The sequence below is a fragment of the Clostridium sardiniense genome, from assembly GCF_019753795.1.
Classification (GTDB): domain Bacteria; phylum Bacillota; class Clostridia; order Clostridiales; family Clostridiaceae; genus Clostridium; species Clostridium sardiniense.
The window spans coordinates 288,357-403,699 of the sequence record NZ_JAIKTU010000001.1; the positions used below are offsets into that span (position 1 = coordinate 288,357).

The following is a 115,343-nucleotide window of genomic DNA, read 5'->3' on the forward strand; positions in this document are numbered from 1 at the left end:
ATGAAAAGAAAACTAATAAAATAGGTACATATGCAGAAGTAACTATAAAGGATAAATCAAAATTTACAGATGCGAATTTAATAAAGTTTTATAAAGATACTGTAGAAGATTCAAATTATAAATGGGTAACATTAAGATTATCTAGTAAAAAGGGCATAGAATTTACAGGGGAATCATATATATTCAATTACGGAACTTTAGATGATAATGGAAAAGTTATTAATATAGAGGGCAGTGGAAATATTATGGAAGATAAAATAGAATACCAAAAGAAATAAAGACTTCATAATAAAAGATTAGTATATAATATTAAGCATATTATTCAAATGAGAGGATTTAAGATAAAAATTGTTATTAAACAAGGTTATCTTAAGTCCTTTTTTATTTATAAAGGAATAGAGAACTAGTATAATTTTATCCTAACCATTGACCATAGTAAGCAAATACTCCTAAAAGTCCTCCCAATAAGGCGGCAACCACTGAAGCCATTAAAATTACAATTGGCTTATTACACCATTGTTTTAAATTTTCTTTCATATATAATAAATCTCCTAATTAGAATATAAATGATTTAATTTATATATTCTATTATAAGGTATTTATGTATTATTAATCCATAAATATTTATTTTTAAGAAAGGTTACATAAATAATAGAAAATAGAATTCTCCATCCCTTCATAGAATTACCGCATTTAAATTCTATTGTCTCATTATCTGAAATATTAAAGTCTATTTTACTGCTCCTACACCAATCTATTTTTAGGTATATTGTGTGATTACCAGAATTAATATTTATATATTTTATTTCACCACTCTTAATCTCATCACAACAGTTTCCATCTATTATGATTTTATAATTTCTTAATGAATCTCTACATAAATTATCTCTACTAATTCTTAGCATAATACTCCCCCTCAATATATTCATTATTAATATTACTTTAAGGTAAAAATAGTACTTACGATATATAATTTTAAAAAAACTAATTTTAATATTCTTAAAAAATTCTATAAAAGATTATTTAATATAAAGCCTACATATTGCGGTTATTTTGATTAAATTTTTTTTGTACATTCTCTATAACAAAGCCCATAATTGCACCAATAATAATTGAATTTATTAAAGTCCAAATAGCTCCAAACACAGAAAAACTAATTGTATAAACAATAGATGGTAGAGAAAGCATTACAGCAATTAATGAACCTTTTAAAAATCCATTTAATTTGAAATTACTACTTGAAATTAATAAACCAATAATTGTCCAAGTAATAAATGTTGAGACATAAACTGATATATCAATATCAGGTGCAAACAATAAAAATAATATGTTTACCATGCCACCTAATAAGCCAACAATTATTCCAACTATATAATTTTTCATATGTAACCACTCTCCTCATTAAATATAGATTCTTTTAAAATCACTTCATTTTAAATTATAACAATTTTTTCCTGGGACACGTATATACTTTCTAAAAATTTTATTTAAAAACTTTAAAAAATTTTTCTAGTAAATTTAATCTACTGCATATATACAAAATAAGATAAGAAAAAGAAAGGGGTTAAAGCACTATGCAAAACATATTAATTGGATATTCACAAGAGAAGGCAGTAGAATTTGGGTTAGATTTAAAGGATCTAATAATACTTAGGTTTATTTGTACTTTTATAATAAGTAAATCAATATTTAAGAAAAAAATTGATGGACGTGACTTTTATTGGATAAAGACAAGCTACATTATAGAGCAGCTTCCATTACTTAATATAAAGAGCAAAGATATGATTATGAGAAGAGTAAAGAAATTAGTTGAAAATAAGCTTTTAGATTATAGATTAATGAAAGAAGGAGGCACATATACACTTTATGCTATAGGAAGTGAGTATGAAAATTTATTCTTTAAAAATGACAAGGATTCTTTGCGTCCAAAAGGAGACGATAAAAATTTAGGTGGGGGGTCCGAATTTGACGCAGAAGGAGACGATGAAAAATCAGTACCAAAGAATACTAATGCTATAGATACTAAAGAAAAAGATAATAAAAAAATATATAAAAAAAAGATTTGCAAGGAGATTATAGATTTTTTAAATGAGAAGCTAGACACTAATTATAAAAGCATAACAAAGACTACAGTTAGGTTAATAGAGGGACGGCTAGATGAGGGGTACACTGTAGATGATTTTAAAAAAGTTATTGAGAATAAGAAAAAGTCATGGAAAGGAACTAAGTATGAGGCTTATTTAAGACCATCAACTCTCTTTAGGGAGAGTAAATTTGAAGAATATCTCAACGAGAAAGTATACTCAAGGGTAAGTGTACCAGATGAGATATTTAAGGACATGTATAGTGAATTTGATTTTGATATTTAGTAAATTAGATATAGGATTTAGTGGTCAGGAAAAGATTATACTTTAAGTGAGTAGGGATTATTTTATGGATTGAAGTAACTGGTTGTGGAGTTTAGGGGTTAAATTAATTGGTTTTGAGATTTAGGTCTTAACTTTAAGAATCCAAGCAAATAATTTTAAGTTGGTGAGATAAGAAAACAGTTTAGGGTTCAAATCATTACTTTAGCTAGTAGAGGTATTATTTTTAGGGGTTGAGTTTTTTATGTTGATATTAAAGAAATTAGTTTTAGGGTTTAAGATTTCACTTTAAGATTTAAAAGAAAAGGGGTAAATTAGGGTATGGAGATAAAAAATATTGAGGCAGAGGTAGAAGTTTTAGGAGCAATGATTTATAAAAATAGCATTATACCAAAATGCATTGAAAGTCTAAAAGAGGAGGATTTCTATTTAGATAAGCATAAGAGAATATATAGAGCAATAATTACTCTTTATGGGGAAGGGAAGGATATATCCCTTATAACTTTAATCGAGGAGATCTCAAGAAAAGAGCTTGAAAAGTTTGGTGGAGTGAGCTACTTAACTGAACTTATGGGAACTGGAACAGTTATAAATATTGATTCTTATATAGGAATATTAAAGGACAAAAGCTATAGGAGAAGGCTTATAAAGTGCTTGCATAATGGAATTAGAGAGCTGCAAGATGAAACCTCAAATTTAAGAAATATTACAAGTAAGATAGAGGTAGAGCTTATGGAGAATTATACGAGTAAGAGAAGTATGCTTAATGAAAATCAGCTATTTAGTATAACACTAGATCATATGGAAGAGCGATATGCAAATGGTGGTGGAATAGCAGGAATGAAGACAGGCTTTACAAAGTTTGATAATGCTGTAAATGGTCTTCAAAAGGGGGAGCTTACTATAATTGGTGGTAGACCTTCTATGGGAAAAACAGCAATGGCACTTAGTATTGCAGAAGGGTTAGCTGATAATGGGAATACTGTTGGAATTTTTGAGATGGAGATGAATGAGGAGAGTATTGGAATAAGGAGACTTGCGGCAAAGGCTAATATTAAAGCTGATAAGATTAAAAAGGCTGTTTTAAGCGATGATGAGTTTTTTAAGATAACTGAAGTATTTAATAAGGTATCAAAGAGAGGCAAGATATTTACAGATTGTACAAGTGGGCAAGATATATTAAATATAAGAGCTAAATCAACAGCACTAAAGATGGCAGAAGGTTTAGATGCAATTATAATAGACCACTTAGGACTTATGGATATGGGAAGGACAGATAATAGAACACAAGCTATAGGTGATGTAACTAGAGCACTTAAAATCCTTGCAAAGGAGCTTGATATTAATGTTATACTTCTATGCCAATTATCCAGAGCAGTAGAGCAAAGGTCTTGTAGAAGACCAAGGCTTTCAGATCTTAGAGAAAGTGGAAATATAGAGCAAGATGCAGACCTTGTAATATTTGTTTATAGAGATGCCTATTATGAGAAAAGTAGTGATGAGAAGGATATTATGGAGTGGATTATTTCAAAGCAGAGAAATGGAAGGACAGGAATATTAAAGTTTAGATATTTAGAGAATTATCAAAGAATAGAGAATATAGTGTAGCAAAGCATAGAGTATATAGAAAGTATAGATTAGTAAAGTATGTTATAAAAGGTTGAAGTATAGGGTAGAAAATAGAAAAGACATGAGGATTAAAAAATAATTTCTTTAAGTAAGGAAATATAAGACAAGAGGGGTTAACTTATATAAATTAGTGATATAATGAAATTAAATACAATATATGGATTGTATTTGTTATGGTTTATAAAAGTCTAAGAGAATAATATGAGGAGGAGATTATTTATGATGAAACTTATAAGAGAACTAAGTAATAAGGGAATATTATTTAGAGAAAAAAGAAATAAGGTATTTAGAGACGAAAAGATTATAAAGTTATGGATTATGGGTGAAATGAAATAACAATTATATTTATTATATTTGATCTACTATTTTAAAAAAATTAAAAAATAGTAGATCTTTTTTTAGTTTTTTTAGGCTAGTGCATATATGTAAAGTGAAGGGAGTGATAAGTATGATAACAAAAACAATCGACGAGGTAGTTTTAAAAATTACCTACAACAAAGGTAAGGACGATAAGGGTAAGGACATAATTAAATATCAAAGATTTAAGGATGTAAACTTAAATGCAAAAGATGAGGATCTACATGCAGTTGGGGTAGCTTTATCAGAAGTTGTAAACTATCCAGCAGTATCTGTAGAAAGAGAAGAATCTAGCCTGTTATCAGAATAATTAAAGTTATTTTGATTCTATCCTTAGAATTTAATATAGTTTACTTTTATAGAAATTATGTTAAGTCTTTTAAGGATAGAGGCTAGCTTAAAATTTAAATATTAAAAGATTAGGGGGAGAAGGAATATGATACAAAAGTCATTAGTTATGAGTTTTAAGAATGAATTAGAAAAGAAGGTTAACATTACAGTTAAGGATGTAAAGGAAAGTTTAGATAACACAGCTGTTAATGACCTAATGGATTTAATTATTTCAAAGGGTGTTTTTGAAACATCAGGTGGTGCTCTAGTTCAAAAGTTAGATGCTGAAATAATAACTAAAGAAACTACTGATATAGAAATAGTGTAGTAAATTATAAGTAATAGTATAAAATCTCTTACAGATAAATAAACTTTTTTATAAGCAATATTTCCTAAAAATAAATTTACTCAGGGTGCCTAGAAATAGGCACTCTTTTTATTGTATTTAGAAAATCACTTGCTATGCAAGTGTATTCAGATGAGATTTGGCGATGTATTATGTAAAAAACCTCTATTTGTTAAAATAGAATTAGGTTTGCAGCCAAATTCAATAACAAAAGGAGGCATCCATAATGGACAACAATAGTTTATCACACACAAAATGAAATTGTAAATATCACATAGTTTTTGCATCAAAATACAGTAGAAAGAAAAATCAAAATTGCAAAGATACTAAGACAACTATAAATTAGAGAATAAATTTCAATTTACTAAGTGGGGAAGAATTGATTGGAATAAAATTATTAAAAAGATGAAGCACATAATATTTTAGAGATTAAAGAAAAATTGTTGAATAGTAACATGGAGGTTTATATTATATGGGATGAGGTAAATTTACCTATAATAAAAACTGATTTATTTAGTGTAATAGATGTTATTTATGATGTAACAGAAGTAAGTTTTGATACATGGCTATTATCAATAGATATAAAAGAAGTAGTAGAGTTTTATAATGAATCAGAAATAACATGGTCTATTATAGAGAATTGACCTTAAAAATAATGTTTAAATAAAGGATAGGTTCATACATATACAAGAGAAAAGTTTAAATAATGAGGTGAAATAAATGTTAATTAGGTTATTTGCATATGCAAGTAATAAAGATGAGGCTAAACATATTTTTGAAAGTATAATAATAGATATTGAAAATAATATAGTACATAAGAAATATACGAAAAATGAGCCTTATTGGAAAATGGGTGGTATATATGAAGTTGAGGTGAATATTGAACTCACTAGAGATTTTAATGAACTAAAACGAGATGAATTCCTTAAAAGTATATCAGATAAATGGTTAGCTTTTGGAGAGCCTATAGAAGAAGTTCTTGCATCTAATACTATTAAAGATTGTAGATACATAAAGAGTGGTATAAAAATGATTAATATATTTTATTAAATTCATAAATATTTTGAATTCTTTATCGTACTTTTCCCATTTATAATAAATTTTCTAGGCTAATTGCTTTTAGAGAAAAAAGTTAATATGGTGAGGAGAGAGGTATATGATTTTTAAAATTATACTTATTATAGTTTCAATTATTGCACTAATCATGTGTATTAGAGACTATAGAAAGAAAAAGCTTAGTAAAACAGAAGTTATATTGACTATAATTTTTATAATGGTTTCTTTATTTAATTTACGATAATTTATAGATGCAATGCTCAACATACATATCAAGTATACAATATGAAGTAATTAAGATTTAGAATAGGAGAAAAGATATGCTTAAAAATAGATATGTTATATATCCTAAGAATAACTTAACAAACAAAGAGCAGGTTATAGAATGTTGTAAAGATTACTTTACTAATCTAGGATTTTCTATTGAACTAGTAAATAAAGAAGAGACATTTTACTTATATATTAAAATAGATGGTTCCATATTTAAGATGAAATTAGTTTTACAAGGGGCTGGGCTTGTTCAATATAAAGTCCCAATAAGCTCTAATAATATTCCTATAAATGGAGAGCAAGAATTAATTTTAAGTAAGTTATAAAAATTATTAGAGGTGGGAGTTTTTAATGTGAAGAAAAAAGAATTAATGTATATTATATAGTAATTTATATTAATTCTTAGGAGGATATATTTTATGGAAACAATAAAAGAATTTTATAAATTTAAATAGAATGGATTAAAATTTGTATTTCTCACTTTAGTATTTTCTATTGTTACAGGATGCTTAAGTATTCAATCAAACATGATATTTCCTAAGATTATGTATGGAGGATCAGCAATTCTATTTTTGTGTAGTACTATATATACAATTTTTTATTTTATAAGAGAGTTTATTAATCAAAGAAAATAAGTATATAAAAACAAAAGCAACATAATTAAATTATGTTACTTTTATTTATTACAGGAATGCTAAGACTCATCATTTTTTTATAATCTAGGATTTTAAATTTCATATAACTTTTTATCAATATTAGTTATATTAAAAATAAGTAGTAGATTTTTTATTATTAAAATTTTCTTTTATGAGGCTCCTAAAATTTATCAAATCATATTCATTAATTATGAATTTTTTTGATATTATAAAAGAATTATTACGCTCATAATCCCGAAGTCGATTTAAACTTAGGTTATATTTGAAAAAGCTTTCAGGAATAAGTCCTGTTTTTCTTTTTTCTGTAATTACATATATTTTGAATGTAGAATCAGTTTCAGTTATTTTTGATATAGAGTTCCATTTTACAAACAATGATTTAATATCATTGCTTCTTTCTATTCCATGTCGATTGATAGTATATAAATGCTCTTTATTTAAAAAGGATTTAATAAAAGATGTTTTCAATCTTTTCCTTAAAGTCTTATCAGCTATATAGACCAAAAAGCGAAATACTATCCAAAACCAAATAAAATATATTAAAATATTGAATTTCATAAAGCCAAATCTTATTAGTATAAATCCTATTAAATTTGTAAATAGCGCTATATTTACTTTATTGACCATGGTATCATTATCCCAATATTCATTTATATATTCATCTTTATTTAAAGTACCTCTAAATGTAATACTATTTTCATCAGTCATAACTATAACCCCCTAAATTTTATATAGCTTTTGGTCAATATTAGTTATATTTAAAATAAGTAGTAGATTTTTTATTATTAAAATTTTCTTTTATGAGGCTCCTAAAATTTATCAAATCATGTTCATTAATTATGAATTTTTTTGATATTATAAAAGGATTATTACGCTCATAATTCTGAAGTGAATTTAAACCTGGTTTATATGTAAAAAAGCTTATAGGAATAAGTCCTGTTTTTCTTTTTCCTGGAATTACATATATTTTGAATGCAGAATCAGTTTCAGTTATCTTTGATATAGAGTTCCATTTTACAAACAATGATTTAATGTCATTGCTTCTTTCTATTCCATGTTGATTGATAGTATATAAATACTCTTTATTTAAATTGGATTTAAGAAAAGATTTTTTCATTTTTCCCATTAAAGTCTCTTCAAATATAGAAACACCAATGCGAAACGTTAACCAAAGCCAAATAGTATACATTAAAATATTGAATTGCATAAATCCAAAATCCATTAGTGTAAATGCTATTAAATTTATAAATAACACTAGATTTACTTTATTGACCGTGGTACCATTATCCCAATATTCATTTACATATTCATCATTATTTAAAGTATCTCTAAATTTAATACTATTTTCATCAGTCATAACTATAACCCCCTAATTTTTATTGAATTTTATTATTTATTTAATTTTATCTGTGTAAGGTTATCAATATTTAATTATATTGCTTTTATGTACTAAAGGAGTGCTAAGACTCCTCATTTTTTATATTTTTTATTGTAGACTTAACTTTAAATTCAATTAACAATTCTAATCCTACAACAATTATTATTATTTTTACTATATGAATTTCAGGAAATAATATAGAAAAAATAAGCCCACCAATAAAAGGGAAGAGAACAAATTCAATAAATTTTTTTAATATATTCATTTTAGATAGCTCATTAAATAGACCTAAGTATGTCTTCATATAAGTGCATCCTCCTTTGGAAACTTTTGGCTGCTAATTTAGAAGCTGATCCCCATACACCATCAACTATCATGTCATATAGGGATAATAATAATAATAATTTAGTTTTTGATTTTCCCATAACTCTCAATATATCAATAACTTCTAAAAAGTTGTTGGTATTTCCCTCCCTTTCAATAAATAGTCTAATAATTTTACCACATTTTTACATAAAAAGTAAATAGAATAAAAAAAGATGTTCTTAAAATTGTACTCTACAAAAATACTACAATTTCTAAGTAGTTAATAAAGTCTTTTACTTTTAATATAATAAAATTAGCTTTGATGATAATTCTTTATAATGTATAATAAATTATAATTTGTTATATATTGGGGGATATCTTTGTGAGATCAAATAAAAGGTACATAATTTTCAATATAATTAAATTCTTATGTTTTGCAGGTATTGTTATATTATCCTTTGGATATACAGAAATGTCTTTTAAATATTATTTAGTACCCGCATACATTCGTGAATTATACATAATATTTTCTATAATACTTTCTTTTTTTATTGGTGATTTATTTATAAAAATTCTACAAAAAAAGAAATTATTAGTTTTTATAAGTAATATATTATTGTTGTGTATTGTTATAATATTTAGACTTACACTTATGTTTGTAGGGATGAGCTTATGTATTATTTATATGTATATATCTTTTAAACTTAGTATAAAATATTTTATTGACTTTTTTATAAAGGAAAGTAAATTAGTTTATATTGCATTATCATTATTAAATTTCTTTATTTTAGTTTTTATTTGTGAATTTCTATCAATTGGACCATTAGTATAATATTTTAAATTAAAGTTACTTTACAAAATAAACTATATATAACATTAATAAAAAATATATAGTATAATGAAAAAACACTTAAAAAATAATACCTTAAAGAGGAGAATTACAATGAACAACGGACAAGAAAGATTTTTTAATTTTATAATGGATAGAGTAGAAGAGCAAAATCAAGATAAAGCAAAAAAATTACTTAGCGAAAGTTTTGCAAAGCAAGATGAAGGTACTTTCAATGAAGAATACATGGCTACTTTCATTCCGAAAATGCTAGAATTAATAAATCCAGAATTCATTGAAGAAGTAAAAAATATTATGACTAATCATAAAGCATAGAAACATAAAGTTTACTTGTAGATTTAGATAGACTTTTTAAATTAACCACAATATATGTACTGGGAAATAAATTAACCCAAAGTACATATTGTGGTTAATTTTTTTAGTTATTTATATAGTTTTTATATTTTAAAACAATAAATAAATCTATTATGTATTTGTATTTAAGGATTTACATTTGCAGACATAAGAAAAAATTAAGAAATTTAGCAATATTATCTTAATATTAGAAGTATATACTATATTTGTAAGTGATAAGGTTTTAATTGAATAATAAATGAGGAGGTTAAATTATTATGATGAAAAGTTATATAATATCCATGGCATTAGCATTGATTTTAATAACTATTTTAAATATTTGTTTAAATAAAAGTACTAATAATATTAAAGGGAAAATTAAATGGCAGCATTACTTTTTTGGATATCTTTTTATTCTGTACTTAATGATTGCATTAAAAGATGTAGTAGGTTTTCCTTCAATAAGTGATTTGCAAACATCTTTAAAATTAAATAAATCAATATTTAATCCTATTATAAATTTTATTCCTTTTAGCAATGGAATTGAAATTTCAACTATACTTAATATAATATTTTTTATGCCATTTGGATTTTTATTACCTGTTTTATGGAGAAAATTTAGAGGGTTTTTACCTACATTATGTGCAGGGGTAGTATTTTCACTTATCATTGAAATTGGACAATTATTTACTCATCGTGCCTCTGATATTGATGATTTAATAATGAATGTACTAGGAGCTATTTTAGGATGGATTATTTTTATGGCTATGAGTAAAATTTTTTATAAACTGTCTAATAAGACTGCAGCTGAGCCTTCTTCTACGGATAGTATTATTTTTAAATTAGAACCTTATATATACATTGTAATTGCAATTATAAGTACATTTTTAAGCTGAATTATTAAGTGAAGATAATAGCAAGTATAATTTACGCAAAATAGTATTTTCATAACATATAGAAGTTTATATTGTATATTATGATTCATTAGATCTATTGAAAAGGAGTGAGAATGTGAAAAAGAAGATAATTAATAGTTTATTTATGCTAAGTTTTGTTTTTTATATTTTATTTTTGCTGTGGAATATTCTTTTTAAGTATGTTTCACCTATGGAGTTATTTAGTAGTGGAAGATATTTTTCTAGAAGTATTAATTTGATTCCTTTTAATGATATTATTAACGGATATTATAATAGCCTTGATATTTGGGGTAACGTTATCTTGTTTATTCCTTTAGGAATTTATATTAATATATTTTTGAAAAATTCTAAAATAAGCAAAAATATAGTTAAGATAGCAGGAATATCATTATTGTTTGAAGTGTTTCAATATGTATTTGCAATAGGGGCTAGTGATATAACTGATGTAATTACAAATACCTGTGGTGGAATTATTGGAATAGGTTTGTACTTAGTAATTAAGAAGATATTAAAAGATGATAAAAGAGTTAAAACATTTGTGTCTATTTGTAGTACTTTAGTTATGATACCTGTTGCAGTTATTATTTTAGCACTGTTTATTTATAATTAGTTTATTACTTTAAGAATTATGGTTTATAAAATGTTACTTATAAGGTAAAAGTAGATAATAAATTCTATGTATTAAGGATTAACAGTAATCAAAATGAATATCTAGATTTAAGCAGAGAAAAAGAACAAGATGCAAATATTAAAGAATCAAAATTAGGCGTAGCGCCTATTATTTTTTCTACAAGAAATAAGAAGAATTTTTTTATTACTGAATTTATCGAAGGAAAAAGTATAGAAACAGAAAAAATGCATAGTCCAGACTTAATAAAAAGGTGATGAAATACCAAGTATCTATATACTATTTGGCAGACTTGAAATATAGTCTGCTATTTTTATGTCTTGACAGCATGGTATTTATTTCCTATAGTGTACTTGTACGATAAGTACACTACATTACGGAAGGAGGTACTACGTGGAAATTATAATCAGTAGTAATACAAGTAAGCCAATCTACGAGCAAATAACATCACAAATGAAAGCTATGATTATGAGTGGAGAGTTAAAAACAGGTGATCCAATTCCTTCTATGCGTTCACTTGCTAAAACAATTCATGTTAGTGTAATCACGGTTCAAAAGGCTTATGAAGACTTGACACGAGATGGTTTTATTGAAACCTCCGTTGGAAGAGGAAGCTTTGTAGCTGCTCAGAATAAAGATTTCATACAAGAAGAGCGGCAAAAACAAGTTGAAGAGCATTTAATGATAGCGGCTGATATTGCTCGTACCAATGGTATTAAGTTAGAAAAAATAACAGAACTACTTAAAATATTCTATGAGGAGAATTAATAAATGGATTATGCTTTAAAAGTTGAAAACCTTTGTAAGGTTTATGAAAATACGGATTTCAAATTAGATAATGTGACTTTTAGTATCCCTAAAGGCTCCATTTTGGGGTTTGTGGGGAAAAATGGTGCTGGAAAAAGCACCACAATTAATTCAATTTTAAATATTATTAAAAAGGATAGTGGAACAGTAAAATTTTTTGGTTGCGATATGAGTGATGATATCACTTCTATTAAAGAAGACATTGGTGTTGTATTTGATACAGTTAATTTTCACGAAGATTTAACTGCTAAAAATATAGAAAAGATTTTGTCGGACATCTATAAAAATTGGGATAAAGATTTATTTTTTTCATATCTTGAAAAATTCAAAATTCCGAGTAATAAAAAGATAAAAACATTTTCTCGTGGTATGACTATGAAATTATCAATCAGTATTGCTCTTTCTCATAAAGCTAGATTACTAATTTTAGATGAAGCTACAGCTGGTCTTGACCCAGTTATAAGAGAAGAAATTCTGGATACATTTTTAGATTTTGTGGAAGATGAGAATAACTCTATTTTAATATCATCTCATATATCCAGTGATCTTGAAAAAATTGCTGATTATATTGTGGTTATTGATAATGGTAAAGTTATTTTAATGGAAAGTAAAGATACTTTAATTTATGATTATGGTATTGCCCGTATGAAACGAAATGATTTTGATAAACTTCAAAAATCTGAATATATTTCTTACAGGAAAAGAGGCTTACAGATTGAGGTTTTAATTTCGGATAAAATTAGTTTCTCAAAAAAATATCCAAATGTTACTTTAGATGTAACAAGCATTGATGAAATTTTACCACTTATTACGAAAGGAGAACAAACAAAATGAAAGGTTTAATAAGAAATAATTTCTATTCAGTTGGTAGTTCTTTAAGATGGACAATAGCTTTTTGCATTGTTGTAAATGTTGCGGTTATAATTGGAGCAATGCGATTTCCAAGCAATGACGGCTTTTTATCAATATTGATGATTGGACAAATAGGGGCTTTTGTAGGTTTAACTGGCACTGCACTTCAAAAGGATAACACTTCAAAATGGAGTAAATATGAAAAAACTTTACCAGTAAAAATACGTAATGTTGTAATGGCAAGATACATTTCCTTTTTAATTTTTTCTGTTATAGGAATTTTACTTGCCACATTAACTGTAGTATTATTCTCTGTTATTTCAGCTCAACCAACGAACCTTGAAGGAGTAGGCTATGGATATAGTTTTGGAATTATATTTGCTCTTTTAGTTCCAGCATTTTTATATCCATTAGTATTAAAATTCGGAGCAGATAAATCAGAGATAATGCTATGTATTTCCGTTGCAATTACTCTATGTTTATTTAATGCTGGAAGTAAAATTTTAACACCATACTTGATTGAACTAAACAATCCCAATATGGTTTATAGAATAGCTTGTATTGTTATTAGTGTGGTAATATTTATATCTTCTTATTTTATCTCTCTTGCTATATATAAGCGAAAAGAATTTTAAGTTATTATTATTAGAACACCTTCATATTTATTAAGAAGAAGTGCTAATCTTTGCAGGATGTGGCACTTTTTTTCTTTACTTTTAACTTCTATATCAAGACAAAGAAATTTAATCTTAATTTTAAAATTATTTATTAAAAAATTATGTTTTAGAATTAATCTAATGACATAAATAACTGATATACACTTTATAAAAGTATTAAACATATCCAACACCATTCACTAGCTATGGCGAAATAGTTCACCATTAGCCAAGGAGGAGAAAATGCAAAAACCTCACTTACTACTGATACTGAGAATTGTATCACAAATAAGTGAGGTTTTCTTGCAAAGTGATTACAAGACTAGGATTATAGGGTTTTAAACTATAAAAATACCATATTATAAGTAAGGTATGACTATTGGAAAATTGAAAGGCAACTGTAAATTTGCAAAGCATGTTTTAGATAGATTAGATAAAGGCTTAGTAACATTATAGTTTCTGGTCACTATAGCTTCTAGTCACTAGAAATAAACTAATATACTTTACTATGATAGATTTTTATTCTGCTAGTAAATCGTATTATTAAAATATTATTTTATAGTATTTGATAAGTGATTAAAGACCTAAATATTAATTTTAAATTTAAGTAATGGTAATCAATTTCTTTACCAATGAACAAAAAGAATATCTATTTGCTATAATGGTTTAAACAAATGAACGGAAGGTAGGAAATATATTTATGAAAGATCATATTATTCAAGTAGATAAAAATCTTTGTATTGGTTGTGGGCTTTGCAGTGGTGATTGTCCAGTAAATAATATTATCATTAAAGAAAAAAAAGCAGTAATTAAAAATCAGGATTGTATTAAGTGTGGACATTGCGAAGCTATTTGTCCTAAAGCTGCTATTACTTTAACTGGATTTAGTGAAAAAACAATGGAAATTACAGAAGAATCTACACTAAATCCAAAGGATTTATTAATGGCACTTAAAACTAGAAGGACTATTCGTAAGTTTAAGGATAGAGAAGTTCCTTTGGAAATTATACAGCAAATTATTGAGGCAGGAAGAGTAACTCCAAGTGCTAAAAATGCTCAAAATGTATCATATATTGTTTTAGGTAAAGATAAAGGAAAGTACGAGGAAGTTGCAGTAAAATTTTTCAGAAAAATTCAAGGCTTTGCAAAACTTTGGATGAAAGATGCAAGAGAAGTTACCATTGATGATAATTTCTTTTTTAAGAAAGCACCTGTTGCAATTATGGTAGTAACTAAGGATAAAGTTAGTGGTTCTCTTGCAGCAGGCAATATGGCTTTAATGGCAGAATCTTATGGCTTAGGAGTATTGTATAGTGGATTCTTTACAAGTGTAGCAAACTATTCAAGAAAGTTACGTAGAATTTTAAACTTAAAACATGGGGATAATGTAGTAACAACTTTGGTAATTGGATACCCAAATGTGAAATATAGAAGAACCACTAAAAAAGAGGAAGCTATGGTTAGATATTTATAAAGGTTAGGAGAACAAGTATGGAAAATGAATGTAAAGAACGATTAGAAGAAATAGCATCAAAATTTAAAATCTGCGGCGAAGCTATTCAGGCCATAGGAGATGAAACTAGACAATTAATTTTGCTTACTCTTTTAGAAAGTGATTTTAATGGAATAAGAGTAGGAGAAATTTCAAAGAAAACGCATCTTTCTAGACCTGCTGTATCTCATCATTTGCAAATATTAAAGAGAGCAGAAATTGTAAATGTTCGTAAAGAAGGAACAAAAAATTATTACTATCTTGATTCAAATGAATCTCAATGGAAAAATATAAGAGAACTAATAAACCTTGTATTTGTAGGAATACAGCATATTAGTGAAGATGATAAAAGAAAAGAGGAATAAGCTGTAATTAGTAAGATAGGTGAAAGCTTATCTTCTTTTTTATATAAATATATGATCAAAACTTGAATTTGAAATAATCTTAATTATATTGTATAAGAAAAAGTTTAAGCTTTTTTATGTAGGATACAGGGAAATTTATCATAAGTAAAAATATTAAGGGAATAAGAGTAGTTTTTTATTGATTTGGAGTTAACTCTAAGTGATATAATCAATTTATATATTGATTATAAAGGCAGAATAGAGTTATTAATAAAGTCTACTATATGGTATACACATAGCGATATTTGACAATTAAGGGGGATATAATGAGTAGAGAGTTATTAGAGAAGATACAAACAAGAGAGTTTATTTCACATGAGGAACCAATATTTATTGAAATTAATAAAATTCTTGAAAATACTTTAAAATTAACAAATGAATTAAATTCAGGGTATAAAACACCTGAAGAAATCAGAAATATATTATCAAAAATCACTGGTAGTAAAATTGATAGTTCTATACAAGTATTAACGCCATTTAACACAGATTTTGGAGCTAATATTAGATTAGGCAAAGGAGTATTTATTAATAAGTCCTGTATGTTTGTTGATTTAGGTGGTATTGAATTAGAAGATAATGTTCTTATTGGGCCTGACGTAAAAATATTATCAGTTAATCACCCACTAGATCCTAAAAATAGACGTGGTGTTATTCTAAAGAGCGTAAAAATCAGAAGTAATGCGTGGCTTGGGTCAGGAGTAACGGTTTGCCCAGGAGTAACAATTGGAGAGAATTCTGTTATTGGAGCAGGTTCAGTTGTAACTAAAGATGTACCTAGTAATACTGTATATGCTGGGGTTCCAGCTAAGTTTATTAAAAGTATATAATTAAAATAAAATTTAAATAAGGAATGACTAGAAGGAAGTATGAAGTTAATAGATGCAAAGAAAATTATTAGGGAAGAAAATGGATTCCGTAATATTATATGTGGTACATCAAGGTTAATATATGAAAACAAGACTCTTAGATAAAATTGAATATTGCAAAAATATAATTAATAATGACTGGCTATTGATAGCCAGTCATTATTAATTTAAAGCATATTTAAATAAGAACATATCTAATTAGATAGACTGTTCAAAATCATACCAATAATAATTAGAATCAGACCTAATATTGCAATAGGACTTGGAATTGCCTCTTTTAGAATAAGTACACTTCCTAGAACAGTAAAGATTACTTCGCCAGCTTGAGTAGATTCAATAATAGCTAAATTATATTGGTTATTACTTACTAAATCTGTTGCTTTAAAAAATAATACTGTTGCAATTACTCCAGAGAATATAGATACGATTAATGATTGAATAATTTGTCCAGTGCTTGGTAGTCCAATAGAAGCAATGCCAAAGGTAGATAGTATTAACCAAAAAGGAATGCTACATAATGTCATTCCAAAAACTCTATCAATTGTATTTAACTTATTGTCACATACCTTAATCATCATTCTATTACCTAGAGGATAAGCAAATGCTGCTAGTGTTACAGGAAGTACGGCTAATAAACATTCTGCAAAAGAAATAGATTTTGCTTCTTCAAATTGCATTAAAAATACTCCAAATAGTATTATAGAAGATATAAATAAGAATTTTTTAGAAAGCTTGTATTTTTTTTTAGTAGTTTTATCTTTAAAAAATGGAGCCATTAAAGCACCTGTAATTATTGTTATTTGCCATGTACCAGCTACAAGCCATGAAGCACCATATTGAGATGCAAAGCTTAAAGGGGCATAAAATAATCCAAAACCAACAGTGCTCCAAAGTATCCATGATGAAGGAGCTTTTTTTATTTCTTTTATTACTGTAGTTAGTCTTTTATTAAGTAATGTAATAATAAATAATATAGGAAGCATGAATAAATATCGTAGAGAAGAACTCCAAATCCAACTTCCACCTGAAATATTCATTTGGCTATTAAGTATAAATGTAAATGAAAAAAAGAATGAAGCGACAATACCTAAAGTAAATGCTTTTCTCATTTTTATCCTCCTTATGTCAATATAGTAAATATATAATATAGCTAATTTAGTATGCTATATTATATAATATATGTTATATTATATAAAGACGATAGCATTTTTGCAACTGTTATATAATAAAAAAGTATGTTATAACATACAAAAGCAGATATGGTAAGGAGTAGAAGTATGGAAAATTTAAATTTACTTATAGGAAAAAAGCTTAAAGAAATAAGGAATAGCAGAAATTTAAGTTTAGATGAAGTTAGTAAATTAACTAATGTTAGTAAAGCTATGTTAGGACAAATAGAAAGAGGGCAGTCTAATCCAACAGTATCTACGTTATGGAAAATTGCTACAGGGTTAAAAGTATCATTTTCAATTTTTATAGAAGAGAATCAAGATGAGTTAATGATAGTGAATAAAGATGAGATTATACCAATTATTGAAAGTGATGAAAAGATGAGATTATATCCAATATTCCCCTTTGACGCTAATAAGGGGTTTGAAATATTTACAATAGAGCTAGAGAGCGGGTGTCATCATATTTCAGCGCCACATTCAGATAGTGTAGAAGAGTACATAATCGTAACAGAAGGACAAATAGTAATGAATATAGGTGGAAATGATTATGTATTAGATAAAGGGAAATCAATAAAATTTATAGCTAATAAGTCTCATGAGTATAAAAATATTACAAGTAATAAATCAGTATTTCAAAATATTATTATATATGAAAAATAGAAAAACATAATTAAATTAATATATAAAAAGAGGTCTAGAATATAGACCTCTTTTTAATTATTCTTTATTGTTTATAAAGGAAGCTTTATAGTGAATTCAGCACCAATATCAGTATTATTAGCACTAATTTCTCCATTAATATAAGTAATTGCAGATTTAGCTATAGGTAATCCTAAGCCGAATTTTCCACCCTTACCTTTATAAAATCTAGAAAACATGTTTTTTAAATCGTCTTCATCAAAACCTTTGCCATCATCACTTATTTTTATATTTATATAAGAATCATCTAATTGAGCAGATATGATAACAACTTTATTTGCATATCTTAAACAGTTAGATAACAGATTTAGAATAACTTTAGATAATAAATACTCATCAGTATGTATTAGAATATTTTTAGGGCAATCAATTAAAATTTCTAAATCATCTTTATATGTTAAGCCTACTAATCTATTTGAATAATCTTTAAGGACATCATATAAATTTAAGTATTCTAACTTCAATTCAAAATCATAAGTATCTAATTTTGAAAGTTCTAAAAGACGTTCTACTATTGCATTAAGTCTCTTGCTCTCAGCTATAATAATATCAGTTGGAGTATCTAAATCATCAAATACACCATATTTAATTCCTTCAGCATATCCTTGAATAGACATTAAAGGAGTCCTTAATTCATGTGAAGCATTTTGAAAAGCCGTCTTTTGAGATGAATAATATTTTTCAAGTCTATAAACCATATGGCTTATGTTTTCATTAAGTTCAATGATTTCTTTTATATTATTATCATCTTTTAATGGTTTATAATGTCCATTTGCAATATCTTTTGTAATATTAGAAAGCTCCTTAATAGGTTTTGATAAAGATATAGCCATAAAATGAGAGAGAACTATAGATATTAGGGTCGTTAAAGCTAAAATTATTATCATTGTATAATCAAGTGGCTTAAGAAAAGAATCAATTATATCTTTAGATAGATATATTAATAGATAGTCCTCTTTATAAATATCAGTTTTAATTATTGAAGCATAATAACTATTATTATTTGAGTAAAGTTTTAAAATTTTATTTTTATTACTTTGATTTTTAAAGTCAATTGAAGTAAAAGCTTGATTTAATAAATCATTAGTTAGGTCAGATGTAATATTATCATGTGGGTACAAGACCTTAGAGGAACTATTAAATAATGCTATATGAATACCAGACATTAATTTAGAATCATTAATTTCATTACTCAATATATCAATTAAATCCTTAAATTTTTCTTCAGGAGATATGTCCTTATCAATAACATCTTGATTATATTTACTTTCAATTGTATTTGTTAAATCTAGTAGGTTAGTATTAATATACATTTCAATATCAGGAGATACTGCTAATTTAAAAAGAATGTAAATTATAAATGAGGATAATATTGATACTATTAATAAGAAACTAAGAATCTTGTATCTTATACTTACTGGCTTATTTTTCATAGCTATCATTTTGTATAATTCTAAAACCATATCCTCTCAAAGTTTGAATAGTTATATTAGCATTAAATAATAATAATTTTTTTCTTAGTCTTTTTACAGTATCATCTGTTGCTCTAGTATCTATAGTATCTGAATTAAAGTTCCATATTTTTCTTAAGAGTTCATGTCTACTTATAGCACGATCAGAGTTTTTAATAAGGTAAATTATAAATGACAGTTCTGTAGGTGTTAAATTGATTTCTTCACCATTGATAGTAGCTATACGTTTCCTTTCATCAATTATTAGATTACCAAAAGTTAAATTAGCAGGGCTTGTTTTATCTACTTGATCAAGATCAATTCTTCTAAAAATAGCTTTAATTCTTGCTAATAGCTCTAGTGGTGAGAATGGTTTAGTTATATAGTCATCACAGCCAATATTAATAGCTGTTACTTTATCAATTTCACTACCAAGTGCAGAAACAATAATTATTGGTACAGAGCTTAATTTACGAAGTAAAGAACAAATTGTTATTCCATCAATATCCTGTAACATTACATCCAAAATAACTAAATCAGCAGGAGTTTTATAAAACTCCTGAAGTAAATCTGAACCTATATTAAATGATTTTACTATAAAGCCATCCTTTTCAAGAAATGATTTTATAAGTGCACATATATTTTCTTCATCATCCACTAAATATATCATCTTTTTCAATATATCACCTCTAAATTGCATAAATTTGTTAAACATAATTATAGCATATTATAAAGAGTAAAATCATGAATTAGTCACCTGCTTTATTGATTATTAAAAAGATATGTAAATGCCACAAAGTTGCCACAGTTATTCGTTTGTTTTGCCGTAGCTAGTTAGATAGAATAAAAACAATCTAACAAGAACTTTTAAATATTTAATAAAAGAAATTACAAAGTGGGGGAAATAACAATGGAAAATAAAAAGGGTTTTTATGGCTGGAAAGTTGCCACGGGATCATTCTTTATAATGGCAATGCCTTTTGCAGTAATATTTTTAGCACATTCAATATTTCTTAAGCCAGTTACAGAGGCATTAGGATTCTCAGCAACTCAATTCTCATTAGTGTTTACAATTGTGGCAATAGCAACAGCGTTAACATCACCAGTAATGGGTAAATTATTGAAAAAGTATGATATTAGATATGTTATGGCTATAAGTGGTGGGATAGTATCAATAGCATTTGGTGCATTTGGACTAGCAACTGAATTATGGCAATTTTACATATTGGCTGCAATAGTTGGGGTGTCAGCTACAGGAATTACTCAAATTCCAATTTCTAAGATAATTACTAACTGGTTCCCGTCAAAGAAGAAAGGCGTAGCTACAGGGATAGCTTTTGCAGGAGGGAATGTAGGATCATTTTTAACTATAATAATAATTTCTAATTTAATACCAACTATAGGATATGAAAAATGTTACTTTATCCTAGGTGGAATTATGTTAGTAATAACAGTATTGGTTTCATTATTTGTAATTAAAGGAAAACCAGCAGATAAGGGGCAGCTTCCATATGGTTATGAGGAAAAATTAGCAAAATCAAACTCTAAAAGAGCACCTAAAAAGGAAGCACAAGGATATACATTAAAAGAAGCTATGGGTACAAATATATTTTGGATTTTTATAGCAGCAATAATTTTGCTAGGGGTAGTATTTGCAGGAGTACAAATGCATATTCCAAGCTATATGCAAAGTATAGGTCATAGTGCTAGTTTTGCATCTACAGTAACTTCAATTGTTGCAATTGTAGGTATAGTTTCTAACGTATTAATAGGCGCATTATTAGAGAAAGCTGGATTAAAAAAAGGAATGACTACTGTTGGAATATTCATGGTAATCGCAATAATATGTTTGCTATTAGGTAAAGTTTCAACTCTTGCAATATTATTTGCAGTATTGTTTGGTATGTTTGCAGCTATAGCAGCAATGGGACCATCATATTTAACAAGTGAAATGTTTGGCAGAAAGGACTATGGAACAGTATTAGGTGTAGTTATGATGTTCTTCCAGCTTGGAGGCGCTATAGGCCCTACATTATCAGGATTTATCTTTGATGTTACTGGAGAATACAAAATAACTTGGATGATATTTATCGTATTATTAGTTATAACTTTTGGTACATTCTTAGTAGCAATTAATATTGCAAATAAAAAGAAAGCAGCAAGATAAGTACTACTTATCTTGATTACTTAATAAATTATTGTGAATTTAGGAGGATTTAGATATGAATTTTAGAGAAAAATATGGACAATGGGGAATTGTTTTAGGGGCAACAGAAGGAATTGGTAAAGCTAGTGCTTTTGAATTAGCTAAAAGAGGGATGGATGTTATTTTAGTTGGAAGAAGAAAAGAAGCATTAGAAGAGTTAGCTAAGGCAATACATGAAGAAACAGGAAAAGAAATCAGAGTATTACCACAAGATTTATCTGAATATGATGCTGCAGAAAGATTAATAGAAGCAACTAAAGATTTAGATATGGGAGTCATTGAGTATGTTGCATGTCTACATGCAATGGGACAATATAATAAAGTTGACTACGCTAAATATGAACAAATGTATAGAGTTAATATAAGAACATTCTCAAAATTATTACATCACTATATAGGTGAATTCAAAGAAAGAGATAGAGGTGCATTCATAACAATAGGATCTTTATCAGGATGGACATCATTACCATTCTGTGCAGAATATGCAGCAGAAAAAGCTTATATGATGACAGTAACAGAAGGAGTTGCTTACGAATGTGCAAATACTAATGTTGACGTAATGCTTTTATCAGCGGGTTCAACAATCACACCTACTTGGTTAAAAAATAAACCATCAGATCCTAAGGCGGTTGCAGCAGCAATGTATCCAGAAGATGTTATAAAAGATGGATTTGAACAATTAGGAAAGAAATTTACTTATTTAGCTGGAGAGTTAAATAGAGAAAAAATGAAGGAAAATAATGCAATGGATAGAAATGATTTAATTGCAAAACTAGGAAAAATGTTTGATCATATGGCATAAAACTTATATTTGTAATAGATATATTATTTAAGGAGTGAACATAATGAAAAGATTAGAAGGAAAAGTCGCAATAGTAACATCATCTACTAGAGGAATAGGACGTGCATCTGCAGAAGCATTAGCAAAAGAAGGTGCTTTAGTATATCTAGCAGCACGTTCAGAGGAATTAGCTAATGAAGTTATAGCAGATATAAAAAAGCAAGGTGGAGTAGCTAAGTTTGTTTACTTTAATGCTAGAGAAGAAGAAACTTACACTTCAATGGTAGAAAAAGTTGCTGAAGCTGAAGGCAGGATAGATATATTAGTTAATAACTACGGTGGAACAAATGTTAATTTAGATAAGAACTTAACTGCTGGAGATACAGATGAATTCTTTAGAATATTAAAAGATAACGTTCAAAGTGTATACTTACCAGCAAAAGCTGCTATACCACATATGGAAAAAGTAGGCGGTGGAAGCATAGTTAATATCTCAACTATAGGATCAGTTGTTCCAGATATATCAAGAATAGCTTACTGTGTATCAAAATCCGCTATAAACTCTTTAACTCAAAACATAGCATTACAATATGCAAGAAAGAATATCAGATGTAATGCAGTATTACCTGGTTTAATAGGAACTAGAGCAGCACTCGAAAATATGACTGATGAATTTAGAGACTCATTCTTAGGACATGTTCCTTTAAATAGAGTAGGAAGACCAGAAGATATAGCAAATGCAGTTTTATACTATGCCTCTGATGATTCAGGTTATGTAACAGGAATGATTCATGAAGTTGCAGGAGGTTTTGCATTAGGAACTCCTCAATATTCAGAATACTGTCCAAGATAAATTAAGGCATATATTAAATTTGGCAAGGATAAATTATCTTTGCCAAATATTTCATATCAGAGTTATAAGGATGAAGCTAAGCGGTTATTTTAGTATGGACATGTTACCTAAAAACTGTGCTTATGGATACGAAGAAAATAGTGATGCTACTTTAAAAGCTAATATATTTTCGATCCCAATAGTTGGCGGAGGAGATGGTGGAGTTTTTGTAACAGCCAATTATATAAGTAAGCTATGGGATGGGTTATTAAATTATAAATTATTAAATAAGGATATTACTAATGAATTATTGACCCCACAAGTATATGTTAATTACGACGTATACTATGGTTATGGTATTTATATAGTAAAAAGAGATGATAGTATTTATAAATACTCTATAATTGGTGGAGATCCTGGTGTTAGCTTTGAGTCAACAGTATATCCTAATAAAGAAATTGAGGTAACTATACTAGGAAATAGAAAATTTAGTACCTATGAATTATTAATGGAAATAGAAAATATAAATTAGATAATTAACAAATTTAAGGTTTTCAATATATAACCAAATTTCAATTTGCTGTAAAGATTAAAGGATATAATGTAACTCACTATATCCTTTAATCTTATATTTTTTATTCAATTTCTTTACACTCAAACTTTTCTTTTGCTCTTTCAATGGCAGCATGTAAATTTCCTTTTTTAGATGAATTTAAAGACAGATTAGAATTAATGTTTTTACCAGCATATAGTCCTGAACTTAATTTGATAGAGGGTTTATTGGGATGGTTAAAGTCTTCTGTAATAAACAATGTATTCTTTTTGCCTCCTTACCCAAGGTAAGAGTTGAGGTAAATAATTTCATAGAATAAATAAATAAATAAAGTTCTCACACAAACTATAGACAAGTTATATGTTAAAATGTGGAAACTTTATTGGGATATATATAATATTGGATAAATAACAAAAGAATAGGAGGTACTTAAAGTAAAACATATAATATTAAACTATATATGCAAAATAAAAGAAAAGAGGGTGATTATTGAGATTTTTTATTAAAATATAATATAAAATAATGATGTGAAAAATTACGTTGTTAATGGAGGAAAATTATGAGAAAAAGGTGTGTTAGTATTACTCTAATAGCTATTATGTTAATTACAAGTTGCTTTAATTCTAAACTAGCTATGGCTGAAAATTTATCAAAATATGATTTAAGTAATTCATTGCTAGGACATTATGTATTTGATAACAATAGTATAAATAATATGACAGTTACGAATATTGCTAAAACTGGAGAGGTATATAATGGGAGACTAGGTTCATTAAGTAATGTTAACTCAACTAACATAAGGGTAGATAGGGGGATTTCAGGAGAAGGATTAAAATTTGATGGAACAGAAAGTTATTTTAGAATACCAAAAGTAATAAATGCAAAGGAAAATTATACAATTTCACTATGGATATATAATAATGTAACACAGCCAACTAACTCAACATCAATAAATATTATACAACAAACAGGGGTTGGGAGAACACTTTTATATTTAAAGAATAAAAAGTATGGGAGTTTTGTTTCAGGAAGTGACGTTATATCTGATAACATAGAAGACTATGGAAAATGGCAAAATGTTATTATAACGAGTAAGGTTAACGATGACAAAACTATCACTTTTCAAATATATTCAAATGGAGAATTACTTAAAGAAGAATTAATTAAGGATATAAACTTAATTAATGGAGGTATTACAGATTTACAGTTTGGATGTCATAAAAATCCAGGTACAGGATATTCATTCAAAGGTACGATAGATAGTGTTCGTATTTATAATAAATCAGCGGACAAAAATATGATCAATGCATTATTTGATGAACATAAAAATGTAATTGTTTTCGATGAGTTAAATAATTTAATTAAAGAGGCTACGGAGCTTTTAGAAAATGGAATATTAACAGATGAATACAGTGAGTATACAGATTTATATAATAAAATTGAAGAAGTTAAAAATATTACTATAAATTCATCTTATAATGAGATAATGGGAGCAAAGGCAGAACTACAATTACTAATTGATATATATACAGAAGTGGTGGAAAAATTGCCAGTAAAAATATCAATTGATTATAATAATGTAATTAAAAATATACCGGATTATATGTTTGGAGTAAATCATAGATATCATATGGATGGTTATGGAAGTTATAATCCAGAAACAGAAGATTTATATGATGAATTTAGACAACTATCAGATAGTGCTAAATTTGGATCAGTAAGATATCCAGGAGGAATTGTAGCTAATTTATTTCAATGGAAAAGGTCTATTGGGAATATAGAAAATCGTATTACAACTATTCATGGGAATTGGAATGAACCTACTATTACACCTAACTTTGGTTTAGATGAGGCTGCTAAATATATTATTGACGAAAGTAACAGTGAGATGGTTTATGTATATGGATTTGGTAACGGCTCAGCTTTAGATGCGGCTGACTTAGTTGAATACTTAAACTGTGAAGTTGGACAAAATCCAAATGGTGGTATTGATTGGGCTCAAGTTCGTGCTGATAATGGTCATATTGAACCTTATAATGTTAAAATGTTTGAAATAGGTAATGAGGTTGACGAAGGTCGTGGATATTGGTTACAAAATAGCCCTGATCAATGGTCAGGAAGTGGATTAGATGTTGCAACAATGTATGCAGAAGGTGCAGTTAGAACATTTGAAAAAGAAAAAGTAGCAGAAATAGATAATTGGAACACATCTGTTGATAAATCAAAGGCATCATATTTTAGTGATGGAACAGCAAATCAAAAGAAATATATGCGTTATGCAAATGATGTAACTGATCAAATAGATAAATCAAAAAAAGTTAAAAGTGATAGTGTACATGTATATGTAAATAATGAAGAGTGGACAATTGTAAATGAGATTAAGAAAGCAGGGGCAAATGAAAAAGTAGCTCAAGTTAATTATGAAAATGGAGAAATACTTTTTGGTGATGGAGTAAATGGTGCAATTCCTGTTAAAGATTCAGACATTAGAGTATCATATACTGTTTACAAAGATGGTTTAGCTGATTACTACGAAGAAATGAAAAAAGTTGATCCAGAAATTAAAATATATTCAGGATATTCAAATTCAAATATAGCTCAAGCGATTAATCAATCTGAGAAAGCGAGTAAAGATGGTGGGAAATTTGATGGCATAGCTGTACATCCATACTCTCATACTCAAGGTCAAATACAAGATAATGATCCATTATTTTATGAAAAAATAATGGAAAAAATTGAAACTAGTGTTGTAGGACAGATTAGAAGTAGAGAGGATGCTTTAAAGAGATATTGGCCAGATGGAAGTAAGGAAGTAGCAATATCAGAATATGGAATATTTAATCATCCTAGTGATGTTGTACAATCACAAACACATGCTATATATATTGCATCAAATATTATGGAATTTATGAAGTTTAATACCGCTTATACTAATAAGCATTGTTTAATAGATTTTCCCGGTGGAGATATATTAGGGCCTGGTAAACAAGCCTTAATACAATCTATACAACAAGCAGATGGAAGCTATAGATTTTATGGAACACCTTCTTTAAAGGTATTTAGCATATTAAATGAAATGACAGCTAATAATCTTATAGAAAGTAACATTAAAAACAATAAAAAGTTCTACAATAATGTAGATTCCATTCATTCAATGATAACTAAAGATAAAGATAATATTTATGTTCTTCTTATAAATATGAATAGAGATGAAAACCTTACAGTTGAATTTGATATAGATGGGGAAGTAGTACAAAATAATAAAATAGAAACAATGACACTTTCAGGAGATGATGTTTATGATATTAACTCTTTGGATAATCCGAATAATGTAGATATAGTTAAAGGGGAAGCTATTATAGACCTTGATAAAATTCAATATGAGGTTCCAGCACATTCTGTTGTAGGATTAAAACTAAAATTAAAGAATTAAGGTGAAGTACCAGAAGTTGATAAGGTAGCATTAAAATAATAATATATTTAAGAATTATTTATAATAAAAAGCCTCACTTAAAGATGATACGGATAATAATATCATAAGTAGGTGAGGTTTTTATTTAATGTGGCTTTAATTTAATATAGTGATAATATAGAAGTTAAATATAAAAGCTACTAATATAAGTAGCCTTTTTAAGTAGAAAATATTAAATATTAAATATATTAATCAGCCTAATACTTAACTATATAATTACTTTCATCCACTAAATCAATGTTATCTTTCTTTTGTAAATAATCCATTATGATTTCACTCATATCTAGATTAATTTCCTTTAATACTTCAGAATTCTCATAAGCTGGGTAAACAGAAGTATTACTAGCTCTATAATTACTTAAAACTATAGTATAGTAATCATACATATTAATTGTTTCGTTATTCTTTTTCATAGAAACAACTCTATCTCCAAATTCCTTTGATAAATCTATTTCGTATGTTAGACCACCGTATGTGTCATAGTTATAATTTTGTACCTTTGGAAGAAGGAAGTCCTTACTTATATGTACTTCATTATCTGTAACAACAAAGTATGTAGCACTTTTTTCAATAGCCTCTTTTAATTGAGATCCTTTAATCTTTAGAACCTTTAAAGTATTTGCATAAGGATAATTAATTAGTACATCTTTAATAGTTATATCTTTCTTAAATCCTATTGCACAGTCAAATAATGAAAGAGCAGAGAAGTCGGCATTAGAAATATCAAGCTGAATTTGATGTAATAGATTAATAAAAGGATGTCCTTTTAATCTAGCTAAGAAAATATCATCAATAATTATATCTTTATCTAAATGACCAATTTCAGTATCTAAAAAGTCTTTTAAATCATCTTGAACGCTTGTAAAAATTCTTTCTAAGTTTTCATCTATATTATCATTTAGCAATTTAACATCTACTAATTCATAGCTAAGTTCTTTTGTGTCAGTATCTAATATAATCTTAGTAAAAGTTTGTCCATTATTAAGTGGTTGAGAACAAATAACTCCTTTTACCTTAGTTATAAATGAACGATGTTGATGACCACTTAAAATGATATCAATTGAATTAAATTTTTCTAGTAATTCACTTCCTTGATTTTCTTTAGTTAAGCTTTCAGTTGGAGTCATATGATCATCTAAGCTTCTTTCAAATCCACCATGATAACATACAACAATTAAATCGGATTTTTCTTTTAATTCCTTTTCATATTTTGCATACATATCTACAGGATCTAAAAATTCTATGTTTTTTATATTATTTTCATTTTCCCAATTTGGTATAAATGATGTTGTAAGTCCAATACATCCAATTTTAAATCCATTAAAATCAAATATTTTATATGGTTTTGTATCAAAGGATAGGCCTTTAATATTAGCATTTATAACTTTATCTGAAACTTCAGAATATGAATTAGTTAGGTAGTCTAAGCCGTAATTAAATTCATGGTTTCCTAATACATAAGCATCATAATTTATTTTTTCTAATCCTTGGATTATAGGATTACTTTTAAAATCTTTTCTAGATAAATAATTTGTAAGTACTGACCCTTGAATTAAGTCTCCACAATCAATCTTTAAAGATGCATCATAATTTTTTTCATCTTTAAGAATATAACTTCCTATTTTAAGGATTCCAAGATTTTGATCAGTTACGTAATTAGTTGGATATACAAATCCATGTAGGTCGCTTGTTTGATATATAGCAATTTTCATAAAATTTCTCCTTTAATAAAAAAGGTGACTTAAAAACTACATTTAAGACACCTTTTTATTTATATTATAATTCTTTTATTCCCAAGTTGAACTTAAAGTATTTTTAAATTCTTCTAACTTTTTATTTACATCTGAATTAGTGTCAGATAAGATACCTTCTAATACTGTGTTGATTTCACGGAATGCACTATCAGCACCAGGTACAACAGGCATTATATATAAGTCTTTAGTTGCATCTGATAAGATTTTAGCTGTTAAGCTTCCAGAATTCTTATATTCATCTGATTCAATAGAACTCTTTCTAATTGGCATATATCCAGTTTCTTTAGCCCAAGTTATTTGATTTTCTTTAGTAGTTAAGAATTTTAAGTATTCATATGCTGCAGTTCTTTGTTCAGGTGTTGCATTTTGGAATACGTATAAATCAGTACCTTGTTGGATAGATGTTTTTGCAGGGTATGGAGCAGCACCAACTTCAAATTTATCGCCAACTCCTAATTTAACAAAAGTTTCTCCAGCCATTGAACCAATGTACATACCAACAGTTTCATTTGCAAATGGTCCTGATAGATATTTATCTGTTCCAGCTATTCTAAAGTATCCTTCTTTTATACCCTTTAAGTAATAGTCAGCAGCTTTAACTGAAGTTTCACTAGTTACATCAAAGTTAGGGTCAAATGTTTGTCCTTCATTTTTTAAGAAAGTAGTATAGTAAGTATTTAGTGAATCAAATCCAGCTCCTGGTATACCTTTCTTTTCTTTTATTGTCTTAGAAACATTAACAAATTCTTCGTAAGTTGTTGGTACTTTTAATTTTAATTCATCGAATAATGTTTTGTTGTACCAAATAACTTCTGTTGATTTATTAAAAGGTATTCCATATGTCTTTCCATCTATAGTTGTTGCTTCTCTAAGGCTTGGTAAGATATCATCATAATTATCAAATTTAAGTGTTTCATTATTTATATATTGACCTAAATCAACAACTAGATTATCTTTAACTGCATTTAACATCCAATCAGGATATGCTTGAGTCATTGTTGGTAGATCTTTTGGACTTGAAACAGTTGAAGTTATTTTTTGTTGTAAGTCTGGGTAACTTGATTGGTTTTGTAGTGTTACCTTAATGTTTGAGTTTTCAGATGTAAACTTTTCTGTTAGCTTTTGAAGAGATTTTTCTTGCTCTCCATTCATTGCATGCCAGAATGTTATCTCAACTGGCTCCTTAATTTCTGTTACTATTTCATCATTTCCTTTACCTCCTGTACTAGCACAACCAGTAAGTAATCCTAGCGATAGCATTAAAGGTAATATTTTTTTTAATTTCATAATTCTCTTTCCCCCCACTAAATAGTTTGTTTTTTTTCTGGTAATAATATATCTCCACATTCATTGTAAAGTCTCTCAGGACGATATGAATGAATAGGGACTAACAACTTAGGTTTTATTAAATTTATTATTTCAATTAGGTCGTATGGATGAGCATGACCACTACATGATACTCTAACAAATTCAATATTATGTTCTCCAAACTTTTCTACAAAAGGCACATAGCTTGGATCAAAATCTCCTAATGGAACTGCATTTGAGTGAATATAAATTCCATTAGATTTTAATTTATCAATATGCTTAAGAGCATTTGAATCTAATTGCCAGAAGAATTCTCCTGTGTCATCTAAAAGTGTTTCAAAATCAATCTTATAATTTTTATCTAGCCCATACTCTTTATCATCTAATTGATAGTAATAAGATTGATATCCTGTAGCTTCCTTAAGTACATATGAGTAATACGCATCTAAAACTACTTTTCTAGGATTAGTCTTTATTATATTTAAAATTCTTTCTATGTTAGAAATATAATAATTAAATGTTATTTGTTTTTCAGGATTGTTTTTAACAATTTCATTTATCTTTTCTATTAACTCAGGTTCATTTGATATTTCTCTATCACTTACATCCTCATCAAACTCTTGGAATGAAACACTAACACCTTCTATTAATAGAACATCACATTTTTCACTTTCTTTGCAGAAGTTTAATGTAGCATCTTTTCTATAACCATGAAGTCTAATATCTCCAGTATAAGATATTACTAAATCTGGAGTTTCTATTAATAATCCACTAGCACCATAAGCATCGTGGTCAACTGGCATTACCTTTACTTTAATTTTCCCAACATTTATAACTTCATTTTCAGAAACACCTACGATTTCTCTAGTGTTAGCCCCTTCATTTTTTTCATAAAGAGGGAATAGAAAATCATCATTAATATTTAAAGTATTTAATAATGATTTAGTACCTTCTAAAGTATATAAAGGTATATTAGGATTTAAGTAATTAACAATTTTAGAATGATCTAAATGAACGTGTGATAAAAATACTGCTGTATTTTTAAAGTTATCTTCCTTTGATTCATATCCAACCAAAGGTATTTTAGGATCAAACATATTATTTAAATATGGAACCAAATTCTCATCTAATAATCCTTGAAGATCTTCAGGTTGTACCTCTGCTTTGGGATTATATTCGCTACCAAAATCAAAGAATATATGACTATCCTCATAAGTAATTTCTATAATAGTTCCACCAATAGTTAGGATACCATTGTGGAAAGTAATTCTAGTTTTTTTATCCTTTAATACCACTCTTAACAACTCCTCTAATAATTTGTTTTCTAAAGATTAAATATAAGATTAAAATTGGTACAATGGCTATTGTTGATGCAGCCATTTGTAATTGTACGTTTGTACCACTTTCTGTTGCGAAAGAACTTAATCCATTACTTAAAAGTCTCATCTCTTTACTGTTAGTTACAAGTATTGGCCATAGGAATGAATTCCATCCATTAATAAAGCTAAGTATTCCCATTGTGAATAATGAAGGTTTAGCTAAAGGAATTAAAATTCTCTTTATAAATTCTAAATCGGAGCATCCGTCAACTTTAGCAGCCTTATAGTAGGAGATAGGTATACTTGTAAGATATTCTTTTAAGTAGAATATATAAAATACACTTGCAAGGGATGGAACTATTAATGCTACATAACTATCTAATAAGCCAAGCTTTGCGATTGTTTGATAGTTTGTAAATACTACAACTTCATAAGGTACCATTAATAATGCAATCATACCAAGCATTAATACATTTTTAAATTTGAACTCTAATTTAACTAGAGCAAATGCAGCAAGTATAGATGTTAATATTGTTCCAATTGTTGATAATCCTGCAACTAAAATAGTATTAAAGAAATATCTAACAAAAGGAGCTTGCTTCATTGCTAGTGAAAAGTTTTCCCACTGAAACTTATCTGGGAAAAGTTTTGGTGGAATACTAGTTGCTTCTTGGAAAGTCATAAGACTTGACAAAATCATATATACAAATGGAAATAGCGTAATAAGCGCCATGATAATAATAAATGTTTTTGATAAAACTAAATTAATCTTCTTCATACTTTCACCTATTTAGATAATTTTTTTAATATTCGATTTTGAATTAATGTGAAAATTAAAATTAATATAAATAAAATAACTGCAGCAGCCATACCTTGACCATAACGATTTTCTACATAGAACTTATTAAATACATAGAAAACAGCGGTAGTAGCACTATCTGCAATACCAGCTTTTCCATTGAATATAGAAAATACCTGAGCATATACCTTAAATGCATTAATAAAATTAACCATCAATAGGAATGTAATAATTGGTAGCATTTGTGGAAGAGTTATTCTAAAGAATTGCTCAACCTTTGAGGCGCCAAACATATCTGCAACTTTATAATAATCTTTATTAACATTTCTTAGCCCAGAAAGTAATATAATTATATTAAAAGCAAGTCCAGACCAAATACCAAATATAATGAGAGTAACCATACTCATAGCAGGATTGTCTAAGAAGTTTACTGGATCAACACCTACAATACCTAATAAGTAATTTACAAATCCATAGTCTTTATTTAATAAAAACCTAAACACAATACCAACTGCGATAATGCTAGTTAAATATGGTATAAAAAATATAGTCTCAAATATTTGTTTGTGTTTTATCTTCTCGTAAATTGTAATAGCAATAAACATTGAAATAATAAGCCCTAAGGGCACAACAACGAATGCATAAATTGATGTGTTTGTTATTGCCTTATGAAATTTTGGATCTTGCAATACAAATTCATAATTCTTTACTCCATTAAATGCTAAGTTATTTAAAGTTCCTTTTTGGAAGGACATAATGAAGGTTTTGATTAATGGTAATACATTAAATATTCCTATTATTATCAAAGCAGGCAGAAGGAATAGCCATGCCTGTGGAGAATTCTCAGCTCTGTACTTAAACTTTTTAAATTTAAACTTTCTCATTAGTACACTCTATCTCCATTCTCTTTGAATATGTAAATACCACTATAATCAATATCAAGACTTACTTTATCACCTTCAGAAACTTTATTGCTTATATCTGTAATTAATCTTGCATCTATACCATTAATGTTAAAGTTTAATATGCAATCTTTTCCTATTAATTCAACATAATTAATTTCAGCTTTAAATAAAGGAGAATTACTTATTTTAAAATATTCAGGTCTAATACCAACTATATAATTTTCTTCATTTAATTCTTGTTTAAATCTATTTTTATCTAATAGACTTAAATCAATTGAAAGGTCTTTGCTTTCCAAAACATTTCCTGTTTTCTTCATATCGAATATATTAATAATTGGATTTCCCATAAATTTAGCTACAAATAAATTTGTAGGTTCTAAATATAAATTTTGAGGAATATCGAATTGTTGAACAATACCTTCATTCATAAGTACTATTCTGTCACTTATAGACAAAGCTTCTTCTTGGTCGTGAGTAACGAATATAGTAGTGATTCCAATCTCCTTAACAAGCTTTCTTATTTCTTCTCTTATTCTTAATCTAAGTCTTGCATCTAGATTACTTAAAGGCTCGTCCAATAAAAGAATCTTAGGATTTTGAACTAATGCTCTTGTAATAGCAACTCTTTGTTGTTGACCTCCTGACATTTCACCAGGTTTCTTGTCAGCTAACTCCTCAATACTTGTAATTTTCATATACTTCTTTGCAATTTCCATTGCTTCATTTTTAGTTTTCTTTTTATTTCCAACAGTAAGAGGAAACATAACATTTTCAAGTACAGACATATGAGGATATAAAGCATAGTTTTGGAATACTAATCCTATATTTCTATCCTTAGGATGCTTGTCAATAACTGACTCATTATCAAATCTAATATCTCCGCTAGTAGGATCTAATAATCCAGCAAGTAGATTAAGTATAGTAGTTTTACCACAACCACTAGGTCCTAAAAGGCAGATAAGTTCACCTTCATTAATCTGAAGATCAATACTTTTTAGAGCTTCATAACCATTGTTATAAACCTTTTTTAGTTTTTCGATATGTATCATAGTTCACCTCTATTATTAATATTTGATTTTTCTCAATACACTTTAGTATTTTGTTCATTATTTAGATTATATTGCCACCTTTATAATACAACAATGTGTAAAATTATTAAAGATTTTTTAAACAATTTTATATTTATGTGAATTTTTTTAACATAATTTTAACTAAAACAAAAATTTTCAACAAAAATTTAACTTATTTTTATTAAAATGAGGAAAGTGATATAGTTTTATATCCTTTTTATATGTGTCTTTTTCAAACATTTTATCTTACTCCTAGCTTTTTAGAATATTCTTATGTTACTAATTAATTGCCATTAAAACGATTTCATGATAATATTATTAATAGGTAAATATTAACAAAGCTCTATAAAAAACTGTTTGTTAGGAGGAGAAGATGGGAAAGTTATTAAAGTCTATTGTAGCTATAGCAGCTACATCATTAATTCTTGTAGGATGCACTACTAATGGCACAAAGGATCAAGGGGAAACATCTAATAGTAAGAAGGAAATAAAAAAAATTCTCTGGGAACAAGGAGGAGAATTGGAGGCCCAAAAAGGTTATAGTAAAAATATTGGTACCGCAGGTGTACTTGCAGGTAAATCAAATGGTTTTATTATTGTTGGTGGGGGTGCCAATTTTCCTGACGAGCCAGCTGCAAAAGGTGGAAAAAAGAAAGTATATCCAGATATCTATGTATTAAAAGAAGAGGATGGAAAATTAAATCAGGTAAATCATACAACATTAGACTATGAAATTGGTTACGGAAGTTCAATAACTACTGACGAAGGAGTTTATTATGTTGGTGGAAGTCCAGATGAAAAAGAAGGAGATAATGTCACACTTATTACAGCTGATGATAAGGGTAATATAACTACAAAACACATAGGGGATTTACCGTTCACTTTTAGTGATAGTATTGCAGTAAAAAAGGATAAGAATATATATGTTGGACTTGGAAAGCAAAATGGAAAGCCAAGCAATAAATTCTTTAAATTCGATACTGAAAATGGCCAAACAGAGGAATTAGAATCTATTCCCGGAGAAGCTACTAGAAATCAAGCTGTAGCTCAAATTTTAGGAGATAATATATATGTATTTAGTGGTGGAGATAAGGTTGCTTATACAGATGGATACAAGTATGATGTAAAAAATAATTCATGGAGTAAGGTATCTGATGTTAAAATCGGAGATGAAGATATTTCTCTTTTAGGAGCAAATTCAGTTAAATTAAATGAAGATGAAATGCTTGTAATAGGTGGTTTCAATAAAAAGATATATGACAATGCTGTAGAGAAGTTAGGATCATCAAAGGATAAAGAATTAGATGATTTTAAACAGTCTTATTTTGGAGCAGATCCTCAAGAGTTTAATTGGAACAAAAAAATGTTAATTTATAATGCTGCTACTGATAAATGGACATCCATAGGAGAAGTACCATTTAATGCACCTTGTGGAGAGGGATTAGTTCTTGATAAAGACCATATATATTCAATAAATGGAGAAATCAAGCCTGGTACTAGAACAGACAAAATTTATTCTGGAACTTTAATTTATAAATAATATAATATTAAAATAACTTGGATATGTAAGAATTTTAGTTAATATTACTGAGAATTAATAAATATTGAATATTAAATAGATAATTATATAGAAACCGTATTGAAACATAGAGGTATTATTGCTGAAGTTTTAATATGGTTTTTTATATAAGAATATTGTAAGTTTAATAATAAAAGAAATAAACAAAAAAATAGTCTTAGATATTGATAAAACATATCTAAGACTATTTCTTATAACTTAGGCTTATTTATTTTAATAGATTTAATATTTCATCTTCTGGAAGTGAAGAATCACAACGAACTTCTATTTCTCCCTTTTTACCAACAATAAATCCTGGGACAGTTGCAATATTATATTGATCTCTAAATGAATTAAGTCCATCATCTGAAGAATTTTGACTATCTACATAATAAATAGTTGTATTAATTTCATTAGCTAATCCACTTAATTTTTTAGCAAACTTACGGCAAAATGGACATGTTCCTCTACCAATATAAACAACAGTTAAATCTTTAGTAGATAATAACTTATCTGCTTCTGTAGAAAGTACTTTTTCAAATAGTTTTACATCTTCTATATATGTGTCTTTTTCAAACATTTTATCTTCCTCCTAATTTTTCAAAATATTATACTAAAGCTATATTAAACTTATTATAGACCTGATATAAGAGAAATAGAACAGAATAATGAAATTGTTTATAATTTATTATTGTACTTCTTTTTTATTAATATTATAAAATAATTTTTTAAAAAGTTATTTAGAAAATTTAACGGAGCACTTAAACTTTCTAATGATGAAGTGTGTGATATTCATGAAACAATTAAAAATACAATAATATAGAGACAAGCTTAATAAAAGAGAAATATTAAAAATAGCCTTAGCACACTCAATAAGTAGCTAAGGCTATTTTTATTTTTTGTGATATTTTCTATATAGTGAAGGAGTTATACTTTCATGCTTTTTAAAGATTTTTATGAAATATCCAGATTCATTAAAACCAAGATTATCACTGACTTCTGAAATAGTTAAATCTGTTGATATGAGTAACTGCTTCGCCCATTCTATTTTTAGAAATGATAAGTATGAAGAGTAATTTTGCCCCACGTCCTTGGCAAATATTCTACTAAAATGACTAGGGCTTATATGACATAAATCAGAAGCTTTTTTAAGTGATACGTTTTCATTCTTATGAGAATAAATATATTCAATAGCTGGTTTTAAGATTGAATTATGTACTATATCTTTTTCATAAGATAAATCTTTTATATGGGAGTTTGTAATAGCATTAGAAAGCTCATCTTTTATATTTTTTATATTATTTACTTTATAACTAGATAAATCTAATTGATTATCAGAGGAGTTTTTATGTATAACTTCTTTTTCATAGAGTTCAAGAATAAGACTCTTATCTAGTGATTCTTCAACTATATAATTACATAATTGAAACAGCATTTCAGCAGTGTTTTTAACTTCTTCATAAGATAAACTTGGTATATTAGAATATAAATCATCTAATTGATCCATGTTATCATTTACAAAAGACTTTGAAGGTATAGTTAAAATATGCTCTAATGAATCTTCATCTTCTTTTTTATTTAATCTAACTTGGCCTGCCATTATGGCACCAATATATTTATCATCTACAATAATAGGAATTGCTATATCAACGATATTATAATGACAAAGATAAATATAAGGCTTATTTTCTCTAACTGCTTCAAGTCCACCCCTAGAATCACATTTTTGACAGTAAGATGATAACTTTGGATCTTTTCTAACAGCTTCACAAAATTGACTGCAAGAGCTGTGCTTAGATACCGGGATACCTTTATAATCAACTGTTATCATGGCCATTTTTGTAACTAGGGAAAGGGAATCTTGGAGTTTTTGCCATTTATCTAAATCAATAATTTTATTTAAATTTAGGTGTCTACTTTTCAATGAAATCTCCTTTCTTATTCTATTAATAATATAAAATTAATTTTATCACATAAATAATAAAAACTCTATTTTAGTGCCTATAACTTTGTACAAGAAAATAATGCCAATATCATAAAAGTATAATTATTTTAAATTGTAGCAAAATATTACGATTACAAATTGCAATATTTCATCATTATACTCCAATGAAAATAAATAATAGAGGGATTATAATGAACTTACGAAAACATTATCATAACAGGATAGTTAAGATTAAAGGAGGACTTTTTATGAGAAAAGCATTTATTTGCCCAACTAAATATGTTCAAGGAGAAGATGAACTATTAAATCTTGGGTACTTCGTGAAAACGTTTGGGGAATCAGCACTTTTAATTGCTCACAAAGATGATATAGAACGTGTAAGAGTTAAATTAGATAAAACAGCAGAGAAATTTGGTATTAAGTTTATAGAAAGTAACTTTAAAGGAGAATGCTCTAGAACTGAAGTTGCGAGATTACAACAATTAGCAAAAGAAAATTCTTGTGCTTGTACAATAGGTCTTGGTGGTGGAAAAGCTATAGATACTGCAAAGTGTGTTGCAGAGGGAGATGCATTAATAATAGTTCCAACTATAGCAGCTACAGATGCTCCTACTAGTCACTCAGCAGTATTATATACAGAAGATGGAGCATTTGATGATTATGCATATTTCAAACAAAGTCCAAGTGTAGTACTTGTAGATACTACAGTAATTGCAAATGCACCAACAAGATTTTTAGTTTCAGGTATGGGAGATGCTTTATCAACATATTTTGAAGCAAGAGCTACATCAGAATCTTATTCAAATGTAAATGCAGGATTACCTTGTGGAGTTAGAGAAGGAGACTGTGGACGTGCGAGAGGAACTAATGCAGCATTAGTACTTGCAAAACTATGTTATGAAACATTACTTAATGATGGTAAGAAAGCAAAGGAAGCTTGTGACTGTAACTTAGTAACTAAAGCATTAGAAAATATAATTGAAACTAATATACTTTTATCAGGTTTAGGATTTGAAAGTGGTGGATTAGCAGCAGCACATGCTATTCATGACGGATTAACTATATTAGAAGGAACACATAAGTACTTCCATGGTGAAAAAGTTGCTTTTGGAACTATTGCACAATTAGTTCTTGAAAATGCACCAACTGAAGAAATAAATGAAGTACTAGATTTTTGTTTAGAAGTAGGATTACCAGTATGTCTTTCAGATATAGGTGTTGATGAAATTTCAAATGAAGAGTTAATGGAAGTAGCTATAAAGTCTTGTATTCCAGAGGAATCAGTTCATTCAATGCCATTTGATATAGCAGTAGAAGAAGTAGCAGCAGCAATAGTAGTAGCCGACAAGATTGGTAAAGAATATAAAATTAATAGAGGTAGATAAAACATGAAAAAGATAATAAATACACCAGAAAATGTAGTAAGAGAATTATGTAATGGAATGGTTATGGCTCATCCTGAGCTAGAATTTATAAGTAAATATAAAATAGTTAAAAAGAGAGAAATTAATAAAGATAAAGTAACGCTTATAAGTGGTGGTGGAAGTGGACATGAGCCAGCACATGCAGGATTTGTTGGAGAAGGTATGTTAGACGTTGCTGTTTGTGGAGATGTATTTGCATCACCATCACAAATTCAAATATATCAAGGAATAAAAGAATCTGCTAGCAATAAAGGAACTTTACTTATAATCAAAAATTATAGTGGAGATATGATGAACTTTAAGAATGCAGCATATCTAGCAAGTGAAGATGGCATAAATGTAGATTATATAAAAGTAGAAGATGATATTGCAGTTGAAGACAGTCTTTATACAGTAGGTCGTAGAGGTGTTGCAGGAACTGTATTAGTACATAAAATAGTTGGAGCAGCAGCAGAACTTGGAGAGAGTCTGCAAAATGTAAAAGAGATTGGACAAAAGGCAGCTGATAACGTACGTAGCATAGGTTTTGCATTTACTTCATGCACAGTTCCGGCTAAGGGAACACCAACATTTGAAATTGGTGATGATGAAATGGAATATGGTGTAGGAATCCATGGTGAGCCAGGAATTCGTCGTGAAAAAGTTATATCAGCAGATGAATTAGCTGAAAGAATGGTAAATCAAGTTTTAAATGATTTAGGAATAAGTGAAGGTAGTAATGAAGAGATTGCTCTTTTAGTAAATGGATTTGGAGCAACACCAACACAAGAATTATATTTACTTAATAACTCAGTTACTAGGGAACTTGCAAAGAGAAATATTAAGATATATAAGACTTTTGTAGGTAACTATATGACAAGTATAGATATGGCTGGAGCGTCTATATCTATAATGAAATTAGATAATCAATTAAAGGAATTACTAACTAAGCCTTGTGATACTCCTGCATTTAAAGTATCTAAGCATATAGAATCAAGAGAATATACAGATGTAGAGATTGAAGATTTAAATGATGAAGAAGTATCATTTAAAGTAGAAACAGATGAAGCATATTCTGTTATAAAAGATAATAAGATTACATTAAATAACATGATATATATTGTAGATAAAATGAGTGAATGCATTATATCTAATGAAGTTCCATTCTGTGAATTAGATGCCCATGCTGGAGATGGAGATTTTGGTATGAGTGTTGCTAAAGGATTTAGACAATTAAAGAGAGAATGGAAAGATATCATGAGTGATAAAAATATGAATATAGGTTCATTCTTAGATGCATGTTCTATGATCATAATGGAGAACTGTGGAGGAGCATCAGGCCCAATTTGGGGATCTGCTTTTAGAGCTGCTGGTAAAAACGTTGGAGATTTATCAGAGTTATCAGTTAAGGATTTTGCTAGTATGCTACAAAGTACAGTAAAAGGTATCCAAGACACAGGAAAGAGATCTTTTGGAAGAGGAGCAGTAGTAGGAGATAAGACTTTAATAGATGCACTTGTGCCTTGTGCAGACTCTTGGTCAGAAAGTTCAGATAAAGAACAAGGAGTTATAGAAGCTTTTGAAAATGCTGCTAAAGCGGCTGTAGAAGGAGCTAAAAATACAGAAGAAATAGTAGCTCGTATGGGAAGAGCAGGAACTGTAGGAGAAAGAAGTATTGGATATCCAGATGCAGGTGCCTATGCTTTAGGTGTTATCTTTACTGAAATTTCAAAAGAATTAAAATAAATATAAAAATCCACTTCAATATTAATATAATAGGTTTTAAAAAGGTCAGCAAATTTATTTCTGACCTTTCTTTATATAATAATATTTTTTACTACAAAATGCCTATTCTATAATTTGTTTATCAATTAATATCTGTGACTATGTTCAGCAGCTTCGGCATCTGCCTTAGTTGTATGAACTGTATCACGTGGATGCTCAGGCGGAGCATAGATAGAGTATAATTTAAGCGGTGTATTTCCAGTATTAATTACATTGTGCCATGTACCAGCAGGCACCATGATAGCATAGTCATCATAAACTTTTCTTTGGAAGTTTAAATTGTTTTTAGTAGGCCCCATTTTAACAAGTCCTTGACCTTTTTCAATACGCAAAAATTGATCAGTTGTTGGATGGACTTCTAAGCCTATGTCATCTCCAACATTGATACTCATTACGGTAACTTGTAAATGACGTCCTGTCCATAAAGCAGTACGGAAAGTATTATTTTCCTTAGTAACTTCATTAATATTAACTACAAATGGCTCTGGTCCATAATCCTTCAATTTATGAAACTGTCTCTGACTTTCAGTGCCTAATTTATATATTGGTGCGCTACCAAAGAAAGTGTATTGATAGAGGTTATACATTTCTATATTATCCTCTAGAGGATATTTATGCATATTTATCACTCCTTTTATAAACTTATAACATTATATGATATGTTTTTAGACAAAGTGCTTCCTTTATAAGTAAGGGATATGGACTTTGACAAAGTAAAATTATAAGGAAAGGTTAATAAAGAAGTATTAAACTTTGGTTATAGCTTTGAGAAAAAGAATAATAGAAGAGTAAAGTTATAAGAATATAATAAAGTCGAGGCTAATCTATAAAAATATAGAAGAGCACTCGACTTTAAATCTTATAAATATAAAGTAATTTTAACTTAAGTGTACTTTATAGCTTTTTTTGTTACCTTCTACAAAACAATTCATATCATAAACTTCATCTTCATTAGGTTCTTTATTAAATTCTTTTTTAAATTCATTTATACAATCTTCAATAGAAGTTTTATCAGAAACGAGTTTACTTATAGATTTCATATGATTTACATATTCATCAAAGCTTTCTTTAGTATATATTCCATGGTGAGAAGGAACATAATAATCAGCCTCATAACATTGAAGCTCTATTAAAAGTGGTATAAATTTATCATTTGAATAGCTCCATTCACCGTTGTACATATCTAGGTAAAGGGAATCTCCAATAAAGGCAGTAGTTTTATCATTTTCTTCAATTAAAACTATTGAATTATCATTTGAATGATCACTTGATATATGCTCAACAAATACTTTAACTCCACCTAAGTCTATTTTTAAGAGTTCATCATAAATAATATCTCCTGTAGGAATTGAAATTTTTCTATTATTATCTGGATGTTCTATTTTTATATGCTCTAGGCAGAATTCTATTTCTTCTCCACTTTTTACTCTTTCTTCAATAGCACTGTTTGTCCACTCTAAATCTCTAAGCTTATCCAACTTTTCATTAGTAATACCATTTACTATATTTATTAAATTCATATAATTTGCACCAACTATATGATCCCAGTGCCAATGAGTTATAACTAGGTACTTAAGCGGTGAGTGATTTAGCTTATTAACTTCATTTAAAAATTCCTCAGCATGACTTTTAGAATTTCCCCCATCAATAATTAAACTATATTTATCACCAATTACAACCCCAAGTGCTGGTCTATCTCCAGACTCTCTATTTTTCATATAATATACTCTATCAGTAAGTTTCTTTAACATAATCTCATCCCTTCTTTTCATTTGATTTAACTAATTATAACATCTATATATATGCATTCTCAATTTATGAATTTCTTAAAAATTAGTATTTGTTTGTTAAATGTTATTTAATAGTATGTTCATTGTAATTACTCGAAAAAAGTATTATCATGAAAAAGTAGTTAGGATGCTAACTAATTTAATCCTAGGAGGCTACGATGAAAGGCGCACATGAATTTAGGATATGTCTTTATTTAAAAGAAATCAATTCCACAATAAATAATAAGATAAATAATAGAGTTAAAGAAAGAGGGCTTACTCAAAGTCAAATTACAGTAATAAAGTTTATTGCGCATTTTAAAAAATTAACAATCACAGAACTTAGTGATTATATGTCAATTAAAAAATCTACTTGTTCAGGAATTGTTGATAGATTAGAAAAGATGGAAGTTTTAGAGAGAGTTAAAGATGAAACTGATAAGAGAATAACTTACATAATGTTTTCTAAAAAAGGACAGGTCTTATCAAATGAAATAAAAGAAGATATAAATGGATGTTTTAAAGAGATATTTAATAGTATTTCTGAAGAAGATCTAATACTTATAGAAAATAATTTAGGAAAGTTAAGTAATTTAATACAAAAAAATTAAAATAAAAAAGGAGAGATTTATATGCCAAAATTATTAATTCCAGCAATTATATTTATAACATGTGCTTTAATTTTCTATACAGTAGGTGTATGGGGAGAGCATAGAGCAAAGGTACTAAGAAAGAAACACGTTATTATTTTCTGGTGTGGTTTAGTTTGTGACACATTAGGAACATACACAATGAGCAAAATTGCAGAAGCAGGTACTGATAAAGCAATAACAGCTACACAGCTTTTAATTCATCAATCAACAGGTATGCTTGCAATATTATTAATGCTATGTCATGCTGTATGGGCAACTTGGGTATTAAATAGAGGAAGCGAAAAAGCTAAAGAAGCATTCCATAAATTCAGTATGGTAGTATGGTTTATATGGTTAATACCATACTTCGTAGGAATGTATATAGGAATGGCAGGCTAAAATATTATATGAAAATAAAGGTGCTATGAATTTAGCACCTTTTTTTAATATTAGGAGTATCAAAAGTTTTAACTATAATATACATTAATGTAGACTTATATTTAAGATTAATATTTTGATTTTAAGGCAATTTTAATAGTAAAATATAATTTAATTAATATAGAGGGAGTGGTATTTATGGAAAAGAAACAATATATTTGTTCAAAGTGTGGAAATGATCATTATGAATCAGATCAATTTCAAGCAACTGGAGGGAACTTTGCAAAAATATTTGATGTTCAAAATAAGAAGTTTATTACAATAAGCTGTACAAGATGTGGATATACGGAATTATATAAAGCAAAAACTAGTGATGGATGGAATGTACTAGATTTCTTAATAGGTTAATAATGAAAAGTGTTGTAATAATTTCAATAATATGTTATTATTAGTAAGTAGCAAAAATGCTAACAAAAAATAAGTTTCATTTAGGTAAATAGTTTCTCATAAATTAGAGATTATTATATCAATTTAGAATCTTTAATTTCAGGAGGAATATTTATGACAGATAAGACAATAACATGCAGAGATTGCGGAAGCGAATTCATATTTTCAGTAGGAGAACAAGAATTCTATAAAGAAAAAGGATTCGAAAATGAGCCAACAAGATGTGTATCTTGTAGAAGAGCTAAGAAAGAACAAAATAGAAGATAATTTTAGATTGTTATAGGTTGTAGTGTAAACTACAACCTTTTTTAATGTTTTATTATAATAGAGATGAAAGATATTAGTTAAAAACCTCACTTTCTACTGATACGGAGAATCACACCATAAGTAAGCCCCAAAATATTCGATTTGTCTAAGGCGAATTTACTTAGCGAGTGAGTGCAAGCAGAATTTCATATAAATGAGGTTTTTATAAATTTAATAATGTGAATTTTCATTGAGATAACATAATATCTTCACAACAGCTTACCTTAAATGTTAAAATAGTAGCCATAGAAGAAGTTTAAGTAAGGATGTGTTGAAAGAGTTATGCAAAAATATAATCAGGATAATCCAAAGCTTATTAATTCTATGGTATGTACTATAGATATATTAGGATTTTCACAAATGATAGTAGACTCTTGTAGTGAGGGGAATGGAAACAGGCTACTTAATGAGATTAACGTTCTTATAAATAAGAACAAACAATGTATAATCCCAAATAAGTATAGTCAAGGGAAGATAAAGATATATACTGATAATATGATTGTTGGATACCCTATAAAAGATGATGGTGAGGAAGAATTAGATGAAATATTGGATAATGTATCAGAATATCAATTTAACTTAGCATTAGAAGGGCTTTTTGTTAGAGGGGGCGTAAGTGTAGGTGAATTTTACATAAATGAAGAGATTGTTTTTGGGCCAGCTCTATTGGATGCTCACAATACTGAAAGTAATCTAGCTTGCTACCCAAGAATTATATTAGACCATAAGACAGTGAGTAGATTACAAAAGTATATAGACAATTATGATGTTGCGCCACAACACAAGAAAATACTTATCGATAGTGATGGGCAGTGGTTTTTAAATTATTTAAATACTGTATTTAAATATTACACAGAATGTAACAACGAATATGAGTTTGAAAGAGTACAAATAGAGTTGCTTCTTAGACATAAAGCTAAAGTTGAAGAAATGTTAGAGTTAAATAAAAAAAATATAAGAGTATGGGACAAGTATGTGTGGATAGCTAATTATCATAATTATTTCTGTGATTTAAATTTTCCAAATGAAAAACAGTTAAAAATATCAAGAAAGAGTTTACTTTCATGGCCTAGAGAATTTTCAAAAAATGATTTTTAATATCATAGATTATACATTATGAATTGCAATAAAACTTATTTATAGTAAATATTTTAATTAAAGTATTGCAATGATATGAATAATATGTTAATATAAGTAAGTAGCAAAGTTGCTAACAAAAAAAGTTTCATTTAGGTAAATAGTTTCTCGTAAATTAGAGATTATTATATCAATTTAGGATCTTTAATTTCAGGAGGAATATTTATGACAGATAAGACAATAACATGCAGAGATTGCGGAAGCGAATTCATATTTTCAGTAGGAGAACAAGAATTCTATAAAGAAAAAGGATTCGAAAATGAGCCAACAAGATGTGTATCTTGTAGAAGAGCTAAGAAAGAACAAAATAGAAGATAATTTTAGATTGTTATAGGTTGTAGTGTAAACTACAACCTTTTTTAATGTTTTATTATAATGAAATGAATTATAATAAAACATTAAAAAACTCCTTTATGTCTGATACGGAGAAGTATATCTGTGAAGAACCAAAATTAAAAGAAATTTGTAAAATATTAAATTAAAGTCAATTATATAATAGGACAAAAGAAAGCTTAAAAAGTCGGGATGCCAATCTTTTATGATGATAAGATTAGATTAACGAATTGTAAGGGGGTAAAATTATGGAATGGATTGAAAGTATTAGAGAAGCTATTTCATATATTGAAGAGAATATTACCAAGGATTTATCCATGAAAGAAATTGCAGATAGGGTAAATATTTCTCCTTTTTATTTTCAAAAAGGATTTGGAATGTTATGTGGCTATTCTCTAAGCGAGTACATTAAGAGAAGAAGACTTGCACTTGCCGGCAGTGAAGTTTTATCTACTAATGGGAAAATAATAGATATTGCAATGAAGTATGGGTATGATTCTCCAGACAGCTTTACTAAAGCTTTTACAAGATTTCATGGGGTTACACCATCTGCGGTTCGTAAAGAGGGGGCAATGATAAAGTCCTTTGTTGCCCTTAAAATCAAATTTTCATTGGAAGGTGGATATATTATGGATTATAAAATACTTGAGAAGGATGCATTTAAGGTTATAGGAGCATCTAAGAAATTTAAATATGATTCAGCGTTTATGGAGGTACCTTCATTCTGGAATGAGCATATTTCACAAGGAAAGTTAAAGGATATATGCGGAATGTATGGTATTAACATTGATGAGGAAATGGGTGGTAATGAATTTGAGTACCTTATTGCAGAGGATTATTCTAAAGAGAAAGAAAGTATGGAAGGATATATAGTTAAAACAATTCCTAAGTTTACTTGGGCTGTTTTCCCTTGTTATGGACCAAGCCCAGCAGCAATTCAAGAAACTAATAAGAAAATATTCTCAGAATGGTTACCAAACTGTAGAGATTATGAGATTGCTGCAGGTTATAATATAGAAATGTATAATGATCCAAGTGAGTATGAAAAGGGAATTTTAGATAAAAATTACTATAGCGAAGTTTGGATTCCAGTAAAGAAAAAATAGGGATTAATTAAGATATTAGTATATTGAAGCTCTTTTTAAGATAGGAAGAAAAGGATGGAGGCAATATTTCAATATCATTTAGTTAACAAAATGATATTGAGCTAGTCTAAAAAGTAATATATATAAATATGAGGGTACTGAAAAAGTTTAAGTTTTTAGTGCCCTTGTTTTTAAGTAGTTTTTTAAACAAACTACTATTTTATAAAAATATATAATTAAAGTTTGATATTGAAATATAATTAACATAGCATTCGCTACTATTGGAGTGGATGATTTTTTTATATAAAAAGAGTTCATTTTATACTGGTATATCTTAGTCTAATAAAAAGTATTAATGAATAAAATTATTCCACTTGCTTAAAATATAACTATATTTTAGATGAGGAGAGTAAATTTGAATGTATACTAGTATATTAATTAGTACGATAATTAAAAGTATTTTAATATATATTTTAGCACTAATTCTCAGCAAATTAATTGGTATTAAAATCATTTCTCAAATAAATTTTTTTGATTTTATAGTGGGTATATCCATAGGCTCAATGATTGCTAAAATTATAATTGATAAGGATCATGTAGTATTTTCAGGACTTGTAGCATTAATAATGTTTACATTATTAACTATAGCAACTAGTTATTTAAATTTAAAAAGTTATACAGCTAGGAGCATAATAAATGCTAAGACATTAATATTAGTAGAAAATGGACGTATTATTGATAAAAATATTAAGAAGCTTAGAATCACAATAAATGAACTTATGATGAAGCTTCGAGAAAAAGATGTTTTTAGTTTAGAAGATGTACAATTTGCAATAATGGAGAGTAATGGTAAATTATCAGTTTTAATAAAAGCTGATAAAAAGCCAGTAACTCCATATGATATGGATTTAAAGGTAAAGGGACTTTCTTTGCTAAGTGATATTATAATTGATGGGAAAGTAAGAGATAAAAATCTTAAAATAGCCGGTATAGATAAAAAGTGGTTACAATCTGAACTTAAAAAGAAAAAGATAAATAATATTGAAGATGTTTTTTATGCAGGTGTAGATAAAAATAAAAAACTTATTATTTCAGAGAAGTATCCGGATGATTTTAATCCAGAAGATAAGTTTGGTATAGAATAAACGTTAAATAAATAAAATAAACTTATATGGATGAAAAATAAATTTTATTGCTGTCTATACGGTTACTTTAATAATTTTACTACTTGGAATATTTACGGGGACAGTACCATAAGTAAGATTCTAAATATTTGATTTGGATAAGGAGAATTTACTAAGTCAGCGAATGCTAGAAGATTCTCATATAAGTAAATTTGGTTTTTTATTAAGGTTGAATGAAGGTATAGTGGTAAGGTAAATCCCATATATATAATTAAACCCTCGACTAGCTAGTCGAGGGTTTAATTATTGTTAATGTTGAAATGACAATATTTATATCAATATAACAAAAATATAGCACAGTTAAATGGGAGCGTTAGTCTTAGTCATTAATTTTACTTGGCTAAGACTATTTTTATGAGTGAAAATATCGTATCATAAGTAATAAGAAAAAATGATTATAATATACAATATTTACAATAAATGTTATAGTGAATAATAGATAGTTGGACGTTAATATATATTATAAATATAAAATAAATAGGAATTTGATATAGCGGAAATATTCTTAAAAGTTAAATCCAATTTATAAAATAAAAAATATTATGTTTTAAAACTAATCTAATTATATAAAGAACAACAAGGCTCTTTATAATTAATTTATATGAAAAAGCCTGTAAAATAGGCATGTAAAAGTATTTTTACATAGAAAAAATCCCATGTAAAAGAGTTTTGATAGACGAATATTCTCAACTATGACAAGATGTTAGTGAAAGGAAGGGTGTTATGGAGGTTGGAAGCAAATTAAAAAATGCACGTATAGGTTCTGGATTTACTCAAGAAAAAGTAGCTGAGAAAATACAAGTTTCCAGACAGACAATATCAAATTGGGAGAATGAAAAATCTTATCCGGATATTATAAGTGTAATCAAATTGAGTGATCTCTATAGTATCAGTCTGGACGAATTACTGAAAGGAGATTCCAACATGATAAAACATTTGGAGGAAAGCACGAATGTTGTGACTAGTAACAAAAAGCTGATAATTGCTATTGGATTGAATGTGTTATTTATGATTTTGTTTATCTTTTTCAATAGTATTATAGTAAAGAATAATTATCTTATGATAGGCAGTGCATCTGTTGGTGTATTAAGTACAACGGTATTATTCTATCAAATAATCAAGAAATTTTAGGGGGGATTTATATGAGCTGGTATTTAATTGTAGTAGTATTTGTTGTAATGTTAGGAGCTTTAACTCTTGCTTATCAAGTTTATAAAATGACAGAACTTGATGCTGTAAGTAGAGGATTGAAGCATCCGAAGTTTTGGGGAGTTTTCTCGTTGAGTGGAGATGGATGCGGTGGATTATTACTATATTTGATTGGGAGAAGAAAATATACATCTTCTATGAGTGAAGCTGATAAGCTTGCAATGGAATCACGAAAAAAGAAAGCAGGTGTTTCTTTGGCTTTTCTGGCATTATCAACAATCGCTCTATTCACAATTTGTATTTTAACATTTTAAATAGATTAAAAATCAACAACTTATAAAAGTAGGAATTAACAGAGAAGAGATCTAATCTTGTGAGGGGAAATCAGTATAAGAATAGAATAATAGATTTTAATTAAGTAATATGATTTGAAAGGCAATAGAATTATTTCTATTGCCTTTTATTTATTTTAATAACTTATAACTACTAACTTTTAAATATATATGTAATTATATTACTAAAATGTTACTAATTATATATAAAGTTTCTATATAATTACTTATATAGAAGTGTAATTAATATTTATATAAGGGGGGCGTATGAGATTTAAAGATACCAAAATAACACTATGTTTATTTGAACCTTATGAATGCAATGCTGTTAAAGAATATTTAGAAAGCATGGCGGAAAAAGGGTGGATGCTACAATCAATATCAATGAACTTTTTCAAGTTCAAAAAAATAGAGCCTAGGACGATAAGCTACTCAGTAGATACTCTTCATAAAATTTCTATTTTTGATACTAAAGATAATGATGAAGTATTAGAATATAGAAAGGGCCGTGAAGCTGATGGGTGGAGATTCATATGTCAGGCTAATAAGGTGCAAATATTTGCTTCAGAATATGAATGGGAGGCTATCCCTATTTATAAAGAGCCAGAAGAGCTTTTTAAATCAATCTATAAATCCTCATCTTATTATGTATTTAATCAATTGGCTATAGTTATATTATTTATGGTCAATATTTATTCTCAGTTTTTTTCTGGAACACCAGACCATTGGCTTTCTTCAAATTTAAGTATAGTATTAAGTATACTTATGGTGACTATAATACTTATTAATCTTATAGAGGTTGTAAGCTTTTTCTGTTGGTATTTAAAAACTAAAAGAAAGCTTAAAGAAAATGAGTTTAAACACTATGGTAGTTGTAAACAATTAAGAATAAAAAATTCTATTATGCTACTAAATGCTGTATTAGCTGTAATTACATTAATAGTTTCTATGATTATTGGAGATGGGATTACCTTTGTAGATTTATTATTAATACTTATACCAGTTATAGTTATGGTAATCGCTTATAAATTAATTGATAAACTTAAGGTTTCTACTGGGATTAATATCTTTATTACTATAGGAATAACTATTATCAGTCTTATTATGGTTATTGAGGTTTTAGCATCTCCAATGGTTAATTGGTTTGATTTAAAAGATAATAATATAGCTTATGAATTAAATTTAACAGTAGCGGATTTTGAAATTGATAAAGCGGATGAGAATCCATATAAAAATATTCAATCAAGTGTTTTGGCCAAGCGAATACAATATAGTTCTGACTATGATAATAATAGTTTAGATTACACAATTATTGAAAGTAAATATCCTTGGGTAATTAAACTTTATAAAAATAGATTGTTAAATGAACTTGATGAATATGAACTTAACATGAGTGAAAGAAATATTAATTTAACTAAGAATATAAAAATATATTCTGATGATAATTTTAAAAAATATGTGATTATTTCAGAAGATAGAGTAGTTGATATTAGAAATGGTTTAGATAATATTAGAGAAGATGAGTTTATAAATAAGGTATATAAAAAGTTGTTTGAATAACATTATGTTCAATAATTAGGCTATGTTTAAGTATAATGCTGAAACATAGATTCTTAGAATTCAGCTCATATGAATTAACTTTATTTATTACGTTTTAATATAATGCTAAAAATAATTTTAGTAATGTATAGCTATTAAGAGAAAATCCTAGAGATAGGGTTTTCTTTTATGTTATAAAAAGTAAAAAAATATTTAAATATTAATTCATATAAAAAAAGTTTAGAAAAGTTTTTTATAATATTATAAAAAATAGCTTCTATTATTTAATTAAGAATACAAAATTTATACTAAAAGTTAATAAAATATCAAATGAAAATAGAAAATTGTGTTTACAAAATATTAATTTCTATGATAAAATAGGACAAAATATGTAGCATAGTAGCATAGGTGAAAAGAGAAGATAGTTACGTAGGATTTAAGTATTTAAAAGTAATATTGTAGATGCTTAAAAGAAGAAAAATTTATAGTAGTATAGGAGGTATGAACATGAATAAAAAACATGATTTCATAGCAGTAGGATTCACAATATTCGCCATATTCTTTGGCGCAGGAAACTTAATATTCCCACCAGAGATTGGGATAAATTCAGGTGGAAATTGGTTTATGGCTTTATTAGGATTCTTTGTTTCAGGAATAGGACTACCCCTTCTTGGAATATTGGCAATTAATAAAGCAGGATCACTTGAAAAGTTTGGAGAAAAGATAGGATCTAAATTTACAAATATTTATACAGCACTAATACTTATATGCTTAGGACCTATCGTTGCAATTCCTAGAACAGGAGCTAGTACATATGAAATGGGGATATTACCTAATATAGGTAATGTAATAAGCCCATGGGTATTTGCAGTAATATTCTTTGGAATAGCTTTAGTATTGACTTTAAGACCAACAAAGATAGTAGGATATATTGGAAAGGTGTTAACACCAATTATTTTGGTTATTCTTGCAATTATTATAATTAAAGGTATCTTCTTTACAGAGCACATGTTTACACAAGGAACAGGAAATTCATTTAGTTATGGATTTATAAATGGATACCAACCAATGGATGCTTTAGGTGCACCACTTACAGCAGTAATTGCTATAAATGCTATTGTAGCATTAGGATACACTAAAAGTTCAGATAAGAAATCTATACTTAAAAAAGCAAGTATAGTATCAAGTATTGGATTTGTATTTGTTTATGGAGGATTATTATTCTTAGGTGCAGCTCTTGGAGGGTACTTCCCACAAGGAATAAGCCAAACAGAATTAACTATAGGTATTGCACATATGGTATTAGGAGACTTTGGTAAGATAGCACTTGGAATAGCAGTTGCAGCAGCATGTCTTACAACAGCAATTGGATTAACTGCAATGGTAGGAGAGTTCTTCTCAAAACTTTTAAAGGTTAAATACGAAATTATAGTTACAATAATTTGTGTTGCATCAGCAGTAGTTTCAATCGCAGGTATAGGTAGCATAATAAAACTTGCATTACCAATACTTATGATTTTCTACCCAATACAAATAATTCTTATATTATTTAATGTAATTGGAGTAGAGAGTAAGTTAACTTACAAAATTACAGTATACACAACTCTTGTAGTATCTATTTTAGATGTGCTTCACACTCAATTTGGAGTAACAGCACTTAATGGGCTATTTAACTTTGTACCATTAGCTAGTGCAGGATTTGCATGGGTAGTACCAGCTGTAATTGCAGTAGGCGTTTCTTTATTGATTAATATTCTTAATAGGAAATCAATAGATGCAGCTGTTGATATAGTAGATGCAGAATAGGAAAGTTACAAAATAAAAGAATCATAAAATAATGGAATTTGTAAGACATTAGCTTAGATAATATAGTCTAGCTAATGTCTTTTTTATTTCATTAAAATACAAATTATTGAATTTATGTTATAATTATGATAACGTTTTGAAATTAATTGTTGATTATTGTATAAATAGGGTTATTAATTTGATAAATACAATTTCTATAATATTATTGGAGGGGTTTATATGTATAAATATATGTATGTGGAGGCAACTACTAGTGGAATGTTTAGGGAAGCAGATCACAGGGAATTAATAGATAATTATAGCAAAGAGGGTTGGAGATATGTAAGTGCTATACCAACTGAGTTTTATGGAAATAATGGTCAAATTAAAACATTTGATTTAGTTTTTGAAAAGAAATATGACGAATAAAATTATATAAAAAGATAATATAGTGAATAAAAGATATAGGTTTTGACATAGAATTAATATTGTAACGATTTATTACAAATTCCTTTAAAATGTACGAAATTTAAATTTCAAGGAGGAGTATTCTATGGAAAAATTTATAGTAGCTTGTCTTTTATTAGCGCTCTTAATAGGTGGATCTTATTATGTAAATAATAACTCTAGTGAGGAAGCTATAGAGTCTAGTGGAGATATAGAGTCTGATGAAGAGGTAGAGTCGGGTGGAAAAGAGATAACAACAAAAGAAATAGAGAACTTAACAAGATATATAGAAAGTAAAACTGATGATATTTGTGAAAAGACAAATAACAGATCTTATAATGCATTTGAAATTCTAGGGGTTAATAATGATGAAGTTTATATTTGGCTCCTAAAAGCAAATGATAAAAGTGTAGTATCTACGCCAGTTCAATTAAAGGTAAATGATGATTTTGAAGTTATAGGGCATAGGTATCCAAATGGTGGTGACGATTATAAAGAGGAATTACAAGACTTATTCCCTAAAAGAGTAATAAAAAAGATGGATGATGGTCAAAATGGGTATATAAAAAAATTAGAAAAGAAAATAGATGAAGAGAGAGCGCTTAAGAATTCTTAAAAGTAATATATTTATATTATTTAAATAGAGCATTAATTAGAAAATAATTCTGATTAATGCTCTATTTTTATTGAATATATTTAATCAAAAAAAGACAATAAGGTATTTATAGGAAAAAGTACAATTATAAAGGAAATGAAAGATAAGTTCTTTTAATTAAATTCAAATAAATAATAGAAGAAGTTAATAAATTTGACAATTTTTAAACGAACTATTAATATGAAATTGAAGGTAATGATATTCAATATCAGTTGGGAGGCGGTTAAGTGTTAAAAGATATATTGAATTATATGTATGTTAATAAAGACTTCTCTTCAAAAAATATAGCAAAAAATTTAGAGATGAGTGAAGAAGTAGTAGATGAGTATAAAAATAAACTTGAGCTTACAGGGTATATAAAAAAAGGTGATTGCAGTAGTACAGCTTGTGAGAAGTGTAGCTGTGGATGCAATGAAAAGTCATTAAATCCAATTATTCAATGGGAATTCACTGATAAAGCTTTAAATCTAATTAAGAGAAAATAAAAGGAGCGTAGAGTTATGGAGAAGATATCTAAGTATAATGTTGGAGACAAGATTAAAGTAAAAGGCCTTGATAAAGATAGCAAGGTAAAAAGAAAGCTAATGGATATGGGAATAACACCTGGAGTTTTAATTGAAATAACAGGAAAAGCACCTCTTGGAGATCCAATTGAGGTTTATGTAAGAGGGTACAAGCTAACATTAAGAAAAGAAGAGGCAAATGCAATATTAGTTTAAGGAAGTGGTTTTATGGTACCAATGGCTTTTATTGATGAAGGGACATCAGTGACAGTTAAAGATGTGAGGATAAATGAAAAAATGGGCAAGAGAATTCAAGAAATGGGAGTTAATACTGGAGCAATAATAGACATAATCAAAAACGATGGTATTTCATTAATTATAGGGATAAGTGGAATGAGAGTAGCAATTAATAGAGGTATGGCACAAAAGATATTAGTAGAAGAATAGGAAAAAAAGAATCTGTTAAGTTGTTATGAAAAAAATAGCTTAACTATTCGTAAAATTTTAGGGGGTACAAAAATGAATATAGCCTTAGCAGGTAATCCAAACTGTGGAAAAAGCAGTTTATTCAACGTATTAACAAAATCTAGACAACATATAGGTAACTGGCCAGGTGTTACTGTTGAAAAGAAGGAAGGAACTTTAAAGTATAAGGGAAATGATTATAATGTAATTGATTTGCCAGGGACTTATAGTTTAGGTGCTTACTCTGAAGATGAAATAGTAGCTAGAGATTATATAATAAAAGATAAGCCTGATGTAGTTATAAATGTTGTAGATGCTGCAAATATTGAGAGAAACTTATATCTAACAGTTCAATTACTTGAACTTGGAGTAAATGTTATTGTTGCATTAAACATGATGGATAATGCAAAAGCAAAGGGAATTAATATAGATTCTGATGAGTTATCTAAAAGACTTGGAGTTCCAGTTGTTGAAACTATTGCAACAAAGAAAGAAGGAATAGACAAGCTTATAGAGAAAACTATAAACCTTAAAAAAGAAAGTACTAGAAGATTCAATATAAATAAAAAGCTAATGGGAAAAGTTGGTTTATTAGAGAGAGAGATTGAAGGTACTGCAAAAGGATTAGATTATTCATCAGAATGGATAGCGTTAAAGCTGTTAGAAAATGATAGCTATATAAAAGATTATATGAGTAAAAAAGGATATGAAAATATAGTAAAAACATCAGATAAGCTTATAGATGAGTACATAGAAGAAGAGGGTCTAGACCCAGAAATGGCAATCGTAGACGATAGATACAGCTATATTAGCAGTATAACTAAAGGAATACTTAAAAAACCAAAGACATCAGTTAAAACAATGTCAGATAAAATAGATAGTATTGTAACTAATAAATTCCTTGGAATACCTATATTTGCAGCAATTATGTATGTTTTATATAGTATAACATTTAATGTAGGTGGATCTTTACAAGAGTGGGCAGGAGAATTAATTGAAGATTTAGGAACTTTTGTAGTTGGTAAATTAGAAGGATTTGGAGCATCAGAATTCTTAACTGGATTTGTTAATGATGGTATATTTGCAGGGGTTGGAGCTGTTCTTACCTTCGTACCATTAATTATGGTTATGTATTTCTTAATGGGACTTTTAGAAGACAGTGGATATATGGCAAGAGCTGCTTATATAATGGATAGAATTATGAAAGCACTTGGTCTTCATGGTAAAACTTTTGTATCAATGATAATTGGATCAGGCTGCAATGTTCCAGGTATAATGGCAACTAGAACACTTGAAAGTAAAAAAGATAGAATGATAGCCATACTTATAAATCCATTTGTATCTTGTGGTGCAAGACTTCCAATATATCTTGTATTTATAGATGCATTCTTCCAAACACATGCAGCACTTATTTTATTATGTCTTTATTTATTAGGTATTATAATAGCATTACTTTGTGGAAAGTTACTAAGTAAAACTCTATTTAAAGGTGAAACTTCATATTTTGTAATGGAACTTCCAAGTTATAGAATGCCATCTATTAAAAATGTTGCAACATTAACTTGGGAAAAAGGTGGAGCATTTATTAAAAAAGCAGGAATTGTTATATTCCCAGCAGTTGTAGTTATTTGGATTTTATCAGTATTACCATTTGGTGTAGAACAATATAGTGAGGAATCAATAATTGGTATGATTGGTGGATTTATAGCACCTATATATGCTTTAGCTGGATTTGCTACATGGCAAGCTTCAGTTGCATTATTTTCAGGAATAATTGCTAAAGAAACAGTTGTTGCAACTTTAGGTATGTTATATGCTGGAGTATCTGAAGGAGATGCATTAACTACAGCAATTGCAGCACACTTTACACCACTTTCAGCTATGTCATATATGGTTATGACTTTATTATTTACTCCATGTCTTGCAGCACTTGGTGCTATAAAGAGGGAAACAAATTCAACTAAATGGACAATCTTTGCAGCAGTAGGAACTTTTGTTGTAGCACTTATAGTATCAACAATTGTATATCAAGTAGGATTACTTTTAGGATTTAAATAGAGAATTTATAGGAAATAACTTTGAAATTTTTAATATAAGTTTTTGATAAGATATGAGGGGTTTAGTATTCTCATATCTTTTTATTTTATAAAATTACTATAATTAATCTTATTGATTATTTAGTTATCTGAAATGATTCAAATAGGTTTATATATTTTAATGAAAAAGGTGATGTAGATACTAAATTTTTATAGTATAAAGAAATATTCCTTACAGCTATGATAATATAAATTATTTTAAGAAAAGTAATTTAAATATTTAAATATAATAATTTATAAATATTACTGGATTAATTATCTATAAGATATATATAATGGAATATATAAAGAATTTAATTAAATTATGGGGGAATTAAAATGGGATTTTGGATTTTTATGATGGTTTCAGATTTATTAATTCCACTTACAATGGTTGGGTTTGGTAAATTATTTATGAAAAGTGCACCAAAAGAAATCAATGGAGTTTATGGGTACAGAACCTCTATGTCTATGAAAAATAAAGATACTTGGGAGTTTGCACATCACTATTGTGGAAAACTGTGGCTAACTATAGGAGGAATTATGCTTGTTATTTCTGCAATAGCCATGTTATTTGTAATTGGAAAAGATAAAGATGTTGTAGGAAATTTTGGTGGAATACTTTGTGGTATACAGATTGTTTTCTTAATTGGTTCTATTTTTCCTACGGAGAGAGCCTTAAAGAAAAATTTTGATGAACGTGGTAATAGAAAAAGTGAAATAACTAAAAAATGATCAACTACTCAAATATCTTTGAAAGTGGTGTGTATAAAGTAAAGGAATATTTGTAAATTATTATCCATAAGAAGAGGGCGATAAAATGAATAAAATAGATTTGTTTTGGAATAGATTTTTACAAGAAAGTGGTTATGGTAAGAGCACAAAATATTTAGAAGTTTTTCATTTTGAACTTACAGAATACTTAGCAAATGAATTGTTAGAGCTTGTACTTGAAGGGAAGAAAAAAGCAACTTCAAGTAGTTTGATTTCATATCAAAAAGAAGATGTAAGACCTCCACAGGTAGGTGATTTAAGTATTGTAACAGATTGGAATGGAAATCCTAAATGTATAATAGAAACTAAAGACATTTCGATTATTCCATTTAAAGATATTACTTATGATATCTGTAAAAGAGAAGGGGAAGACGAATGTTTAGAAACTTGGAGAGGTGGTCATATAAGATTTTTTAAAGAAGAGGGTAAAGAAATAGGCTATGAATTTACTGAAGAATTATTAGTAGTTTTTGAAGATTTTGAAGTTCTTTATAAAGAATAAACTGATTAAAATTAATGGAAAAATTTTTAAATTATATATATTGAGTAGTAAAGTGGATAAGTAGAAGCGTATCCACTTTATTTATAGTAACTTATTGGCATTGGTTTAAAATATAGACTAATTTTAAGGGAGCTATTTGGTTTTCTTTGATCCACTTTTTAAGAAGAGTATTTATAAATATTTAATCACACCAATATTCTGGACGACTTAATGATATTGGTAATTTTGTGTTTATATCACCTTTGGCAGAGTTTAGTTGAAGCTGTGTAAGATAAATACTTCTTGATAAGTCTGCACCTCTTAAGTCAGTATCTCTTAAATCAGCTCCTAAGAAATCCACTCCACTTAAATTACTTCCTTTAAGATCTGCTGCAATTAAAAGTGCTCCACTTAAATCTTCACCTACTAAATTTGTCTTTTTAAAGTTTGAGCCAATTAAATTTAATCTTCCTGTAATTAATTTCTTACGATTTATATTGGAGGTTTTAACTTTTTTATATTTATTTCGTATAGATTTACTTGTTTCTAAAAGTAGTGCATTTACTTTACTTCTATATAAAACTAAATCTAAATTTATTAATGAAACTGCATCTAAGTTAGATATTTTAGTCATTTCTATAATCATATTATTTATTTTATTTTTAATATTTAAGTTATCTTGCATTCTTGAGGCTTCTGATAAATACCAGAGCATTTCATGAATTTGTCTCATTATTAGAAATACTTCAAACATTTGATTAGAAATTTCAGGGCTGTCTCTCCAATTATTCCCTTTGTAAGTAACTTTAGCAACCTTTTGTCCTGCGCCAAAGCAATCGTATGTAGAGCATCCTTTTAAACCTTTTTTTCTAAGTTCCTTATGAACTTTACATTTAAAACTTCTATCTAAATTTATACATGGTTTTCCTGCTTCCTTATCATTTGGAAATCCATCTGACTTAGAAAAATATAATGCAGTACAACAAAACCCAAAACAATTAGTGCAATCAATTTTTAAGTTTTCTTTTAATTCTCTATTTTTATGTATCATAACTATTATCACTCCATTTATGTTAATATTTATTTTACTTATTTACTTGTGAGATTATTTACTATTATTTATTTCTTTAGTCCGCAATATGATTTCTGGTTAAATATTCTATATTTTCATTATATATCTTAATACCATATCATTCAATTTTCAAAGAACATACTTTATTTATTAATTTGTAATATCATCATATTGTGATTTATAAAAAGAAAAATAAATCAAAGTTAAGTCTATAAAAATATGTCATATATATTTGACATTAAGCAATGTAAGTATTACTATTCTGGTAGGAGGATTAATATGGAAAATAAGAAAAATAAAAGAATGAAAATAGCAAGAATAGAAAAAGATTTATCACAAGAAGATTTAGCGAATCTAGTTGGAGTTACCCGTCAGACAATAAGTATGATAGAGTCTGGAAAGTATAATCCAACAATAAAACTTTGTATCTCTATTTGTAAGGAATTAGATAAAACATTAAACGATCTATTTTGGGGGGAGTAAAATGAAAATTTACGGGATGGATGAAAGAATTGATAAACAATATAATTCTACAAATATAGTAGCATATCTTTTGATTCAAATAGCATGTATTATAAGTCTATTAATAAAAGCATTTACTATTGATATCAATTTAATTTCTATAATTACAGAGATTTATATATTGGTTGGATGTAATTTGTACATAATTGTAAGATGCTTTATATTAGGCATTAGTTTAAAAGATCTAATAAAAGGAATGGATGAGGGGATAGTAACCTTTAGAAATAAATTTATATCACAAAGCTTTAAGGCCGCATATATATTTACTATTTGTATAGGTGCAATTTATGTATTTATATTTGATAATATTTATTTATCTGGTTTTAATGGTTTTATTTTCTTTATACTAGGGTTATATGTATCATATAAGTATATAAAGAATGGAATTCTTATATTTGGTAGTATAAGAAAGAGAAATAGTAAAAAGGTTACTCTTAAGGAGTTTAAAATAAGGGTTGTTATTGGTAGCATTATATTTGGATTAATAATGAATGGAAATGAAGTGTATGTTGATGGGAGTTTTCATTTTACTGGTATAATGATGATATTTTTATCAGCCTTATTATGGGGAATACCATTTTATTTTATAATGAAACTAATGATTAATACCTCGGAGAAAAATGCAGATAAGCTATCAAAGTGATAAATAAAAATAATAATGGAAATCATTTGGCTTCCCAGATTCTCCTTTTAAGAATTTTATATAAATTAAATTCTTCTATAGATATTAATATTAAAGTGCATAAAAGTTCTAGCATAAAATTGTAGGAATTTATGCACTTTTTTTATTGCTTATTTTTAAGGGAAAGTAGTTCACATAAAGAAAAGTAAGATTTAATTTATCTAATAGATTTTGATTATATGAGAGAAGAGATCCATATTGGAAAATAAATAACTATAAATTGAAAAATATTTTCAAAAAGGTATTGAAATATCTTTAGAAAATGATTACAATAAGAATATAGAGAAAATAATTTTCAGGAAAAGGTGATATATAAAATGTTAGATGGATTAAAAGGGAATTTGATAGTTTCTTGCCAAGCCTTAGCAGATGAGCCTTTGCATAGCTCTTTTATTATGGGAAGAATGGCAATCGCAGCTAAGGAAGGTGGCGCAGTAGCAATAAGGGCACAAGGTGTTAGTGATATTAATGAAATAAAGAAGGTTGCAAAACTTCCTATCATTGGAATAATAAAAAGAATTTACAATGATTCAGAAATTTATATAACGCCAACTATTAAAGAAGTAGACGAGCTTTTAGAAACAGAATGTGAAATGATAGCATTAGATGCTACAAAAAGAAAAAGACCTAACAATGAAAATATACAAGATTTAGTTGATGCTATTCATGAAAAGGGAAAAAAAGCAATGGCAGATGTGTCAACTTTAGAAGAAGGTATTGAAGCAGAAAAAATAGGATTTGATTGTATATCAACAACACTTTCAGGGTACACAACATATTCTAAACAAAGTAACAAGGTAGATTTTGAACTTTTAGAAGAGTTAATAAAAACGGTAAAAATCCCAGTTATTTGCGAAGGAAAGATAAATACTCCAGAGGAACTAAAGAAGGCATTTGAATTAGGTGCATATTCAGCGGTGGTTGGAGGAGCAATCACAAGACCACAACAAATAACAAAGAGATTTACTGATGTTTTAAAATAAATTAAAAATTAAATGATTTTGGGAGGAGAAAGACAATGAAAGGTATTTATTCAGCACTATTAGTTTCATTTGATAAGGATGGAAACATCAATGAGAAGGGGTTAAGAGAAATAATAAGACATAATATTGATGTATGTAAGGTAGATGGTCTTTATGTAGGAGGAAGTACTGGAGAAAACTTTATGCTTTCAACTGATGAAAAGAAAAAAATATTTGAAATTGCAATGGATGAAGCAAAAGGAGAAGTTAAATTAATAGCTCAAGTAGGGTCAGTAAACTTAAAAGAAGCAGTAGAACTTGCAAAGTTTGCAACAGAGCTAGGATATGATTCATTATCAGCAGTTACACCATTCTACTATAAATTTGATTTTAATGAGATAAAACATTACTATGAAACAATAATAAATTCAGTAGATAATAAAATGATTATTTATTCAATTCCATTCCTAACAGGAGTAAATATGTCAATAGATCAATTTGCTGAACTTTTTGAAAACGATAAGATCATAGGCGTTAAGTTTACAGCGGCAGACTTCTACTTATTAGAGCGTATGAGAAAAGCATTCCCAGATAAATTAATCTTTGCTGGATTTGATGAAATGCTATTACCTGCTACAGTACTTGGTGTTGATGGAGCAATTGGTTCAACATTCAATGTAAACGGTGTAAGAGCAAGACAAATTTTTGAAGCTGCTCAAAAAGGTGATGTACAAACATCATTAGAAGTTCAACATGTAACTAATGATTTAATAACTGATATTTTAAACAATGGTCTTTACCAAACAATTAAATTAATTCTTCAAGAGCAAGGTGTGGATGCTGGATACTGCAGACAACCTATGAAGGAAGCTACTGAAGAAATGGTTGAAAAAGCTAAGGAAATTAACAAAAAGTATTTTTAGTGATATTTATTGAAAAACAGTAGTCTAACTTTAAAAAGTTAGACTACATAAAAGAATAGGGGAGGAGAATTGGTATGCAAGGGTTTACGAAGATTGATTTAGTTGTACTAGTTGTTTATTTAGGGGCAGTGCTTTATGCAGGTTTAAAGTTCTCTAAGAAAGAAATGAAAGGAAAAGAGTTCTTTAGAGGTGATGGAACTATTCCTTGGTGGGTTACTTCGGTTTCTATATTCGCAACGCTTTTAAGTCCAATTTCATTTTTATCATTAGCTGGTAACTCTTATAAAGGAACTTGGATAATGTGGTTTGCTCAACTTGGTATGTTTGTAGCAGTACCTCTTACAATAAGATATATCTTACCAATTTATAGTAGACTAGATATAGATACTGCTTATGAATATTTAGAAATAAGATATAAGGATAAAGGGCTTAGAGTTCTTGGAGCTATAATGTTCATAATTTATCAAATTGGACGTATGGCAATTATAATGTATTTACCATCAATGGTATTAGCAAAGCTTACTGGTATAAATGTTTACTTACTTATCATAGCAATGGGCGTAATAGCAATAATTTATTCATATACAGGTGGATTAAAGTCAGTATTATGGACAGACTTTATTCAAGGATGTGTACTTATAGCAGGTATTATTTTCGCATTAGTATTCTTAATTTCAACAATAGATGGCGGATTCGGATCTATTATGAGTGAATTAACTGAAGGAGGAAAATTTTTATCTTCAACAGAACCGATATTTAATGCTAATATATTTAAAACAAGTGTATTCTTATTAATAGTTGGAGGAGGATTAAATACTTTCTCATCATATATTTCAAGTCAGGATGTAGTGCAAAGGTTTACTACAACTACAGATATAAAACAATTAAAGAAAATGACTTATGGTAACCTAGTATTATCATTATTTGTAGCAACTATATTCTATTTAATAGGAACAGCTTTATATGTTTTCTATAGTCAAAATCCTCAGTTATTACAAACTGCTCAACAAGATCAAATTTTTGCATCATACATAGCATTCCAATTACCAGTTGGGATAACAGGTATAGTTCTTGCAGCTATATATGCAGCAGCACAATCAACACTTTCAACTGGATTAAATTCAGTTGCAACAAGTTGGACTTTAGATATTCAAAACTTTATAACAAAAGATATGTCAATGGAAAAACAAACAAAAATTGCTCAATATATATCTTTAGGAGTTGGTATAGCTTCAATAATAATGGCAGTAATCCTTGCAAATGGTGGAGTAAACTCAGCTTATGAATGGTTTAATGGATTTATGGGACTTGTTCTTGGAGTTTTAGCAGGAATATTTGTATTAGGAGTATTCTTCAAAAAGGCTACAAAAACAGGAGCATATGCTGGATTTATAGCATCAGCAATAGCTGTTATTGTATGTAAATATGGCGGATTCGATGTAAGTATATGGTCATACTCAATCATATCAATCGGAGTTTCAGTTATAGTTGGAATGATAGTTTCATTAATGACTCAATCTCAATTGGTTGATGAGAAAACTTTAAATAAAGCAACAATGTACTACAATAAAAATTAATAATATAAATAAATGTATAATATTTAATTAGATTAAGTGTTGATTTTTAAATGATCCTTACTATTCATTTGAAGATCAGCACTACTTTAAAATTTAATGTTTTTAGAGGTGAATGAAATGATATTTGGCAATTTAAGAAATTTAGAAAGTTATGATTATTTACCAAAGCTTATTAAGGAAGCTTTGCTACATGCAAAAAATAATAATGTAATAGAGTTTGCTCCAGGTACTCATGAAATAAAAGGCGAAGAGCTGTTCTTTAATAGGGTTAATTATACTACAAAAAATAAGGAAGATCGTTTTTGGGAAGGACATAAAAAATATATAGATGTTCATGTTGTTTTCAGTGGAAAAGAAAGAATAAATCTTAATTTTAAAGAAAACTTAGAATTTAAAGAATTTATTGAAAATGATGATTTTTTAGCGTTTGAAGGAGATGAAAATTCTTCAGTTGTTTTAGAAGAAGGGGACTTCTTAATTTGTTATCCAGAGGATATACACATGACTTGTCTAAAGGCTAGTGAGGAGTCTTCTGATATAAAAAAGGCTATTTATAAAGTGATTTTATAATGTTTTATTTTATGAGGTTGTATTAAAACTTACAATAATAAACCATGAAACTAAAGTGATTGATTAGGTTTATAATTTTATTTTAAGTTATTTTAATACAGCCTTTATTGCTTATAATAAATTTTATAAGGTATTAATTTTTTTAGAGGTGATAAATATGGATTTATTTGCAGTTATAGATATAGGTGGAACTAGCATAAAGTATGGAATTATAAATGAAGAAGAAACGTTAATAAATGTTAATGATAGAGATACTGAAGCTTATAAAGGTGGATTAAGTATACTCGATAAAGTTAAAGATATAATTAAAGATATTAAGGCTAATTATGATATAAAAGGAATATGTATATCAACAGCAGGAATGGTATGTCCTAAAGAAGGCAAAATTGTTTATGCTGGACCAACAATACCTAATTATACCGGGGTTGAAGTGAAAAAAATATTAGAGGAAGAATTTAATTTGCCATGCGCTGTAGAGAATGATGTTAATTGTGCTGCGCTGGGAGAATTTTTCGGGGGAGCTGGTAAAGGTAAATCTTCAATGGCATGTTTAACAATAGGTACGGGAATTGGTGGAGCATTAATTATAGATGACAAAATACTTCGTGGATTTAGTAATTCAGCTGGAGAAATTGGATATATGTTAGTTAACGGAGAACAAATTCAAGAAATTGCATCAGCAAGTACCTTGGTAAAAAATGTAGCTAAAAGAAAGAATGTTGACTCTAGTGAAATTGATGGTAGATACATATTAGATAATTATGAAAAAGGGGACATTATATGCAGAGATGAAGTTGAGAAATTGGCTGATAATTTAGCACTAGGAATTTCAAACATTGTTTATTTAATAAACCCAGAAGTTATTGTTTTAGGTGGAGGAATAATGGCTAGAGAGGAAGTTTTTAAACCTCTAATTGAAAAAAGTTTGAAAAAGTATTTAATAGAGTCAGTTTATAACAATACTAATATAGCTTTTGCAGAACTTAGAAATACCGCTGGACTTAAAGGCGCTTTTTATAATTTTAAGGAAACATTTAAGGATTCTTCTTTGTAATTTGATTATTAAGAATAAGATACTTAAAAGATAGATTATTAGCAGTGATTTAGGTATGTATTGTTTTATTACTTATATACCAGCCTTCAGGATTTATAAAAAATTGCACAAAAATTTAATCAATTTTAAAATGTGCAAATTTCTATAAAATATTTTAAATACTAATTTAAATGGAGGGATAGAAATGAAAAAAAATTTTATTAAAAACCTAAGAATCTTATCTATAATGACTATTAGCGTATTATGTACTAGTAATCCTGTATTTGCAAGTGAACTAAATACTAATACTGAGGAGTCAGCAATAACAGTATTTGATAAAACTAACAATGCATGGAATGCAAAGTATTTTAGAATTCCAAGTATGCAATTATTAAAGGATGGCTCTATGTTAACGTTTTCTGACATTCGTCATAATGGTCCTCAAGACCATGGGAATATTGATATTGGATGTGCACGTAGTATTGATGATGGAAAAACGTGGAGTTATCAAGTAGCAATGAAAAATGATGGTGTTAATTCAAAATTTTCTCGTGTAATGGATTCAACAACAGTAGTTACCAATACAGGTAGAGTTATATTAATTGCAGGCTCTTGGAATAAGGACGGTAATTGGGCAAATAGTACAACTTCATTAAGAAATGATTGGTCTGTTCAGATGGTTTACTCTGATGATAATGGCGTAACATGGTCTGATAAAATAGATTTAACTACAAATCAATCAAGAATAAAAAATCAGCCAAGTAATACAATTGGATGGTTAGGTGGAGTTGGATCAGGTATTACAATGTCTGATGGAACAATAGTAATGCCAATACAAATTGCATTAAGAGAAAACAATACTAATAATTATTATTCATCAATTATGTATTCAAAAGATAATGGTGAAACATGGACAATGGGAAATAAAGTACCTAAATCAAAAACTTCTGAAAATATGGTAATAGAGCTAGATGGATCTTTAATTATGAGTGCTAGAGATGACTCAGCTGGTTATAGAGCATCATATATATCTCATGATTTAGGATCTACATGGAGTGTATATGAACCTTTAAATGGTAAAATTTCAACTGGTTATGGTTCAGGCTGTCAAGGTTCATTTATTAAAATTACCAATTCTAATGGGCATAGAATTGGATTAATTTCAGCACCTAAGAACACTAAAGGCTGGTATACTAGAGATAATATTACTGTCTATATGATTGATTTTGATGACGTATCTAAAGGAATTAAAGAACTATGTGTCCCTTATCCTAAAGATGGAAATAAAGCTGGCGGTGGGTATTCCTGCTTAGCTTTTAACAATGATAAATTAAGTATTCTTTATGAAGCAGATGGAAATATAGAGTATAAAGATTTAACATCTTATTATAAATCAATACTATAAAAAGAAAATATTATTAAAAAAATCTTCAGTAATTATGCTGAAGATTTTTTTAATAATTAATAATAATTTTATGACCCCACACTTTCCCATTGGATTTTTCTTTTGACAATGTTATTTCTTCCTATAATACAAGTATGGGTTAAATTATAGTATATAAGGAGGTTCTTTATTATTATAAATAATAGTTAAGTGTAATTTAAATATAAGATTAAACCTATTATTATTTCGTGTTATAATTTGATATAAGGGATATTGTACATAATAAAAATATAGTCTATTGTAAGTAGTAAATAATGTTAACTTTTAAGGAGATACAAAGCTTAAATGATTTATATTTAGTTTTAAAGGTAGAAATTAATATAAATATCTGTCTTAAAATAGTTAAAAATAATTTTAATATAACCATTTTTTGTAGCCTTTCTTATTTAGCGGATATAAAGCTTTAATATATAGCATAAAAAAGATGAATAGATTAAGTTATTGAGTTTTACTTGTAGATTATGTAATATTAAGTAACGCCTATTTATAGGATACTAACAACCCTTAGTTAAATAAATATTTTTACAATTTTAAGCTAATATTTCTTTTTATATAATAACTTACATATTAGAAGTCCACATATGCCAAATAGGTATATGTGGATTTTTAGTTTATTTATATACTTAATAGGTTCTATTTAATCTGAAATCTAAGTTAGATTAATAGAGAAAATAATAATTAGTTCATAAATAGATTTTAAAGTTATGATTAGAATTGAAAGTTCTCATATAAAGTTTTATATGGGAGCTTTTTTATTACATAAAAATAATTTGTCGAAATTTTCAAAAAATAAATAGAAAATATATTGAATTTTATGTAAAATAATAGTAAAATTTCACTAAGAAATAAAATAAAATAGGCAAACCTAGAGAAATTTAGGGACGCAAAGCTATAGGGACTAAGGTTTAAAACTATGTCAGCCAGTTGCCAAAGGGTACATTATACTTTTTGTTTTTAAGATTAATTAATTATAAATATTGATTATAATTATAATTTATTAATTTCATTATGTGTATACAGCTACTCTTTTTTGAGTAGCTTTTTTAATGTACTTCTGAGGTATTAAATTAATCAGGGGGGAAGAAATATGAATAAGAAAAAAGTAGCAGCTATAATTATGGCTGCAATAATCACAAACTTTTCAGTTACAGCAGTAGAAGTTTTTGCAGATGAATTAAATAGCAATAAAGTGATTCAAAACATATCAAATGAAAGTAATCAAAATAAACAAGCAACAAAAGCTACTGTAAATAAATTTAATTTAGCTAGTAGCGAAAACTTAGAAGCGTACAATAAAGCTTTTAAAGTTGATAATTCTAAAATAATTTCAATAACTAATAATGGTGGGAGATATGGAAGTAGCGTATTAAATAGAATAATAGATGGTGATTTAAATACTCACTGGGAAACAGGGAAACCAAATAATTCAAATTTTAAAAATGAAGTAGTATTTGAACTTAGTGAAAAAACAACATTAAATAGAATAATGTATAAATCAAGACCTGGCAACAAAGGTTTTGCAAAAGAGTTTAAGATATATACATCAAGTACTAGTAGGGGCAATGACTTCCAATTAGTCTCGTATGGCTCATCTGAAGTAACTTCTGATTTATTAGAGATTAAATTTAATCCTACAGAATTTAAAAGAGTAAAATTTGTATTTGAAAAAGCTAATGCTGATTGGGCAGCAGCCTCAGAAATAATGCTTTATAAAGAAGATAAAGCAACGGATGAAGTAAATGATTTATTTACAGATGAAACTAAATATAAATTAAAAGATAAATACAAAGATATAAATATAATAAAGAACTTAGAAGAACAAGTAGCAAACCATCCATTAAGAAAAACTCTTTTAAATGATATAAATATAGCTAAAGATCTTTTACATAGTAGTGATGATGAAGAACAATCAACATATTCTTTAATTAAAATATCAGATATAGCAAAATCTAAAGATTTAGCTAAGTATAATGAAAAATACAAGATAAGTACAGATAATTTCAAAAGTGTAACTAATAATGGTGGTAGTTATGGAAGTAGTGTACTTACAAAACTTTATGATGGTAATAAAGATACTCATTGGGAAACAGGTAGAGGAAATGATGATAACTTTAAAAATGAAGTAGTATTTACATTTAAAGAAATACAAGAAATAGAAAGAATTATTATGTCATCTAGAAAAGGTCAAGAACATAAAGGGTTCCCTCTAGAGTATGAAATATATGGTTCTCTAAATGAAAATTCCAATACATATAAATTAATTTCTAAAGGAAAAGCAAATGGTGTTATGGCAGAAGACACTGAAATAGTATTTCCTAAGACTAAATTTAAGAAGTTAAAATTCAGATTTGTAACTGCTTATGATTATAGAGCGGGACTTGCTGATATGTCATTTTATAAAGAAGATACAACGACAAGAAAGGTAAACTCTGTATTTAAAGATAAGTTACATACTAAAATATCTGAAGACTATAATACGATAGATAAATTAAATAAGCTAGAAGAAGAAATAAATAATCATCCCCTAAAGAATGATCACATGGAAATAATTAATGCGGCCAAAAAAATAGTAAGTAAAAAGGAAGTAGAAACAAGTCAAATAATAACATTATCTCAAAGGGGTAATGAAAACAATCAAAGAGATAAAAGAAGACAAGTATTTGCAGGTGGAAATTTAGATTTAACAGGATATTATGCAATGCCGGATAAAGCATTTGAAGTATATGTAGATGCAGATGAAAATGGTATATTACCACAATTAGTTATGGCACAAGTTGGTGAAGTTGATAGTTCGGGAAGGCATATAAGAAGCTTAAACGCAGGTAGAAATATAATAAAAGCTCCAAGTGGAACAACGGGATTTGCAATATACTTTACTAATAAAGCTTTACCTGAAGAACAAACATATGCACCAAAAGTTAGAGTGGCAGGGGAGAACTTAAAAAAGTACCCTATATACATATATGGTAAAACAAATATAGATGATTACATAGAACAAGTGAAGAATCACAAAGGCGCCAACATGACAGATGTAATGGGAGAGCGATTCTTAATATCAGGAAAAAATAGTGAAGCTAAGATAGCATATGTAGATAGAGGTAAAAGCCCATTAGATGCAGTTAACGCTTTTAAAAAGCTTATATCTTCATTTGACAAATTAGCAGGATATGATAAAAACGATCCAAATCCAATACATAGACCATCAAAAGCTCTATATCACTATAAAGGTAGTAATGCAAAGGGATTATTTGCATCTAATGAATATATTCATTATGAAGGAAGTACAGCAAGAGATATATTTGCAGGAAACTTCTCTGATTGGGGAATAGGTCATGAGTTTGGACATCAAATAGAAAATGGTGATATGAGACTTCTAGAAGTTACTAACAACCTATTCTCAATAGCAGCACATAAATCAAACATAGGTTATATAGGAAGAGACTTTACTTGGAATCAAGCTAATATTGATAAATACTTTACTTTTAAAGGAACTAAAGGATTTGGTGGATTCCTTGGTGATAATTTTAAATATAAACTTGGATTATTCGAAAGATTGTTAGTTATAACTCAAATAACAAATTATTTCGGAGACGAAGCCTATTCTAATGCAAGTAGACTAATTAGAGAAAATCCTTCTAGATATGGAGCAACTGGGGATTATCAAGCTATAATTACTGCACTGTCAGAAGCAACAGGATATGATTTATCTGGCCACTTTGAGTATTATAACTACCCTGTAACTGATAAGACAAAAGAGTTTACTTCTCAGTTTAAACCATTCAATAAAAAGATAAGATATACGACGCTAGATACTTATAAGAAAATAAAGGATAAGGTTGAAACATTTAATCAAGAAACTAAGGCAGTTATAACTTCTGTAAAGAAAGATAAAGATGGATTTACAATAAATATGGGAACAAGTGATAACAATAAAGGAACTGTAGCTTATGAAATATATAGAGATGGAGAATTTGTTGGGTTCACAAGAACAGATACTTATAAAGACGTAACTGATAGTTCTAAAGAATACGATTATCAAGTTGTAGCTTTTGACTATAGAGTAAATGAACGTAAAAGTGAAGTATTCAAAACTTCATCTATAATATATAAGCCAGTTTTAAGAGTAGATTCTGAAAATATATTAGTAGAGAAAAATAGTGAATTCAATCCTTTAGAACATGTGAGTGCACTCACATTTGATGAAAAATCCATACCAAACTCTAGAATAAAGGTAACGAGTAATGCTGACACTAAAACTAAAGGAAAGTATAAAGTTACTTATGAAGCTGAGGACAGGGGATATACTACATCAAAAACTGTATATGTGACTGTTTTTGAAAAATTAGATGTTAAAAAGTCTAAGTATGGACAGGTTAATAACTTAGTTAATTACAATAAAGAATATAAGATACCAGTGGTTTCTGTAAGTAACAACGGGGGAAACTATGGTAATAGTGTTATAGGAAACATTATAGATGGTAAGCAAAATACACATTGGGAAACTAAAACTCCAAATAGTAGTTCATTCAAAAATGAAATAATATTTGATCTAGGTGAATCTAAAGAAATTTCAAAAATAGCCTATGGCGCTAGAAGAGATGCAGGTAATAAAGGATTTGCTACTAAGTTTGAAATATATGTTTCTAACAAAGCAGAAGGTAATGACTTTATATTAGCAGGAAAAGGTGAATATAAGGGAAGTGCATCAGATATTGTTGAATTTGATATGGATAAAACTAATGCAAGAAGGGTTAAGTTTAAGTTTATAGATGCTAATGCTAATTGGGCAAGTATGAATGAAATAGGATTCTATAAAGAAGATACTATAGCTAAGAAGATATCAACTGAATTATTCACTGATAAATCTAAATCTGAAGTTGAAAAAGCATATAATACTTTAGATAAATTAAATGCATTTAAAGAAGAAGTTAAAGGTTATCCAGCTTACGAATTTTTCAAAGGAGATTTCGATAAAGCAGAGAAATTAATAAGAGCAACATTCCCAACATTAAAGATAGCGAAGTCTGAATCTACAAAAGTAGGAGAGCCTATAGATTTAAATGTTGGATATAGTGCACATGATAATAAAGATGGTGACTTAACATCTAAAGTTAAAGTAACTGGGCACGTTAACTTTAATAAACCAGGAAAATACACTATAACTTATAAAGTGGTAGATAGTGATGGAAATGAAGTAGTTAAAACTAGAACAGTTGCAGTAGTTAATATGAAAGATTATAAATATCTAACTGAGTATAACTGGAAAAGTGCTAAAACAGGATGGAGTACTGTTAAAAAGGATAAAGCAGTAAGTGGTAATGCTTTAAGACTTACTGGAGATAATAATAAAGAAGTTACTTATGCTAAAGGTATAGGAGCTCATGCACCATCAACTATAATCTATGATTTAACTGATAAAAATTATGCTTACTTCACTTCTTATGTAGGTGTAGATAGGGCTATGTATGGAAGTGTAGGTTCAGTAAAGTTTGAAGTATATGTAGATGGAGAAAAGAAATTTGATAGTGGGTTAATGAACTCAAGAGATCATCAAAAATATGTTGAAGTTAATATAAATGATGCTAAAGAATTAAAGCTTGTAGTAACTGATGGTGGAAATGGAAATGGTTCAGATCATGCTACATGGGGAGATGCTAAACTTCATTTTGCTAATGATAATGAAAGTAAAGAAAAAAACTTAGAGAATTAGTAGAACATGCAGATACTATTACAAAAGATATGATAGGAAAAAAATCATATTGATTCAAAATGGGATAACTTTGAAGAAGAAAGAAGGTAGCTTAAGCTACCTTCTTTTACTTATGTTTAAAAATACTTATATTACTAATAAAATGCAGTTTATAAAAGAAATATAATAACATATGATAATAAGTGTATTATTAGTTTTAAGAAAAAATAATCTAAATTTATATATTATAAAATGATATAATTGTATAAATAAAACTAAAAATGATTGTAAAACTTAAGGAGTTGAACAGAGTGAAGGAACAGATAATAAGAAAGATATTTAATGGATTAATATACATTCATATATTACATCATGCAGATGAAGAAAGTTTTTATGGAAGCTGGATGATAGAAGAACTAAAGGGACATGGATATAGTATGAGTCCTGGAACATTATATCCTGTTCTTAAAACTATGGTAGAGGAAGGGCTTTTAGAAAAGGAAGAAAAAAATGTTAATGGCAAGATAAGAAAATATTATAAAAGTACAAAAAAAGGAAATGAACTTTTATTAGAATTAAAGGAAAGCTTAAAGGTTCTAGTAGGTGAAGTTATGTAGAAAATAGGTTGGTAGATTTAAAAAATTAAATTTACTAACCTATTTTTATATTGAAAAGGAAAAATTTTTGTGTTAATATCGAAATGCGATATTGAAATTTGATATTGATATATTATTAATGGGTTGGGAGAATTAATATGAAAATACTTGAGTTAAATAAGGTCTACTATGATGTAGATCATGAAAAAAATATAATAAATGGAGTATCCTTTCAAGTAAATGAAGGAGATTGTATATCTATTATAGGGGAGTCAGGAAGTGGTAAAAGCACATTAATGAAGGTATGTGCAGATTTAATAGAAATTGAAAGTGGAAGTATAAAATATAGAGATAAAGAATACGAAGATTATGAGCCCACTGAATTACGAAGAAAAGTTAGTTATTGTACACAGTCTGCATGTCTTTTTGGAGATACTGTATATGATAATTTAGAGTTTCCATTTAAGATAAGAAATAACGATGTAGATAAAGATAAAATGATATATTTTCTAAACCTATTTAATTTAGATGAAAGCTATTTAGACAAGCAAATATCATCATTATCAGGAGGAGAAAGGCAGAGGGTCGGACTTATAAGAAATGTTATATTTAAGCCAGATATATTATTACTTGATGAAGTAACATCAGCTTTAGATATTAGCAACACAAAAAATATTCAGGATTATGTTAAAAAAATAAATAGTGAAGGTGTAACTGTATTATGGATTACTCATAGTGAGGAGCAAAGCACTAGCATATTTAATAAAAGAATAATTTTTTCAAAGGGTAATATAGAAAAAATGGAGGAGTTAAATTAATGAGTACAGAGGCTTTAATTTTTTCATCAATTTTAGTAGTAATCCCAATATTTATTTCATATAAAGATAAATTAAATATAGGAAAAGATATAATAGTAAGTGTAGCTCGTGCAATTATCCAATTAATTATAGTAGGATATCTTTTAAATTTTATATTTGGATTAGAAAACCCAATATATACAATAATGTTGATTTTGGTTATGATCTTTATTGCAGCATTAAATACTAAGAAAAAAGGAGATTCTATAGAAAATCAAATTGTTATATCCTTTGTTTCTATTCTTATAGGGACAAGTATTACTATGACAATATTAATACTGTCAAATGCAATAAAATTTAAAGCAAGTGATGTAATACCAGTTGCAGGTATGATTATAAGTAACTCTATGGTAGCAATTATATTAAGTTATAGAAATTTAAATACTAGTTTTAAAGAGAGAAAGGAAGCTGTTGAAGTTAAACTGTCATTAGGAGCAGATATAAAGGAAGCCTCAAGGGATATCATAAGAGAAAGTATAAAGCTTTCTATAATGCCAACTATTGACTCAGCAAAAACTTTAGGAATAGTATCATTACCTGGAATGATGACTGGATTAATATTAGGTGGAACATCACCAATAGTTGCAGTAAAGTTTCAGATAATGGTTACATTTATGATTCTATCATCAGCATCTATATCAACTATGATATCTACATATTTAACTTACAAAACGTTTTTTAATAAAAGAAAGCAATTAAAAGATTCAAGTAAATATATACTTTGATGATTTATTATTAGTGATAAATTTAGACTAAGTTCTCTATAGAACTTAGTCTTTTTTATATATGAACTTCATTCTAAAAGATAATTTCTACACATAAAATTTAGTATATGTATATGATAAAGAGGTGAGCTTTTGCTTAAAAGAAAAAGGTACTTTAAGTTTATTATAAAAGCTATATTATTTGCTATTTTTTATATTTTAATGAATATGTTTCTTGATTCTTATTCTAATTTATTTGTATTAGGTTTATGCGTTTTAGTTGTATATGTATTAGTGAAGTGCGACAAAATGGAGATATAAGGATGCAAGATACTAATAATATTTTAGAGTATATTTATAGAAAACTTATTAGGAGAAAAGAGATAATGAATAATGGATTATTAGAAAATAAAAAAATTATATCTATGTTCAATGATAAGTATTCTAATAGTTATATCTTTTTTTAGAAAAGTACAATGAGTATGAAACTTGGACTTTTATAGATAATACTAATAAAGAAATTAAAACAGTTAGATTTAATAATTATAATAAATAGTACAGTTGAGGACTTAGAAAATATAATTAATTAGCTTATATAAACTGTAATTTAGGGTTATAATTATATATATTTTATATAAGGTTAAAAATTAAAAAGTCTACTCAAGGTAGGTATAAAAGTTTGAAAATTAAAATCTTCTAAATGTTACATTTGTGAAACATATAGGAGATTTTTTTGTGTATAAATTATTTTATCATTATATTGCAAACATTTTCAGAAAACGTTTTTTGAAAAATTAAAATATATTCTAGAATATTTCAGAATATATGAGTTAATGGAGGAATTAAATGGACGCAATAGTTAACTTTTTTAATATCGATAAAAAGTCAGTTTCTGTACCAATAGAACAACAAAGAAAACAATGGATTAAACAATTTTTAAAAGCTTTTTTAGTTGTATTTGTTGTTTATGCTTGTATGTATTTAATTAGAAATAACTTTAAAGCGGCACAACCACTTTTAAAAGAACAATTAGGTTACACTACATCAGAGCTTGGATACATAGGATTTGGATTTTCAATTACATATGCAATAGGTAAAACATTATTAGGTTACATAATTGATGGTAGAAATGCAAAACGTATAGTTTCATTTTTATTAGCAATGTCAGCAACAATAGTATTAATAATAGGTATTTTACTACTTAGTGGTAAACAACCATCAGGAATTATATTATTACTTTGGGGATTAAGTGGATTTTTACAAGCACCAGGAGGTCCAGCTGCTTACTCTACAATATCAAGATGGACTCCAACAGTTAAAAGAGGTAGATATTTAGGATTTTGGAATATGTCTCATAATATAGGTGGTGCAATCGCTGGAATACTTGCACTATGGGGTGCTAATACTTTCTTCCATGGAAATGTTGCAGGGATGTTTATATTCCCAGCAATAATAGCACTTATCGTTGGTGTAGGATTAATGTTTGTCGGTAAAGATGAACCTGAAGAATTAGGTTGGAATAGAGTTGAAGACATCTTTGGTGAACCTGTAGATGAAGATAATATCGAAAGTGAATCAATGACTAAGTTTGAAATCTTTAAAAAATATGTTTTAAAGAATCCTTGGATTTGGACACTTTGCGTAGCGAACGTTTTCGTATATATTGTTCGTATAGGAATAGACAACTGGGCTCCACTTTATGTTACAGAACATTTAGGATTTGGAATGACAGATGCTGTTGATACAATATTCTACTTTGAAATGGGAGCTCTTTTAGGAAGTATGACTTGGGGATATGTATCTGACCTTCTAAAAGGAAGAAGAGCAATACTTGCAGCTTTTTGTTTAGGAATAACTGCCTTTGCAGTACTTGGATATAGATATGCAACTAGTGTTGCAATGATAGATGTTTCATTATTCTGCTTAGGTGCATTAATCTTTGGACCACAACTTTTAATAGGTGTCTCAATAGTAGGATTTACTCCCAAAAAGGCAACCACAGTAACTAATGGATTAAGTGGAACATTTGGTTATCTTTTTGGTGATTCAACTGCTAAAGTTGCACTTGCAAAAATTGCAGATCCAAAATCATCAGGTATAACTGTATTTGGGACAAATCTTCATGGATGGAATGATGTTTTTGTTGTCTTCTATGCAGCACTTATCGTAGGTGTAATTTTACTTCTTGTAGTAGCTTATGGAGAAGAAAAGAAAATTAGAAGATTAAGAAGGGAAAAAGCTTCAGCTAAGTTAGAAGAAGCAGTTTTAACTAGTTTAGAAAAAGAAGCAGCTGTAACTAACTAAAAATTTTAGCTCATAAATAAACATTTATTTTATAAATCTAAAAATAAAAAAGAACTTATATAATAGACAATCAAAAAGAGAGTTTATATATAAGTTCTTTTTTATTATACAAGCTTAATCTTAATCTAAAAATTTAAAATTATATAATTAATTAGATTAAGTTTATTTATATTAAAAAGTACACCTCTATGGCACTCTCTATGGAATTCTAGATGACAGTCTCAATCACAATTTCTGTGGCAAAGTCTTTCATATTCTATGCTAAAATTCTCTCACAAATTCTTTGGCAACGTCTTTCACATTCTCTGCAACGTCTCTCGCATTCTCTATCACATTCCCTACGCAAACGTGCACAAATTCTTTGACATTCTCTACGACGTCTTTCACATTCTCTACGACAACGTCTATTACATTCTCTTTCGCATTCTCTACGCAAACGCTCACAAATTCTTTCGCATTCCCTACGGCAACGTCGTTCACAATCTCTTTCACATTCTCTACGTAAACATGCACAAATTCTTGCACATTCCCTACGACAGCGTCTATTACATTCTCGCTCGCATTCTCTACGGCAACGTCGTTCGCACTCTCTAGGACAACGATCTCTATCAGAACCTATCCCAAAATCTCCATTGCAACTGCTACAACCGAAATCTTCATCAAAGCAACCTCTATCAAAATCTCTATCACACATACAAAACACCTCTTATAAAAATTAGTTTATATGTTATAATATGTCAAATTGTTAATATTGGTACATAAAAAAGTCGAAATAAATAATGAATTTAGATTTAAATATTAAAATGTTAGAATAAAGGCCATTTTAATATAAATATCAATTCTAAAATAATAGATTAATATTGCAAAAACAATATTTTAGTAATATAAATTTATTAAATAGTTAGAACTTAAAGAAAAGATAGCTAGAATAATAAATTATGAGAAGTATAAACTAAAAAGAGCTTAGTTATTATATGTTTATATCTGAAAAATAATAGAAGCTATGCTTTTTGTTTAATATAAAAACTATACAAAAATAAAAGAAGAAAGGGAGATACGATGAGAGAAAAAGAGGGAACAATAGAGAGATGGTTTAATTTAGAAAGTACTTATGCTAGACTTCCAGAAAAGTTTTTTACTAAACAGAATCCAAGTCATGTACCATCACCAAAATTAATTAAATTAAATTATCCGTTAATAGAGTCATTAGGATTAAATGCAAAGGCTTTAGAAAGTACTGAAGGAGTAGACATATTTGCAGGAAACAAGATTCCAGAAGGAGCTAAACCTATTGCGCAAAGCTATGCAGGACATCAATTTGGACATTTTACTATGTTAGGTGATGGAAGAGCTGTATTACTAGGAGAACATATAACTCCAGAAGGTGAGAGAGTTGATATTCAGCTTAAGGGTTCAGGTAGAACTCCATATTCTAGAGGTGGAGATGGAAAAGCATCACTTGGTCCAATGCTAAGAGAATATATTATAAGTGAAGCAATGAATGCCTTAGGTATTCCTACAACTCGTAGTTTAGCTGTAGTTACAACAGGTGAGTCAATAATTCGTGAAACTAGGCTGCCTGGTGCAATATTAACTCGTGTAGCTTCTAGTCATATACGTGTTGGTACATTTCAATACGCTTCACAATGGGGAACAGTTGAAGAACTTAGAGAATTAGCAGATTATACATTAAAAAGACACTTTAAAGAAGTAGAAAATAAAGAAAATCCATATCTTTTCTTGCTTCAAGAAGTTATTAAGAGGCAAGCAGAGCTTATTGCAAAATGGCAATTAGTTGGATTTATTCATGGAGTAATGAATACTGATAACATGACAATTAGTGGAGAAACAATTGATTATGGGCCTTGTGCTTTTATGGATACCTATGATCCTGCAACTGTATTTAGTTCTATAGATATTCAAGGTAGATATGCCTATGGTAATCAACCTGGTATTGGAGGATGGAATCTTGCAAGATTTGCAGAAACTTTATTGCCACTTTTGCATATCAATCAAGATGAGGCTTTAAAGCTGGCGCAAGATGCAGTTTCAAATTTTGCAAAGCTTTATAAAGATAAATGGATTTCAGGAATGAGAGCAAAGCTAGGTATATTTAATGAAGAGGCAGAGGACGAAGAGCTAATAGAAAATCTTTTAAATATTATGAAAGAGTATGGTGCAGATTACACTAATACATTCCGTAATCTAACTTTTGATAAAATAGAGAGTACAGAACTTTCAGGTAATGATGAATTTAATAAATGGTATGAGTTATGGCAGGCGAGATTAGAAAGACAAGAAGAATCAAAGGATGATTCAAAGGAGCTTATGAAAAATAATAACCCAGCAGTAATTCCACGTAATCATAGAGTAGAGGAAGCTATAGATGCAGCAGTAAAAGATGGAGATTATAGCGTTATGGATAGACTCTTAGATGCTCTTTCAAAACCATATGCTTATTCTAAGGAACAGGAATATTATTCTATATTACCTGAACCATCAAATTGTAAATATAAAACTTATTGTGGGACATAAAAATATAAAATTTTTAAAATTAGAAGCTAGTAAAATAGATTAAGTTTTACTAGCTATTTTATTGAATTATAAATATGTTTTTAAAGACCTTATATATTTGCACTCGATACTGAATTACAATAATTATAGTTGAATTAAAAAGTACATATCTATGAAATTCTAAGTAGAACCTTATATTACATTAGCAATCAAATCTGCTATTCCAATCTCTATTTCATTGTCTACTACAATATCTCTCAAACTACTTTCTACGGAAGAAGTATCTATCACAATCTATATTACACATATTAATACTTCTAAATAAGATTTTAATCTAATTTTAATCTTTCTTATATTTTAGATTAATTTTCTAAAAGTATTATATAACCATAATGAATCAAGTAATGAATTTGTGGAGGTAATATAAATGGAAAGAAATGAAATGATTGAAATTTTAACTAAAAAGGTTAATATAAGTTGTGAAGAGGCACAAGAAGTATTAGAAAAATGTAATTGGGATCTCTTAGACTCTATTATTTATTTAGAGAGAAGCGGAAAAGTGGAAAATAATGAAACTACTGCTATAATCGAAATGAAGAAAGAAGATCAAGAGAAGGAAGAGTCGCAGGAGAATAAAGAAGATAATAAAGAGCATGATGAGAAATTTGGTGGTATTGGAGAAGTTGTAGGAAGAGTATTTAAGTTCTTAGGGAAGATTTTAAAAAAAGGAAATAATCATTTCTTTGAAGTTAGAAAGGAAAATGAAAAACCAATAAGAATATCATTAACAATATCAGTACTCTTATTAGTAGTCTTATCAGTGCCAAGTATAATTTTGTTAATAGTAGGATTGTTCTGTGGATATAAATATTCAATTTCAGGTCCTAATGTTAATTATGATGGAGTAAATAATATCTTTGAAGAGGTATCAAAATCAGCAGAAAACATTAAAAGTGATTTTAAAGAAGGGTACGAAAAATAATATATAAGTTTAACAAAGAGGTTTTGGAAAATATTCAAGGTCTCTTTATTTTTATGCTGTGGAAATACTAATGGTAATGATATAATTTAATAGATAAGGATAGAATTAAGATAATTGATTTTAATTATGCCATAGGTATGGAGGACTATTTATGGAGAAGCTTAAACTTGTAGATAAATTACGAGATAGAACTAATATAAGTTATGAAGAAGCTAAGAGTGCTTTAGAAAATAATAATTGGGATATACTAGATGCCATGCTGTATTTAGAAGAGAATGGAAGAGTAGAAAAGCCTTCTGTTAGCATATTTTATACCAATGAATATAAAGAAAGTTACACTAGTCAGGGAGAAATAGGTAATATTAGTGAAAATAGAGATAATAACGATTCTAAAAGTAAAAATAACTTTGAGGGAATTTTTGAATCTATATGTAAAGCTATAGATACTTGCAATAATATCTTTGTTGAGATTAGAAGAAGCGGTATAGGACTTTTAAAGATACCACTTACTGTATTAATACTACTTTTATTGTTTACCTTCTGGATAATCATACCTCTAATGATTGTTGGATTATTCTTTGAGATAGAATTTTTAGTATCGTCTAAAAGTATTAATACGGATAAGGTAGATAAAGTAAATGAAGTATTTAGTGAAATAGCAAAAAATGCCCAAATTATAAAAGATAAGTTTAAAAAGGGGTTTAATTAATGATTAAGATTTTAATTGTTGAAGATGAAGAAAAAATAGCCAGATTCATAGAGCTAGAGTTAATACATGAGGGGTATAAAGTAATAAAGACGAATAATGGTAGAACAGGCCTTGAAATTGCAGAGAGGGGAGAAGCTGATTTGGTTATTCTTGATGTTATGCTTCCTGAACTTAATGGACTTGAAGTATTAAGAAGGCTAAGAAGAAGTTCAGAGATTCCTGTTATAATGCTTACTGCAAGAGATGCTGTTATGGATAAAGTATCAGGACTTGATGCAGGAGCAGATGATTATATAACAAAGCCCTTTGCAATAGAAGAATTACTTGCAAGAATAAGGACAGCTCTTAAAAAGAGAGTAGTTACAATAAAAAAAGATGAAGATGTACTAAGCTGTGGTCTATTAACTTTAGATAAAATGAGACATAAAGTAATTTATGATAATACAGAAATTGAATTGACTAATAGAGAATTTAATTTGCTACAAATATTAATGGAAAATAAAAATATAGTACTAACTAGAGATGTGCTTATAGAAAAAGTATGTGGTTACGATTATTTCGGAGAAACAAATGTAATAGATGTTTATGTAAGGTATTTAAGAACAAAAATTGATGATGCTTTTAAGGTGAAAATAATAACTACAGTACGTGGTGTAGGATATGTAATAAAAGATGAGTAAGAGTAAAAAGAATAAGAATAAGAATGTTACATCTATTGCAATAAAGATGAATGCTATCTCTGTAAGAGATTTATTTTTTAAGTTTCTTTTAATTGATATATGTTTAATCATTATCTTAGTTGGTCTTTGGTGCATGGAATCTGAAAAGAGCTTCTATGGTGAATTAGTACAAAATGCGCAAAGGTCATTTAATTTTTATCCTATAGAAACAGCAAACTATACAGTTACTTGGGATAATGGAAAGACTATGGTTAAAGAAGCTAGTACTTTTTTATATAGTATTATAAAAATAATTATAGTTTTAGGAATAGTGGAAGGAATATTTTTATTAGAAGAAATAATATTTGGTACAGCAAAAATTAGAAAGGTTTTAAAACCACTTAATGAAATAGCAGAAACAGCAAGTAGGCTTAGTAATATGGATTTTGATGAGGAAAAATTTCAGAGCCTTGAGGATGCTATAGCTAAAATTAGTCCTGTAACATCTGATGAAAGAATACACATGGGTGATAGTGAACTTCAAGGGTTAGAGGATGCAATAAATAAACTTTTAGATAGAATGAGAGATTCTTATAGGCAGCAGGCAAGATTTGTTTCAGATGCATCACATGAACTTAGAACTCCTATTTCTGTAATTCAAGGTTATGCAAATATGCTAGATCGTTGGGGTAAAAATGATGAGAGTGTATTAGAAGAATCTATTACAGCAATAAAATCTGAATCTGAAAATATGAAAAATTTGGTTGAGCAGTTATTATTCTTAGCTAGAGGTATTAATGGAAAAACTCAGCTTACTATGAATGAATTTTCACTTAATGATATGATGAATGAAGTTTTAGAAGAATCTAAGATGATAGATAAAAACCATATATATAATTATATTAATTCAGAAAATATAAGTGTTTATGGTGATATAGGCCTACTTAAGCAGACTGCTAGAATACTAGTTGAAAATGCAGCTAAATACACAGATAAAGGAGAATATATAACACTTAGGATAGGAAGAAATGATAAAGGAGAAGCTTATTTTTCTATTCAGGATAGTGGAATAGGGATGGATGAGGGTGATGTACCTTATATATTTGAACGTTTCTTTAGAGCTGATACGGCAAGAGTTAGAAAAGATGGTGGAACTGGTCTTGGGCTATCTATAGCAAAATGGATTATTGATAACCATAGGGGATACTTTAGTGTTTTAAGTAGAAGGGAAATAGGTACAAGAATAACAGTATTTTTACCACAAAATAATAAATAGAAAAAATAATAAAAAGCTACATTATACCTGTTAAGAAGAAATTATTCAAATAATGATATGTAAGAAATAAGTAAATTAAAAATAATTCATGGAATTAAAGCATCTTTAATATAGATGCTTTTTATGTTTTATAAGGATAATAAGATAACTGGAAGGAGAGTAAAATTTATATTTTGATTAAATCAAATAAAATTGTTAACAAAATAGAAACTTACATCCATTTAAAAAAAGCTGATATAATTCTTAATGTTAATTAAGGAGGAATAAAATTATGCCAACAACGAAAAAGGAAAGTTTAGTTTTTACAATTATTATGTGTGCATTTATGGTATTTGTTATGAGTGTATACAATGTATCAGTACATTCAGGAGGTTTTTCAAAAGATGTTATCACGGAAGCACTAGTGGGATTTCCACTTGCATTTATAGTTGGAATGATATGTGATTGGTTTATTGTATCAAAACCTGCAAAAGCATTAGCATTTAAATTTATAAAGAAAGAGGACAAGCAAATAAAAATAGCTATTTTTATTTCAACATTTATGGTATGTGGTATGGTATTATGTATGTCAATGTTTGGAGCTATACATAATGTTGGATTAACAAAAGATTTACCATCAGCGTACATAACAGGAATAGGTATGAATTTTATTGTAGCTTTACCATTACAATTACTAATAGCAGGTCCTATCGTAAGATTTATATTTGCTAAAGTATTCAATAAATAAAAATATAATTACGTCATATTGCATAGAAATAGTTTCATTTGTTGTATTTAAATTATTAGAAATGCTTACATATAAAAAAAGATAGAATCTGTAAAGCATATGTAGAATTTAAATAATAATTAAAAGATTAAATTTTGCAATAGATATTTAATCATTGATATAATATAACAAAGGAATAGAGACAATAAAAATATAATGAAACAATATACATTAACTATACATAACTCCAAATAAGAAACATAAAAAAGTCATAATGTTGCCATATTTTAATTAGATAATGTATTTAAATTAGAGATATAAGGAGGAAACATTGTGATGGGATATGGAAGTTGTTTTGGAGATGGAGTTAATAATATAGGCTTTGGAGGAAATGGCATAGGCTTCGGTGGACATATGATGGGTTTTGGAATAATAAATCTTTTAGTATATGCAATAATAATAGGATTAGTTATTTATGCTTTAATTTATGTATTTAAGAGAAGTAGCCTATCAAAAGGAAATGAAGCTTTAGAAAAATTAAAGATGATGTATATTAATGAAGAAATTTCTGAAGAAGAATTTGAGAAAAGAAAGAAGATAATAGAAAGCAAATAATAGAGAGAAAATAGAGAAGAACTGTCTTAAATATCTTTTAAGATAGCTCTTTTTTATTTAACTGAAGGCGGTGAATAATTTGAATTTAGGTATATTATTAGTAGAAGATCAAGAAGAAATAAGAAATGTTGTAAGTAAATACATAGAAAATGAAGGCTATAGATTATATGTTGCAAAGGATGGTTTTGAGGCTCTTGAAAAATTTAATGAAAGTGATATTAGCTTAGTTGTTTTAGATATTATGATGCCTGGAATAGATGGATTTGAAGTTCTAGAAGAAATAAGAAAAATATCAGATGTACCAGTTATAATGTTAACTGCAAAGCAAGAGGAAATAGATAAAATAACGGGATTTGATTTAGGTGCTGATGATTATGTATCAAAGCCATTTAGTTCAAGGGTGCTTATGAAAAGGATAAAAGCCATATTAAAAAGAGTATATAAAGAAGATAGTAATATAGTTTTAAGATATAACTCTTTAGAGCTTAATGAAAGCAGTAAAAAGCTGTTTAAAAATTCAATAGAAATAGAAATAACATCAATAGAGTTTAATATATTGAAGGTATTTTTAAAAAATAAAGGTCAAGTTTTAAGCAGAGATCAGATAATAAATAAAGTATATGGGTATAATTTTGATGGAGAAATTAGAAGCGTAGATAGTTACATAAAAAGAATAAGAAAGAAAATAGAAGATGACCCTAAAAATCCAAAACTTATTATAACTAAGTATGGTGCAGGTTATGTATTTGGAGAAAATTAATATGACAATTAAAAAGCAATGGCTTATAACACTTGTAACAGTTGTAATAGTAACTGTATTTATAAATACAGTTTTACTTACAATACTTATAAATAAAAATTTTAATACCTATGTTTCTAATACCTATAAGGAAAATGTATCTAAAATAATAAGTACAATAGAAGAATCGAGCAAAAAAGATATATCAAATATGCAGCTTGAGATGAATTTAAAAGGTCATTTAGATGATCCAATCGTAGGAATTATCATTTATGACAATTATGGTAGAGAGATATTAAGTGTTGGAAATACTATGATGCATCATATGATGATGGGAAGTACTAGAGAAGATGTTGAATCCTATGATGTAAAAGATAAAAGTTCTGATATAGGCAAAGTATACATAGTAAAAAATGCTTCAATTGATGGATCAAGTACCATTAATATATTTAAGAAAACACTTGTCATGAATAGTTTGATAGTTAGTGCTATAGTTATTTTCCTTGCCATAATAATAAGTTTGTATATGAGTAAGAAAACTGTAGATGATTTAAAGAAAACTGAGGAATTAGCTCAAAATATAAATTTAGGTAATGATACTAATATTAAATTATCCAGTATAAAAGAAATAAGGTTTATTCAAGTAAGTCTGCAAGAGCTTAGTAGTAAATTGAAGTTAAAACAAAAGGGAAGAAAAAAGCTTATAGATGAAATGATTCACCAGACAAGAACTCCTTTAACTATATTAAAATCTCATGTAGAAGCATATGAAGATGGCATATTAGAATTAAATAGTAGTGAATTTAATATTTTAGAAGAACAAATAGATAATGTAACATCCATAATATCTAATATGAGCGAAATGATAGAAGGAGAAAAGGATTTAGAAGAAATAAAAATAGAGAAGGTGAACCTAAATGATTTAATAAATCAAATAGGAAATGGACTAAAGCTTCAGTTTAAAAAGAAAAATATAGACTTTAAAATAGTAGAAAATAATAATATATCCATAAATACAGATAGATATAAATTAAGTCAAACTATTTATAATATACTCACTAATTCATATAAGTTCACTCTAGAAGGTGAAACTGTAATATTAGAGATTTTTAAGGAAGATAAAAATATAAAAATAATAATAGAAGATACAGGGATTGGAATAAAGAAAGAAGATTTAAAAAGAATATTCGAAGCATATTATAGAGGAGTAAATACAAATAAAATAAAAGGTGAAGGTATAGGGCTTTATGTAGCATATGAAAACATAGAAGCTATAAAAGGAAAAATAGAAGTAGAATCTAAATGTGGCATAGGAACTAAGTTTATTATAATGCTTCCATATACTTAAAAAGTATATGGAAGCATTTTTATATTATTAATTTAAGCTTTTGCATGTTTTTTATATAAAGAGTATATTCCTTTAATTGATACTGAAATTATACCGATAAAAAGGAATATATATGCTATAGGAATTAAAAAGAATGGTTCTACAAGTGTTCCATCAGGAGCCACTTCTGAACCTATAATATTAAAGGATATTAAGCAACAAAAACTTAAACCAAATGGTAAAAGATAAATAAACTTTTTCATATATAAATCACTCCTTAATATTCTGTATTTATGATCATATATTAGCATATGGGAAAATAAATAGCAATAAAAATATATTGTAAAACAATAAATAAGTATTATTTAAGAATAAAATTAGTGCTGAAACGAAGTTATGAAACTAGTGATTTAAAGTAAGTTTATAAAGTCTTAGAATATAACAAAGGAATATGCTTTTATAAACTATGCAGCTTTTGTTCAATATCTAAAACAAGAGGATGAAGAACTTGAATTTATCAATAATGACATATGGGGAATATGGGACATAAATCTAATTATTATTACCTTCAGAGATTAAGATAATAATAAATTATATTAAAAAATAAGTATGATAAATATCTTAATAATGAATACATAGTAATAAATTAGCTGAAAAAGGAGTGTTCATATATTACACTCATATTCTTTTTTTATAGAAGTATTTAAAAATATATTAGAATATAAATTATATACAAATAATGGTAATAATTATATAATCTATATATAGATTATATAAATAATATATTTGAAAGTAGGTGAATATCTTTAATGAGAATAACGCGAATTAACTACTCGGTGCAGTTTAGATAATCTGATAGTAGATTGTATCGAGATAAATTAATTTACTATCAGCTAACTGCACTGCTTTTATTATAAGAAAAATAGTAATATAAAGGAGTAAACAGTTATGGATTATAATAAATTAAAAGAATTATGGAAAATGGATGAGGATATGAGTTTTAAGGGATGGGATTTTTCTTATTTAGATAATAGATGGGAAGAGGAACTTATACCTTGGGACTATAAAAATATAGTAGAAAACTATTTAAAAAATACGTATACATTACTTGACATGGGTACTGGTGGAGGAGAATTTCTATTATCATTAAAGCATCCCTATAAAAAGACTTCAGTAACAGAAAAATGGGAATCTAATGTGAAAGTATGTAATGAAAGATTGGCTCCGTTAGGGATAGATGTAAATCAAGTGTATGATGATAAAAAGTTACCTGTTAAAGATAACTCCTTTGATATAGTTATAAATAGGCATGAATCCTATGAAGAAAAGGAAGTAAAAAGAATATTAAAGCCAAATGGAATATTTATTACTCAGCAAGTTGGTGGCAAGAATAATGAAAGCATGTCTAAGAGATTAATAAAAGACTTTAAGCCACAATTTTCAAATATTAATTTAGATAATGTAGTAATAGAACTTGAAGAAAATTCTTTTGATATTATATACCAAAATGAATATTTTCCATATTTAAGATTTTATGATGTTGGAGCAATAGTGTATTTTGCTAAAATCATAGAATGGGAATTCCCTAATTTTTCTGTAGATAATTGCTTTGATGAACTTTGCAAATTAAATGATGAATTAAAGACTAAAAGTTATATTGAAAGTCTTGAGCATAGATTCATTGTTGTATGCAAAAATATAAAGAAATAGATATAAAGATTATATATAAATGGTTATTTAAAAGAATATAAGGTGGAGTTAAAATGGAATATATGGGAAATAAGAATTATTGGGATGAGAAGTTTTTTAATAGAAGTGATAAACTATTAACTCCAGAAAAATTATTAGTTCAAAGTATAAAGTATTTCAAGAAAGGGACAGTTCTTGATATTGCATGTGGAGATGGAAGAAATACAATATTTCTAATTGAAAATGGGTTTAGAGTAACAGGAATTGATTTTAGTAGCAAAGCGCTTAATCGCTTAGAAAGATTTGCTAAAAGAAAGAACTATTTAGTAAATACAAAACAAATTGATTTAAGCATAGATGGGTCACTAGATCACATTGGTATATTTGATAATATTGTAATTAATCACTATAGATTAAATAAGAAGCAACTTAAAAATTTAAAAAATCATTTAACCGATAATGGAATTTTATTTATCTGTGGTTTTGGAGATAATAATAAGGTAGATTCTAAATTTAGAAAAGAGGACTTAATCAAATTAACTGATTTTGAAGATATAAATAAGTCATTTCAGTTAATTAATTATATTGAAAATCAAGATGAGAGAGGAACTGTCCTTACTTATATTTTTAGAAAGATAAAAGCTTAAAACAGAGATATAAAATTATAAACATTGGAGGAGGATTATCATTGTAGTATTAGTGTTGCTAATTTGTTTAGCTATAATAAGAATTTATATATGTGACAAAGTAAAACTAGACTATTTCTTGGCAGGACTGTATCCAGTAAATATTATAACCTTTATCATTACATCACTTGCTATTGCATTAAATAGCAAAAGTAAAAATATGAGCTTTTTAATTAATTCAATAATGATTATAGGAATAATTATATTTATTTTGGCATCAATATCTAGTTTGAAGAATATAAAAAATCAAAATATAAAAATTAACAAACCAATATTATGTTTAACTAGTATAATATGCGTTATAACTATAATACCAGCCTTTTTAATATCAATTATAATGCTTTTAATAGACTTAGGAATGTTTATAAAACATATAAGTTCCTTAGATTCATATAGGAAATTTGTAAAGTAAATAATTTATATTAAATAAGAAAATATAAGTGAGTAAATATATAAGTCTTTAGACTTATATATTTACTCATTTTTTAATTAACTATTCTCTAGAATAGATTTAAATACTTTATTATGTTCAGTATCTTTACTTAAAGCTTGAATAATTTTTATTATTTGATTTTCTGTAATCATCTCATGGGAATATTCATAAGAGCATAGAAGATACCCCTTAATAATTCTATAGCTATTAATAAGAATCTTTATACTATCACTTAAATTTTCTCCTCTATTAAAAGGTATAATATTCTTAAAGATTTGGTTCACTAAATAGTTTTCAAAGATGTAAGAATAATTGCTAAGTTCAAAATCTCTAGAGCTAACTTTATTAGAGCTATTTAGATTTGATTCAGCAATGGTATTACAACTTATATTACTAAAATCATCTTCTACATTTAAAATATCTTTTCTTAAATTACCTAAATAAGCTTTTAGCCTAGTTCCAATAACCTTATCAAAAATATTATCATTTAAGATTGAATTATAAAAGCTAGTATTTTCTACAAATAATTCTCCTTTTAAAGAATCAAAATCCATAGAATCATCAGCAAAGTTTTCTAAAAGTATCTCAATATCATAATAATCTTTAGTATCACTTAAAGCTTCCTCTCTTAAAATTTCAAGTTCTGTATAAAAGCTTTTAAGTATATTAAGTCTTTCCTCAATGCTAAAATTTCTATTCTGCATTATGTTTATTGAGTTAATTCGTATATCCCAGAAATATTGAAGAAGACTATCAGTGCCACTAAAGGCTTCACTATCTATCATTCTTCTTATCTCAACTGCATCTTCATCTAAATCTTCGTCCAATTCTATAAATTCCATCTTTTTTTTATTTAAAAGTGCTTTATTACATACTTCAGAACAGGAAGGAAGACCACTTTTCTCATATATATCATCAACAATATTAAAAACTCTAGGATATCTTTTACAAGTTATAGAAAGATTATCCTCACCACAAGAACCATGGATATCACAAAGCATATTTTTATTTAAGAAAGGACATTTATTTTCTTCACCAATAATCATAAATCCATAATTAAATGAATCATCAAGTATATTACTTCTAATATATTTATCCTTAACTAGAGCTTTAAGATTGTCACTACTATTTTCATATTTATTAAATGTAGCTTCATCTATGTTTACATCCCAACCAGCACAACAAGTATCAGTACAATTTGGGCCAACGCAACTAAATCCTTTCATATATTCAGGCATAAAAAAACTAACTCTCAAAATGTAACACCATCTTTCTTGGATAATAATACAATTATATTTATCCCTTATAGTTGTTAAATTATATGAGTTTAAGCAAGCTTAATTAAGATTTATCCTAAATTCAATATAAGATTACAGCTGTAATTAAAATATTTTTTATATTGTTATCATTAATTTGCATTTTGTTTACATGCTTTAATATTTTAACACTTATATGAAAGTTTGGGGATAAAATGTTTATTTAGAATTTAAAAAGTTAATAAAAAAATAAATTTAGAATAGTGAAATGAACCTTATCATAAATAAGCCTCCAAATATTCGATTTGGCTAAAGTGAACTTGTTTAGCAAGCGAAAGTAAGAATAGTTTCATTAAAGAGGTGAGATTTTTACTGAATTTGGATTTTCAAATAAGAAATAGTCCTAAGTATAAGGATGTTTATATGAGTGAGATTGATGATATTCAATTAGGCGAGGAAGATAAAATTTATGTAATAAGCAGTTATAGTTATTAATTCAAAAAAAGGTTGTTCACTTTGACCAACCTTTTAATGGATATTCCTTATGCTATATTTTAACGGTGATATGTTCACCACTTTGAGACACAACTTCTACCACTTTTAATCCTTTATATCTCTTTAAGCTACCTTTTACTGCTTTAAAAAGTTGTAAAGCTATCTTTTTTTCCTCTTTATTAAGCTGTTTTTTGGGAATGCATCTTATTATTAGGCCTCCCATAGATAACGGCACTGGTAAAGTTAAATTAAATTCTTTACTTTTTATTGAAACTATCATTTAGAAACCTCTAATCTATAACTATTTTAACTGTATCTCCTGAGCTTGAGCAGATATCTACTATTTCGCCCATAACTTCATTATCTAAGCAAGATACTATAGTATTCATTAGTTCATCTAGATCAATTTCATCCATACCTTCAACATATTTAGATATCGGTAATTTACCAGTAACCTTTAGAACTTCTTTGACTACCTTAATTGGTAACTTTATATTGACCTTATCTCCTTCATGACTTAAAATTTCAACTTTTAAAAATTTATCCTCATATTTTTTAGGGGTGATAGCTTCAGTATTTTTTGATGTATTTCCTAAAGCATCAATGATTTCCTTTGCTTTATCAGCAGAAATCTTACCTTCCTCAACCATTTTTAACACTGTCATAATTTCTTCGTTCACAATAATCCCTCCTAAATTTAATCTTTTAATTTACTAATTGCTTCATCAACTGAGATATCTCCATTTTCTAGAGCGGCTAAAATATCCTTATTTTCTTGTTTAACTTTAGTTTCTTTTGATGAATAACCTAAACTTTCAATAACCTCATCTAATTTCGCCCTAACTGTTGGATATGAAATGCCTAGATCTCTTTCAACTTCTTTTATATTTCCCCTACATTTTATAAAGGTTTCTATAAAATATAATTGCTCATTATTTAAATAATCAAATTTAGATAATTCAAATTCATTATCTATAACAGTATTACAACTATTACATCTTAATCGTATTGCCTTTAATTTATTAGAGCATACTGGACAACGACTTAATAACTTATACATAAATTACCTCCAATCTCTAATAATAAATTACTCCTTTTTTTATGAAATGTAAAGAGTTTTATTAAATATTTTAATTATTAAATTAATTATATTAATATATTTATATATAATATTAATATAATTAATGTATTATATTAATATTTTTAATGTATATGGGTTTTGTATATTGATTGCAAAAAATGAGTAATGTAAATAGTACTACTTAAAGAGAATATCATTATTTATAAAATCTTCAGTACTAACTGTGCCATGATATAATTCTTATGATTTATTTATGGTTATGAACTAGTATAATCAATGAGAACCAATCCTATATAGAGTTGGTTCTTTTTTGTTTTGTATGGAAATGAGTATATATCAGGGAAAGATTAAAAAAGTTAGAGGATTTTAAAAACTTTAGGAATACATGAAGCTTTAAGTAGTAATAAGAAATGAATTAAGGGAAGAACATATAATAATAGTGGTGCATTACAGGGAATAAATGGAGCTTATTTTATTTAGATCTTTAAGGAGGGTATATGAATATATATTAAAAGAGACGTAGTTAAATTTGACAAAGAGTTAGAGGAACTAAAAAAACCGAGTCTTATAATAATTCATCATACTGAAGAAATAGGGTGGGATATTCATAAAGTCCATAATTATCATAAAACTTTGGGATGGGAAGGAATTGGATATAATTATTTTATAGAGGAAAATGGAACTATAATTGAAGGTAGAGGTATGCATATAGGTGCTCACACTAAAGGTTTTAATAATAAGTCAATAGGAATTTGTTTAAACGGAAACTTTGATTTAAGTTATCCATCAAAAGAACAAATAAAATCATTATGTAATATGTGTAATATGCTGATGAATAAATATAATATACCGATAGAGCGTGTTATAGGACATAGAGAGGTTGAAGGAGTAACTAAAAGTTGCCCAGGATATTATTTTAATATGAATGAATTTAGAAGATATTTATTTAATGGATTACTACTCTAAAATGAGGTCAGAATGAAATATTTATGACCTCTTTTTACACCCCAAAATAGGTATATTAGGTATTAAAAAGGGCAGAATTATAAAATGATGTTTAAGTATTATACATTAATAATTTATGTTGGGATGAGAAGAGTATGAAAGAAGTATTACATTTAGGTATTGATATAGGATCAACTACGGTTAAGATTGTATTATTAGATATCAATAGCAATATTATTTATAGTAAGTATGAAAGACATTACTCGAATATAAAAGAGACTACAACTTCATTTATAAAAGAAGTTTTTACAAAATATAAAGATTATGATATTACAGCAATGGTAACAGGATCTAGTGGGTTATCAGTTTCAAAGCTTTTAGGACTATCTTTTATTCAAGAAGTTATTGCTTGTACAGAAGCTGTTGAGACTTTCATAAATAGCACTGATGTAGTAATAGAATTAGGTGGAGAAGATGCAAAAATAACATATTTTGAAGGTAGTTTAGAACAACGTATGAATGGGGTTTGTGCTGGCGGTACAGGTGCTTTTATAGATCAGATGGCTACATTGCTTGAAACAGATGCTAAAGGATTAAATGAATTAGCTAAAAATTATAAGATAATTTATCCCATTGCTGCAAGGTGTGGAGTCTTTGCAAAAACTGATATACAATCTCTTATAAATGAAGGGGCTAGCAAGGAAGATATGGCTGCATCTATATTTCAAGCTGTTGTAAATCAGACTATAAGTGGGCTTGCTTGTGGAAAGCCAATAAAGGGAAATGTTGCATTTCTAGGGGGGCCTTTATACTTTTTATCAGAGCTTAGAAAAAGGTTTATTGATACCTTGAAATTAAAGGCGGAGGAAATAATATTTCCACAAAATCCTCAATTATTTGTGGCTATTGGTGCAGCTATTGAATCCAAAAAAGAAAAAGTTATAACTTTTGAGCAACTGTTAAAAGCTGTTGAAAGTTTAGATGATAATGATATAGCTAATTCAGATATATTAGAGCCATTATTTAAAAATGAACAGGAATTAAAAGACTTTAGACAAAGGCATTACAAATACAAAGCAAAGATAAGAGATATAACTACATATGAAGGAGAAGCTTTTTTAGGTATAGATGCTGGATCTACTACTACTAAAGCTGTATTAATAGATAATGAAGGGACTATATTATATTCTTTTTATGGTAGCAATAAAGGCAATCCTATGCAAATTATTATAAACATATTAAAAGATATATATAGTAAAATTAATGAAAAAATAAAAATTGCTAAAGCCACTGTTACAGGGTACGGAGAGGCTCTTATAAAGTCAGCTTTAAATATTGATATTGGAGAAGTTGAAACTATAGCACATTATAGAGCAGCAAAACATTTTTTAAAAGATGTGGACTTTATTCTTGATATAGGAGGTCAAGATATGAAGTGCATCAGGATAAAAGATGGAGTAATAAATTCTATTCAATTAAATGAGGCCTGTTCATCAGGTTGTGGTTCTTTTCTTGATATGTTTGCACAATCTTTAAACATGGATATTAAAGAGTTTTCAAAAGAAGGATTATTATCAAAAAGTCCAGTAGATTTAGGGTCAAGATGTACTGTATTTATGAATTCTAAAGTTAAGCAAGTTCAAAAAGAAGGTGCTGATATTGGAGCTATATCTTCTGGATTATCTTATTCTGTAATTAAAAATGCTCTTTATAAGGTTATAAAAATAAGAAAGCCTGAGGACCTTGGAGAAAAAATTATAGTTCAAGGAGGGACTTTTTATAATGAAACTGTTTTAAGAGCATTTGAAAAAGTTACTGGTAAAGAGGCAGTAAGACCAGATATTGCTGGCCTCATGGGAGCATTCGGAGCTGCTCTTATTGCAAAAGATAACCATAATGAAAATGAGGTTTCTAATATTTTAGGAAAATCTGATATTGAAAAATTTAAAGTATCAAATGAATTTAGGCATTGTGGATTATGTAGTAATAATTGTCTACTTACTGTAAATAAATTCTCTGATGGTAGAAAATTTATTTCCGGTAATAGATGTGAAAGAGGTATAGGCGCTACTAAAAATATAAAAAAAGCAGAAAATTTATTTGATTATAAATATAAAAGAATTTTTGGATATAAACCTCTTTCAATAGAAGAAGCAACAAGAGGAGAAGTAGGTATACCAAGAGTTTTAAATATGTATGAGAACTATCCTTTTTGGTACACACTTTTTACAAAGCTAGGTTTTAGAGTAGTATTATCTCCAAATTCTACAAAGAAAGTTTACAATGAAGGCATTGATACAATACCTTCAGAGTCTATTTGTTATCCTGCTAAACTTGCTCATGGACATATAGCAAGTCTTATAAAGAAAGGCTTAAATTTTATATTTTATCCATGTATCTCTTATGAGAGACTAGAAGATAAAAATGCAGATAATCACTATAATTGTGCCATAGTAATCTCTTATCCAGAGGTTGTTAAAAACAATATTGGATTTTTGAGAAGTAAAGATATAATATATAAAAATCCATTCTTGAATTTTAATGATATAAAGTCAATGAAAAAGAACTTATATGATGAGCTAAAGGAATTTGATATAAGTCGAAAGGAAATAAGCATTGCAGTTGATAAGGCTTATGAAGAAGTTAGCAAGGTTAAAGAAGATTTAAAAAATAAAGCATTGGAAATTCTAGAAGACTTAGATAAAAGTGGTGAAAAAGGTATTGTATTAAGTGGAAGGCCATATCATTTAGATTTAGAAATAAATCATGGTATAGCAGATATGATATCACAAGAGGGATTGGCAGTATTTACAGAGGATTCTGTAGCTGATTTAGTTGAAATACCAAGACCATTAAGAGTATTAGATCAATGGACTTATCATTCAAGAACATATAGAGCAGCACATTTTGTAGGTACTAGGAAAAATTTAGAGTTAATTCAATTAAACTCTTTTGGATGTGGATTAGATGCAATTGCTACAGATCAAGTACAAGAAATATTGGAGAGTTTTGGTAAAATATATACATTGTTAAAAATAGATGAAGTTAATAATTTAGGGGCAGCTAGAATTAGAGTACGTTCTCTTAAAGCTGCTATGGATGATATAAATAAGTCCAGAAGTTTCAATTTTAAAAATATTAACCCAATTAAGTCATATTCTAAAACTATATTTACAGAAGAAATGAGAGAAAAACATACAATACTTTGTCCGCAGTTTTCTCCAATACATTTTGAATTATTAGAAGTTGCTTTTAAAAGCTCAGGATATAATTTAAAAGTATTACCTACAGTTAGTCGATATACCATAGAAGAGGGATTAAAATATGTAAATAATGATACTTGTTATCCTGCCATTATAATAATAGGTCAAATTATAAGTGTACTTAGGTCTGGAGAGTATGATTTAAACAATACCTCTGTGGTGATTTCTCAAACAGGAGGTACTTGTAGAGCATCTAATTATATTTCCCTTATAAGAAAAGCATTAAAAGATGCAGGGTATGAAAAAATACCAGTTATATCTTTAAGTGCTCAAGGAATAGAGAATAATCCTGGATTCAAAATAACATTACCAATAATTAATAGAGCATTAATGGCAGTAGCTTATGGAGATATGTTACTAAGAATGATAAATAGAGTAAGACCTTATGAAAAAATTAAAGATTCAACAAAATTAACTTATTTGAAGTGGCTCGATATATGTAAAAATAGTATAGCTAGTGGAAGCTTTAAGGAATTTAAAAATATTACAAAAGAAATGGTAAATGAATTTGATAGTTTGAAAATTAAAAATGTGGATAAACCAAAGGTAGCAGTGGTTGGAGAAATTTTCTTAAAGTATAACACTTTAGCAAATAACAATATTATAGGAGTATTAGAGAAAGAGGGGGCAGAAGTAATAATACCAGATTTAATGTATTTTATATTATATTGTGCCTATAATCAGAAATTTAAATATGAGAAGTTAGGTGGAAACTTAAAAAGCTTCTTAGGTGGTAGATTGTCTATTAAATATATAGAATTTTATATAGCAGAAATGAAGAAGTCACTAAGTGATAGTAAAAGATTTATAGCGCCAGAAAAAATTGATAAATTAGCTAAAGAAACTGGTGATATCTTATCTCTTGGCAATCAAGCTGGAGAGGGATGGTTAGTCACCGCAGAAATGGTTAAATTATTGAAGTCTGGAGTTAGTAATATGATTTGCATACAACCTTTTGCATGTTTACCTAATCACGTAATGGGAAAGGGAATGATTAGAGAAATTAAAAGAAGATATCCTTATTTAAATATTACACCAATAGATTATGATCCTGGTGCTAGTGAAGTAAACCAATTAAACAGAATAAAGCTTATGCTTTCTACTGCAATTAAAAACATGGAAAAAGTAGAAAAGGATAAAATAGATATAAAGAATCAAGGATTTAGTCAATAAAATTAACAATAGTATACAATTTTTTCTATTTTCAATTTTTTATTATAATATATGAGATTTAAATTACAAAATTTACTGATTTTCTTTTTAACTATATAAAAAGAAGAATATTTTTAATTTTCTCATTGTGGTCAAAGTTGGTTTCAATTTTCTTTAACAAAATAAATTTTTCTAAACTTAACCTATTATATCTATAAATCTTATAGATATTTATTAACTAGAGGGAACAAGTCTTTATATAAATGAATATCATAGTGATGGAAAGGAGTTGTTAAAGAATGTCTTTAGAAGAAACTAATTATCACAGAGATACACAGTCATTATATACTGACTGTAAAAGATGCTTAAACTATCATGTTATGATAACCCTGAAGGATGGAAGTAAATTAGATGGAATTGTTGTGGAGGTACAGCCAGATCGTGTTATGGTGTTAGTTGGTGAAGATGTAATGGAGCAAGATCACGGAAGCGAATCTGAGTTACAGCGTCAACCAATTGGTTTTGGTCGCCCAATGAGGAGATTTAGATCATTTAGACCTAGATTTTTCCCATTTGGTGCTCTAGCAACAGTAGCACTGTTACAGTATCCTTTTATTATGCCACCATATCCTTACTTCTTTTAATTATAATACTTAAACAAAAGAATAAATATTTAATTAATCTTATGATTAAAAATCTAAGAGGTTTGAGATTATATTACTCACACCTCTTATTTTTTATTATTAATTTTAAGATATTTTTTGAGAGGGAGTAAAAATCAATTTTTTTAAATAGCCATAAGTTTATCTTGGAATTAATCTATAAACTTTTATAATAAGAATTGAATATTAAATAAATTGAGCGTATAATATTTAGTAATATTATTTTAGGAGGAAAGTTATGATAACACTTAATATTATTAAACAAAGCAAAATACATCATCATTACTAGAGACTTGGTCTGTAAAAAAACAGATACAAGTCTATTAGCATTAGGCTTGTATCTCTGGTAATGATAAATTAAGTGAAATCATAATTTATTTAGAGCCATGTGGGATATATGCCTACATGGCTTTCGTTATATAAAAAAGGTTTAGTGTATAGATATAATTAGGAGTGATTTAAGATGAAAAGAAATATTATAAAACCAAGCATACTACCAGGATTTATGGAGCTACTACCAAAGGATCAACAAATATTTAATGATATAGTATCTAAAATAACAAAGGTATACGAAGATAATGGATGTTTAGCAATAGATACACCAATAATAGAAAAAGCAGAGGTACTACTTGCAAAGACGGGAGGAGAAACAGAAAAGCAAGTATATAATTTTCAAAAAGGAAAGAACAATCTAGCTTTAAGGTTTGACTTAACAGTACCATTTGCTAGGTATGTAGCTCAATATTATAACGATTTAGTATTTCCATTTAAAAGATATCAAATAGGAAAAGTATATAGAGGTGAAAGAAATCAAAAAGGTAGATATAGAGAATTTTATCAATGTGATATTGATGTTATAGGTAAGGAAAAGTTAAGCATAGATAATGATGCATGGGTTATAAGCTTAGCTTCTAAAGCTTTTAAGTCCATAGGATTAAGTAATTATAGATTTCAAATAAGTAATAGAAAAATATTAAAAGGTATACTAGATGAATTAGAAATAGATAAAGCTAATGAGGTTATGATATTAATAGATAAGTATGACAAGATAGGCAGGGAGATATTTTCTAATGAATTAGAAAGTCTTATAGGAGCTTATAAAAGTGAGTATATTAATAAAGTATTAGATATAAAAGGTACTAATAAAGAAAGAATAGGAGAGCTTTTAAAACTTAATATTAAAAATAAAGACTTTAATGAAGGAGTAGGAGAGTTAAAGAAGGTATGTTATATATTAGAGATATTAGGTATAAGTGATGAAGAGTTTGAAATAAATTTAAAGATTATAAGAGGGCTAGATTATTATACTGGGACTGTTTTTGAAACTATATTAGTAGGAAATGAAGAGTATGGTTCTATTTGTTCTGGTGGAAGATATGATAATTTAGCTGAAAATTATACTAATAATATATTACCCGGAGTTGGTATATCAATAGGTGTAACTAGGTTATTCTTTGTTTTAAAGGAAATAGGATTTATAGATAAATATGAAATGAAAAAAGAATTAGATTATTTAATAATTCCAATAGGAGATACAATTGAATATTCATTAGAGGTTATGAAATATATTCAGCAAAATGGAAAGAAGACTACAGTTTATTTTGAAGATGATTCATTAAAGAAAAAGATGAATTATGCCAATAAAATAGGTGTTAAGAATGTAATATTAATTGGTGAAGATGAGGTTAGAAAGAATAAAGTGAATATAAAAAATATGATTTCTGGTGAGAGTAAAAGTATTGATTATAAGCTGCTGTAGAGTTTTATAGTGTATAATTAGATAAAATAATTTTGCAATATTCTAGTATTTTAATATTTATTTGGATAAAGTTACTTTATAATAAGTATGAAACAAAAAATATATTAATTATGTCATGTGAGATTAGCGTTGTACTATTTATGATGATTAAATGATAATTAATGTAGAAAAAAGATTAAAAGCAATATTAATGCTTCGAAATTAGGATATTGTTTTATAGTTGATTATAGGACATCAGTTAAAGATAGATAAACTAAAGAATTTAATCTAATAGATAAGATTAATAAATTAAAAGATTTGGTGGTAAACAATATGAAAAAATATTTAAAAATGCATCCAAAGAATAGGATTTGCTCTGTACAAATCAATAGGTGAAACGTTGTACAGAGCGTAGAAAAAAGTTTCATCAAAATTTTATTGTATTTAGGAACTTTTATAAAACGTTTAATATGAAACTTTGTACATCGTTTTTGATTAATTAAAAATGATTATTAAAGGAGTAAAAAATGTTTAGATTAGAAAAACCAGTTATTACATTAGAAACAATAAAAGCAATGGAGGACATGTCTTATTTCACACATGCACTTATATTTGACGATTTGCTTATTATTGCACAAAAAGAAACAAATTGCTTTGTATTAAAATCAAGTGAAGGATTAATTGTAATAGATGCAATTTGGCCATGCAAAGAAGCTTTTGAGGCAATTATATATGCAATTAAAGATATAGGATGGAATCCAAAATCTATAAAAAAGTTAGTAATAACGCATGGACATGCAGACCATACAGGATGTGGAAAGTGGATTGTAAATAAATATAATGCTAAAACATATTTATCTAAAAGAGATGATATTTTTTGGAGAGATGAACCCATTAAAAGAAATAGGCCTGAAACATATAAAGATTATAATATTGATGTTTATGTTCAAGATGGTGATAAGATAATTCTTGGTGATAAAGTGATTTTTGTATATGATACACCAGGACATACACCAGGAGGACTTAGTTTTATATTTAATGTAACAGAAGATAATAAAACATATTGGGCTGCTTTATGGGGAGGTTCTAATCCACCAGCTAATTTAGATGATATTATTATTTATATGAAGTCATTAGACTATTTTATGGAAGAGGCTAAAAATAAAAATGTTCAAATAGCACTTAGCAACCATACAGCATTAGATAATGGAATTGAGCGTATTGCATATTCAAAAAAGAGAATGAGATATATGCCAAACATATATATAATTGGACATAGTGGATTTGATAAATATTGTCAGCTATTTCGTAATTTATGTTATGAAAAATTAGAAATGTTAAAGTAGAGATTTAATTAAGAGAAAAGCACTATTATTTTAGTTATAAGTGCTTTTCTTTTTTAGAAAGATGGAATATGTCGATAAATAAATAATAAATTTTAATAACTATTTATTGCAAAACGATAAAAATAAGGTTATTCTATATATAGAAATTTAGAAGTGAGGTGCTTTTTATGAAACGAGAAACGCTATTTTTAAAGGCAGTTGTTTTTCTTATTGGAATTATAGCTCTTGGGTTATGTATATTTTTGTTGCCTAGAATAGCAAATAAAGCGTCAGAAATAAATAGAGATTTGTATCATTTTATAATAGTTGTATATGTATCAGCGATACCATTTTTCATTGCGCTGTATCAGGCTTTAAGAATTTTAAGCTATATTGATAAAAATGAAGCTTTCTCATATTTATCTGTAAAAGCTTTAAAAAATATAAAATACTGTGCGATGACAATCAGCATCTTGTATGTATTAGGACTACCATTATTATATATCATAGCTGATAAAGAGGATGCTCCTGGTATTATAGTAATAGGAATGGTTGTTGTTTTTGCAGCTTTTGTGATTGGGATATTTGCTGCTGTTCTTCAAAAGCTATTAAAAAATGTCATAGATATAAAATCAGAAAATGATTTAACGGTCTGAGGTGAATAATATGGCGATTATAATTAATCTTGATGTTATGCTTGCTAAAAGGAAAATGAGCGTAACAGAACTTTCAGAGAGGGTTGGAATAACAATGGCTAATATTTCTATATTGAAAAATGGAAAGGCAAAAGCAATTAGGTTTTCAACTTTAGATGCAATTTGCAAAGAATTGAAATGCCAACCTGGAGATATTTTAGAATACAGAAATGATATATTAGAAGAATAGATAGAATTGATATTAATCTAATATATCATAACCATTTCATAATATTAAAATAATAGGAATAAAAAGCTCAGCGAATTTGTTGAGCTTTTTTTGTTTGTTAGCATTTTTCAGTAGATTGCATTTAAAAATAAAAACTATATTTAAATACAGCCTAAATTAATATAACTTAAATCAAGTCATCTAAGCCATTAACTTTAGCTTGTTCATCATCATTGATAGGAATAACTATACATTTTTGTCCATCAATTACTTGAGATTTTATTTCAGGTATTTTTTCAGGTTTAACTTGAAGTATAACATCATAATCAGAATCAATATTACTATCTTCTAAGTTTGTATCAGGAGCTTCTTCATTATTTTCTAAGATTTCTTCTGAATCTGTATTAGAAATTTCTTCATTATTTTTTGAATCTTTTTCTAAATTATCTTCTAGATTAGTTTCTGAAACTTCTTCTGAAACTACAGTATCATCAATTTCTGCAGATGGGGTAGCTTCATTATCTACAGCAACCTCTTGTTTAACTTGTTCAAGTCTAGTTTGAAGTACTTCTACTTGCTTTTTTAGGTGTTCTTCCTTTTTTCTTTGCTCATTTGCCTTAAGTATCTTTGAATCAATTAAATTTTCTGCTAGAGGAATATCATCACCAAAGCTTTCTACATAGGATTTTTCAATCTTAGTAGTAATTTCTTCTGGAACTCCACTTTCTATTAAAAGATTTTGGATATCTTTATTTTTTAAACTTATAGGTTCTGAGTCTGTATCGTCATACATTTCATTATACTCTTCTACCATAGCATTTAGATTATCTTGTATATCCATAAAAACTTTATCAGCCTTCTTTTCATTAGCACCAAAAGAGTCTTTAATAATTGATTGGAATGTTTCTTTTTGTATAGTAGCAGTCTGTTTTGAGTAGCAACCTAAAGCATTTTCCATTAATTCAGGATGTGTATCCTTTGCATTTTTTGTGTAATACATAATAGAGTTAACATCTGAACTACGATCAATAAATGCAGGGAATACAAAACCATTAATTGGTGGCTTAACTATCCAATCTCTAATACGTGCTTTTATACTATTTTCTTCTTCAAAATATCTAAGTCCAGGCTCTGAAAGTTCTACAGGGCATAGTGCACATAAAACATATTCATAAACTTCTTCAGACTCGTCTATTTTTTGATTATCTTTAGTTTTTGTAAGAACATCATAAGAGTCATTAAAAATAAGTATTAAGAAATTACCTGTATAATCATAACTATCTATGATAGACTTATAAAAATCATCAAGTAAAGTATCATCATTTAGTTGACTGTTTTTAAGTTGCATGAGTGAAATTTGTTTTTCGTTTATAAGATCTTCGTTAAGTGGAAAGTTAAGCTCTAAAATGTTGTTGCCTATAGTTCCAGATAAGACTTTTTTAGCAATTTCTAAATATTTAAAGTATTCATCCTCATCTAAATTTAGAAATGTTTCTCTAAATTTTAAAATAGTATTTTTTTCTCCATTAACATAGCAACCACACATTTTGCTGAATGTGCAGTAATCTTTTTTGAAACGCTTTTTTAACTCAAGTATATCTTTTTTTCTCATATATAAACTCCTCAATTTGATATTTCATATTCGACGGTATATTGCTTGTACTAAATATTGCATTTATATATAAATGCAATATTTACTTTCATTATTTAAGTATAGTATTTTTTTTCTTTTAATTAAAGATTTTATTAGCTGAAGTTAATTTTATATTTTAAAAATAAATAATATAAAATTTTAATATTAATAAGTTAAATCTGTAAAGCTTATGAATATGAATTTAAATATTTATTAAAAATAAAGTTAAAAAAATAAAGCAAATAAAAATACTGTTAGAATGTTAAATGTAAAAGAAAATTTAGTTAAATAATTAGTGAAAAAAGAGCATATAAAGGTTATTGAGGTGATAGACATGAAGATATGTTCATCTATAATAGAAAACAAAATAAAGTATGATTCATATTTTGATAAACGGGTTAAAGATTATATTATCTTAAAAATAAAATTTGTTTTAATATGTGCTTTGACTTTGGGCATAGGATATCCATGGGCATTATGCATGGAATATAAAGTGAAAAGCCATCATACAGTTATTTGTGGAAAAAGGTTAAAGTTTATAGGTAAACCTAGAGAGTTAATATTTCATTGGTTATTTTGGTGGTTATTAAGTATAATAACATTTGGATTATTTCTTATAGTAACTCATGTAAGAATGGATCAATGGATAACAGCAAACACAATATTTGAAGATGTAGAAATAAAATAAAAACATGTTTAATACATTTAGTTCTTCTGAGAGGAAGTTATCACATTATGTTTTATAAAATGGATATTCTATTTCTGCAATATCTTTAAAAATGAACTTAATGAAGGATTGAGCCTAGGAGGGTAAGCAAAGGTTGCTTTCAATTCAGAAGATAGGTGAAAATTAAAATGAAGATTTATATGACTAAAATTACTTAGTCAAATAGAAAGGTTGGAACAAGGATGATAAGACCAGTTGTAAGGGATGTATTATTTTTAGGGCAAAAGTCAGAATCAGCAACAAAAAGTGATGTATCAGTTATTGATGATTTAGTAGATACATTAAGATTAAATTTAGAACATTGTGTTGGCATGGCTGCTAATATGATCGGAGTAAAAAAGCGTATATTAGTATTTAGTGTAGGTAATATTATAGTGCCTATGGTGAATCCAGTTATATTAAAGAAAGAAAAGAGTTATGAGACAGAAGAAAGCTGTTTATCTTTAACAGGTTTTAGAAAAACAATTAGATATGAAACAATAGAGGTAGAATATCTTGATAGAAACTTTAAGAAACACAAAGAAATATTTACTGGGTTTACTGCACAGATTATTCAGCATGAAATAGACCATTTTGAAGGAATAATAATATAAAAATTATGCTCTGTTTTAAAGTTATGTTGATATGTAGAGATTTAAAAGTGGACAGATTGATTGTCCACTTTTTCTACTAATTTGAATTATATAGTGAGAGGACTTTATATTATATCCAACAAAAAAATTAAATTTATTTTTTCTTTTTATTATCTAAAGCAAGACCAATTGCGACACCGAAACACAAGCCTAGTGCTAATTGGTCAAATATCATACCAAATACGAGTCCCATTCCTGTAAAAAGTGGAAAATAGCAACCGCTTTCCTTTTTAGCATTATCTTTACTCATATAATTTACCCCCATAAATGTATATCTTAATGTATAAAAAAAATTATTGTTTTCTTAGTATAATTATTTGGTTAGTTTATATCATGCATAATTTATAAATACAACCCAATTGGTTATATTTATATTATAACCCATTTTTAAGAAATAATAATATGAATTTTCATTTAAAAAGAAATAGAAAAAAGAAAAGTTTAGAAAATAAACAATCAGATAAAGAGTAAAATAATTAAAAAGAAGACTATAAAATTTCAAAAAAGAATAGTAAGATTCTTTACTTATTAGGTCTTCTCTAAAACGGTCAACGGGAATACAATTATATTAACCGATACGGTAAATGAAAGGGTGAGAGTCTTGAATCAAAAGTTTTTTAATCTACCAAATGAAAAGCAAAAGGCTATTATTGATGCGGGTTATAGAGTATTTTCAGAGAATAAGTATAAGAAGTCACCTATGTCAGAAATATCAGCAGAAGCAGGCATATCTAAGTCCTTATTATTTCATTATTTTAATAACAAAAAAGAATTTTATTTATACTTATATGATTATGGAACAAACTTAATTTTAGAAGTTGCTAATAAAGAGAGTATTTTTAATGAAACAGATTTCTTTAAGTTATATTTACAAGGTGCAAAATGTAAACTAGGGGTATTTGAAAAGCATCCTTATTTATTTAGTTTTATGGTAAGGGCTTATTATGAAGATGAACAAGAAGTAGTAGCAGATATAGCACAAAGAAATAGTTCTATGATACAGTTTAGAGATAATAATTTTTTAAGAAACTTAGACAGAAATAAGTTTAAAGATGATATAGATATTGAGGAGTTATTTAATATGATAACTTGGTGCGTGGAAGGCTATATGAAAGAAAAATGTAAGGGTCAACCTCTAGATTTAAATGACCTTGAAGAAGGATATATTAAGATGTTAGATTTCTTTAAAAGAAATAGTTATAAGGAGGAATATTTAAGGTGAATATAATTGAGATTAAAGACCTTACAAGAGATTATGGAAATAATAAAGGTATTTTTGATGTTAATCTCACTGTAAAAAAGGGCGAGGTTTTTGGGTTTTTAGGACCTAATGGTGCAGGGAAAACTACAACTATAAGACATTTAATGGGCTTTATTTTTCCAAGCAGAGGTAAGTGTTTAATAGATGGAATAGATTGTAGCAAGGAAAGCTATAAGATTCAGGATAATCTAGGGTATCTTCCAGGAGAGATTGCTTTTATGGATGATATGACAGGACTTGAATTTATTCATTTTATAGCTGATATGAAAGGCTTAAAGGATTTTAGTAGGGCTGAAGAATTAATTAAAATATTTGAATTAGATCCAAAAGGTAAGATTAAGAAGATGTCTAAGGGAATGAAGCAAAAAATAGGAATCGTATGTGCATTTATGAATAACCCTGATATATTAATTCTAGATGAACCAACAAGTGGATTAGATCCACTAATGCAAAATAAATTTGTAGAACTTATTCTATCAGAAAAAGAAAAAGGAAAAACAATATTTATGTCTTCACATCTTTTTGATGAAGTGGAAAAGACTTGTGATAGGACAGCTATCATTAAAGATGGGCATGTTGTTGCAGTAGAAAATATGAAGACTTTATCTGATTCAAAGCATAAAACTTATGTAATTACATTCTCAAATGATGAAATGGCTAAGGAGTTTACTAAGGAAAATTTGAAAATAAAAGAAGTTATAGGTAATGTTGTAACTGTAGCAGTAAAAGGTGATATAAATCCTTTCATAAAAGCTTTAAGTAAATATTCAGTAACAAGCCTTGATATGAGAACTCAAAGTTTAGAAGAGTTGTTTATGCATTTTTATGGAGGGGAAAGTAATGATTAGTTTAACATTATTTAAGAGAGATATAAAATCAAATTATAAAATTATACTTCTATTTTTTGCAATTTTAACTTTGTATTCTGTAAGTGTTGTTTATATGTATGACCCTACAACTACTAGTGCCTTTGAAGAAATGGCTAAAAGTATGCCAGAGCTTATGAAGGCTTTTGGTATGGCGTCAGTAGGGGCTAATCTTACTGAATATATCGCAAATTATTTATACGGATTAATAATTCTTATGTTCCCAATAATCTGTATTATAATACTTGGAAATAAGCTAATAGCATCATATGTTGACAGAGGTTCTATGGCATATTTATTAGCTACACCAAATAAGAGAGTTAAGATTGCTTTAACTCAAGCAGTATTTATGTGGCTAGCTAGTGCTGTGTTACTTATATATGCATCAGGATTAATAATATTTTCCTGTAATATTCTTCACGGTGGAGCATTAGATGTTAAAACTTTTATTCTTATGAATGTAGTTTTATATTTTCTTCATGTTGCAGTAAGTGGTATATGTTTCTTTGCATCATGCATAAGCAATGACACTAAGCTTTACTTTACAATTGGAGCAGGGGTACCAGTACTATTTTATTTATTACAAGCTTTAGCTAATATGGGAGGCAAGCTTGAAAATCTAAAGTATTTTACTCTTTTCACATTCTTTAATACAGGAGATATTATTGCTGGAGAGAAGATAGTAACTCCAATATTAGTTTTACTATCTGTAGCTATAGTTCTCTACGGAGCAGGGATATATATTTTCTCAAAAAGAGATTTGTCTTTATAAAAAGATATTTAACAATTAAGTGATTATTCAAGTAAGAGACCATGTTTTTACATGGTCTTTTTAATAAATATATATTAATGAGCATATATTATTATAGTTTAAATGGAGAAACTGTTTTTTTTGTAAGTAGATTCTTACTTTACATGAAAAATATAAGTAAAATATAGCAGGATATATTATTACATATCAGCAATATAATAAAGAGTATGGCTAATATTCTATGAGTTAAATATTTCTTATGGAATAACTCCATTTTATATAATTAAATAGTCTAAATTACGAAAAATAAAAAATCGAAAAAGCGATAAAAGTGACATAAAACCACAATTTTAGATTTATTACGATTTGTATTTACAATGGAATAGCAAGATGGTAAAATTTATTTACAAAAAGTTAATATTTAAATTGGAAGATTAAGAGGGTTATTAAAAGGGAATCAAGAGGGGGATTCAAAAATGAAAACAATATTAAAGTTCTGTTTAGGGATAGTTATATTCTCGGCAATTGTAGCTCTAGGAGCCTTTGTAGCTTGGTGTGTTGCATCAGTATTTGTAGTAAGATACTTATTTAAATTAAAAGGAAAGTACAAAGATCCTAAAGATTGTCTAAAAGAAGGAAAAAATATAGTGGCAATAGTATCTGCTGTGGTATTATTCATTGTAATACCTGTAGGTTTTGCTAAAACATCAAGAGAATATGACCAAGAACAAAAAATAAAGCAAGAACAACAAGCTAAGTTAGAGGAGCAAAAAAAAATAGAAGCAGAGCAAAAGCAGAAAGATAGAGAAAGAGCTAATATATTAAATGCTAAATCTAGAGTTAAAAAAGCGGGAAAAGATGCTAATGTTGTATTAACAGAAGAAGAGATTGAAAAGTACAATATAACAGAGGAAGAAATATCAACGTTTGATGAAGCTGTGGAAGCAGCAGTAATAGGACTTGAAGAAGCTGACATGGCAAAGAAATTCGAAAGAGAAGCAAAAAGTTATATTAAAAAGAATTTAAATTATACTACCCCTAACTTGCGTTCTCCTTCTAAATATAGTTTTAATGAAGATGGAACTATATGTACTATAAAAGGAAGATATGAAAGTAAGAATAAGTATGGGGCAAACGTAAAAGGTGAATATAGTATTGACTTTGATACTGCTTCAGGAGAAATTGTTGATGAGTTTATTGGAAATGAAAAAGTAAGTAATTAGATTAAATAGGATATAATTTTTAATATGTAGATTAAGTAAAAAGATGTTGCTAAAAAAGTAACATCTTTTTTTATATAGTAAATTATGCAGAGATAATGAATAAGGTTTATTTTATGCTATTGATGTATTAATTTACAGTATAAAATAGAGATGTAGAGTAATTGATAGTTATAGATAAGTTAAATAAAGAAGTTTGAGGTTCTATAATGATAACAGTTTAATAAATCAAAAGGAAGATTAGTAAAAAACCTCATTTACTAATCTATACGGAGAACTGTACCCTAAATAAGGAGAGTTTTTACATAAGATATTAAAATGAGTACATAATAATTCTGAATATACTATTATTGCAATAACATCCATAATATTGTAAAATGTAAAGATGTGAATTAGAATATATTATTCATAATAGTCGTAGAGATAATAGGTTGATGGGGAGATTAAAATGCAAAAGAAGTTATTAAGTCAAAGGGGACCAATATTTTATTTTTTAGCTGTTTGGTATAGACGTATACTTAGATACAAGCAGTGGCATTTTAGTTCTATAAAGTTTGCTAAGGAGAGAGACTTTAATAAACTACCATATAGAGTTAAAAAGCATCAATCAGTTTTAATTAGAAAATTAGGGGATAGCGATAGACAGCTACAGCTTAATAAGGTTGAAAACTTAAAGATAGCTATAAAAGAGATAGATGGAATTATCATAAGACCAGGTGAAGTTTTTTCATTTTGTAAATTAGTTGGACTTCCAACAAAAAAGAAAGGATATCTTAAAGGGATGGAGCTTTGTTTTGGTGAAGCAAGGCCAGGAATTGGAGGAGGATTGTGCCAAATTGCAAATCTTTTAAATTGGCTTACAATACATAGTCCTCTTACTGTAATAGAGAGACACCATCATGGCTTTGATCCATTCCCTGATAATGGCAGAGTACTTCCTTTTGGGAGTGGTGCTACTATATTTTATAACTATGGAGACTTTCAGATTAAAAATAATACAAGCCATACCTTTCAGATAAACCTTTGGATGAGTGAAAAATGTTTAGAAGGGGAACTTAGGGTAAGTGAAGAGCTTGACTTTGGGTATCATGTGTTTGAGAAGAACCACAAATTTTCAAAAATTAAAGATGATTATTATAGACAAAATGAAATTTGGAGAAATAAGATAGCTAAGTTTGAAGGGGGAAGGATTCTAGATACTGAACTTGTTACTAAAAATTGTGCTTTAGTAAAGTATGTTCCTGAAGAATTCAAAGAGGAAGAGTGTTCATAAAGTGGACACTCTTCTATTTTAAAAATAATAAAAATCTATGTTATAACTATTATAAATATAAGAGATAGTTGTTAAGGAGATAGTTATTATTGGATATAATAATAATATATAAAGCAAAAAATAATTAATAGATTAAATTTAACTTTATTGGGTAGCTTTAAAATTAAAGTGCTAGATATAGAAGATAATTTAAATATATATTATCACTTATAAAAGTAGAACTCTTACCTTTATTAAAAAAAAAGGTAAGAGTTTTTTATTGACAATTAAAGTAAAAACTGTTTTAATTAAATTATTAAAATACTTTTTAAAACTATTTTAAAAAGTTTGGGGGGATTTAAGATATATGGCAAATTCAGTGACTATAAAAAGTTTAAATATTAAAAATATCTATGAAGTGCTAAAAGAGAATGAAGCTATGAGTAAAACAGATATAGCTAAGTATGCAGGGTTAAGCTTTCCAACTGTTAGTACAATCATAGAGTATTTAATTGAAAAAGAAGAAGTAATTGAGGTAGGTTTAAAAAGCTCATTGGGTGGAAGATGTGCAAAAAGATATGGTCTTAATCCAATGTATGCAGTTTCTTTATTATTATATTTAGAAGGTAATAAAATAAATTGGATATTAAATGATTTCTGCAGAAGAAAAATAGATTCTGGGGCTGTAGTATTAAAAAATAGTATAGTTGAAGAAATCGATAGCTTAGTATCTTTAACAAAATCTAAGTATTGTCAGTTAGCAAGTATAGTAATTGGTATTGCAAGTAATGTTGCTAATGGAAAAGTAGAATCATATTTAGAATATAAAGAGTTAGAAGAGGTAGATATTATTAAATATTTTACAGAGAAATATAATATACCTATAGAAGTAGAAAATGATATGAATGTTGCAATTAATGGATACTGGGAAAAACATGATAATAAAGATGATGAAGTAATTGTTAACATATATATGGGTGACAATGGAGTAGGTGCAGGAATGATTTTTAACGGCAATGTCTGGAAAGGTGCAGCTAGCTTTGCTGGAGAGATACATTACCTTCCTATAGATGATAATAATCTAAGTTATTGTAAAAATGGGTTTCATGGAATTAATGTTGTTGAATATTATGGAAAAATAATTCAATCATATATAGCCTTAGTAAACCCTAATTTAATAGTCATATATAATAATTCATTTATATCAGATAGATTAGAAGATATAATAGATTATTGCAAGCTTAGGATTCCACAAGAAGTAATGCCAGAGCTTATTTTATCTGATGAATTTATTTGTGACTATGAGTATGGACTGGGCAAAATTGCCATTGATTTAATTGAGAGTAAAAATTAAAAGGGGGAGATTATATGAGATATTCACATGTAGTATTTGATATTGATGGGACTTTAATAGATTCAGAGAGTGCTGTTTTAAAATCATTGCAAAGAGTTGTATTAGAAGAGAAAGGCATAAGAAAAAAGTTAGATGAATTAAGATTTTCATTAGGTATTCCAGGGAAAAACACTTTAGAAAAGTTAGATATTGAAGATTTAAAAGGAGTAGAGGAAAAGTGGAATAACTATTTAAGTGACTATGCTGATGAAATAGTTCTCTTTGTTCAAGTAAGAGAGATAGTACAAGCTTTAAAGTCAAATGGAATAAAACTAGGAATTATAACATCTAAGACAAAAAAGGAATATGAAGATGACTTTTTAAAATTTGGATTACATCCATACTTTGATGTAGTAGTTTGCGCTGATGATACTAAGAAGCATAAACCAAATGGAGATCCTATGGAAAAATATTTAGAAATAGCTAATGTTAAAAGAAGCAATGTAATTTACATTGGTGATTCAATTTATGATATGCAATGTGCTAAAAATGCAGGTGTTGATTCTGCACTAGCATTATGGGGAGCAAATGATTCAGAATGCATAGAGGCAACTTATAAGCTAAAAGAGCCTAAAGAAATTTTAGATGTTTTAATTTAAAAAACAAATTAAATAAGGATTGGCTAGACTGGACTATAGAGTTACAGTATTTAGCACAGGTTGATCTAACATATTCAAAGGATTCATTTGAATAAAGTCTACATTTTAATAATTTAACTTATAGTTAAGTTGTTTAAATTAATGATTATTCTTTTTCAAAAATTGTAAATATGAATACAAAAGGGACAAAAAATTAGTATTATATAGATTCAAATGAATCACAGCGTAAGACACTAACTGAGTTAATAAATCTTATATTTATTGGAATACAATATATTTGTAAAGATGATGCAAGAAAAGAAGAGTGAACTAAAGATATTAAGTCTTAATTTATGAAAATTTTATAATGTATAATATAGTATAGTTAATTAATGTAATAAAACAAATAGTTTCAGAAGGGGAAGGCGTATGGAAAAGTATAAAAGAGAGGAATCGAAGGACGTACTAAAAGTTGTATCGTCTACTATTAGTAGATGTGAAAAAATGCATCCTAAATTTGTAGAGGGTACATCACAACACACATTACTCAAGAATAGATTAAAAGCCCTATACATTTCAAGGTCATTAATAACAAATGAGGGTATTATGGGCAAATATACAAAGGAAGAATTAACAAAAGCACTTACACCTGTATCTTCAATTATTAGTAAATGTGAAAAAGCACAATCAAAATTTGAAGAGGGTACATCTAATTACAGTCGTTTCAATAAAATAATAAGAGCCATGTATATTTCAAAATTATTAATAACAGAGGAAATTAATAAAAGAAGTTAATTTTCAATCTAATTTTAATCTTTCTTATATTTTAGGTTAATTTTTTAAAGTATTATATAACCATTATGAAGTAAGTAATTTGTACTTTTAATTCTGATAGTCCTGATAAATTTAATTTCTTGCAAAATCTATAAATAGTTGAAGTTGAAATTAAGTAAGACTTGCTAATTTCAAGATCACTCATTCTTACAAAGGATTCAGGATTATCATGCATATAGCCGACTAATGTATTTTCATTTTCAGTTAAGTTGGTTAATTTACTAAAAATGTTCATGAAGATCACTTCATGAACATTTTACAATATTTTGTTAAATTTTACTGTTTTAAGCGAAAGAATGATTTAAAACATCTATATTCTTTAAGTGCTTACTTAGTGTATGAGCAATACCATCTTCTTCATTAGATAAAGTTACTTCATTAGCTATAGCCTTTAAAGCATCTACCGCATTATCCATAGCTACTCCAATGCCAGCATATTTAACCATTGAGGCATCATTATGACCATCTCCAAAAGCAATCATTTCTTCTTTTTTATATCCCATAGGAATTAGTACAGTATCTAAAGCTTTAGCCTTATCAATTCCTTTAGCAGTAAATTCAAAGTAGAAAGGTGCTGTAAACATACAACTTAAAGTATCTTTAAATGGTTCCATCATTTCTTTGTAATTTGCCTGTAGATATTCAGGATCTCCAGCAGTTAAAATTTTATTTAATGGATAGTCAGCAAAGGCTGCTAAATCATCCTTTTCACATAACTTGAATTTACCACCACGAGATTCATATTGGATTATGTTTAAAGTCTCGCCTTTATAATGTATCTGATTGTTGAAAACATCATTAACATACATATAGTTACCTTTATCAATCATAGGTTTAACATCAAATTTCTTCATATGCTCAAGCACTGCTTGTCCGTCTTCAATACTCATTGTTTCATTAAATAAAACTTCATTGGTCTGACAATCAACGACCTTAGAACCATTAAAGGAAACTAAAAGACCATGATTTTCATCCATTTTTAATTCTCTAGACAAATCTATTAAGCCAGATGTAGGTCTTCCTGATGCTAGAATTAGGAGAACTCCTGCTTCTTGTGCTTTAATTAAAGCGTCCTTAGTTTTTTGGGTAATTACTTTTTTACTATTAGTTAATGTACCATCCACATCCATAATAATTACTTTTATATTACTCATATAT

119 protein-coding genes, 2 pseudogenes and 1 riboswitch (1 of these 122 only partly in view) are annotated in these 115,343 nt (G+C 27.7%); of the genes and pseudogenes, 91 read left to right on the plus strand and 30 right to left on the minus strand.

Going from position 1 to position 115,343, the window contains the following annotated elements; translation table 11 throughout:
* Positions 1-278 carry the end of a hypothetical protein gene (locus tag K5V21_RS01230; protein WP_204593310.1) on the plus strand. It extends 310 nt beyond the left edge of the window, so the window shows 278 of its 588 coding nt (coding positions 311-588); the start codon falls outside the window, past its left edge; it ends in the stop codon at positions 276-278.
* 136 nt (positions 279-414) lie between these two features.
* On the opposite strand, the gene K5V21_RS19485 is transcribed toward K5V21_RS01230, so the two are convergent.
* From K5V21_RS19485 to K5V21_RS01240, 3 genes are all read right to left on the minus strand, one after another.
* Positions 415-537, minus strand: coding sequence for a hypothetical protein (locus K5V21_RS19485; protein ID WP_280637762.1), 123 nt, complete (start codon positions 535-537; stop codon positions 415-417).
* A gap of 62 nt (positions 538-599) precedes the next feature.
* The gene (locus K5V21_RS01235) at positions 600-905 is read right to left on the minus strand and encodes a hypothetical protein (RefSeq protein ID WP_221858456.1); all 306 of its coding nucleotides are present in this window, start codon (positions 903-905) and stop codon (positions 600-602) included.
* 130 nt (positions 906-1,035) lie between these two features.
* Positions 1,036-1,383: a hypothetical protein gene (locus K5V21_RS01240; RefSeq protein WP_221858457.1), complete on the minus strand. Its 348-nt coding sequence runs from the start codon at positions 1,381-1,383 to the stop codon at positions 1,036-1,038.
* Positions 1,384-1,574: 191 nt separating this feature from the next.
* On the opposite strand from K5V21_RS01240, the gene K5V21_RS01245 reads away from it, so the two are divergent.
* From K5V21_RS01245 to K5V21_RS01280, 8 genes are all read left to right on the plus strand, one after another.
* Positions 1,575-2,369 carry a conserved phage C-terminal domain-containing protein gene (locus K5V21_RS01245; RefSeq protein WP_221858459.1) on the plus strand — a complete coding sequence of 265 codons (795 nt, stop codon included), beginning with the start codon at positions 1,575-1,577 and terminating at the stop codon, positions 2,367-2,369.
* Positions 2,370-2,687: 318 nt separating this feature from the next.
* Positions 2,688-3,974 (plus strand): replicative DNA helicase, encoded by a 1,287-nt coding sequence (dnaB, locus tag K5V21_RS01250; RefSeq protein ID WP_221858461.1) that lies wholly within the window; start codon positions 2,688-2,690, stop codon positions 3,972-3,974.
* A 469-nt stretch (positions 3,975-4,443) separates the two neighbouring features.
* A complete protein-coding gene (locus tag K5V21_RS01255; protein ID WP_221858463.1) occupies positions 4,444-4,662 on the plus strand; it encodes a DUF1659 domain-containing protein in 219 nt (72 codons plus the stop codon).
* A 126-nt stretch (positions 4,663-4,788) separates the two neighbouring features.
* Entirely contained in the window at positions 4,789-5,010 is a 222-nt protein-coding gene (locus tag K5V21_RS01260; protein ID WP_204593316.1) for a DUF2922 domain-containing protein, read from the plus strand.
* Positions 5,011-5,456: 446 nt separating this feature from the next.
* A complete protein-coding gene (locus tag K5V21_RS01265) occupies positions 5,457-5,672 on the plus strand; it encodes a CDI toxin immunity protein (protein WP_456264107.1) in 216 nt (71 codons plus the stop codon).
* A gap of 76 nt (positions 5,673-5,748) precedes the next feature.
* A complete protein-coding gene (locus K5V21_RS01270; RefSeq protein WP_221858467.1) occupies positions 5,749-6,078 on the plus strand; it encodes a hypothetical protein in 330 nt (109 codons plus the stop codon).
* 106 nt (positions 6,079-6,184) lie between these two features.
* A complete protein-coding gene (locus K5V21_RS01275) occupies positions 6,185-6,328 on the plus strand; it encodes a hypothetical protein (protein ID WP_221858468.1) in 144 nt (47 codons plus the stop codon).
* Positions 6,329-6,404: 76 nt separating this feature from the next.
* Positions 6,405-6,680, plus strand: coding sequence for a hypothetical protein (locus K5V21_RS01280; RefSeq protein ID WP_204593331.1), 276 nt, complete (start codon positions 6,405-6,407; stop codon positions 6,678-6,680).
* 438 nt (positions 6,681-7,118) lie between these two features.
* Here the strand turns inward: K5V21_RS01280 and K5V21_RS01285 are convergent, their stop codons facing one another.
* From K5V21_RS01285 to K5V21_RS01295, 3 genes are all read right to left on the minus strand, one after another.
* Positions 7,119-7,718, minus strand: a complete 600-nt coding sequence (locus K5V21_RS01285; RefSeq protein ID WP_221858469.1) for a hypothetical protein — start codon at positions 7,716-7,718, stop codon at positions 7,119-7,121.
* A 40-nt stretch (positions 7,719-7,758) separates the two neighbouring features.
* Positions 7,759-8,367, minus strand: a complete 609-nt coding sequence (locus K5V21_RS01290; protein WP_221858470.1) for a hypothetical protein — start codon at positions 8,365-8,367, stop codon at positions 7,759-7,761.
* 103 nt (positions 8,368-8,470) lie between these two features.
* Positions 8,471-8,692 (minus strand): hypothetical protein, encoded by a 222-nt coding sequence (locus K5V21_RS01295; RefSeq protein WP_221858471.1) that lies wholly within the window; start codon positions 8,690-8,692, stop codon positions 8,471-8,473.
* Positions 8,693-9,637: 945 nt separating this feature from the next.
* On the opposite strand from K5V21_RS01295, the gene K5V21_RS01300 reads away from it, so the two are divergent.
* The 9 genes from K5V21_RS01300 (at position 9,638) to K5V21_RS01340 (ending at position 16,460) form a co-directional block, all read left to right on the plus strand.
* Positions 9,638-9,859: a hypothetical protein gene (locus K5V21_RS01300; RefSeq protein WP_221858473.1), complete on the plus strand. Its 222-nt coding sequence runs from the start codon at positions 9,638-9,640 to the stop codon at positions 9,857-9,859.
* A gap of 296 nt (positions 9,860-10,155) precedes the next feature.
* Positions 10,156-10,773, plus strand: coding sequence for a VanZ family protein (locus K5V21_RS01305; RefSeq protein WP_245000597.1), 618 nt, complete (start codon positions 10,156-10,158; stop codon positions 10,771-10,773).
* A gap of 115 nt (positions 10,774-10,888) precedes the next feature.
* Positions 10,889-11,404, plus strand: coding sequence for a VanZ family protein (locus K5V21_RS01310; protein ID WP_221858475.1), 516 nt, complete (start codon positions 10,889-10,891; stop codon positions 11,402-11,404).
* Positions 11,405-11,815: 411 nt separating this feature from the next.
* Entirely contained in the window at positions 11,816-12,190 is a 375-nt protein-coding gene (locus K5V21_RS01315; protein WP_204593337.1) for a GntR family transcriptional regulator, read from the plus strand.
* A 3-nt stretch (positions 12,191-12,193) separates the two neighbouring features.
* Entirely contained in the window at positions 12,194-13,063 is an 870-nt protein-coding gene (locus tag K5V21_RS01320; protein WP_221858477.1) for an ABC transporter ATP-binding protein, read from the plus strand.
* Positions 13,060-13,716, plus strand: a complete 657-nt coding sequence (locus tag K5V21_RS01325; RefSeq protein ID WP_221858479.1) for an ABC-2 transporter permease — start codon at positions 13,060-13,062, stop codon at positions 13,714-13,716. Before K5V21_RS01320 ends, K5V21_RS01325 begins: the two co-directional genes overlap by 4 nt.
* A gap of 721 nt (positions 13,717-14,437) precedes the next feature.
* Complete coding sequence (locus tag K5V21_RS01330; protein ID WP_221858481.1) at positions 14,438-15,211, plus strand: nitroreductase family protein; 774 nt, start codon at positions 14,438-14,440, stop codon at positions 15,209-15,211.
* Positions 15,212-15,228: 17 nt separating this feature from the next.
* Positions 15,229-15,594: an ArsR/SmtB family transcription factor gene (locus K5V21_RS01335; protein ID WP_221858482.1), complete on the plus strand. Its 366-nt coding sequence runs from the start codon at positions 15,229-15,231 to the stop codon at positions 15,592-15,594.
* Positions 15,595-15,899: 305 nt separating this feature from the next.
* Complete coding sequence (locus K5V21_RS01340; RefSeq protein WP_221858483.1) at positions 15,900-16,460, plus strand: sugar O-acetyltransferase; 561 nt, start codon at positions 15,900-15,902, stop codon at positions 16,458-16,460.
* Positions 16,461-16,693: 233 nt separating this feature from the next.
* Here K5V21_RS01340 and K5V21_RS01345 read toward each other — a convergent pair whose 3' ends face one another.
* Positions 16,694-17,608 (minus strand): DMT family transporter, encoded by a 915-nt coding sequence (locus tag K5V21_RS01345; RefSeq protein ID WP_221858484.1) that lies wholly within the window; start codon positions 17,606-17,608, stop codon positions 16,694-16,696.
* A 168-nt stretch (positions 17,609-17,776) separates the two neighbouring features.
* Between K5V21_RS01345 and K5V21_RS01350 the strand changes: the two genes are divergently transcribed.
* Positions 17,777-18,331: a helix-turn-helix domain-containing protein gene (locus tag K5V21_RS01350; protein WP_221858485.1), complete on the plus strand. Its 555-nt coding sequence runs from the start codon at positions 17,777-17,779 to the stop codon at positions 18,329-18,331.
* Between the two features lie 71 nt (positions 18,332-18,402).
* Here K5V21_RS01350 and K5V21_RS01355 read toward each other — a convergent pair whose 3' ends face one another.
* A complete protein-coding gene (locus tag K5V21_RS01355; protein ID WP_221858486.1) occupies positions 18,403-19,833 on the minus strand; it encodes a sensor histidine kinase in 1,431 nt (476 codons plus the stop codon).
* Positions 19,793-20,491 (minus strand): response regulator transcription factor, encoded by a 699-nt coding sequence (locus K5V21_RS01360; RefSeq protein ID WP_245000603.1) that lies wholly within the window; start codon positions 20,489-20,491, stop codon positions 19,793-19,795. Before K5V21_RS01360 ends, K5V21_RS01355 begins: the two co-directional genes overlap by 41 nt.
* Positions 20,492-20,731: 240 nt before the next feature.
* Between K5V21_RS01360 and K5V21_RS01365 the strand changes: the two genes are divergently transcribed.
* From K5V21_RS01365 to K5V21_RS01390, 6 genes and pseudogenes are all read left to right on the plus strand, one after another.
* Positions 20,732-21,988, plus strand: a complete 1,257-nt coding sequence (locus tag K5V21_RS01365; RefSeq protein ID WP_221858488.1) for an MFS transporter — start codon at positions 20,732-20,734, stop codon at positions 21,986-21,988.
* 55 nt (positions 21,989-22,043) lie between these two features.
* On the plus strand, positions 22,044-22,829 hold the full coding sequence (hdhB, locus tag K5V21_RS01370) for a 7beta-hydroxysteroid dehydrogenase (RefSeq protein ID WP_221858491.1): 786 nt from the start codon (positions 22,044-22,046) through the stop codon (positions 22,827-22,829).
* A gap of 43 nt (positions 22,830-22,872) precedes the next feature.
* The gene (hdhA, locus tag K5V21_RS01375) at positions 22,873-23,661 is read left to right on the plus strand and encodes a 7alpha-hydroxysteroid dehydrogenase (RefSeq protein WP_221858493.1); all 789 of its coding nucleotides are present in this window, start codon (positions 22,873-22,875) and stop codon (positions 23,659-23,661) included.
* A gap of 70 nt (positions 23,662-23,731) precedes the next feature.
* The gene (locus tag K5V21_RS01380; RefSeq protein ID WP_221858496.1) at positions 23,732-24,172 is read left to right on the plus strand and encodes a serine hydrolase domain-containing protein; all 441 of its coding nucleotides are present in this window, start codon (positions 23,732-23,734) and stop codon (positions 24,170-24,172) included.
* A 164-nt stretch (positions 24,173-24,336) separates the two neighbouring features.
* Positions 24,337-24,512 (plus strand): annotated as a pseudogene (locus tag K5V21_RS19730) (transposase); the annotation flags it as partial.
* A gap of 240 nt (positions 24,513-24,752) precedes the next feature.
* Positions 24,753-27,626, plus strand: coding sequence for a LamG-like jellyroll fold domain-containing protein (locus K5V21_RS01390; RefSeq protein ID WP_221858500.1), 2,874 nt, complete (start codon positions 24,753-24,755; stop codon positions 27,624-27,626).
* Positions 27,627-27,862: 236 nt separating this feature from the next.
* Here K5V21_RS01390 and K5V21_RS01395 read toward each other — a convergent pair whose 3' ends face one another.
* From K5V21_RS01395 to K5V21_RS01420, 6 genes are all read right to left on the minus strand, one after another.
* Complete coding sequence (locus K5V21_RS01395; protein WP_221858502.1) at positions 27,863-29,377, minus strand: bifunctional metallophosphatase/5'-nucleotidase; 1,515 nt, start codon at positions 29,375-29,377, stop codon at positions 27,863-27,865.
* A 75-nt stretch (positions 29,378-29,452) separates the two neighbouring features.
* Positions 29,453-30,706 carry an ABC transporter substrate-binding protein gene (locus K5V21_RS01400; protein WP_221858503.1) on the minus strand — a complete coding sequence of 418 codons (1,254 nt, stop codon included), beginning with the start codon at positions 30,704-30,706 and terminating at the stop codon, positions 29,453-29,455.
* Between the two features lie 17 nt (positions 30,707-30,723).
* Positions 30,724-32,022: an MBL fold metallo-hydrolase gene (locus K5V21_RS01405; protein ID WP_221858504.1), complete on the minus strand. Its 1,299-nt coding sequence runs from the start codon at positions 32,020-32,022 to the stop codon at positions 30,724-30,726.
* Positions 32,006-32,824, minus strand: a complete 819-nt coding sequence (locus K5V21_RS01410) for a carbohydrate ABC transporter permease (protein WP_221858505.1) — start codon at positions 32,822-32,824, stop codon at positions 32,006-32,008. The genes K5V21_RS01405 and K5V21_RS01410 overlap by 17 nt, the downstream gene beginning before the upstream one ends.
* An 8-nt stretch (positions 32,825-32,832) precedes the next feature.
* Positions 32,833-33,729, minus strand: coding sequence for a carbohydrate ABC transporter permease (locus K5V21_RS01415; protein ID WP_221858507.1), 897 nt, complete (start codon positions 33,727-33,729; stop codon positions 32,833-32,835).
* The gene (locus K5V21_RS01420; protein WP_221858509.1) at positions 33,729-34,799 is read right to left on the minus strand and encodes an ABC transporter ATP-binding protein; all 1,071 of its coding nucleotides are present in this window, start codon (positions 34,797-34,799) and stop codon (positions 33,729-33,731) included. Before K5V21_RS01420 ends, K5V21_RS01415 begins: the two co-directional genes overlap by 1 nt.
* Before the next feature lie 394 nt (positions 34,800-35,193).
* On the opposite strand from K5V21_RS01420, the gene K5V21_RS01425 reads away from it, so the two are divergent.
* The gene (locus K5V21_RS01425) at positions 35,194-36,360 is read left to right on the plus strand and encodes a cyclically-permuted mutarotase family protein (protein ID WP_221858511.1); all 1,167 of its coding nucleotides are present in this window, start codon (positions 35,194-35,196) and stop codon (positions 36,358-36,360) included.
* A 247-nt stretch (positions 36,361-36,607) separates the two neighbouring features.
* Here K5V21_RS01425 and K5V21_RS01430 read toward each other — a convergent pair whose 3' ends face one another.
* Both K5V21_RS01430 and K5V21_RS01435 read right to left on the minus strand, forming a co-directional pair.
* Positions 36,608-36,958 carry a thioredoxin domain-containing protein gene (locus tag K5V21_RS01430; protein WP_221858513.1) on the minus strand — a complete coding sequence of 117 codons (351 nt, stop codon included), beginning with the start codon at positions 36,956-36,958 and terminating at the stop codon, positions 36,608-36,610.
* A gap of 312 nt (positions 36,959-37,270) precedes the next feature.
* Entirely contained in the window at positions 37,271-38,302 is a 1,032-nt protein-coding gene (locus K5V21_RS01435; RefSeq protein ID WP_221858515.1) for a PocR ligand-binding domain-containing protein, read from the minus strand.
* Positions 38,303-38,571: 269 nt separating this feature from the next.
* Between K5V21_RS01435 and K5V21_RS01440 the strand changes: the two genes are divergently transcribed.
* Both K5V21_RS01440 and dhaK read left to right on the plus strand, forming a co-directional pair.
* A complete protein-coding gene (locus tag K5V21_RS01440; protein ID WP_221858517.1) occupies positions 38,572-39,708 on the plus strand; it encodes a glycerol dehydrogenase in 1,137 nt (378 codons plus the stop codon).
* 3 nt (positions 39,709-39,711) lie between these two features.
* Positions 39,712-41,472 (plus strand): dihydroxyacetone kinase subunit DhaK, encoded by a 1,761-nt coding sequence (gene dhaK, locus K5V21_RS01445; RefSeq protein ID WP_221858518.1) that lies wholly within the window; start codon positions 39,712-39,714, stop codon positions 41,470-41,472.
* A gap of 125 nt (positions 41,473-41,597) precedes the next feature.
* On the opposite strand, the gene K5V21_RS01450 is transcribed toward dhaK, so the two are convergent.
* The gene (locus tag K5V21_RS01450) at positions 41,598-42,131 is read right to left on the minus strand and encodes a cupin domain-containing protein (protein WP_221858519.1); all 534 of its coding nucleotides are present in this window, start codon (positions 42,129-42,131) and stop codon (positions 41,598-41,600) included.
* Positions 42,132-42,389: 258 nt separating this feature from the next.
* Positions 42,390-43,262, minus strand: coding sequence for an MBL fold metallo-hydrolase (locus K5V21_RS01455; protein ID WP_221858520.1), 873 nt, complete (start codon positions 43,260-43,262; stop codon positions 42,390-42,392).
* A gap of 197 nt (positions 43,263-43,459) precedes the next feature.
* Between K5V21_RS01455 and K5V21_RS01460 the strand changes: the two genes are divergently transcribed.
* The 20 genes from K5V21_RS01460 (at position 43,460) to K5V21_RS01555 (ending at position 59,008) form a co-directional block, all read left to right on the plus strand.
* Positions 43,460-43,891 (plus strand): MarR family winged helix-turn-helix transcriptional regulator, encoded by a 432-nt coding sequence (locus K5V21_RS01460; RefSeq protein ID WP_204593366.1) that lies wholly within the window; start codon positions 43,460-43,462, stop codon positions 43,889-43,891.
* Positions 43,892-43,912: 21 nt separating this feature from the next.
* Entirely contained in the window at positions 43,913-44,311 is a 399-nt protein-coding gene (locus K5V21_RS01465; RefSeq protein ID WP_221858521.1) for an HsmA family protein, read from the plus strand.
* Positions 44,312-44,488: 177 nt separating this feature from the next.
* Positions 44,489-44,698 (plus strand): zinc ribbon domain-containing protein, encoded by a 210-nt coding sequence (locus K5V21_RS01470; protein WP_204593368.1) that lies wholly within the window; start codon positions 44,489-44,491, stop codon positions 44,696-44,698.
* A 153-nt stretch (positions 44,699-44,851) separates the two neighbouring features.
* The gene (locus K5V21_RS01475; RefSeq protein ID WP_148323715.1) at positions 44,852-45,004 is read left to right on the plus strand and encodes a zinc-ribbon domain-containing protein; all 153 of its coding nucleotides are present in this window, start codon (positions 44,852-44,854) and stop codon (positions 45,002-45,004) included.
* A gap of 321 nt (positions 45,005-45,325) precedes the next feature.
* On the plus strand, positions 45,326-46,141 hold the full coding sequence (locus K5V21_RS01480) for a hypothetical protein (RefSeq protein ID WP_221858522.1): 816 nt from the start codon (positions 45,326-45,328) through the stop codon (positions 46,139-46,141).
* Positions 46,142-46,345: 204 nt separating this feature from the next.
* Positions 46,346-46,498, plus strand: a complete 153-nt coding sequence (locus K5V21_RS01485) for a zinc-ribbon domain-containing protein (RefSeq protein ID WP_148323715.1) — start codon at positions 46,346-46,348, stop codon at positions 46,496-46,498.
* Positions 46,499-46,761: 263 nt separating this feature from the next.
* Positions 46,762-47,619, plus strand: coding sequence for an AraC family transcriptional regulator (locus tag K5V21_RS01490; RefSeq protein WP_221858523.1), 858 nt, complete (start codon positions 46,762-46,764; stop codon positions 47,617-47,619).
* Positions 47,620-48,017: 398 nt separating this feature from the next.
* A complete protein-coding gene (locus tag K5V21_RS01495; RefSeq protein WP_221858524.1) occupies positions 48,018-48,743 on the plus strand; it encodes a DUF421 domain-containing protein in 726 nt (241 codons plus the stop codon).
* Positions 48,744-49,505: 762 nt separating this feature from the next.
* Entirely contained in the window at positions 49,506-49,913 is a 408-nt protein-coding gene (locus K5V21_RS01500; RefSeq protein WP_221858526.1) for a helix-turn-helix domain-containing protein, read from the plus strand.
* Between the two features lie 11 nt (positions 49,914-49,924).
* The gene (locus K5V21_RS01505) at positions 49,925-50,245 is read left to right on the plus strand and encodes a hypothetical protein (RefSeq protein ID WP_221858528.1); all 321 of its coding nucleotides are present in this window, start codon (positions 49,925-49,927) and stop codon (positions 50,243-50,245) included.
* A gap of 285 nt (positions 50,246-50,530) precedes the next feature.
* On the plus strand, positions 50,531-51,823 hold the full coding sequence (locus K5V21_RS01510) for a DUF2812 domain-containing protein (protein ID WP_221858530.1): 1,293 nt from the start codon (positions 50,531-50,533) through the stop codon (positions 51,821-51,823).
* 486 nt (positions 51,824-52,309) lie between these two features.
* A complete protein-coding gene (gene brnQ / locus K5V21_RS01515) occupies positions 52,310-53,608 on the plus strand; it encodes a branched-chain amino acid transport system II carrier protein (protein ID WP_221858532.1) in 1,299 nt (432 codons plus the stop codon).
* 219 nt (positions 53,609-53,827) lie between these two features.
* Positions 53,828-54,016, plus strand: a complete 189-nt coding sequence (locus K5V21_RS01520) for a DUF4177 domain-containing protein (protein ID WP_221858534.1) — start codon at positions 53,828-53,830, stop codon at positions 54,014-54,016.
* A 124-nt stretch (positions 54,017-54,140) separates the two neighbouring features.
* Positions 54,141-54,650: a hypothetical protein gene (locus K5V21_RS01525; protein ID WP_221858536.1), complete on the plus strand. Its 510-nt coding sequence runs from the start codon at positions 54,141-54,143 to the stop codon at positions 54,648-54,650.
* 266 nt (positions 54,651-54,916) lie between these two features.
* Positions 54,917-55,174, plus strand: coding sequence for a FeoC-like transcriptional regulator (locus tag K5V21_RS01530; RefSeq protein WP_221858538.1), 258 nt, complete (start codon positions 54,917-54,919; stop codon positions 55,172-55,174).
* Positions 55,175-55,189: 15 nt separating this feature from the next.
* A complete protein-coding gene (locus K5V21_RS01535; protein WP_204593380.1) occupies positions 55,190-55,408 on the plus strand; it encodes a FeoA family protein in 219 nt (72 codons plus the stop codon).
* Between the two features lie 12 nt (positions 55,409-55,420).
* Positions 55,421-55,639, plus strand: coding sequence for a FeoA family protein (locus K5V21_RS01540; protein ID WP_221858540.1), 219 nt, complete (start codon positions 55,421-55,423; stop codon positions 55,637-55,639).
* Between the two features lie 72 nt (positions 55,640-55,711).
* On the plus strand, positions 55,712-57,715 hold the full coding sequence (feoB, locus tag K5V21_RS01545; protein ID WP_221858542.1) for a ferrous iron transport protein B: 2,004 nt from the start codon (positions 55,712-55,714) through the stop codon (positions 57,713-57,715).
* A 356-nt stretch (positions 57,716-58,071) separates the two neighbouring features.
* The gene (locus tag K5V21_RS01550) at positions 58,072-58,467 is read left to right on the plus strand and encodes an SdpI family protein (protein WP_221858544.1); all 396 of its coding nucleotides are present in this window, start codon (positions 58,072-58,074) and stop codon (positions 58,465-58,467) included.
* A gap of 85 nt (positions 58,468-58,552) precedes the next feature.
* On the plus strand, positions 58,553-59,008 hold the full coding sequence (locus tag K5V21_RS01555; RefSeq protein WP_221858547.1) for an ASCH domain-containing protein: 456 nt from the start codon (positions 58,553-58,555) through the stop codon (positions 59,006-59,008).
* 181 nt (positions 59,009-59,189) lie between these two features.
* Here the strand turns inward: K5V21_RS01555 and K5V21_RS01560 are convergent, their stop codons facing one another.
* Positions 59,190-60,038, minus strand: coding sequence for a pentapeptide repeat-containing protein (locus K5V21_RS01560; RefSeq protein WP_221858549.1), 849 nt, complete (start codon positions 60,036-60,038; stop codon positions 59,190-59,192).
* A gap of 300 nt (positions 60,039-60,338) precedes the next feature.
* Here K5V21_RS01560 and K5V21_RS01565 point away from each other — a divergent pair, with 300 nt between their 5' ends.
* The 14 genes from K5V21_RS01565 (at position 60,339) to uhpT (ending at position 77,922) form a co-directional block, all read left to right on the plus strand.
* The gene (locus tag K5V21_RS01565; RefSeq protein WP_221858552.1) at positions 60,339-60,542 is read left to right on the plus strand and encodes a helix-turn-helix transcriptional regulator; all 204 of its coding nucleotides are present in this window, start codon (positions 60,339-60,341) and stop codon (positions 60,540-60,542) included.
* Position 60,543: 1 nt separating this feature from the next.
* A complete protein-coding gene (locus tag K5V21_RS01570) occupies positions 60,544-61,224 on the plus strand; it encodes a DUF6773 family protein (RefSeq protein WP_221858553.1) in 681 nt (226 codons plus the stop codon).
* 356 nt (positions 61,225-61,580) lie between these two features.
* Complete coding sequence (locus K5V21_RS01575) at positions 61,581-62,246, plus strand: N-acetylmannosamine-6-phosphate 2-epimerase (protein ID WP_221858554.1); 666 nt, start codon at positions 61,581-61,583, stop codon at positions 62,244-62,246.
* 35 nt (positions 62,247-62,281) lie between these two features.
* A complete protein-coding gene (locus tag K5V21_RS01580; RefSeq protein WP_221858555.1) occupies positions 62,282-63,148 on the plus strand; it encodes an N-acetylneuraminate lyase in 867 nt (288 codons plus the stop codon).
* A 74-nt stretch (positions 63,149-63,222) separates the two neighbouring features.
* Positions 63,223-64,725, plus strand: a complete 1,503-nt coding sequence (locus tag K5V21_RS01585) for a sodium:solute symporter (protein WP_221858556.1) — start codon at positions 63,223-63,225, stop codon at positions 64,723-64,725.
* Positions 64,726-64,842: 117 nt separating this feature from the next.
* Complete coding sequence (locus K5V21_RS01590; RefSeq protein WP_221858557.1) at positions 64,843-65,295, plus strand: YhcH/YjgK/YiaL family protein; 453 nt, start codon at positions 64,843-64,845, stop codon at positions 65,293-65,295.
* 157 nt (positions 65,296-65,452) lie between these two features.
* Positions 65,453-66,349, plus strand: coding sequence for an ROK family protein (locus K5V21_RS01595; RefSeq protein ID WP_221858558.1), 897 nt, complete (start codon positions 65,453-65,455; stop codon positions 66,347-66,349).
* Between the two features lie 184 nt (positions 66,350-66,533).
* The gene (locus tag K5V21_RS01600; RefSeq protein ID WP_221858560.1) at positions 66,534-67,733 is read left to right on the plus strand and encodes a sialidase family protein; all 1,200 of its coding nucleotides are present in this window, start codon (positions 66,534-66,536) and stop codon (positions 67,731-67,733) included.
* A gap of 887 nt (positions 67,734-68,620) precedes the next feature.
* Positions 68,621-68,704, plus strand: a riboswitch (cyclic di-GMP riboswitch).
* 155 nt (positions 68,705-68,859) lie between these two features.
* Positions 68,860-73,482, plus strand: coding sequence for an NPCBM/NEW2 domain-containing protein (locus K5V21_RS01605; protein ID WP_221858562.1), 4,623 nt, complete (start codon positions 68,860-68,862; stop codon positions 73,480-73,482).
* A gap of 290 nt (positions 73,483-73,772) precedes the next feature.
* Positions 73,773-74,078 (plus strand): PadR family transcriptional regulator, encoded by a 306-nt coding sequence (locus K5V21_RS01610; protein WP_221858563.1) that lies wholly within the window; start codon positions 73,773-73,775, stop codon positions 74,076-74,078.
* A 137-nt stretch (positions 74,079-74,215) separates the two neighbouring features.
* A complete protein-coding gene (locus K5V21_RS01615) occupies positions 74,216-74,875 on the plus strand; it encodes an ABC transporter ATP-binding protein (RefSeq protein ID WP_221858564.1) in 660 nt (219 codons plus the stop codon).
* Positions 74,875-75,639: an ABC transporter permease gene (locus tag K5V21_RS01620; protein WP_221858565.1), complete on the plus strand. Its 765-nt coding sequence runs from the start codon at positions 74,875-74,877 to the stop codon at positions 75,637-75,639. The genes K5V21_RS01615 and K5V21_RS01620 overlap by 1 nt, the downstream gene beginning before the upstream one ends.
* 302 nt (positions 75,640-75,941) lie before the next feature.
* The gene (locus K5V21_RS01625) at positions 75,942-76,085 is read left to right on the plus strand and encodes a hypothetical protein (RefSeq protein WP_221858566.1); all 144 of its coding nucleotides are present in this window, start codon (positions 75,942-75,944) and stop codon (positions 76,083-76,085) included.
* A gap of 379 nt (positions 76,086-76,464) precedes the next feature.
* Positions 76,465-77,922 carry a hexose-6-phosphate:phosphate antiporter gene (gene uhpT / locus K5V21_RS01630; RefSeq protein WP_221858567.1) on the plus strand — a complete coding sequence of 486 codons (1,458 nt, stop codon included), beginning with the start codon at positions 76,465-76,467 and terminating at the stop codon, positions 77,920-77,922.
* A 261-nt stretch (positions 77,923-78,183) separates the two neighbouring features.
* On the opposite strand, the gene K5V21_RS01635 is transcribed toward uhpT, so the two are convergent.
* A complete protein-coding gene (locus K5V21_RS01635) occupies positions 78,184-78,447 on the minus strand; it encodes a hypothetical protein (protein ID WP_221858568.1) in 264 nt (87 codons plus the stop codon).
* Between the two features lie 534 nt (positions 78,448-78,981).
* Between K5V21_RS01635 and K5V21_RS01640 the strand changes: the two genes are divergently transcribed.
* The 9 genes from K5V21_RS01640 to K5V21_RS01680 all read left to right on the plus strand — a co-directional run bounded on the left by K5V21_RS01640 (position 78,982) and on the right by K5V21_RS01680 (position 87,470).
* Entirely contained in the window at positions 78,982-80,457 is a 1,476-nt protein-coding gene (locus K5V21_RS01640; protein ID WP_221858569.1) for a protein adenylyltransferase SelO, read from the plus strand.
* Between the two features lie 406 nt (positions 80,458-80,863).
* Positions 80,864-81,418, plus strand: coding sequence for a UBA domain-containing protein (locus tag K5V21_RS01645; RefSeq protein ID WP_221858570.1), 555 nt, complete (start codon positions 80,864-80,866; stop codon positions 81,416-81,418).
* Positions 81,419-81,569: 151 nt separating this feature from the next.
* A complete protein-coding gene (locus K5V21_RS01650) occupies positions 81,570-82,127 on the plus strand; it encodes a UBA domain-containing protein (protein WP_221858572.1) in 558 nt (185 codons plus the stop codon).
* Positions 82,127-82,807, plus strand: a complete 681-nt coding sequence (locus K5V21_RS01655; protein WP_221858574.1) for a response regulator transcription factor — start codon at positions 82,127-82,129, stop codon at positions 82,805-82,807. Before K5V21_RS01650 ends, K5V21_RS01655 begins: the two co-directional genes overlap by 1 nt.
* Positions 82,800-84,062 (plus strand): sensor histidine kinase, encoded by a 1,263-nt coding sequence (locus K5V21_RS01660; protein ID WP_221858577.1) that lies wholly within the window; start codon positions 82,800-82,802, stop codon positions 84,060-84,062. Before K5V21_RS01655 ends, K5V21_RS01660 begins: the two co-directional genes overlap by 8 nt.
* A 271-nt stretch (positions 84,063-84,333) precedes the next feature.
* Complete coding sequence (locus K5V21_RS01665) at positions 84,334-84,789, plus strand: DUF2798 domain-containing protein (protein ID WP_221858579.1); 456 nt, start codon at positions 84,334-84,336, stop codon at positions 84,787-84,789.
* 315 nt (positions 84,790-85,104) lie between these two features.
* Positions 85,105-85,383, plus strand: coding sequence for an SHOCT domain-containing protein (locus tag K5V21_RS01670; protein WP_245000607.1), 279 nt, complete (start codon positions 85,105-85,107; stop codon positions 85,381-85,383).
* A 70-nt stretch (positions 85,384-85,453) separates the two neighbouring features.
* Positions 85,454-86,143: a response regulator transcription factor gene (locus tag K5V21_RS01675; RefSeq protein ID WP_407927682.1), complete on the plus strand. Its 690-nt coding sequence runs from the start codon at positions 85,454-85,456 to the stop codon at positions 86,141-86,143.
* A gap of 1 nt (position 86,144) precedes the next feature.
* The gene (locus K5V21_RS01680; protein ID WP_221858585.1) at positions 86,145-87,470 is read left to right on the plus strand and encodes a sensor histidine kinase; all 1,326 of its coding nucleotides are present in this window, start codon (positions 86,145-86,147) and stop codon (positions 87,468-87,470) included.
* 32 nt (positions 87,471-87,502) lie between these two features.
* On the opposite strand, the gene K5V21_RS01685 is transcribed toward K5V21_RS01680, so the two are convergent.
* A complete protein-coding gene (locus K5V21_RS01685) occupies positions 87,503-87,712 on the minus strand; it encodes a DUF3955 domain-containing protein (RefSeq protein ID WP_221858587.1) in 210 nt (69 codons plus the stop codon).
* Between the two features lie 685 nt (positions 87,713-88,397).
* On the opposite strand from K5V21_RS01685, the gene K5V21_RS01690 reads away from it, so the two are divergent.
* Together K5V21_RS01690 and K5V21_RS01695 are read left to right on the plus strand one after the other, a co-directional pair.
* Positions 88,398-89,159, plus strand: a complete 762-nt coding sequence (locus tag K5V21_RS01690; RefSeq protein WP_221858589.1) for a class I SAM-dependent methyltransferase — start codon at positions 88,398-88,400, stop codon at positions 89,157-89,159.
* Between the two features lie 53 nt (positions 89,160-89,212).
* Positions 89,213-89,785 carry a class I SAM-dependent methyltransferase gene (locus K5V21_RS01695; protein WP_221858591.1) on the plus strand — a complete coding sequence of 191 codons (573 nt, stop codon included), beginning with the start codon at positions 89,213-89,215 and terminating at the stop codon, positions 89,783-89,785.
* A gap of 528 nt (positions 89,786-90,313) precedes the next feature.
* On the opposite strand, the gene fliB is transcribed toward K5V21_RS01695, so the two are convergent.
* The 4 genes from fliB to K5V21_RS01715 all read right to left on the minus strand — a co-directional run bounded on the left by fliB (position 90,314) and on the right by K5V21_RS01715 (position 93,068).
* Positions 90,314-91,513: a flagellin lysine-N-methylase gene (gene fliB / locus K5V21_RS01700; RefSeq protein WP_221858593.1), complete on the minus strand. Its 1,200-nt coding sequence runs from the start codon at positions 91,511-91,513 to the stop codon at positions 90,314-90,316.
* A gap of 547 nt (positions 91,514-92,060) precedes the next feature.
* Positions 92,061-92,288, minus strand: a complete 228-nt coding sequence (locus K5V21_RS01705) for a hypothetical protein (RefSeq protein WP_204593412.1) — start codon at positions 92,286-92,288, stop codon at positions 92,061-92,063.
* A gap of 10 nt (positions 92,289-92,298) precedes the next feature.
* The gene (locus K5V21_RS01710; protein WP_307495081.1) at positions 92,299-92,688 is read right to left on the minus strand and encodes an SHOCT-like domain-containing protein; all 390 of its coding nucleotides are present in this window, start codon (positions 92,686-92,688) and stop codon (positions 92,299-92,301) included.
* Positions 92,689-92,705: 17 nt separating this feature from the next.
* Entirely contained in the window at positions 92,706-93,068 is a 363-nt protein-coding gene (locus K5V21_RS01715) for a DUF2089 domain-containing protein (RefSeq protein WP_204593413.1), read from the minus strand.
* Positions 93,069-93,596: 528 nt separating this feature from the next.
* On the opposite strand from K5V21_RS01715, the gene K5V21_RS01720 reads away from it, so the two are divergent.
* The 7 genes from K5V21_RS01720 (at position 93,597) to K5V21_RS01750 (ending at position 103,059) form a co-directional block, all read left to right on the plus strand.
* A complete protein-coding gene (locus K5V21_RS01720; protein WP_308119013.1) occupies positions 93,597-94,055 on the plus strand; it encodes a peptidoglycan recognition protein family protein in 459 nt (152 codons plus the stop codon).
* A gap of 134 nt (positions 94,056-94,189) precedes the next feature.
* Complete coding sequence (locus K5V21_RS01725; protein WP_221858595.1) at positions 94,190-98,470, plus strand: 2-hydroxyacyl-CoA dehydratase; 4,281 nt, start codon at positions 94,190-94,192, stop codon at positions 98,468-98,470.
* A 359-nt stretch (positions 98,471-98,829) separates the two neighbouring features.
* On the plus strand, positions 98,830-99,093 hold the full coding sequence (locus K5V21_RS01730) for a hypothetical protein (RefSeq protein ID WP_245000599.1): 264 nt from the start codon (positions 98,830-98,832) through the stop codon (positions 99,091-99,093).
* Between the two features lie 481 nt (positions 99,094-99,574).
* On the plus strand, positions 99,575-100,870 hold the full coding sequence (hisS, locus tag K5V21_RS01735) for a histidine--tRNA ligase (protein ID WP_221858598.1): 1,296 nt from the start codon (positions 99,575-99,577) through the stop codon (positions 100,868-100,870).
* Positions 100,871-101,376: 506 nt separating this feature from the next.
* On the plus strand, positions 101,377-102,195 hold the full coding sequence (locus K5V21_RS01740) for an MBL fold metallo-hydrolase (RefSeq protein ID WP_221858601.1): 819 nt from the start codon (positions 101,377-101,379) through the stop codon (positions 102,193-102,195).
* A 167-nt stretch (positions 102,196-102,362) separates the two neighbouring features.
* Positions 102,363-102,830 carry a DUF2975 domain-containing protein gene (locus K5V21_RS01745; protein ID WP_221858603.1) on the plus strand — a complete coding sequence of 156 codons (468 nt, stop codon included), beginning with the start codon at positions 102,363-102,365 and terminating at the stop codon, positions 102,828-102,830.
* A 10-nt stretch (positions 102,831-102,840) separates the two neighbouring features.
* Positions 102,841-103,059, plus strand: coding sequence for a helix-turn-helix domain-containing protein (locus tag K5V21_RS01750; protein WP_204593422.1), 219 nt, complete (start codon positions 102,841-102,843; stop codon positions 103,057-103,059).
* A 166-nt stretch (positions 103,060-103,225) separates the two neighbouring features.
* Here the strand turns inward: K5V21_RS01750 and K5V21_RS01755 are convergent, their stop codons facing one another.
* A complete protein-coding gene (locus tag K5V21_RS01755; protein ID WP_221858605.1) occupies positions 103,226-104,650 on the minus strand; it encodes a DUF4317 domain-containing protein in 1,425 nt (474 codons plus the stop codon).
* Between the two features lie 355 nt (positions 104,651-105,005).
* Here K5V21_RS01755 and K5V21_RS01760 point away from each other — a divergent pair, with 355 nt between their 5' ends.
* Together K5V21_RS01760 and K5V21_RS01765 are read left to right on the plus strand one after the other, a co-directional pair.
* The gene (locus K5V21_RS01760) at positions 105,006-105,359 is read left to right on the plus strand and encodes a DUF898 domain-containing protein (protein WP_221858606.1); all 354 of its coding nucleotides are present in this window, start codon (positions 105,006-105,008) and stop codon (positions 105,357-105,359) included.
* 221 nt (positions 105,360-105,580) lie between these two features.
* Entirely contained in the window at positions 105,581-105,991 is a 411-nt protein-coding gene (locus K5V21_RS01765; RefSeq protein WP_221858608.1) for a peptide deformylase, read from the plus strand.
* Positions 105,992-106,124: 133 nt separating this feature from the next.
* Here K5V21_RS01765 and K5V21_RS01770 read toward each other — a convergent pair whose 3' ends face one another.
* The gene (locus tag K5V21_RS01770) at positions 106,125-106,280 is read right to left on the minus strand and encodes a hypothetical protein (protein WP_221858611.1); all 156 of its coding nucleotides are present in this window, start codon (positions 106,278-106,280) and stop codon (positions 106,125-106,127) included.
* 351 nt (positions 106,281-106,631) lie between these two features.
* Between K5V21_RS01770 and K5V21_RS01775 the strand changes: the two genes are divergently transcribed.
* From K5V21_RS01775 to K5V21_RS01815, 9 genes and pseudogenes are all read left to right on the plus strand, one after another.
* Positions 106,632-107,252, plus strand: a complete 621-nt coding sequence (locus tag K5V21_RS01775) for a TetR/AcrR family transcriptional regulator (RefSeq protein WP_221858613.1) — start codon at positions 106,632-106,634, stop codon at positions 107,250-107,252.
* Positions 107,249-108,139 (plus strand): ABC transporter ATP-binding protein, encoded by an 891-nt coding sequence (locus K5V21_RS01780; RefSeq protein ID WP_221858615.1) that lies wholly within the window; start codon positions 107,249-107,251, stop codon positions 108,137-108,139. The genes K5V21_RS01775 and K5V21_RS01780 overlap by 4 nt, the downstream gene beginning before the upstream one ends.
* Positions 108,132-108,929, plus strand: a complete 798-nt coding sequence (locus K5V21_RS01785) for an ABC transporter permease subunit (RefSeq protein WP_221858617.1) — start codon at positions 108,132-108,134, stop codon at positions 108,927-108,929. Before K5V21_RS01780 ends, K5V21_RS01785 begins: the two co-directional genes overlap by 8 nt.
* A gap of 455 nt (positions 108,930-109,384) precedes the next feature.
* Positions 109,385-110,131 carry a hypothetical protein gene (locus K5V21_RS01790; protein ID WP_221858619.1) on the plus strand — a complete coding sequence of 249 codons (747 nt, stop codon included), beginning with the start codon at positions 109,385-109,387 and terminating at the stop codon, positions 110,129-110,131.
* Positions 110,132-110,576: 445 nt separating this feature from the next.
* Complete coding sequence (locus tag K5V21_RS01795; RefSeq protein WP_221858621.1) at positions 110,577-111,401, plus strand: VanW family protein; 825 nt, start codon at positions 110,577-110,579, stop codon at positions 111,399-111,401.
* A gap of 346 nt (positions 111,402-111,747) precedes the next feature.
* A complete protein-coding gene (locus K5V21_RS01800; protein WP_221858622.1) occupies positions 111,748-112,734 on the plus strand; it encodes an ROK family protein in 987 nt (328 codons plus the stop codon).
* Between the two features lie 14 nt (positions 112,735-112,748).
* Positions 112,749-113,372, plus strand: coding sequence for an HAD family hydrolase (locus tag K5V21_RS01805; protein WP_221858624.1), 624 nt, complete (start codon positions 112,749-112,751; stop codon positions 113,370-113,372).
* A 26-nt stretch (positions 113,373-113,398) separates the two neighbouring features.
* Positions 113,399-113,467, plus strand: a pseudogene (locus K5V21_RS19735) (hypothetical protein); the annotation flags it as partial.
* A 313-nt stretch (positions 113,468-113,780) separates the two neighbouring features.
* Entirely contained in the window at positions 113,781-114,146 is a 366-nt protein-coding gene (locus K5V21_RS01815; protein WP_221858626.1) for a hypothetical protein, read from the plus strand.
* Between the two features lie 52 nt (positions 114,147-114,198).
* Here the strand turns inward: K5V21_RS01815 and K5V21_RS01820 are convergent, their stop codons facing one another.
* Both K5V21_RS01820 and K5V21_RS01825 read right to left on the minus strand, forming a co-directional pair.
* Positions 114,199-114,420: a MurR/RpiR family transcriptional regulator gene (locus K5V21_RS01820; RefSeq protein WP_221858628.1), complete on the minus strand. Its 222-nt coding sequence runs from the start codon at positions 114,418-114,420 to the stop codon at positions 114,199-114,201.
* Positions 114,421-114,469: 49 nt separating this feature from the next.
* Positions 114,470-115,339, minus strand: a complete 870-nt coding sequence (locus tag K5V21_RS01825) for a Cof-type HAD-IIB family hydrolase (protein WP_221858630.1) — start codon at positions 115,337-115,339, stop codon at positions 114,470-114,472.
* Positions 115,340-115,343: the final 4 nt, after the last annotated feature.

Coding starts and splice junctions, on each gene's coding strand:
- K5V21_RS19485 (WP_280637762.1), bottom strand. CDS start 537: ATGAAAGAAAATTTAAAACAATGGTGTAATAAGCCAATTGTAATTTTA.
- K5V21_RS01235 (WP_221858456.1), bottom strand. CDS start 905: ATGCTAAGAATTAGTAGAGATAATTTATGTAGAGATTCATTAAGAAAT.
- K5V21_RS01240 (WP_221858457.1), bottom strand. CDS start 1,383: ATGAAAAATTATATAGTTGGAATAATTGTTGGCTTATTAGGTGGCATG.
- K5V21_RS01245 (WP_221858459.1), top strand. CDS start 1,575: ATGCAAAACATATTAATTGGATATTCACAAGAGAAGGCAGTAGAATTT.
- dnaB (WP_221858461.1), top strand. CDS start 2,688: ATGGAGATAAAAAATATTGAGGCAGAGGTAGAAGTTTTAGGAGCAATG.
- K5V21_RS01255 (WP_221858463.1), top strand. CDS start 4,444: ATGATAACAAAAACAATCGACGAGGTAGTTTTAAAAATTACCTACAAC.
- K5V21_RS01260 (WP_204593316.1), top strand. CDS start 4,789: ATGATACAAAAGTCATTAGTTATGAGTTTTAAGAATGAATTAGAAAAG.
- K5V21_RS01270 (WP_221858467.1), top strand. CDS start 5,749: ATGTTAATTAGGTTATTTGCATATGCAAGTAATAAAGATGAGGCTAAA.
- K5V21_RS01275 (WP_221858468.1), top strand. CDS start 6,185: ATGATTTTTAAAATTATACTTATTATAGTTTCAATTATTGCACTAATC.
- K5V21_RS01280 (WP_204593331.1), top strand. CDS start 6,405: ATGCTTAAAAATAGATATGTTATATATCCTAAGAATAACTTAACAAAC.
- K5V21_RS01285 (WP_221858469.1), bottom strand. CDS start 7,718: ATGACTGATGAAAATAGTATTACATTTAGAGGTACTTTAAATAAAGAT.
- K5V21_RS01290 (WP_221858470.1), bottom strand. CDS start 8,367: ATGACTGATGAAAATAGTATTAAATTTAGAGATACTTTAAATAATGAT.
- K5V21_RS01295 (WP_221858471.1), bottom strand. CDS start 8,692: ATGAAGACATACTTAGGTCTATTTAATGAGCTATCTAAAATGAATATA.
- K5V21_RS01300 (WP_221858473.1), top strand. CDS start 9,638: ATGAACAACGGACAAGAAAGATTTTTTAATTTTATAATGGATAGAGTA.
- K5V21_RS01305 (WP_245000597.1), top strand. CDS start 10,156: ATGATGAAAAGTTATATAATATCCATGGCATTAGCATTGATTTTAATA.
- K5V21_RS01320 (WP_221858477.1), top strand. CDS start 12,194: ATGGATTATGCTTTAAAAGTTGAAAACCTTTGTAAGGTTTATGAAAAT.
- K5V21_RS01325 (WP_221858479.1), top strand. CDS start 13,060: ATGAAAGGTTTAATAAGAAATAATTTCTATTCAGTTGGTAGTTCTTTA.
- K5V21_RS01330 (WP_221858481.1), top strand. CDS start 14,438: ATGAAAGATCATATTATTCAAGTAGATAAAAATCTTTGTATTGGTTGT.
- K5V21_RS01335 (WP_221858482.1), top strand. CDS start 15,229: ATGGAAAATGAATGTAAAGAACGATTAGAAGAAATAGCATCAAAATTT.
- K5V21_RS01340 (WP_221858483.1), top strand. CDS start 15,900: ATGAGTAGAGAGTTATTAGAGAAGATACAAACAAGAGAGTTTATTTCA.
- K5V21_RS01345 (WP_221858484.1), bottom strand. CDS start 17,608: ATGAGAAAAGCATTTACTTTAGGTATTGTCGCTTCATTCTTTTTTTCA.
- K5V21_RS01350 (WP_221858485.1), top strand. CDS start 17,777: ATGGAAAATTTAAATTTACTTATAGGAAAAAAGCTTAAAGAAATAAGG.
- K5V21_RS01355 (WP_221858486.1), bottom strand. CDS start 19,833: ATGGTTTTAGAATTATACAAAATGATAGCTATGAAAAATAAGCCAGTA.
- K5V21_RS01360 (WP_245000603.1), bottom strand. CDS start 20,491: ATGATATATTTAGTGGATGATGAAGAAAATATATGTGCACTTATAAAA.
- K5V21_RS01365 (WP_221858488.1), top strand. CDS start 20,732: ATGGAAAATAAAAAGGGTTTTTATGGCTGGAAAGTTGCCACGGGATCA.
- hdhB (WP_221858491.1), top strand. CDS start 22,044: ATGAATTTTAGAGAAAAATATGGACAATGGGGAATTGTTTTAGGGGCA.
- hdhA (WP_221858493.1), top strand. CDS start 22,873: ATGAAAAGATTAGAAGGAAAAGTCGCAATAGTAACATCATCTACTAGA.
- K5V21_RS01380 (WP_221858496.1), top strand. CDS start 23,732: ATGAAGCTAAGCGGTTATTTTAGTATGGACATGTTACCTAAAAACTGT.
- K5V21_RS01390 (WP_221858500.1), top strand. CDS start 24,753: ATGAGAAAAAGGTGTGTTAGTATTACTCTAATAGCTATTATGTTAATT.
- K5V21_RS01395 (WP_221858502.1), bottom strand. CDS start 29,377: ATGAAAATTGCTATATATCAAACAAGCGACCTACATGGATTTGTATAT.
- K5V21_RS01400 (WP_221858503.1), bottom strand. CDS start 30,706: ATGAAATTAAAAAAAATATTACCTTTAATGCTATCGCTAGGATTACTT.
- K5V21_RS01410 (WP_221858505.1), bottom strand. CDS start 32,824: ATGAAGAAGATTAATTTAGTTTTATCAAAAACATTTATTATTATCATG.
- K5V21_RS01415 (WP_221858507.1), bottom strand. CDS start 33,729: ATGAGAAAGTTTAAATTTAAAAAGTTTAAGTACAGAGCTGAGAATTCT.
- K5V21_RS01420 (WP_221858509.1), bottom strand. CDS start 34,799: ATGATACATATCGAAAAACTAAAAAAGGTTTATAACAATGGTTATGAA.
- K5V21_RS01425 (WP_221858511.1), top strand. CDS start 35,194: ATGGGAAAGTTATTAAAGTCTATTGTAGCTATAGCAGCTACATCATTA.
- K5V21_RS01430 (WP_221858513.1), bottom strand. CDS start 36,958: ATGTTTGAAAAAGACACATATATAGAAGATGTAAAACTATTTGAAAAA.
- K5V21_RS01440 (WP_221858517.1), top strand. CDS start 38,572: ATGAGAAAAGCATTTATTTGCCCAACTAAATATGTTCAAGGAGAAGAT.
- dhaK (WP_221858518.1), top strand. CDS start 39,712: ATGAAAAAGATAATAAATACACCAGAAAATGTAGTAAGAGAATTATGT.
- K5V21_RS01450 (WP_221858519.1), bottom strand. CDS start 42,131: ATGCATAAATATCCTCTAGAGGATAATATAGAAATGTATAACCTCTAT.
- K5V21_RS01455 (WP_221858520.1), bottom strand. CDS start 43,262: ATGTTAAAGAAACTTACTGATAGAGTATATTATATGAAAAATAGAGAG.
- K5V21_RS01460 (WP_204593366.1), top strand. CDS start 43,460: ATGAAAGGCGCACATGAATTTAGGATATGTCTTTATTTAAAAGAAATC.
- K5V21_RS01465 (WP_221858521.1), top strand. CDS start 43,913: ATGCCAAAATTATTAATTCCAGCAATTATATTTATAACATGTGCTTTA.
- K5V21_RS01470 (WP_204593368.1), top strand. CDS start 44,489: ATGGAAAAGAAACAATATATTTGTTCAAAGTGTGGAAATGATCATTAT.
- K5V21_RS01475 (WP_148323715.1), top strand. CDS start 44,852: ATGACAGATAAGACAATAACATGCAGAGATTGCGGAAGCGAATTCATA.
- K5V21_RS01480 (WP_221858522.1), top strand. CDS start 45,326: ATGCAAAAATATAATCAGGATAATCCAAAGCTTATTAATTCTATGGTA.
- K5V21_RS01485 (WP_148323715.1), top strand. CDS start 46,346: ATGACAGATAAGACAATAACATGCAGAGATTGCGGAAGCGAATTCATA.
- K5V21_RS01490 (WP_221858523.1), top strand. CDS start 46,762: ATGGAATGGATTGAAAGTATTAGAGAAGCTATTTCATATATTGAAGAG.
- K5V21_RS01495 (WP_221858524.1), top strand. CDS start 48,018: ATGTATACTAGTATATTAATTAGTACGATAATTAAAAGTATTTTAATA.
- K5V21_RS01500 (WP_221858526.1), top strand. CDS start 49,506: ATGGAGGTTGGAAGCAAATTAAAAAATGCACGTATAGGTTCTGGATTT.
- K5V21_RS01505 (WP_221858528.1), top strand. CDS start 49,925: ATGAGCTGGTATTTAATTGTAGTAGTATTTGTTGTAATGTTAGGAGCT.
- K5V21_RS01510 (WP_221858530.1), top strand. CDS start 50,531: ATGAGATTTAAAGATACCAAAATAACACTATGTTTATTTGAACCTTAT.
- brnQ (WP_221858532.1), top strand. CDS start 52,310: ATGAATAAAAAACATGATTTCATAGCAGTAGGATTCACAATATTCGCC.
- K5V21_RS01520 (WP_221858534.1), top strand. CDS start 53,828: ATGTATAAATATATGTATGTGGAGGCAACTACTAGTGGAATGTTTAGG.
- K5V21_RS01525 (WP_221858536.1), top strand. CDS start 54,141: ATGGAAAAATTTATAGTAGCTTGTCTTTTATTAGCGCTCTTAATAGGT.
- K5V21_RS01535 (WP_204593380.1), top strand. CDS start 55,190: ATGGAGAAGATATCTAAGTATAATGTTGGAGACAAGATTAAAGTAAAA.
- K5V21_RS01540 (WP_221858540.1), top strand. CDS start 55,421: ATGGTACCAATGGCTTTTATTGATGAAGGGACATCAGTGACAGTTAAA.
- feoB (WP_221858542.1), top strand. CDS start 55,712: ATGAATATAGCCTTAGCAGGTAATCCAAACTGTGGAAAAAGCAGTTTA.
- K5V21_RS01550 (WP_221858544.1), top strand. CDS start 58,072: ATGGGATTTTGGATTTTTATGATGGTTTCAGATTTATTAATTCCACTT.
- K5V21_RS01555 (WP_221858547.1), top strand. CDS start 58,553: ATGAATAAAATAGATTTGTTTTGGAATAGATTTTTACAAGAAAGTGGT.
- K5V21_RS01560 (WP_221858549.1), bottom strand. CDS start 60,038: ATGATACATAAAAATAGAGAATTAAAAGAAAACTTAAAAATTGATTGC.
- K5V21_RS01565 (WP_221858552.1), top strand. CDS start 60,339: ATGGAAAATAAGAAAAATAAAAGAATGAAAATAGCAAGAATAGAAAAA.
- K5V21_RS01570 (WP_221858553.1), top strand. CDS start 60,544: ATGAAAATTTACGGGATGGATGAAAGAATTGATAAACAATATAATTCT.
- K5V21_RS01575 (WP_221858554.1), top strand. CDS start 61,581: ATGTTAGATGGATTAAAAGGGAATTTGATAGTTTCTTGCCAAGCCTTA.
- K5V21_RS01580 (WP_221858555.1), top strand. CDS start 62,282: ATGAAAGGTATTTATTCAGCACTATTAGTTTCATTTGATAAGGATGGA.
- K5V21_RS01585 (WP_221858556.1), top strand. CDS start 63,223: ATGCAAGGGTTTACGAAGATTGATTTAGTTGTACTAGTTGTTTATTTA.
- K5V21_RS01590 (WP_221858557.1), top strand. CDS start 64,843: ATGATATTTGGCAATTTAAGAAATTTAGAAAGTTATGATTATTTACCA.
- K5V21_RS01595 (WP_221858558.1), top strand. CDS start 65,453: ATGGATTTATTTGCAGTTATAGATATAGGTGGAACTAGCATAAAGTAT.
- K5V21_RS01600 (WP_221858560.1), top strand. CDS start 66,534: ATGAAAAAAAATTTTATTAAAAACCTAAGAATCTTATCTATAATGACT.
- K5V21_RS01605 (WP_221858562.1), top strand. CDS start 68,860: ATGAATAAGAAAAAAGTAGCAGCTATAATTATGGCTGCAATAATCACA.
- K5V21_RS01615 (WP_221858564.1), top strand. CDS start 74,216: ATGAAAATACTTGAGTTAAATAAGGTCTACTATGATGTAGATCATGAA.
- K5V21_RS01620 (WP_221858565.1), top strand. CDS start 74,875: ATGAGTACAGAGGCTTTAATTTTTTCATCAATTTTAGTAGTAATCCCA.
- K5V21_RS01625 (WP_221858566.1), top strand. CDS start 75,942: ATGCAAGATACTAATAATATTTTAGAGTATATTTATAGAAAACTTATT.
- uhpT (WP_221858567.1), top strand. CDS start 76,465: ATGGACGCAATAGTTAACTTTTTTAATATCGATAAAAAGTCAGTTTCT.
- K5V21_RS01640 (WP_221858569.1), top strand. CDS start 78,982: ATGAGAGAAAAAGAGGGAACAATAGAGAGATGGTTTAATTTAGAAAGT.
- K5V21_RS01645 (WP_221858570.1), top strand. CDS start 80,864: ATGGAAAGAAATGAAATGATTGAAATTTTAACTAAAAAGGTTAATATA.
- K5V21_RS01650 (WP_221858572.1), top strand. CDS start 81,570: ATGGAGAAGCTTAAACTTGTAGATAAATTACGAGATAGAACTAATATA.
- K5V21_RS01655 (WP_221858574.1), top strand. CDS start 82,127: ATGATTAAGATTTTAATTGTTGAAGATGAAGAAAAAATAGCCAGATTC.
- K5V21_RS01660 (WP_221858577.1), top strand. CDS start 82,800: ATGAGTAAGAGTAAAAAGAATAAGAATAAGAATGTTACATCTATTGCA.
- K5V21_RS01665 (WP_221858579.1), top strand. CDS start 84,334: ATGCCAACAACGAAAAAGGAAAGTTTAGTTTTTACAATTATTATGTGT.
- K5V21_RS01670 (WP_245000607.1), top strand. CDS start 85,105: ATGGGATATGGAAGTTGTTTTGGAGATGGAGTTAATAATATAGGCTTT.
- K5V21_RS01680 (WP_221858585.1), top strand. CDS start 86,145: ATGACAATTAAAAAGCAATGGCTTATAACACTTGTAACAGTTGTAATA.
- K5V21_RS01685 (WP_221858587.1), bottom strand. CDS start 87,712: ATGAAAAAGTTTATTTATCTTTTACCATTTGGTTTAAGTTTTTGTTGC.
- K5V21_RS01690 (WP_221858589.1), top strand. CDS start 88,398: ATGGATTATAATAAATTAAAAGAATTATGGAAAATGGATGAGGATATG.
- K5V21_RS01695 (WP_221858591.1), top strand. CDS start 89,213: ATGGAATATATGGGAAATAAGAATTATTGGGATGAGAAGTTTTTTAAT.
- K5V21_RS01705 (WP_204593412.1), bottom strand. CDS start 92,288: ATGATAGTTTCAATAAAAAGTAAAGAATTTAATTTAACTTTACCAGTG.
- K5V21_RS01715 (WP_204593413.1), bottom strand. CDS start 93,068: ATGTATAAGTTATTAAGTCGTTGTCCAGTATGCTCTAATAAATTAAAG.
- K5V21_RS01725 (WP_221858595.1), top strand. CDS start 94,190: ATGAAAGAAGTATTACATTTAGGTATTGATATAGGATCAACTACGGTT.
- K5V21_RS01730 (WP_245000599.1), top strand. CDS start 98,830: ATGATAACCCTGAAGGATGGAAGTAAATTAGATGGAATTGTTGTGGAG.
- hisS (WP_221858598.1), top strand. CDS start 99,575: ATGAAAAGAAATATTATAAAACCAAGCATACTACCAGGATTTATGGAG.
- K5V21_RS01740 (WP_221858601.1), top strand. CDS start 101,377: ATGTTTAGATTAGAAAAACCAGTTATTACATTAGAAACAATAAAAGCA.
- K5V21_RS01745 (WP_221858603.1), top strand. CDS start 102,363: ATGAAACGAGAAACGCTATTTTTAAAGGCAGTTGTTTTTCTTATTGGA.
- K5V21_RS01750 (WP_204593422.1), top strand. CDS start 102,841: ATGGCGATTATAATTAATCTTGATGTTATGCTTGCTAAAAGGAAAATG.
- K5V21_RS01755 (WP_221858605.1), bottom strand. CDS start 104,650: ATGAGAAAAAAAGATATACTTGAGTTAAAAAAGCGTTTCAAAAAAGAT.
- K5V21_RS01760 (WP_221858606.1), top strand. CDS start 105,006: ATGAAGATATGTTCATCTATAATAGAAAACAAAATAAAGTATGATTCA.
- K5V21_RS01765 (WP_221858608.1), top strand. CDS start 105,581: ATGATAAGACCAGTTGTAAGGGATGTATTATTTTTAGGGCAAAAGTCA.
- K5V21_RS01770 (WP_221858611.1), bottom strand. CDS start 106,280: ATGAGTAAAGATAATGCTAAAAAGGAAAGCGGTTGCTATTTTCCACTT.
- K5V21_RS01785 (WP_221858617.1), top strand. CDS start 108,132: ATGATTAGTTTAACATTATTTAAGAGAGATATAAAATCAAATTATAAA.
- K5V21_RS01790 (WP_221858619.1), top strand. CDS start 109,385: ATGAAAACAATATTAAAGTTCTGTTTAGGGATAGTTATATTCTCGGCA.
- K5V21_RS01795 (WP_221858621.1), top strand. CDS start 110,577: ATGCAAAAGAAGTTATTAAGTCAAAGGGGACCAATATTTTATTTTTTA.
- K5V21_RS01800 (WP_221858622.1), top strand. CDS start 111,748: ATGGCAAATTCAGTGACTATAAAAAGTTTAAATATTAAAAATATCTAT.
- K5V21_RS01805 (WP_221858624.1), top strand. CDS start 112,749: ATGAGATATTCACATGTAGTATTTGATATTGATGGGACTTTAATAGAT.
- K5V21_RS01815 (WP_221858626.1), top strand. CDS start 113,781: ATGGAAAAGTATAAAAGAGAGGAATCGAAGGACGTACTAAAAGTTGTA.
- K5V21_RS01820 (WP_221858628.1), bottom strand. CDS start 114,420: ATGAACATTTTTAGTAAATTAACCAACTTAACTGAAAATGAAAATACA.
- K5V21_RS01825 (WP_221858630.1), bottom strand. CDS start 115,339: ATGAGTAATATAAAAGTAATTATTATGGATGTGGATGGTACATTAACT.